98 protein-coding genes, 1 tRNA gene and 4 pseudogenes (1 of these 103 running past the window's edge) are annotated in these 115,343 nt (G+C 41.8%); 56 read left to right on the top strand and 47 right to left on the bottom strand.

Annotation, left to right across the window (positions count from 1 at the left end):
* On the bottom strand, window positions 1-1,329 hold the 5' portion of the coding sequence (locus tag AACU32_RS34855) for a hypothetical protein (protein WP_096606789.1). The gene continues 456 nt to the left of window position 1, outside the view; 1,329 of the gene's 1,785 nt are visible here — the first part of the coding sequence; the start codon lies at window positions 1,327-1,329; its stop codon lies off the left edge, out of view.
* A gap of 26 nt (window positions 1,330-1,355) precedes the next feature.
* On the opposite strand from AACU32_RS34855, the gene AACU32_RS34850 reads away from it, so the two are divergent.
* A complete protein-coding gene (locus AACU32_RS34850; RefSeq protein ID WP_339378538.1) occupies window positions 1,356-1,535 on the top strand; it encodes a hypothetical protein in 180 nt (59 codons plus the stop codon).
* Window positions 1,536-1,673: 138 nt separating this feature from the next.
* Here AACU32_RS34850 and AACU32_RS34845 read toward each other — a convergent pair whose 3' ends face one another.
* Window positions 1,674-3,338, bottom strand: a complete 1,665-nt coding sequence (locus AACU32_RS34845) for a DUF3352 domain-containing protein (protein ID WP_096606787.1) — start codon at window positions 3,336-3,338, stop codon at window positions 1,674-1,676.
* Window positions 3,339-3,521: 183 nt separating this feature from the next.
* Between AACU32_RS34845 and AACU32_RS34840 the strand changes: the two genes are divergently transcribed.
* The 5 genes and pseudogenes from AACU32_RS34840 to AACU32_RS34820 all read left to right on the top strand — a co-directional run.
* Window positions 3,522-3,869 (top strand): rhodanese-like domain-containing protein, encoded by a 348-nt coding sequence (locus AACU32_RS34840; RefSeq protein WP_096606785.1) that lies wholly within the window; start codon window positions 3,522-3,524, stop codon window positions 3,867-3,869.
* A 622-nt stretch (window positions 3,870-4,491) separates the two neighbouring features.
* The gene (gene hrcA, locus AACU32_RS34835) at window positions 4,492-5,568 is read left to right on the top strand and encodes a heat-inducible transcriptional repressor HrcA (protein ID WP_096606783.1); all 1,077 of its coding nucleotides are present in this window, start codon (window positions 4,492-4,494) and stop codon (window positions 5,566-5,568) included.
* A 12-nt stretch (window positions 5,569-5,580) separates the two neighbouring features.
* The gene (locus AACU32_RS34830) at window positions 5,581-6,261 is read left to right on the top strand and encodes a DUF2834 domain-containing protein (RefSeq protein ID WP_096606781.1); all 681 of its coding nucleotides are present in this window, start codon (window positions 5,581-5,583) and stop codon (window positions 6,259-6,261) included.
* 107 nt (window positions 6,262-6,368) lie between these two features.
* Window positions 6,369-7,031 (top strand): hypothetical protein, encoded by a 663-nt coding sequence (locus tag AACU32_RS34825; protein WP_096606779.1) that lies wholly within the window; start codon window positions 6,369-6,371, stop codon window positions 7,029-7,031.
* A gap of 130 nt (window positions 7,032-7,161) precedes the next feature.
* A pseudogene (locus tag AACU32_RS34820) lies at window positions 7,162-7,680 on the top strand (SDR family NAD(P)-dependent oxidoreductase); the annotation flags it as partial.
* Between the two features lie 150 nt (window positions 7,681-7,830).
* On the opposite strand, the pseudogene AACU32_RS34815 reads toward AACU32_RS34820, so the two are convergent.
* Window positions 7,831-8,445 (bottom strand): annotated as a pseudogene (locus AACU32_RS34815) (glycoside hydrolase family 24 protein); the annotation flags it as partial.
* 221 nt (window positions 8,446-8,666) lie between these two features.
* Window positions 8,667-9,326, bottom strand: a complete 660-nt coding sequence (locus AACU32_RS34810) for an SDR family oxidoreductase (protein WP_096606775.1) — start codon at window positions 9,324-9,326, stop codon at window positions 8,667-8,669.
* Window positions 9,327-9,504: 178 nt separating this feature from the next.
* On the opposite strand from AACU32_RS34810, the gene AACU32_RS34805 reads away from it, so the two are divergent.
* The gene (locus tag AACU32_RS34805) at window positions 9,505-10,164 is read left to right on the top strand and encodes a DUF1997 domain-containing protein (RefSeq protein WP_096606773.1); all 660 of its coding nucleotides are present in this window, start codon (window positions 9,505-9,507) and stop codon (window positions 10,162-10,164) included.
* An 83-nt stretch (window positions 10,165-10,247) separates the two neighbouring features.
* Here AACU32_RS34805 and AACU32_RS34800 read toward each other — a convergent pair whose 3' ends face one another.
* A complete protein-coding gene (locus tag AACU32_RS34800) occupies window positions 10,248-10,718 on the bottom strand; it encodes a DUF4079 domain-containing protein (protein ID WP_096606771.1) in 471 nt (156 codons plus the stop codon).
* A 301-nt stretch (window positions 10,719-11,019) separates the two neighbouring features.
* Here AACU32_RS34800 and AACU32_RS34795 point away from each other — a divergent pair, with 301 nt between their 5' ends.
* The 7 genes from AACU32_RS34795 (at window position 11,020) to AACU32_RS34765 (ending at window position 15,714) form a co-directional block, all read left to right on the top strand.
* Window positions 11,020-12,303: an ankyrin repeat domain-containing protein gene (locus AACU32_RS34795; RefSeq protein ID WP_096606769.1), complete on the top strand. Its 1,284-nt coding sequence runs from the start codon at window positions 11,020-11,022 to the stop codon at window positions 12,301-12,303.
* A gap of 244 nt (window positions 12,304-12,547) precedes the next feature.
* Window positions 12,548-13,021 carry a TspO/MBR family protein gene (locus AACU32_RS34790; RefSeq protein WP_096606767.1) on the top strand — a complete coding sequence of 158 codons (474 nt, stop codon included), beginning with the start codon at window positions 12,548-12,550 and terminating at the stop codon, window positions 13,019-13,021.
* A 246-nt stretch (window positions 13,022-13,267) separates the two neighbouring features.
* Window positions 13,268-13,522 carry a hypothetical protein gene (locus tag AACU32_RS34785; protein WP_339378537.1) on the top strand — a complete coding sequence of 85 codons (255 nt, stop codon included), beginning with the start codon at window positions 13,268-13,270 and terminating at the stop codon, window positions 13,520-13,522.
* A gap of 71 nt (window positions 13,523-13,593) precedes the next feature.
* Entirely contained in the window at window positions 13,594-14,061 is a 468-nt protein-coding gene (locus AACU32_RS34780; RefSeq protein WP_096606763.1) for a GNAT family N-acetyltransferase, read from the top strand.
* A gap of 556 nt (window positions 14,062-14,617) precedes the next feature.
* The gene (locus AACU32_RS34775; protein WP_096606761.1) at window positions 14,618-14,827 is read left to right on the top strand and encodes a DUF2997 domain-containing protein; all 210 of its coding nucleotides are present in this window, start codon (window positions 14,618-14,620) and stop codon (window positions 14,825-14,827) included.
* A gap of 39 nt (window positions 14,828-14,866) precedes the next feature.
* Entirely contained in the window at window positions 14,867-15,253 is a 387-nt protein-coding gene (locus tag AACU32_RS34770; protein WP_096606759.1) for a DUF1257 domain-containing protein, read from the top strand.
* On the top strand, window positions 15,253-15,714 hold the full coding sequence (locus AACU32_RS34765) for a ferredoxin (RefSeq protein WP_096606757.1): 462 nt from the start codon (window positions 15,253-15,255) through the stop codon (window positions 15,712-15,714). Before AACU32_RS34770 ends, AACU32_RS34765 begins: the two co-directional genes overlap by 1 nt.
* Window positions 15,715-16,284: 570 nt before the next feature.
* Here the strand turns inward: AACU32_RS34765 and AACU32_RS34760 are convergent.
* From AACU32_RS34760 to AACU32_RS34740, 6 genes and pseudogenes are all read right to left on the bottom strand, one after another.
* Window positions 16,285-17,946, bottom strand: a complete 1,662-nt coding sequence (locus AACU32_RS34760; protein WP_096606753.1) for a DUF4335 domain-containing protein — start codon at window positions 17,944-17,946, stop codon at window positions 16,285-16,287.
* Window positions 17,947-18,019: 73 nt separating this feature from the next.
* Window positions 18,020-18,625, bottom strand: coding sequence for a DUF3038 domain-containing protein (locus tag AACU32_RS34755; protein WP_096606751.1), 606 nt, complete (start codon window positions 18,623-18,625; stop codon window positions 18,020-18,022).
* Between the two features lie 299 nt (window positions 18,626-18,924).
* Complete coding sequence (locus AACU32_RS34750; protein WP_096608316.1) at window positions 18,925-21,330, bottom strand: endonuclease MutS2; 2,406 nt, start codon at window positions 21,328-21,330, stop codon at window positions 18,925-18,927.
* Between the two features lie 99 nt (window positions 21,331-21,429).
* Window positions 21,430-21,672 carry a DUF6887 family protein gene (locus tag AACU32_RS34745; RefSeq protein ID WP_096606749.1) on the bottom strand — a complete coding sequence of 81 codons (243 nt, stop codon included), beginning with the start codon at window positions 21,670-21,672 and terminating at the stop codon, window positions 21,430-21,432.
* Window positions 21,672-21,809: pseudogene (locus AACU32_RS40825) on the bottom strand (DUF6888 family protein); the annotation flags it as partial. The gene AACU32_RS34745 and the pseudogene AACU32_RS40825, both read right to left, overlap by 1 nt.
* Window positions 21,810-21,857: 48 nt before the next feature.
* Window positions 21,858-22,106, bottom strand: a complete 249-nt coding sequence (locus tag AACU32_RS34740) for a hypothetical protein (RefSeq protein ID WP_096606747.1) — start codon at window positions 22,104-22,106, stop codon at window positions 21,858-21,860.
* A gap of 739 nt (window positions 22,107-22,845) precedes the next feature.
* Here AACU32_RS34740 and AACU32_RS34735 point away from each other — a divergent pair.
* The 4 genes and pseudogenes from AACU32_RS34735 to AACU32_RS34720 form a co-directional block, all read left to right on the top strand.
* Window positions 22,846-24,009 (top strand): GuaB3 family IMP dehydrogenase-related protein, encoded by a 1,164-nt coding sequence (locus AACU32_RS34735; RefSeq protein WP_096606745.1) that lies wholly within the window; start codon window positions 22,846-22,848, stop codon window positions 24,007-24,009.
* Window positions 24,010-24,408: 399 nt separating this feature from the next.
* Window positions 24,409-24,732, top strand: coding sequence for a thioredoxin (gene trxA / locus AACU32_RS34730; RefSeq protein ID WP_096606741.1), 324 nt, complete (start codon window positions 24,409-24,411; stop codon window positions 24,730-24,732).
* Between the two features lie 943 nt (window positions 24,733-25,675).
* Window positions 25,676-26,746: an LOG family protein gene (locus AACU32_RS34725; protein ID WP_096606739.1), complete on the top strand. Its 1,071-nt coding sequence runs from the start codon at window positions 25,676-25,678 to the stop codon at window positions 26,744-26,746.
* 555 nt (window positions 26,747-27,301) lie between these two features.
* A pseudogene (locus AACU32_RS34720) lies at window positions 27,302-28,276 on the top strand (hypothetical protein); the annotation flags it as partial.
* A 461-nt stretch (window positions 28,277-28,737) separates the two neighbouring features.
* Here AACU32_RS34720 and AACU32_RS34715 read toward each other — a convergent pair.
* The gene (locus AACU32_RS34715; RefSeq protein WP_096606737.1) at window positions 28,738-29,310 is read right to left on the bottom strand and encodes a lecithin retinol acyltransferase family protein; all 573 of its coding nucleotides are present in this window, start codon (window positions 29,308-29,310) and stop codon (window positions 28,738-28,740) included.
* 590 nt (window positions 29,311-29,900) lie between these two features.
* On the opposite strand from AACU32_RS34715, the gene AACU32_RS34710 reads away from it, so the two are divergent.
* On the top strand, window positions 29,901-30,692 hold the full coding sequence (locus tag AACU32_RS34710; protein ID WP_096606735.1) for a glucosamine-6-phosphate deaminase: 792 nt from the start codon (window positions 29,901-29,903) through the stop codon (window positions 30,690-30,692).
* Here the strand turns inward: AACU32_RS34710 and AACU32_RS34705 are convergent.
* Together AACU32_RS34705 and hisC are read right to left on the bottom strand one after the other, a co-directional pair.
* Complete coding sequence (locus AACU32_RS34705; protein WP_096606733.1) at window positions 30,689-30,886, bottom strand: hypothetical protein; 198 nt, start codon at window positions 30,884-30,886, stop codon at window positions 30,689-30,691. The genes AACU32_RS34710 and AACU32_RS34705 overlap by 4 nt on opposite strands.
* A 328-nt stretch (window positions 30,887-31,214) precedes the next feature.
* Entirely contained in the window at window positions 31,215-32,273 is a 1,059-nt protein-coding gene (gene hisC, locus AACU32_RS34700) for a histidinol-phosphate transaminase (protein WP_096606731.1), read from the bottom strand.
* Between the two features lie 381 nt (window positions 32,274-32,654).
* Between hisC and AACU32_RS34695 the strand changes: the two genes are divergently transcribed.
* The 4 genes from AACU32_RS34695 (at window position 32,655) to AACU32_RS34680 (ending at window position 37,600) form a co-directional block, all read left to right on the top strand.
* Window positions 32,655-34,139, top strand: a complete 1,485-nt coding sequence (locus AACU32_RS34695; protein ID WP_096606729.1) for a CIA30 family protein — start codon at window positions 32,655-32,657, stop codon at window positions 34,137-34,139.
* A 98-nt stretch (window positions 34,140-34,237) separates the two neighbouring features.
* On the top strand, window positions 34,238-34,585 hold the full coding sequence (locus AACU32_RS34690) for a hypothetical protein (RefSeq protein WP_096606727.1): 348 nt from the start codon (window positions 34,238-34,240) through the stop codon (window positions 34,583-34,585).
* 523 nt (window positions 34,586-35,108) lie between these two features.
* The gene (locus AACU32_RS34685) at window positions 35,109-35,723 is read left to right on the top strand and encodes a hypothetical protein (RefSeq protein ID WP_339378535.1); all 615 of its coding nucleotides are present in this window, start codon (window positions 35,109-35,111) and stop codon (window positions 35,721-35,723) included.
* Window positions 35,724-35,995: 272 nt separating this feature from the next.
* Complete coding sequence (locus AACU32_RS34680; protein ID WP_096606725.1) at window positions 35,996-37,600, top strand: TrbI/VirB10 family protein; 1,605 nt, start codon at window positions 35,996-35,998, stop codon at window positions 37,598-37,600.
* Between the two features lie 240 nt (window positions 37,601-37,840).
* Here AACU32_RS34680 and AACU32_RS34675 read toward each other — a convergent pair whose 3' ends face one another.
* Complete coding sequence (locus tag AACU32_RS34675) at window positions 37,841-38,266, bottom strand: DUF3011 domain-containing protein (protein WP_096606723.1); 426 nt, start codon at window positions 38,264-38,266, stop codon at window positions 37,841-37,843.
* A 227-nt stretch (window positions 38,267-38,493) separates the two neighbouring features.
* Here AACU32_RS34675 and AACU32_RS34670 point away from each other — a divergent pair, with 227 nt between their 5' ends.
* From AACU32_RS34670 to AACU32_RS34625, 10 genes are all read left to right on the top strand, one after another.
* Window positions 38,494-39,546 carry an aldo/keto reductase gene (locus AACU32_RS34670; RefSeq protein WP_096606721.1) on the top strand — a complete coding sequence of 351 codons (1,053 nt, stop codon included), beginning with the start codon at window positions 38,494-38,496 and terminating at the stop codon, window positions 39,544-39,546.
* 127 nt (window positions 39,547-39,673) lie between these two features.
* Window positions 39,674-40,243 carry a DNA starvation/stationary phase protection protein Dps gene (dps, locus tag AACU32_RS34665; RefSeq protein WP_096606719.1) on the top strand — a complete coding sequence of 190 codons (570 nt, stop codon included), beginning with the start codon at window positions 39,674-39,676 and terminating at the stop codon, window positions 40,241-40,243.
* Window positions 40,244-40,553: 310 nt separating this feature from the next.
* A complete protein-coding gene (locus tag AACU32_RS34660; protein WP_096606717.1) occupies window positions 40,554-41,270 on the top strand; it encodes a pirin family protein in 717 nt (238 codons plus the stop codon).
* 795 nt (window positions 41,271-42,065) lie between these two features.
* Window positions 42,066-42,302, top strand: a complete 237-nt coding sequence (locus tag AACU32_RS34655) for a hypothetical protein (RefSeq protein ID WP_096606715.1) — start codon at window positions 42,066-42,068, stop codon at window positions 42,300-42,302.
* Window positions 42,303-43,060: 758 nt separating this feature from the next.
* A complete protein-coding gene (locus AACU32_RS34650; RefSeq protein WP_096606713.1) occupies window positions 43,061-44,371 on the top strand; it encodes an efflux RND transporter periplasmic adaptor subunit in 1,311 nt (436 codons plus the stop codon).
* 308 nt (window positions 44,372-44,679) lie between these two features.
* Complete coding sequence (locus tag AACU32_RS34645; RefSeq protein WP_096606711.1) at window positions 44,680-47,856, top strand: efflux RND transporter permease subunit; 3,177 nt, start codon at window positions 44,680-44,682, stop codon at window positions 47,854-47,856.
* Window positions 47,857-47,956: 100 nt separating this feature from the next.
* Window positions 47,957-48,697, top strand: a complete 741-nt coding sequence (locus AACU32_RS34640; RefSeq protein WP_096606709.1) for an SDR family oxidoreductase — start codon at window positions 47,957-47,959, stop codon at window positions 48,695-48,697.
* Window positions 48,698-49,147: 450 nt separating this feature from the next.
* The gene (locus AACU32_RS34635) at window positions 49,148-49,861 is read left to right on the top strand and encodes a rubrerythrin family protein (RefSeq protein WP_096606707.1); all 714 of its coding nucleotides are present in this window, start codon (window positions 49,148-49,150) and stop codon (window positions 49,859-49,861) included.
* A 100-nt stretch (window positions 49,862-49,961) separates the two neighbouring features.
* Window positions 49,962-51,161, top strand: coding sequence for an MFS transporter (locus AACU32_RS34630; RefSeq protein ID WP_096606705.1), 1,200 nt, complete (start codon window positions 49,962-49,964; stop codon window positions 51,159-51,161).
* A gap of 203 nt (window positions 51,162-51,364) precedes the next feature.
* Entirely contained in the window at window positions 51,365-52,276 is a 912-nt protein-coding gene (locus tag AACU32_RS34625; RefSeq protein WP_096606703.1) for a polysaccharide deacetylase family protein, read from the top strand.
* 30 nt (window positions 52,277-52,306) lie between these two features.
* Here the strand turns inward: AACU32_RS34625 and AACU32_RS34620 are convergent, their stop codons facing one another.
* Together AACU32_RS34620 and AACU32_RS34615 are read right to left on the bottom strand one after the other, a co-directional pair.
* Window positions 52,307-52,696, bottom strand: a complete 390-nt coding sequence (locus AACU32_RS34620; protein ID WP_096606701.1) for an alr0857 family protein — start codon at window positions 52,694-52,696, stop codon at window positions 52,307-52,309.
* A gap of 16 nt (window positions 52,697-52,712) precedes the next feature.
* Window positions 52,713-53,123, bottom strand: coding sequence for an HNH endonuclease (locus AACU32_RS34615; protein WP_445223244.1), 411 nt, complete (start codon window positions 53,121-53,123; stop codon window positions 52,713-52,715).
* A 406-nt stretch (window positions 53,124-53,529) separates the two neighbouring features.
* Here AACU32_RS34615 and AACU32_RS34610 point away from each other — a divergent pair, with 406 nt between their 5' ends.
* From AACU32_RS34610 to AACU32_RS34600, 3 genes are all read left to right on the top strand, one after another.
* Window positions 53,530-53,865, top strand: coding sequence for a hypothetical protein (locus AACU32_RS34610; RefSeq protein WP_096606695.1), 336 nt, complete (start codon window positions 53,530-53,532; stop codon window positions 53,863-53,865).
* A 790-nt stretch (window positions 53,866-54,655) separates the two neighbouring features.
* Window positions 54,656-56,674, top strand: coding sequence for a sensor histidine kinase (locus AACU32_RS34605; RefSeq protein WP_096606693.1), 2,019 nt, complete (start codon window positions 54,656-54,658; stop codon window positions 56,672-56,674).
* Window positions 56,675-56,682: 8 nt separating this feature from the next.
* Window positions 56,683-57,279, top strand: coding sequence for an SRPBCC family protein (locus tag AACU32_RS34600; RefSeq protein WP_096606691.1), 597 nt, complete (start codon window positions 56,683-56,685; stop codon window positions 57,277-57,279).
* Between the two features lie 125 nt (window positions 57,280-57,404).
* Here the strand turns inward: AACU32_RS34600 and AACU32_RS34595 are convergent.
* Window positions 57,405-57,477 (bottom strand) — tRNA-Glu (locus AACU32_RS34595).
* A 113-nt stretch (window positions 57,478-57,590) separates the two neighbouring features.
* Here AACU32_RS34595 and AACU32_RS34590 point away from each other — a divergent pair.
* Together AACU32_RS34590 and AACU32_RS34585 are read left to right on the top strand one after the other, a co-directional pair.
* Window positions 57,591-58,751: a DUF3466 family protein gene (locus tag AACU32_RS34590; RefSeq protein WP_096606689.1), complete on the top strand. Its 1,161-nt coding sequence runs from the start codon at window positions 57,591-57,593 to the stop codon at window positions 58,749-58,751.
* A gap of 341 nt (window positions 58,752-59,092) precedes the next feature.
* Complete coding sequence (locus tag AACU32_RS34585) at window positions 59,093-61,012, top strand: cation:proton antiporter (protein WP_096606687.1); 1,920 nt, start codon at window positions 59,093-59,095, stop codon at window positions 61,010-61,012.
* Here the strand turns inward: AACU32_RS34585 and AACU32_RS34580 are convergent.
* Window positions 60,979-61,608, bottom strand: coding sequence for a cytochrome b N-terminal domain-containing protein (locus AACU32_RS34580; protein ID WP_096606685.1), 630 nt, complete (start codon window positions 61,606-61,608; stop codon window positions 60,979-60,981). The genes AACU32_RS34585 and AACU32_RS34580 overlap by 34 nt on opposite strands.
* 560 nt (window positions 61,609-62,168) lie before the next feature.
* Between AACU32_RS34580 and AACU32_RS34575 the strand changes: the two genes are divergently transcribed.
* Complete coding sequence (locus AACU32_RS34575) at window positions 62,169-63,827, top strand: hypothetical protein (RefSeq protein WP_096606683.1); 1,659 nt, start codon at window positions 62,169-62,171, stop codon at window positions 63,825-63,827.
* Between the two features lie 140 nt (window positions 63,828-63,967).
* Here the strand turns inward: AACU32_RS34575 and petJ are convergent, their stop codons facing one another.
* The 8 genes from petJ to AACU32_RS34535 all read right to left on the bottom strand — a co-directional run bounded on the left by petJ (window position 63,968) and on the right by AACU32_RS34535 (window position 68,709).
* The gene (gene petJ, locus AACU32_RS34570) at window positions 63,968-64,312 is read right to left on the bottom strand and encodes a cytochrome c6 PetJ (protein ID WP_096608314.1); all 345 of its coding nucleotides are present in this window, start codon (window positions 64,310-64,312) and stop codon (window positions 63,968-63,970) included.
* Complete coding sequence (locus AACU32_RS34565) at window positions 64,266-64,400, bottom strand: hypothetical protein (protein WP_339378531.1); 135 nt, start codon at window positions 64,398-64,400, stop codon at window positions 64,266-64,268. Before AACU32_RS34565 ends, petJ begins: the two co-directional genes overlap by 47 nt.
* Before the next feature lie 320 nt (window positions 64,401-64,720).
* Window positions 64,721-65,137 carry a plastocyanin gene (petE, locus tag AACU32_RS34560; RefSeq protein WP_096606681.1) on the bottom strand — a complete coding sequence of 139 codons (417 nt, stop codon included), beginning with the start codon at window positions 65,135-65,137 and terminating at the stop codon, window positions 64,721-64,723.
* A 256-nt stretch (window positions 65,138-65,393) separates the two neighbouring features.
* Complete coding sequence (gene psbV2 / locus AACU32_RS34555; protein WP_096606679.1) at window positions 65,394-65,891, bottom strand: photosystem II cytochrome PsbV2; 498 nt, start codon at window positions 65,889-65,891, stop codon at window positions 65,394-65,396.
* A 160-nt stretch (window positions 65,892-66,051) separates the two neighbouring features.
* Complete coding sequence (gene psbV / locus AACU32_RS34550; protein WP_096606677.1) at window positions 66,052-66,543, bottom strand: photosystem II cytochrome c-550; 492 nt, start codon at window positions 66,541-66,543, stop codon at window positions 66,052-66,054.
* A 123-nt stretch (window positions 66,544-66,666) separates the two neighbouring features.
* Window positions 66,667-66,861 carry a hypothetical protein gene (locus AACU32_RS34545; protein WP_096606675.1) on the bottom strand — a complete coding sequence of 65 codons (195 nt, stop codon included), beginning with the start codon at window positions 66,859-66,861 and terminating at the stop codon, window positions 66,667-66,669.
* Between the two features lie 160 nt (window positions 66,862-67,021).
* Window positions 67,022-67,858: a carbohydrate ABC transporter permease gene (locus tag AACU32_RS34540; RefSeq protein WP_096606673.1), complete on the bottom strand. Its 837-nt coding sequence runs from the start codon at window positions 67,856-67,858 to the stop codon at window positions 67,022-67,024.
* Entirely contained in the window at window positions 67,855-68,709 is an 855-nt protein-coding gene (locus AACU32_RS34535) for a carbohydrate ABC transporter permease (RefSeq protein WP_339378530.1), read from the bottom strand. The genes AACU32_RS34540 and AACU32_RS34535 overlap by 4 nt, the downstream gene beginning before the upstream one ends.
* 359 nt (window positions 68,710-69,068) lie before the next feature.
* On the opposite strand from AACU32_RS34535, the gene AACU32_RS34530 reads away from it, so the two are divergent.
* The 9 genes from AACU32_RS34530 (at window position 69,069) to AACU32_RS34490 (ending at window position 80,941) form a co-directional block, all read left to right on the top strand.
* Complete coding sequence (locus AACU32_RS34530; RefSeq protein ID WP_096606669.1) at window positions 69,069-71,510, top strand: ATP-binding protein; 2,442 nt, start codon at window positions 69,069-69,071, stop codon at window positions 71,508-71,510.
* Window positions 71,511-71,691: 181 nt separating this feature from the next.
* Window positions 71,692-72,258 (top strand): Uma2 family endonuclease, encoded by a 567-nt coding sequence (locus tag AACU32_RS34525; protein WP_096606667.1) that lies wholly within the window; start codon window positions 71,692-71,694, stop codon window positions 72,256-72,258.
* Window positions 72,259-72,354: 96 nt separating this feature from the next.
* A complete protein-coding gene (locus AACU32_RS34520) occupies window positions 72,355-72,921 on the top strand; it encodes a Uma2 family endonuclease (protein WP_096606665.1) in 567 nt (188 codons plus the stop codon).
* A 529-nt stretch (window positions 72,922-73,450) separates the two neighbouring features.
* On the top strand, window positions 73,451-75,673 hold the full coding sequence (locus AACU32_RS34515) for a hypothetical protein (protein WP_096606663.1): 2,223 nt from the start codon (window positions 73,451-73,453) through the stop codon (window positions 75,671-75,673).
* A gap of 133 nt (window positions 75,674-75,806) precedes the next feature.
* On the top strand, window positions 75,807-76,787 hold the full coding sequence (locus AACU32_RS34510) for a hypothetical protein (protein WP_339378529.1): 981 nt from the start codon (window positions 75,807-75,809) through the stop codon (window positions 76,785-76,787).
* 35 nt (window positions 76,788-76,822) lie between these two features.
* Window positions 76,823-77,659 (top strand): hypothetical protein, encoded by an 837-nt coding sequence (locus tag AACU32_RS34505; RefSeq protein WP_096606659.1) that lies wholly within the window; start codon window positions 76,823-76,825, stop codon window positions 77,657-77,659.
* A gap of 42 nt (window positions 77,660-77,701) precedes the next feature.
* Window positions 77,702-78,433, top strand: a complete 732-nt coding sequence (locus AACU32_RS34500) for a hypothetical protein (protein ID WP_096606657.1) — start codon at window positions 77,702-77,704, stop codon at window positions 78,431-78,433.
* A gap of 183 nt (window positions 78,434-78,616) precedes the next feature.
* A complete protein-coding gene (locus tag AACU32_RS34495; protein WP_096606655.1) occupies window positions 78,617-79,738 on the top strand; it encodes a peptidoglycan-binding domain-containing protein in 1,122 nt (373 codons plus the stop codon).
* A 291-nt stretch (window positions 79,739-80,029) separates the two neighbouring features.
* Window positions 80,030-80,941, top strand: coding sequence for a hypothetical protein (locus tag AACU32_RS34490; RefSeq protein WP_339378528.1), 912 nt, complete (start codon window positions 80,030-80,032; stop codon window positions 80,939-80,941).
* 685 nt (window positions 80,942-81,626) lie between these two features.
* Here AACU32_RS34490 and AACU32_RS34485 read toward each other — a convergent pair.
* Entirely contained in the window at window positions 81,627-82,820 is a 1,194-nt protein-coding gene (locus tag AACU32_RS34485; protein WP_096608312.1) for an extracellular solute-binding protein, read from the bottom strand.
* Window positions 82,821-83,169: 349 nt separating this feature from the next.
* On the opposite strand from AACU32_RS34485, the gene AACU32_RS34480 reads away from it, so the two are divergent.
* Entirely contained in the window at window positions 83,170-84,588 is a 1,419-nt protein-coding gene (locus tag AACU32_RS34480; protein WP_096606653.1) for an MFS transporter, read from the top strand.
* 135 nt (window positions 84,589-84,723) lie between these two features.
* On the opposite strand, the gene accD is transcribed toward AACU32_RS34480, so the two are convergent.
* The 10 genes from accD to AACU32_RS34430 all read right to left on the bottom strand — a co-directional run bounded on the left by accD (window position 84,724) and on the right by AACU32_RS34430 (window position 95,915).
* Window positions 84,724-85,674, bottom strand: a complete 951-nt coding sequence (gene accD, locus AACU32_RS34475; RefSeq protein ID WP_096606649.1) for an acetyl-CoA carboxylase, carboxyltransferase subunit beta — start codon at window positions 85,672-85,674, stop codon at window positions 84,724-84,726.
* A 585-nt stretch (window positions 85,675-86,259) separates the two neighbouring features.
* Complete coding sequence (locus AACU32_RS34470) at window positions 86,260-87,081, bottom strand: prepilin peptidase (RefSeq protein ID WP_096606647.1); 822 nt, start codon at window positions 87,079-87,081, stop codon at window positions 86,260-86,262.
* A gap of 210 nt (window positions 87,082-87,291) precedes the next feature.
* Complete coding sequence (locus AACU32_RS34465) at window positions 87,292-87,561, bottom strand: hypothetical protein (RefSeq protein WP_096606645.1); 270 nt, start codon at window positions 87,559-87,561, stop codon at window positions 87,292-87,294.
* 287 nt (window positions 87,562-87,848) lie between these two features.
* Window positions 87,849-88,940, bottom strand: a complete 1,092-nt coding sequence (gene leuB, locus AACU32_RS34460; RefSeq protein WP_096606641.1) for a 3-isopropylmalate dehydrogenase — start codon at window positions 88,938-88,940, stop codon at window positions 87,849-87,851.
* A 107-nt stretch (window positions 88,941-89,047) separates the two neighbouring features.
* A complete protein-coding gene (locus AACU32_RS34455) occupies window positions 89,048-89,254 on the bottom strand; it encodes an alanine-zipper protein (RefSeq protein WP_339378527.1) in 207 nt (68 codons plus the stop codon).
* Window positions 89,241-89,372 (bottom strand): hypothetical protein, encoded by a 132-nt coding sequence (locus AACU32_RS34450; RefSeq protein ID WP_339378526.1) that lies wholly within the window; start codon window positions 89,370-89,372, stop codon window positions 89,241-89,243. The genes AACU32_RS34455 and AACU32_RS34450 overlap by 14 nt, the downstream gene beginning before the upstream one ends.
* Window positions 89,373-89,552: 180 nt before the next feature.
* The gene (locus AACU32_RS34445; RefSeq protein ID WP_339378727.1) at window positions 89,553-89,789 is read right to left on the bottom strand and encodes a tetratricopeptide repeat protein; all 237 of its coding nucleotides are present in this window, start codon (window positions 89,787-89,789) and stop codon (window positions 89,553-89,555) included.
* Window positions 89,790-89,792: 3 nt separating this feature from the next.
* Window positions 89,793-93,140, bottom strand: a complete 3,348-nt coding sequence (locus AACU32_RS34440) for a tetratricopeptide repeat protein (RefSeq protein WP_339378525.1) — start codon at window positions 93,138-93,140, stop codon at window positions 89,793-89,795.
* Between the two features lie 135 nt (window positions 93,141-93,275).
* Window positions 93,276-93,599: a hypothetical protein gene (locus AACU32_RS34435; protein WP_096606639.1), complete on the bottom strand. Its 324-nt coding sequence runs from the start codon at window positions 93,597-93,599 to the stop codon at window positions 93,276-93,278.
* Window positions 93,600-93,908: 309 nt separating this feature from the next.
* Window positions 93,909-95,915: a heavy metal translocating P-type ATPase gene (locus tag AACU32_RS34430; RefSeq protein ID WP_096606637.1), complete on the bottom strand. Its 2,007-nt coding sequence runs from the start codon at window positions 95,913-95,915 to the stop codon at window positions 93,909-93,911.
* A gap of 245 nt (window positions 95,916-96,160) precedes the next feature.
* Between AACU32_RS34430 and AACU32_RS34425 the strand changes: the two genes are divergently transcribed.
* Both AACU32_RS34425 and AACU32_RS34420 read left to right on the top strand, forming a co-directional pair.
* Window positions 96,161-97,489, top strand: a complete 1,329-nt coding sequence (locus tag AACU32_RS34425) for an Nramp family divalent metal transporter (protein ID WP_096606635.1) — start codon at window positions 96,161-96,163, stop codon at window positions 97,487-97,489.
* Window positions 97,490-97,531: 42 nt separating this feature from the next.
* Window positions 97,532-98,365, top strand: a complete 834-nt coding sequence (locus AACU32_RS34420; protein WP_096606633.1) for a DUF4351 domain-containing protein — start codon at window positions 97,532-97,534, stop codon at window positions 98,363-98,365.
* Between the two features lie 355 nt (window positions 98,366-98,720).
* Here AACU32_RS34420 and AACU32_RS34415 read toward each other — a convergent pair whose 3' ends face one another.
* From AACU32_RS34415 to AACU32_RS34405, 3 genes are all read right to left on the bottom strand, one after another.
* Window positions 98,721-99,869, bottom strand: a complete 1,149-nt coding sequence (locus tag AACU32_RS34415; RefSeq protein ID WP_339378524.1) for a hypothetical protein — start codon at window positions 99,867-99,869, stop codon at window positions 98,721-98,723.
* 250 nt (window positions 99,870-100,119) lie between these two features.
* Window positions 100,120-100,314, bottom strand: a complete 195-nt coding sequence (locus AACU32_RS34410) for a CbtB domain-containing protein (RefSeq protein ID WP_339378523.1) — start codon at window positions 100,312-100,314, stop codon at window positions 100,120-100,122.
* A 543-nt stretch (window positions 100,315-100,857) separates the two neighbouring features.
* Window positions 100,858-101,082, bottom strand: a complete 225-nt coding sequence (locus AACU32_RS34405) for a hypothetical protein (protein ID WP_339378522.1) — start codon at window positions 101,080-101,082, stop codon at window positions 100,858-100,860.
* 127 nt (window positions 101,083-101,209) lie between these two features.
* Between AACU32_RS34405 and AACU32_RS34400 the strand changes: the two genes are divergently transcribed.
* A complete protein-coding gene (locus AACU32_RS34400) occupies window positions 101,210-107,401 on the top strand; it encodes a calcium-binding protein (protein ID WP_339378521.1) in 6,192 nt (2,063 codons plus the stop codon).
* A 118-nt stretch (window positions 107,402-107,519) separates the two neighbouring features.
* Here the strand turns inward: AACU32_RS34400 and AACU32_RS34395 are convergent, their stop codons facing one another.
* Window positions 107,520-107,894, bottom strand: a complete 375-nt coding sequence (locus tag AACU32_RS34395; protein ID WP_096606627.1) for a c-type cytochrome — start codon at window positions 107,892-107,894, stop codon at window positions 107,520-107,522.
* Between the two features lie 208 nt (window positions 107,895-108,102).
* Between AACU32_RS34395 and petG the strand changes: the two genes are divergently transcribed.
* Complete coding sequence (gene petG / locus AACU32_RS34390) at window positions 108,103-108,216, top strand: cytochrome b6-f complex subunit V (protein WP_071989488.1); 114 nt, start codon at window positions 108,103-108,105, stop codon at window positions 108,214-108,216.
* Between the two features lie 124 nt (window positions 108,217-108,340).
* On the opposite strand, the gene rsmD is transcribed toward petG, so the two are convergent.
* Window positions 108,341-108,886 carry a 16S rRNA (guanine(966)-N(2))-methyltransferase RsmD gene (gene rsmD / locus AACU32_RS34385; RefSeq protein WP_096606625.1) on the bottom strand — a complete coding sequence of 182 codons (546 nt, stop codon included), beginning with the start codon at window positions 108,884-108,886 and terminating at the stop codon, window positions 108,341-108,343.
* 221 nt (window positions 108,887-109,107) lie between these two features.
* The gene (hisH, locus tag AACU32_RS34380) at window positions 109,108-109,743 is read right to left on the bottom strand and encodes an imidazole glycerol phosphate synthase subunit HisH (protein ID WP_096606623.1); all 636 of its coding nucleotides are present in this window, start codon (window positions 109,741-109,743) and stop codon (window positions 109,108-109,110) included.
* A gap of 58 nt (window positions 109,744-109,801) precedes the next feature.
* Between hisH and AACU32_RS34375 the strand changes: the two genes are divergently transcribed.
* A complete protein-coding gene (locus AACU32_RS34375; protein ID WP_096606621.1) occupies window positions 109,802-110,314 on the top strand; it encodes a pyroglutamyl-peptidase I family protein in 513 nt (170 codons plus the stop codon).
* Window positions 110,315-110,354: 40 nt separating this feature from the next.
* Window positions 110,355-111,722 (top strand): DUF3370 family protein, encoded by a 1,368-nt coding sequence (locus AACU32_RS34370; protein WP_096606619.1) that lies wholly within the window; start codon window positions 110,355-110,357, stop codon window positions 111,720-111,722.
* A gap of 464 nt (window positions 111,723-112,186) precedes the next feature.
* Here the strand turns inward: AACU32_RS34370 and AACU32_RS34365 are convergent, their stop codons facing one another.
* Both AACU32_RS34365 and AACU32_RS34360 read right to left on the bottom strand, forming a co-directional pair.
* Window positions 112,187-112,780: an SH3 domain-containing protein gene (locus AACU32_RS34365; protein ID WP_096606617.1), complete on the bottom strand. Its 594-nt coding sequence runs from the start codon at window positions 112,778-112,780 to the stop codon at window positions 112,187-112,189.
* Between the two features lie 211 nt (window positions 112,781-112,991).
* A complete protein-coding gene (locus tag AACU32_RS34360) occupies window positions 112,992-114,317 on the bottom strand; it encodes a hypothetical protein (RefSeq protein ID WP_096606615.1) in 1,326 nt (441 codons plus the stop codon).
* 153 nt (window positions 114,318-114,470) lie between these two features.
* On the opposite strand from AACU32_RS34360, the gene AACU32_RS34355 reads away from it, so the two are divergent.
* Window positions 114,471-115,049, top strand: coding sequence for a Uma2 family endonuclease (locus AACU32_RS34355; RefSeq protein ID WP_096606613.1), 579 nt, complete (start codon window positions 114,471-114,473; stop codon window positions 115,047-115,049).
* A gap of 47 nt (window positions 115,050-115,096) precedes the next feature.
* Here the strand turns inward: AACU32_RS34355 and AACU32_RS34350 are convergent, their stop codons facing one another.
* Window positions 115,097-115,276 (bottom strand): hypothetical protein, encoded by a 180-nt coding sequence (locus tag AACU32_RS34350; RefSeq protein WP_339378520.1) that lies wholly within the window; start codon window positions 115,274-115,276, stop codon window positions 115,097-115,099.
* Window positions 115,277-115,343 lie beyond the last annotated feature (67 nt).

Genomic DNA, 115,343 nt, shown 5'->3' with positions numbered 1-115,343 from the left:
ATTTTTCCCTAGAACCCCGACCAAATAGGTTTGAAAGGCGATAGATTTGTCCGGAATTTTGTAGGTTATCGGGTATGGTTCGGAAGTACGTATCTCCTTCAGATTCAGAGAAGATGAATCTTCATACAATTTGTTCTGAGGTGCATCGGAAAACTTCAAGGTTTTTCCGTCTTGCGAGATCCTCCAAATGGAATAGTCGGGGACGCTACCCCGAACCGGTCTGTAGTCAGTGTTCCAAAGGTAATGCCTATCTGTGGCCTCCTCTCCATGCTTCCAGGCAGGATCTATTTTCTCATTTAAGTAATATGGAAGGTCGTCATCCCACCACGATGTCGCAGAAGCAATTGGATCGGTAACCGCAACTCCCTTATAATGTCTTGAATCGACATCATAGATTATCTTTTGATACCAGTTGAAGTGATCGTAGCCGCTTAACTTCGCAGCCTGATCGAGAGTCAGGTTGTAGGCGGGCTTGAACGTCGCGTAGGTTCCATAATCTCCCTCAACGTCCTTTGGAACGGACCCCACGCTCTGAATGTTCGTTGGAATCACCTTCAGGACCCAGCTCCCGCTCGTTCGACCCGGAACAGTCCAGACCTTCATCGTTCCTCGATCAATGGCCTCATCGGTCGTATAGACACGCGCGAAAAGCTCGTACTCCTGAGTCGTGTTGTCAGGTACATCGAAAGCGAACTGCAATGGTTCTTTAGTTCCGATACGACGCGCACCAAGAAGATCCATATAAATGGAACCCGCCTGATTAACGTTCGTTCCACTTTGATTCCGTCCGTTGATGATAAACTGATATCGGTTGTGGTCGGTAAAGGCGCTGCCCGGAAATCCAAACGATATGGTCTCTGGACCATTCTGACGATTTACGATGTTGTAAGTGAAGTTTCCTTGCAACTTTGCCTTCACCGGATTGGAAATCTGCAGATCGAAAGTCGCTCCGCGTCCATCGCTCACGCCGCCGAAATCATTCCCAGGAAATGTTGGTGAGCCAAACCTGTTCTCGTAAGTGAGCGTGCCAAGAGAAACTATTTCTCCGCGCACAATCGGTTTCCAGTTTTTCTTATGGGTGGAAGGGGTTGTCGGGAAATACGCATCGCTAACGTCATTGAAAACGGGGGCTTTTACCGTATAGGAGCTTCCCTTATACTTGAGTGTAGCTCCCGGAAGGTTTATCTCCGAAACGAGATCTTTGAAATTCTTGTTCCAGAATAAAATGTTCGATTGACCGGCAAGTGAGGCATACCGATCTGGCATGGTTCCAGCGATTCCAGGTTGTGGTCTGTAGTTTTTTGACATAGTAACCTTCGTAATAACCATAGTTTTTTAATCGTATCACCGCCCAAGTGGACAGCCGAATCGCTTTGAGTCACGCTTTTTGCGCGCTTGCATACGCTATAAGTGATACCAGTGATGCTGGTAATGGTGCGGCTGAAGCTGTGTTTAAACATCTGCCAAAACTTGCTAGTGCTGCTAGACATATGCACGAGATTGCAATTGCAATACTGGCTGTGCCAAGTGTCTAATTCAACATGGTTGCCGTGATGGAAACACTGCTTTATTGAAACAAATTGGATTACTGTTGTTAGATGCGATCGCCTTTGAGTTTAGCCCATCGCTAGTCAAGCACCGGCGATCGCACTCTGTAATCCCTAGCCCCAATACTATGGTTGTAGTTTGAAGAAAACTCCACCTTTGAGTAATCCTGTATCGCTACCGTAACTACTGACGGTGAGCGATCGCAATTTCTCGAAAAATGGCTTACCTAATACTTCTACTAGTTTGAGAATTGGTAGTTGACGCTCTACTAAATTTTTACTTTTCGTCCAGTCAAGATATACGTAACCTTGGTTGGGTTGGGGAATCGCGGCGATACTATCTTGGAAGTTACGATTTTTCACTAAGGAATTGTCTTTAGCTGTGAGAATTTCCGCGATTGTTTCTAAGTCGGAAGCGAAAATTTCGTAATTTCCTAAAGTTGTATGCACTCCCTGAACTTTTGTCTCGACGGTGTAAACAGGACGGTTTTTATCGTCAGGTTTTTTGCTAGCAGCGATTAATTCTGTCCAAGCGGATATTTTTTGATTGTTGAGGTTGAGGGAATTAGTATTTAGTCCTTTGCTGGAAGCGATCGCATCTAAACGCGAAATACCTTCTACTACATCTGGTGTTTTTTCGACAACAAATACCCAACTTTCGGGATTTTGTTCGGTTTGGGGTAATAAGGCGATCGCATATTCTCCTTTTACCCAGCTGAAAATGTCCTCTGGTAAGTTGATACCCCAGCGGTTTTGCAGTTCACTCAATGGCTTGGCGATTTGGGAATTCGCACTTTTACCAGAACTATATATAGTCGCTGTTGCTTGTTTCCAGAGTTTAGCTAAATCTGTGTCACCCAAATTGCTCAAGTTAGCGCCAGCGATCGCTAAACCTGCTGATTGGGGAATATATTGCAATGCTCCTACAGGTTGCGACAGTAAAGGCGTTGGGGATGAAGAAGTAGTTTCTAATGAACTCAAAAAGCTTGTTTCTGCTACTAAACCTTGAGATTTTAAAACCAGGGAAATAACTTCGCTGTCATAGGTAGGTTCTTGCAGTTCTAAGCCTTGCCATTTTACTAAGGTGGGGAGATTCAAGAAAGCTGAAGCCAAGGTTCCTTTGGGTAATTGTTGGGTAGCTTTTTGATATTGCACCGAGCTGTTTAAATTGAGATCGGGAGCCTGGACGTTATTAATGGCATCTTTGAGAACTTTGAGATCGTTAGCAAACAAGACAAACTTATCCCCTACAGCTGCACCAGCCAGAAAATCTTGCTTTGGTGGCGGATTATCATAAAGTAGCTTCACGCCTTCATATTCTTCTGTGCCTAAGTTTGCCCCAGCTAATACCCGCTTGGAAAATAATAATTCGACAAACTCACGGCTTTTTTCTGGTTTTGTAGTTGCTAGCGCCAGCAAATACCCTGGCTGCTGTCCATTCTCTGGATCGCGATCGCTGTCTAAACTAGTTACTGCGAGGGTAATTTCGTTACCTAACCAAGGTTGAATATCTTCTTGGTAATTAATATTACTCTTAGTTAATAAATTAGTTTTCAGCTTAGATAATTCCCCTTCCTTATCTAAAGCCTGCAATCGCTCTGGATTTACTAGTAAAGATACTGTCACTGGGGCAAATTTCGACACAAAGATGCTAGCTCCGGGCTGGGAAGTAGCAGTAGTGATATTCACTGGACTTTTGGGGGACAACCAGTAAAAGCCAGCAATGATGATCGCTAGTAGTGCGATCGCACCAGCGATTAAGAAACCGAAAAATGAATTTTGCCTGTTCACCAAACCTCCTCGCCTTCAAAGCCTTTAATTTCTAAGCATAGAGAAGAAGGCGCAGAAGATTTGCATTGCCTGCCAAATATTTGATAATGCATATATCTAGTAATTTATCTAGGAATGGATGCTGATGCGAGTGTCAACATCTTCTGCCAAGATAAATGATATCGGATTGTTTACAAAAACCTCATGACAGGAAACGCAATTACCCAAATTACTGTTGAAGAACTGGCACAACGTCTATCTGCTCAGGATTCTAGTATTCAGCTTGTAGATGTGCGCGAACCCCAAGAACTAGCGATCGCCAGTATTGAGGGCTTTGTCAACTTCCCTCTGAGTGAATTTGCCGAATGGGGCGATCAAGTACCTACTCTTTTAAACCCTGATGCTGAAACCCTGGTACTTTGCCATCACGGTATGCGTTCTGCTCAAATGTGTCAGTGGTTAATGGCGCAAGGTTTTACAAATGTTAAGAACATATCAGGCGGAATTGATGCTTATTCCCTCTTAGTTGACTCTTCAGTTCCTCAGTATTAGTTGGGAAAAACTCAAACTATAATATTACTGGCTTAGTACTGGCTCTACCATTTACCAACTAATCCACCTGTTCGCCTTGTAGCAATACTGGCGAATTTTGTCATCATGAGTTATTTATAGATAATTCTCAGCAAGCATATAGCAATCCTCAGATACCCGACTTCTTCAAGAAGTCGGGTATCTGAAAATGGACAAAAAATCCGTACAGGAAAATACATTTTTTAATAAATGCTTATGAAAAAATACGATTAATGGTGTTGCTGAAACAAGGGATGAAATTTTGGCATTAAAATCTCAAAACCCTCATGCTCTCGATGTCTCTCTTGCCTCGTGCGTGAGACAGATCCGAGTTACCAATGTCCCATTCTCAATGCCCAAAAACCATGCCGTGAGCTTGGTTTTTGATCCTTCATCTTTTTTAGTCAAGCTGTAGTATAGCCGCAGCATCAGAATATACAGATATGGAACTTTACATTAATTAACTGATTTATAATTAAATAGTTAGTTATTGTAATGCACAATTAGATATATTAATTAAATATTAATAATTTTTTCAATTGTTTTCAAAAACAGAAATTCTTGCAAACTTTCATTAAATTTTGCCTTCAGTAAAGAATACCCTATGCAAGTCCAGTTGACAAATCGACAACAGCATATACTTTGGGCAACAGTACGTCACTATATTGCTACGGCAGAGCCTGTTGGATCAAAAGCTTTAATTGAAGAATACGATCTAGGTGTTAGCTCAGCCACCATTCGCAATGTGATGGGTGTCCTGGAAAAATCTGGTTTACTGTACCAACCACACACATCTGCTGGACGAGTACCTTCTGATTCTGGCTATCGCATTTATGTCGATCAGCTAATTACGCCTTCAGAAAGTATAGCCAAAGAGGTAGAGCTAGCGCTACAAAAACGCCTTCAGTGGGAAGATTGGAGTTTAGAAGCCCTATTACAAGGCGCAGCGCAAATTTTAGCAACCTTGAGTGGGTGTATTAGCTTGATTACCATGCCCCAAACCAATACAGCATTGCTACGACATTTGCAATTGGTGCAAATTGAAACCGGGCGGATCATGTTAATTGTCGTCACCGATAATTATGAAACCCATTCGCGATTGATGGATTTATCACCGATGCGAGAAGAGACAAAACTCGATCCCGAAGTGGTAGATCGGGAATTGCAAATTGTGTCTAACTTCTTGAATACTCATTTGCGGGGACGCAGTTTACTGGAATTAGGTAACCTTGACTGGAGTCAATTAAATCAGGAATTCCAACGCTATGGCGAATTCTTGAAAAATTCCGTTGCGGAATTAACTCGGCGCAAGGTAGCGCCAACGGCGACAAACATTATGGTGCGCGGAGTTGCAGAAGTTTTGCGTCAGCCAGAATTTTCCCAACTCCAGCAAGTACAAACAATTATCCATCTGTTGGAAGAAGAACAAGACCAACTGGGGCGATTAATCTTTGAAGAGCCAGAGGTTGAAGATCAGACTAAACCAAGGGTAACTGTCCGGATTGGTACGGAAAATCCCCTAGAACCAATGCGCAGCTGTACCTTAATTACTTCTACCTATCGCCGAGGTTCAGTCCCCGTAGGGAGTGTAGGAGTTTTGGGGCCAACAAGACTAGATTATGAAGGTGCGATCGCAGTTGTCGCTGCGGCTGCTGATTACCTTTCGGAAGCCTTCAGTTAATCACATAAAATCATGGTGAGAAAAATTGGCTTTGGGTTGTTGTGGCTGGGATTTATTGCTTACGCTTTCTTCCTCACCCCTCCCGATCGCCCTGACACATTCGAGTTAATTAAGAACCTCAGCATCGGACAATGGCAAGGGATTAATCCTTTAATCATTGCACTATTTAACCTGATGGGTGTTTGGCCTGTAATTTATAGTGCAATGGTATTTATTGATGGTAGAGGACAAAAAATACCCGCTTGGCCTTTTGCGAGTGCTTCTTTTGCAGTTGGTGCTTTTGCTCTTTTACCTTACTTAGCCCTCAGGAACCCAAATCAACAATTTGTGGGGAAAAAGAACGCCCTCATCAAACTATTAGATTCTCGCGTCACTGGAATTGTACTTACCGTAACTGCTGCGATTTTAGTTGCTTATGGTGTGCGAGCCGGAGATTGGGGAGATTTCGTCCTACAATGGCAAACTAGCCGCTTCATTCATGTGATGAGCCTAGATTTTTGTCTACTTAGCCTATTATTTCCCGCATTATTGCCAGATGATATGGCGCGTCGTGGTGGAAAAAATTCTCAAATTTTTTGGTTAATTAGTTTCATTCCACTTTTCGGCCCACTATTCTATTTATGTGTGCGTCCACCTCTACCAGAAGAGGGAACAAATACAATATCTCCAGAACAGCAAGCAGCAGCAAATTAAGCAACATTTAGTTTTCAGGATGGGTAGTGCGTAATGCGATCGCACTACCTCAGATTTTCGGTGCATTTGGAAATAACGCACCCAACAAAATCAGCAATTGAAATATCATGAATAGAAAACTTGCTTTATGGCTGTTGTGGGGTGGATTCATAGCATATATTGTGCTGCTTACTCCACCTCTACACCTAGAAGAAACATTGGCGCTACTAAAGAATATATTGACTCTGCAATGGGCTGCTATCAATCCCATTATCTTGTCCATATTCTCCCTTGTAGGCATCTGGTTACTAATTTACAGCGGTAATTTGTTTATTGATGGCAGAATGCAAAAGCTTCCTTTTTGGCCTTTTGCTTTAGCATCAGTAGGTTCAGGCGTGCTGGGACTTATACCTTATTTAGCTTTACGGGAAGCGAATCAAGAATTTTCTGGACAAAAAGATGCTTTCTTAAATCTGCTTGATTCTCGATTTTTTGGTATAATATTGAGTCTCAGCACAATTGTCATACTTACCTACGGATTTACCCTTGGTGATTGGGCTGATTTTGTGCAACAATTCCAGAGCGATCGCTTTATTCATGGCATGAGTTTAGCATTTTGTCTTTTCTGCCTTTTATTCCCCACAGTCTTGGGTGATGATATGGCGCGTCGCGGTTGGAATAGTACCCAAGTATTTTGGGTTGTCACATTGATTCCCTTACTGGGTGCGCTTGCTTATCTTTGTCTACGTCAGCCGCTGCTAGGATTTCGTAATCAAATATCGAGAGTTTAAGAAATTGTTTATCAAGTAAAAATAAAATTATTGTAGGGTGCGTTAGGCTTCAGCCATAACGCATCCTAATCTTTACTTTTTACTTTATAAATCGTCTGAAAATCAGTAGCCTAAGCAAAATAAATTGAATAACATATGGGGTTATATTCATACAATTAATGCTCTTTTGCCTCATTTGCTGGAGCGAGGAAGCGGAACCATAGTTAATGTTAGTTCTATTGGTGGTAAAGTACCTACTGCTTATTTAGTTCCTTACTGTACAAGTAAATTTGCTGTGACTGGATTAACAGAAGCGCTACAAGCAGAATTAAAGCCAAAAAATATTGATGTGTGTGGAATTTATCCCAATCTGATTAAGAGTAGCTTTTTAGATAAGGCTATTTTTCGGGGTAAGGATCAGCAAGACTTAACTAATCGTCGCGAACAGCTGGAAAATGTCATTAAAAATCCTGTCGTAGAAAAGCCTGAGGATGTAGCTAATGCTATATGGGATGCAGTTGAGAATAAAAAATCAGAAGTTCTTGTTGGTTCTGCAAATTTTTCCCAAACTCTTTACCGACTATTTCCTGGCTTTATCAAGTGGATTTCTCACCAAACATTGAAGAATCAAGATTTTTCATCAACTCCCAAATCAACAATCCCCAATTAGTTGAAACTACAGGTTATTCAATCTCAGTTCTAATGAGCCGCTACTACCTCTATGAGGAGGATTTGTGGTATTTTTATTTCCCGGAGTGGTTTGCACAGATCTAGGAATTGGGCTGGGAGTTAAAATAGAATTCGGTGATATTGATTGATTAGCTGCTGTTAATTCCTCTTTCAACATTTTCTGATAAATTTTGGGTAAAGAGCTACTAACAGAATTCGTTTCTATGCCGTAGCCTAGACTTGTCCAAGTAGGTGATAAACGCCGCAAAACATCCTTCAAATTACCTTGATGCAGCAGTTGGGTAATATCAATTCCCCAAACTTTCGAGTCACTCAACCAACGGTAAACCACCACATCTTGATACTCGGCTTCAAAACTATAAACAGCCCAAAACATAATTTGCATAGGTTTGGGATGATAGCGTGGAGCAATTTGATACCAAGTAGTGTTAATAATTTGATATCTCCCAGCAGCAGTTGAGCAATTGCCCTTGTTGGGACCAGTCACAATAGTGACGCATATCTCAGGATGTTTACTGATGTCACGCACTTGTTGACCACCATAAAGTAGAGAATAGGGACGGCTACTGTTGGCTTCGCTGGCGGAAATAGTTCGCATTAAAGCGCGGATATAAGGATCGCCGCCTTTCATCACCAAAGGTGGCTGTTTAGCTTCAAAGACGGGATCGGTAGGCGATCGCAATTCTCCAGTTATATACCACTGCAATAAGCAAACAAAGCCAAGAAGCGCAGCTATGGGGCCAATCAGTTTTTCTACGCCCTTAAATTTAAAATCTTTCAGAGTTTGACTCCTTAATATTCACTTTTTTATCTAACAACAATAGTCAATACAATCATTTCGGTAAGGTTCACCGTAAGAGTACTGTGTCTTGTGTTAACTTGACAACTAACTTTCTGTTAAGGCGCGAATTTTGTCCATACAGGTTAAACCCATCCATGTTAACTCAAGATTCAGCAATCGCTTAATCAGGCAACGTTAGCAAATAATTCGCCAAAGTTTTTAGAAGTAGCATCGGCTTTGCTAATAATCTCGGTAATTTTATTCCGTGCGGCTGGTTCAAATAGAGCCTCCACACAAACCTGGGCAACTTTCTGTCGAGGAATGCTACCATCAAACAACGTATCAGCACCCTGCATCACTATCGGATTGGAGTTATCTTCATTCTTCAACCCACCTGGCCGCACAATCGTATAAGTTAGACCGCTTTTTTGCAAGTACTCCTCAGCTTGTTTTTTCCAAACCAAAATTAGCCAAAACAAATTTAATGGATGGAATAACTGGGAAGTACACAAGGAAGTCACCAAAACAAAATGCTCTATTCCCTTGGACTTAGCAGCATCTACTAAATTTTTTGTACCTTCAAAATCTACCTGATAGGGGCCAGTAGGGTCAAAGCTAGGTTTTGCGCCAGTAGCACACAGTAGGACTGTACTATCTCCTAAAGCAGCAGTCAGGGTTTGGGGGTTTAACACATCTCCCACTACCAACTCTACCTCAGCAGGCAAAATTCCTTTAGCTTTCTCCGTATCCCTGACTAAGGCACGGACGGGAATATTGCGTGCTATCAGTTCTTGTACAATCCGCCGACCTGTTTCACCTGTTGCCCCTGCTACAAATGCTTTCATGATAAACGCTATCCTGAGAAACTAATATGTGATTGTTCAGTTCTTTATTGTAGTGATTCTACGAAGTTCATGACAGATTCATGAGGATTCCGTCAAAATGGGATCTAAGTGCGAAATGACCCACGTAAGCTGGGAACGATTAATATAGACCAACGCCCAAAGATGCAGGAACGCATTTATGCTTTCAAGAAACGGCGAATATCAATCATTGGAAATAACAGAAACAGTTTTACCTGTGGCATCTAACCTCACAGAAGCTGAGGACGCACTAACAGGAATGTCTGTAGCAACGCTTACCAAATTTCATGTTTGCCACAGTGATTATATGGAAATGTCTGCGCCAGCAGCAACGGTTGCTGAGTATCTGGATACTCATGCTTTATGGTTTTCGCGCTGCGCTGAACCAATGAAAGTGCAACCGCTGGGAGAAAATGGCTACGCTTTAATCATCGGTCGTTTTGGCTCTTTTGGTTATGAAGTCGAGCCGAAAATTGGTTTGGAATTATTACCCGCCGATGAAGGTGTCTACCGGATTCATACTATCCCCATTCCTGATTACCGTTCACCTGGTTATGACGTAGATTATCGGGCATCACTACAATTAGTAGAAAAATTAGCCGAGGTGACACACGTAGAATGGGAATTAGATTTGACAGTTGAACTTCACTTTCCCCGGTTTATTCAGCGATTACCGAAGTCTTTAATTCAATCTACAGGCGATCGCTTACTTAACCAAATCGTCCGTCAAGTCTCTCGGCGCTTAACTCGCAAAGTCCAAGAAGATTTTCATCAATCTTTAGGTATACCCTTTTGTCCCACTGCTAAGAAAAACCACTAATACAGTCAAAAGTCAAGAGTCAAGAGTCAAGAATCTCAAATTTCTTGACCTTTGACTAATGACTAATGACCAATGACTATTAACTATGCATTCGTGAGAATTCTTTGCACAATTTGCACGCCAGTGACCGCTTGCCAAGCAAACAGACCTAAAAGGGTGAAATTTAGTAAAATATGAGTCATACGTGCCCAATTTGCTCCTTTTTGCATATATGGAGACAGAGCAGCAGAAAAGGCAATCAGAGTAGTCATCCCCAAACCAGCTAACAGGTGGGGGCCAACAAACAATTTTCCATTATTGATATAGGTGACAGCCATACCACCGACCGCACCTGCTACCATCAGACCCAAGAGTATAGACCCAATTTGGTAGTGTCTAATGTTATATCTACCTTTAATCAGTTCTTTTTTCGCTTCATTCTGCGCATTTCTAGTCCGCTGAACTTGTAGCCCTAAATAGGCAGCATAAATCGAGAGTGCGAATAGTACCCACATGATTACTGGGTGAAAGAAATTCAGCCAATACTTTAATGATGGTGAAAGTGCCAAATCCATAGTTTAGTTGCCCGATTATTAAATCTTCATAAAAATTAGCATAACTCTATTTCTTTGTATTCGCGGCAGCAGATAAAAACAGAATTTCACCAAAATTAGCCATCACCCATCGCCGACAGTCGCCGTTCCGACATTTCCCTTGATAGATAGGATAATTTCATCCTTCATCCTACCCTTCGGTCAGTTGCTCTCGCCCTACATACTTCATCCTTCAGTTAACCCCCCTTGCAAAAGTGGATAAACAATCTCAGACTAAATTCTGAGGCTAGATCAACAAAAACCGCCTGGGCGGAATCTCACCATGACTGAAAACAAGGATATGTTGCTGCTTGCAGCTGCTAAAAGCGGCGATATCAAGCGGCTAAATGCGCTACTGGCTGCTGGTGTGAACGTGAACTCGTGCGATCGCGATGGGACGACGGCGTTAATGTTCGCTGCTAATTTAGGTTATACGGAAATTGTGCGATCGCTCCTAGATGCTAGGGCGAATATTAACTTAGCCAGAAAACGTTACCGATTAACGGCTTTGATGTTGGCTGCTAGTGCCAAACAGCTAGATGTTGTCAAGCTTTTAATATCTAGAGGTGCAGATGTTAATGCTATTAATGAAGATGGCAGTACAGCTTTAATGGCAGCCGCACTTAAAGGTTATGTCGATGTAGTCAAAGTCTTACTGGCTGCTGGTGCCCAAGTTAACATTACAGATAAAGATGATGACACAGCTTTAAAGTTAGCCGTGAAGCATGGACACGCCGCAGTTGTAGAAGCATTTATCCAAAGTGGTGCAAATGTCAATATCCAAGATGAAGAGGGTGAAACGCTGTTAATGATCGCCGTAGACTTGGGACATCTGGCAGTTGTGAAAACACTACTAGCCGCTGGGGTTGATGTCAATGTAGAAAATCAGGACGGTGGAACTGCGCTATCAGCAGCAGTAGCCGCTGGTAATATGGAAATCGTCACCGCTTTACTTGATCAAGACATCAAGATTAATCACCAAGATAGTGATGGTGAAACAGCCTTACACCTTGCTGCTGTGGAAGGCTACGTAGATGTAGTGGAAGCCTTGCTGAATCGGGGCGCAAATGTGCAAATTAAAAATCACCTGGGTGATACACCAATGCTGTTAGCAGCTTTACAGGGACATAGCCAAATTGTAGAAGCACTTCTACGCCACGGTGGAGATATTCATGACAAAAATCTCGGTGAGATCCCTTTAACCCTAGCTGCATCCCAAGGACACAGCCAGACATTAAAGATATTACTAGATCACGGTGCTGACGCCAACATCCCAGCAGAAGACGGAAAAACAGCTTTGCTCAAAGCGGCACAACGCAATCATCCAGCGATTTTGCGACTATTAATAGCTAAGGGCGCAGATGTGAATTTTCAGGACTCAGCCGGGGCTACAGCATTGATGTGGGCTGCTTCAGGGGGTTTCCAGCAGTCAGTACAAGCATTAATTGAAGCTGGGGCTGATGTCAATTTGAAAAATCGCGGCGGTTATACTGCTTTGATGATTGCTGAATTTAATGGATTTAGAAGTATCGTGCGGAGTCTGCAAAAAGCTGGCGCACAAGAGTGATAACAATTATAGATTTTGGATTTTGGATTAAAAGCCTTGATTGCAAAGCTATTCCAAAATTTGTAATAATTAGTACTCTCTCTACAGGAGTATTATAGGCACGGATCTTTTAAATCACGTTATAAATCATCTCTAAATATAGATCTGAAGATTCCCACCCGCGACTGATTTAACCTCTGTCGGCAATTGCCAAACTTGCAGTGTATGTATGGCTGGTCAAAATGTATAGGCAGAGGTAAACAGCATGGTTGAATCTTGGATAGTAATTGGGGCTGTCACATTCTTTATTGCACTCGGTAGTTTTTTCATCACCCCCCGTGATGTCAAATGGTTTGCATTGTTAAGTCGTCCCCAATGGCTAATTTTTGAGCCATTAATACCCCTAATTTGGACTGTGATTTTTGTTTGCGGTGCAGCTTCAGCTAATATCGTCTGGCAAAAAAATCCCGGAAATGCAATTACCTGGCTACTAATGGGTTTGTACCTGTTATTGGAAATTATCACCGTAGCTTATATACCTCTAATGTTGCGGTTACGTAGTCTGGAAGTAGGGGAAAAGATTGGGCTAGCCGGTGTAATTTTAAGTGTGGTTCTGGCAATTTGTGTTTTCCCCATTTCTTGGATGGCGACGCTATTACTATTTCCTTATATAGTTTGGAGTCCTATCGGGACATACACTACTGACGAGTTAAGACAGCGAAATCCTGAAGATGCTTAGTAATATAGCAATCGGTATAGGAGTGGTGAAAATTTACGGTGTCCAGATCCCCGACTTCTCAAAGAAGTCGGGGATCTAAGTTCTGCTATAGTTCGCGTACACAAATCGCATCACAAACAAACAGGACTATTCATATCCTGATCCTGATAATTACTGTTGAGATAAATATTTTACATCGCTTATAATGACGAAATGGAATATTTTCAAGGAATATAAGATTTATTCATGACAAGTGGTGTATATATAATGACTAATAAAATCAATGGACGCAGGTATGTCGGCTATAGTGAAAATCTTGAGTACCGTTTTGAAGACAACAGAAAAGTACTTCAAAACGGTAACTTTACACCAAAGCACATACTTTTGATTGATGACTATCAGCAGTTTGGAGAGGAAGCTTTCATTTCTGGAATCTTGGAAGTGACTGTCAATAATAAATCTCTGATGCAACAGCGAGTCAATTACTGGAAAAAGATAATTCAACCTGAGTATAATCAGTAAACTCGTAGCGCGATCGCACTTCGAGTTAGACTGTAAGAATAATCATCCTCAAGCAGCTTGAAAGTTAATCAATGAGAGTCAGAACAGCTAACCCTGATGATGTATCGCTGATTTTCTCATTCATCAAAAAGAAGGCGGAATTCGATCGCAATATTGGCGCTTTCTCTGGTGTTTTGCAAGTGTCAAAAGAGAAAATCCGCAAAACAATTTTTGCTGAAATTCCTTTTGCTTACGTTTTATTTGCAGAGATTGCAGAACGGGAAATTGGATTTGCTTTGTATGGATTTAGGTACTCATCTTTTGCAGGACAACCAAGTATTTGGCTTGATGATTTATACGTTGATGATAACATGAGAAGCCAAGGAGCCGGAGCCGCATTGATGAGTTATCTTGCGGAAATTGCCAAGCAAAATGATTGTACACATATTGCATGGAATGCTGATGCACGCAACACTCGCGGGTTGAGTTTTTATCATCTGTTGGGTGCAAAAATTACGGAGCAGAAAGGTAATCGTTGTTTTCTGATGTGGATTCCGTAAGCGACTGTAGAGGAATAAAAAATTGAAAACTGCGATCGCCTTTTCTCACATAATAGCTTCTTGCTAAGTATAATCTAGCCAATAATTAATACTTGTATTCACTGTATTAATACATAAAAATTCGGGCACGGTATTTTTTGGGCGATGCTACAAAGATAATGCGATCGCTCATCGGTCTTGAAAACCCAATGCCCAATGCCCAATAACAATACAATGATAATGATAAATATTTTCAATAAATTTTATAGTTTTGTGAATCACTTAGCGGACTATACTACCGCTAAAGCCTGTGTTTCAGGCTTTTCTTAAATTTCCTTACCAGTTTAATTGTGAACTTGACTAATCGATTAGGTTACGAGAGACTTACTAATGACCGATGTGTAGACTTGCAAAATTAATAATTTTTGTAAATTTTCTGAGATATATATTTTGAGAGATGGAACATTAGTTAACAAATGGCAAGTTTGTATCTAAGTAGAAATGTTCCGACGGCTACATTATTAGCCAATTGCTAAAAGAATAAAAGTTAAGCGTACTATCGTGGTTGGCCAAGAGCATGGAGACATTAGAGTTCATAATTTATCCAGATGGTCGGGTACAAGAGAAAGTCACTGGCATTGTGGGTGCTTCTTGTGCTGAAGTCACAGCAGCAATAGAAGCACAGCTAGGTCAAGTACTGACTCATGAGCCAACCTCTGAATTCTTTGCCACTATGGTGCAGCAATCCGGTATGGCGAATACGCAAACCGCTTTGAGTGATTGGTAATTGTTCAAAATAGTTTAGTGTCGTTAATTCATAACCACCATGTCACACTTTAGCCAAATTAAAACTCAAATCCGTAACCTCGAATCTTTAAAAGATGCTTTAACTGAATTAGGTATAGACTGGAAACCGGGTCCGCGTGAGGTACGTGGCTATCGCGGTCAAACCCATCCTGCGGAAATTTCCATTGAGCAAGAAAATGGGTATGATATCGGCTTTAGATGGAATGGCCAAGAATATGAATTGGTGGCTGACTTGCAATATTGGCAACAAAATCTTTCTGTAGATGGATTTTTGCGCCAAGTGACTCAGCGTTATGCTTATCAAACAGTTGTCAAAGAAACTAGCCGTGTTGGCTTTCAAGTTGCTGAACAAAAACAACAAGAAGATGGTTCAATTCGCCTGGTAGTACAACGCTGGAGTGCGTAATGGCTGATTTTCTGCCGTCACCGGAAGAACAAGAAGAAAATCGTTCTGGTTTAGAACCAGAATTAGGCGGTTTTTTGCGTGATGCGCCAGAACGCTCTGGTTTAGAACCGGAATTAGGCGGACTGGTGCGTCAAAAGGGTGTTTATGTTGACGAAATCACCTGTATTGGTTGTAAGCACTGCGCCCATGTCGCCCGTAATACATTTTACATTGAACCAGATTATGGGCGATCGCGTGTAGTTCGTCAGGATGGAGACGCAGAAGAAGTCATTCAAGAAGCAATAGACACTTGTCCGGTAGATTGCATTCACTGGGTTGATTACACTGAACTCAAAAATTTAGAAGATGAACGCAAATATCAGGTAATTCCTGTGGTTGGTTATCCAGTGGATCATGCTGTTGCTTCTACAGAACGGCGGCGTAAAAAGCAAAAATTAAAAACCAAAAAATCCCGTTATTAAATCAGAATTCCGAATGCATAACTCAGAATTCGACATCAATTAGTGGGATACTTCAAGCACTTCAAGCATTTTATTTATCCGCCAATCGCAAACAATACAATTGAGAATTCTTCGTTTTTAAAATATCAAGTGCAATCCAAAAATTACAGGCTGGTATTACCAGCCTGTTTTTTAATGTAACATGAGTTCTATGCACAGCATTTTGACCTCACCTACAGCCCCTCTCATCTGAGGAGAAAGAGACTGGTTAGGTGAGTTCTTGATAATTCAATACAGTTCAGTTAAGCTGGAATGATATAGATGGTAGGGAATATCTTTAAGCTTGTCAGCTTCGCCTTAAAGATTTTGGTTGTTCCCAACGATAATTTTCCTTCACTGAACCTATTGCTTATAATTCACGTTAATTTATTTGCGATATTGAAGATTTTTAATCTTAAAAATCCTTACCCACGGATAGAGGATTTGGTAAATGGTAGAGGTTTAGCATTGCTCAAACTCTACCACTGATAACTGATACACAAAGCGCAGTAAAAACTGATTTTCGATAGTAGCATCAGCTGTTTCCCTAAATTATTCATTCTCAGGGAAGATTTGCACTTTACCATCAGGACTAAGCACAGCTCGCATTCTGACATTTTGTCCGGATTTATTAGGTGAAACAAAGGGTGTTCCAATAATGGGCATTCCGGTGTTGTTCACAAATTCTCTGGCGGCTTTATTTAAAGGAAAAATGCGTTCAATCGTACCGTCAACATTTACCATCAAACTATACTCTAGTGTTTGACGCAATCCCGCAGGTGGTTGCCAACGTTTTTGGAGATATTGTCTAGCTTCTGAAACTTGAGGTGTATCAAATAATGTGCTATCTGTGGCTACCTGGGTAGATGTGGGAGTTTTGCGTTCATTCCGCAATCTTTCAGCTAAGGGATTACTATTACCTGTAACTGGAGAGGTACTAGATGCAGGATTGTAATCTCCATCAAGCTTTGGTGAACTGGCTGTTTGATTGGGTATAGTCGGAAGAAGTGGCGGAGTTGTAGTTATATTTGGGCTATTTGGGCTAACACCGCCTCTGTTAGTAGATAGGCTTGGTGGTAGTTCCCGCTTTTTAGTCACACCAATATCAGCTGGGTTAATTGACCCAGGAGTGTTTATTGTAGGATTTGGTTGAATGGCAATTTGCGGTTGTCCGCCGGTTTTGGGTAATCCAAACGGGGAATTATTAGGAAGAGTTGGGTTTGGCTGCTGAGGTACACCAAAGACACTTCCAGCAGCAGATGGCAGATTACCCTTAGCTGAATTAGAACCACCAGCAGTTGTTTGAGATGTAGATAAGCCAGAATTCGGTAATGTTGGTGAAGATTTGCTAGTAAGGTTGGAATTAGGCGCTGTCAGGGGTGCTGTGGGCGCTATAGGAATTGCCTGGGTAGAGCCTACAGGTGGTAAAGGGGGTAAACTGTCTGGAGGTAGAAGTCCAGTTTCCGGGTTAAGCGATGGTGAAGGTTGAAGGGCGATTTGTGCCGATTCGGAAGTGGGTTTTTTGGCAACTTGCTGCTTTGACTTAGTGTTATTTACATATTGCCAGGTAATGGGTAGTAAACCCACACCTAATACTAATACAGCTGCCACAGGTGCCCAAGTAGGGAAGCTAACAGTTGAACTGCGAGGATTTTCCAGAGTAGGTAACGCCATGATATCTGCTGAGTATTCATCTAAGGCAGTTGCCAAATCGAATAATTGCAGCAGACTGAGTTGAATTACTGGCCCTGAAGCCTGATTAGCTAGAGATCCGAGGAAAAGCTTGTGACTTAAATAGCTACTGGGTTCTAAATATATTTTGGTCTGTGGTAGGTAAGAGGGAAAAGATTTTAATGTTTTAGTGGTAGCGGGTAGAGAAGAAGATTGAAAATCTGTTAATTGTGAGTCATCAGAGACTTTGCTGGAGTCTTGGGGCCCGGCGAAACTGAGCCAAAAGCTTTCTGGAGATTGGTGAAGAAATTGCTGAACATAACTGGTGACAGCATCACACAAAGCTTCAAGTTGGTCGCGATCGCCCCGAATTGGGAATCTGCTTTCTTCTGGTAGTCGCGGATCGTCAAAACGCAGCTCAAAGCTTAACTGCTTGAGGACAGTTTTGCCCATCCACCGAGACAAAGGCGAATCTTGTGCCAAGACTTCTAATGTACAAGTGGGGGGTGTATAGCGACGAATGACAGAATTTGATAGAGGCATGGCAGAAACTGCGAAGGAGATGATTGGTGATTTTAAATTTGGGATTTTGGAGGAGCAATCTAAAATCGAAAATCTAAAATTTTGTGGAACGGTCTATAAGTGCTAACCACAGACGGCGGTGTCCACCAGGGGCGCTGTAAAACAGTAAATCTACCAGCAATTTCAGTGCCAGATGGGTGAGTAAATCTGTTGAGATTTTGTCGTCCTCTTCCATTCGCTCTTGGTAAGTGTTGCAGAAAGCATCAATATAATCTCCAAGTAAAGCGGTTTGGTGAGGTTCCTGGTTATTTTCCGCCATTTGTTCTAATAGACCGACAGCACGGCGAATTAATTCTTGGTGCTGTTTGGCAAGGTAGCAAATGATGAGAACCAGCGATCGCGCTTCTTCTACATCAAGTTTTTTTCGTCCTCCTTGTCCTTTGCGTAGCGGATTCGACTGGCGCAATCGCCATAAAGCTACGCGATCTGGCACTCTTGACTCCAAATTCAGATCAATTGCTGCCGAGAGCATAGCCTCGGAACCAATGCCAGTTAAAGTTTCAAGCGCCAACAGCACTAAGTCCAACTGGGTTTTGATATTGTCCCACTGAACCGTGTTTGGGGCTGGGAGCTTAATTAGATCCTCCCACTGGGAATTTGGAGTGGCTGAATTAGTGGCCGAGTGCATAACTTTTAGCATAGGTGATCGGGCTAATAGGGACGGTTGCTGTTACCCATTTTGAAACAGACTCTCAAGCCTGAAGGTTAGTTTCTTCTAGCTGTATTAGTCAGAAGCTAAAGCTTGCTTTATCACTGTGGTAATCAGCATGTATCTCTGTATTACTCTAAATGAAAATTTATATTCTACAAAGCAGAAATATAATTATCTGGGCATAGGGCATGGGGCATAGGGCATGGGGCATGGGGCATAGGGCATTGGGCATTTCTCCCCCTTCCTTTATCCTCCTTGTCCTCCTTGTCCCCCTTGTCCCCCTGCCTTTATTCAACGTAGGCAACGGTAACACCGCTACCACCATCTACTTGTTCTGCGGCTTCGTATTTGCTGACTCTGGGGTGCTGCTGTAAATAGGTATGCACACCTTGCCTTAGTTTGCCTGTACCGTGTCCGTGAATAATCCATATTGGGCCTAGAGCCTCGGAAATTGCCTTATCTAAAAGCAATTCAGCATCAGCCACTCGTTTTCCGCGCAAATCGACTGTATTTTTAGAAGTCCGAATTGTCAAGGCTGGTGGTGCTGCTGGGGTAACTGCTGGTGCTGGCTTGGATTTGACAATCGGTTCAGCTTTTTGACCATCTAAAGATTCCACATCTTCCAGCTTGACTGTCATTTTCATGATGCCAAAGCGAACAGTCAAGTCACCATCTTCATCGGGGGCGACTAAAACTTCTGCTGTTTGCCCAAACTGAGAAAGCCGGATGCGATCGCCTACTTTGGGCATAAATCCCGCTTTTGGTTTGGCTGGCGTTGCTGGCTGGAATTTCTGCGCAATTTGATTGAGGGCGTTAGTTGCTTGCTGGGCATCTTGGGCGGTGGGTGTACCTTGCTGTAAGCGCCGAATCACTTGGGCGATTTCACCTTTGGCTTGGGCGATCGCTTGTTGTACTGCTGCTTCCTGGGAAGCTTTTAACCCACGTTCCCTTTCTTCTAAATTGGCGGCTTTAGCTGAAACCTCTTTATATAAACGTTCTGCTTGCTGCAACAGTTTTTGTGCTTGGGCTGCTTTGGTTTCTTGGCTGCGGCGTTGCGCTTCTAAGCCAGCAATTACTTGGTTAACTTCGTCTGTTGCTCCTCCTATGTGAGTTTTTGCCTGTTCGACAACTTCTAGTTTTAAACCTAAGCGACGGGCAATTGTCAAGGCGTTGGAACGCCCAGGTATGCCCCACAACAACCGATAAGTGGGTGATAAGGTACTTTCATCAAATTCTACTGAGGCGTTTTCAAATCGCTCATCTTCATATTTCAGTGCTTTTAGTTCGCCAAAGTGGGTTGTCGCTACTGTGAGTCGGGAGTGGTTAGCTAAATGTTGCAACAGAGCGATCGCTAATGCACTACCTTCGACTGGATCGGTTCCTGCACCGACTTCATCCAGCAATACTAGAGATGAGGGGGATATTGCTTCCTCATCTCCCCCTATTTCCTCAGTCCCTAAAGCATCCAAAATCCGACTAATGCGGCGGATATGACCAGAAAAGGTAGATAAACTTTGCTGTAGGGATTGTTCATCCCCAATATCCGCTAATACCTGGTCAAACCAAGGTATTTCTACTGGTTCGCGGGCAGGGACAAATAAACCCACTTTCGCCATCAATGCTGCTAAGCCGAGAGTTTTTAAGGTAACAGTTTTCCCTCCAGTATTTGGCCCTGTAATGGTCACTACCCGAATTATCGGATTAATCAGCAAATCTACTGGTATTACTGGTGAGCTTTGTTCGTGTTGATGCTGCCACACTAACAGTGGATGACGCAGCTGGCGCAAGGTAATACTTTCTTGCTTCTCCCAGTTAATAAATCTGGGGGGATTAGCACCTAACCAAAAACTGTAACGCGCCCTAGCTGTAGCCAGATCTAAGGTAGTAACAATTGCTAATAACCTTTCCAAATCAGGTTTAACTGCTGCTACTTGCTCTGTGAGAGTGCGGCGAATTACTTCTTCTTCTGTCTGTTCTCTTCTGATAGCTTGGCGTAATTGGTTACCTACGGGCACTATGCTATTGGGTTCCACATACAGCGTGGCTCCACTGGTAGAGGTATCGTGGACAATACCGGGGATAGCGTCTTTGTGTGTCGCTTTTACCGGGATGACATAGCGATCGCCTCTTTGGGTAATCAGTTGTTCTTGGACTGCACCTGATTTCGCCTGTAAAATATTTTGCAATTTCTGGGTAATCTGACTACGCAATCTCCGCAATTCCGTGCGAATTTCGCCCAGTTTTTGGCTGGCGCGATCGGTTACCTGTCCGCGTTCATCGATACAACGGTGAATTTCTTGCTCTAGTTCCGGATAAGTCCGCAAATCGGCAACCAACTCCGTCAGAATGGGCACATCTTCTTGGTTGTCAATTATCCGGCGTAAATTCCTACTACCAAAAAGGGTAGTAGCGATCGCCAACAGTTCATCTCCTGCCAAAATCCCTTGGAGTTCTGCACGCTCGAGAGAATCGCCAATATCCTGAATTCCCTCAAAGGATAGGCTGGGGGATAGACGGCTTTCTAGTTGGTAAACTTCTTTTGTTTGCTCCAACAACTGCGTACTTACCGCTTGAAAATCGGGAATTTGTAGCTGACGTGATGCGATCGCCCCTAACTTAGTTGCCGCAAAGGTTGAAAGATGCTGGCAGAGGCGATTCCATTCTAATAGTTCTAAGGTTTCAGCTTGGATCAAGGCTTCAATATCTAATCTCAATATATGGTAACAATTCTGGCTGCTTTAAAGCTGAACCAAGTTGGAGTTAATTGCGATCAACAGAGAAGCGCAAGGATTCTATTCTGTCCGATCCACCGGGTTGTTAGCTGGCTGAGTACTACTCGATGCTTCCAGTTTTTGTCGAATTGCTGCTTGAATCTTTTCATCAAAATCGGGGTCGCCTGGGCTGGCGATCGCTGATTTTGGACGCTGATTGAATCTATCCAAATATGCCTGAAAAGCAGCCTGATCTTGGCGGTTTGCCAAAAAGTACCGTCTCAATTCGGCATCATCCATAGTATCAAAATTAACTTGATTCATCAGAACACCTCTCCATTTGGTACAATTTCCAACTCAAGGTCTTCAGGGTATCTAGCTAGAATGTATAGGTATCGAGTCCGAGAATCAACACATACCAGATGAATCGGTTGAAGCATGATGAACATCAACTGATAGCTGACGGGATATAAACTGCTGCAAAAATCCCTTAGACGACTTTACACAGTTCAAAAACCACAGGAATCTAATACCCTTGTGACTGCATCAATAAATTTTTCACCCCAAATGCTTGATAATAAACCGCAGGATATAACCACAAATGATGCAATACTGATTTGCAAAAGGTTCCAATCTATGGAAGACGCATAGGAGATTGGGATGATGACCACGAATAGACCTAGGGCTGCACCTCCAAGAAATCGGTAAATGCGCTGAGGAAAAGAATATTGTCCAATATCAGTATTTTGAGTTTTCATCAAGTTTCCTTCACAATTATTAACAATACAGGATCTACGTATTCTAGACAAAGTTGAGCCGATCGGTGGGTGGAGTTTTTTATTTTTGCCTTGTTGGTAAAATGCTGCGCACAGAAGATGGCCGCTGATTTTGATAACTTATAAATCCCAAGTATCCCCAGAACAGTATCACCCCAACCAAAGTGACAATCTGAATAGATTTTTCGACTGTGATAAAAGTGCGTATAAACTTATCCAGCGGTATCCTTGCGGTTTAATTGCATTGGCGAGCTTTTCGTAGAAATCGCTTTGTTAAACTACTTCAATACTTTTAATTATATTTCCGTAAAATTAACAAAAACAAAGTCATTTATAAACCCACGTTTAGATGAAAGTAAGGATGCTTTGTATTCTCAATGTTAGCGTTCGGATATAATTTGGCTTTTTAAACTGTTTCTCTCAAACCAGAACTACAGTTTTTATGATGACATAAAAGCCTTTTGCCCCCAGAGGGCATCAGGGGGGTGATATCAGTTGATGTCTTCTCCTGGAGCCTTTCGTTGTAATAACTAACACATCAAACTAAATTACCCAATTAACTTACCCAAGAGTCAGCTTAAACCAAGATCGCACAGAAACGAATTCACAATTTTCCCTGATATTTGACCCTGTGGATATTGTCAGTAACTGAAAAAAAGTTGCACCAAGTTCGCCCACAATTTGATACCCTAGCTTAAACAGATTTGAGAAAATTTTAAGCGTGGACATTCAACTTGGGCGGGGCAAAACGGCTCGGAGAGCTTACGGAATTGATGAGATTGCACTAGTACCTGGCAGGGGAACACTCGATCCGAGTTTGGCAGATACTAAGTGGCGAATTGGCAATATTGAGCGAGAAATCCCAATCATTGCCAGTGCGATGGATGGCGTAGTCGATGTGCGGATGGCTGTACGTTTGTCAGAGTTAGGAGCATTAGGTGTCCTCAATTTAGAAGGTATCCAAACTCGCTATGCTGACCCAGAACCGATTTTAGATAAGATTGCTGCCGTGGGCAAAGATGAATTTGTCCACCTGATGCAAGAACTTTATGCCGAACCAATAAAGCCGGAACTAATTGAAAAACGTATTCAGGAAATTAAGCAACAAGGTGGGATAGCAGCAGTAAGTGCTACGCCAGCCGGAGCAAGTAAATATGGCGAAGTGGTAGCCAAAGCTGGGGCAGATTTATTTTTTGTACAAGCTACGGTAGTTTCTACAGCACACCTGTCACCAGAGTCTATCGTGCCTTTGGATTTGGCAGAATTCTGTCGTACCATGCCCATTCCTGTAATCTTGGGGAATTGCGTAACTTACGAAGTTACTTTGAATCTGTTAAAAGCTGGGGCTGCTGGAGTATTGGTAGGGATTGGCCCTGGTGCTGCTTGTACCTCCCGTGGTGTGTTGGGTGTAGGCGTACCCCAAGCAACTGCGATCGCAGATTGTGCCGCCGCAAGAGATGATTACTATCGGGAAACTGGTAACTACATTCCTGTAATTGCTGATGGTGGTTTAATCACCGGCGGTGACATTTGCAAGTGCATTGCTTGTGGTGCTGATGGTGTCATGATTGGTTCTCCCTTCGCCAGAGCCGCCGAAGCTCCTGGACGGGGTTATCATTGGGGAATGGCAACTCCTAGCCCTGTATTACCTCGTGGAACCCGCATTCGCGTTGCTACCACTGGTACCCTAGAGCAAATCCTCATTGGCCCCGCAGGGTTAGATGATGGGACTCATAATCTTTTAGGAGCCTTAAAGACGAGTATGGGCACCTTAGGAGCCAAAAACATTAAAGAAATGCAGCAAGTTGAAGTTGTAATTGCTCCTTCCCTACTCACTGAAGGCAAAGTCTACCAAAAAGCTCAACAACTAGGCATGGGTAAATAAAGGGGCGCTTAGGCTAGGGCATGGAGTGTGGGGAGTGTGGGGAGTGTGGGGAGAAATGGGACAAGGTAGACAAGGAAGCAGAGGAGGCCAATGCCCAATGCCCAATGCCCCATGCCCCATGCCCCATGCCCCATGCCCCTTGCGGAAATTTTTCCAGCCTCTTAAACAATTACTGGAAAAATTACATATGTCGCCTACAATAGAGATAGCGGAGACGCATGTTTCCGTTCACTCCTCACACCACACTCCGCCCGGACTATGTTCGGGCGGTTCCTTATGTTTTTATAAATAAATTCTCGAGCTTCTTTGCAAATGTACATCCTTCGCTTCTAAGCAGCTGTTTTTGCTATGGTAGAATTTTCACGAAACTCCGAAATATAATTGGCAAAGGTTTTAGGCATGTCAGCAGCCGCACAAGTTACGGATTCTACATTTAAGCAAGAAGTACTCGACAGTGAAGTACCTGTGTTAGTTGATTTTTGGGCACCTTGGTGTGGTCCATGCAGGATGGTAGCTCCTGTAGTGGATGAAATTGCCATTCAGTACGAAGGTCAGCTCAAAGTCGTTAAAGTCAATACTGATGAAAATCCTAATGTTGCTAGTCAGTACGGCATCCGCAGCATTCCCACATTAATGATTTTTAAAGGTGGGCAAAAAGTTGATATGGTCGTTGGTGCTGTTCCTAAAACTACATTAGCTAACACATTGGAAAAGTATCTTTGAATCTCAATCGGTCGTCAGATTCTTCTGATTTTTCCATTTGTTCTAGTTTTTAGGTCAATATTTGTAAACAAGTTTGAGAGGCGCGAAATTTCGCGTCTCAATAAAACTTTTTACAGTGGTAAATCTGTTAAAATTAGCGCTGCTAAATTAATTTAGTTATTGCTGTTGAGGACATCCTTAGCACAAGACGGCGGAAAGACAGCTACCATACCCTGCCGCAAACCGCTATGCGTTTACACAATAGAGGAAAAGCCTAATTCATAAGCTTTTTGAATTTTGCGGAAAGTCGAACCAGTGCGTTCCTGAACCACTCCCGCACGGGGATGGCGTGTCGCTTTGCTTCGGAATTTTCTGGCGTTGAGCGTTAAAAGCCAGCGCTCGCGAAGCGCGAGTGCCCCTTGCGTCTGACTTCTCCTCAGGGAGACGCTCTTGCTAGCTTGCTTAAGCTCCGGGGTACGCCAACGGCTAACAAACAACAGAACTTGAAGAGAAGAATTTTGAATTTTGACTTCCGCGAAGCTGTACTAGCGCCTTGGTTGATAATTAACCACAGGTGCTTTTTGTTGCCGCCACCCTGTTAAGCATGGAACCAGGCGCAAAACCTTCTTTAGGTTTGAAACTGGCGACATAGTAGGTGCAATCCTGCCATCTGGAAAGTTTGCTCTTCCTCATGTCGATAGATTAACAGTGCGGGAGGAGTTTTTGAAATCAGAACTCCATTGGGCAAAATCAGCCCACTTAGGCACAAGTATTGCAAATCAATTCACCGAAACGATGGATATATGTATTTTCGCAAACGTCCCATAAATTAGCGATATCAGGCGATGCGATCGCCTAATCTGTCAATCTCAAAAAGCTGTTGGTAATCGACTAACGTTGCAACGGTTGATACATAGTACTCCAAAATTAGATAAAATATAATACCATTGTGGCAGCAGTTAACATGACTTCATCTGCGTCGTTTGATACATTAGAGTCTCTACAGGCGGACATTGCTGAATTAATTGATCGGTTACCGACGTTAAAAAATCAGCAACTCATCAAACAGGCACTTGCTACCATAGTGCGGCTAGCTGATACTGACATTGAGCGTCTCGATTGGAAGATATTATCGGCTGCTCTAGCAGATATGGAGCGGGGTTTTCAACTCTTTTATGCCTACCGACATGTCCGGAAAGTAACTATTTTTGGTTCGGCTCGCCTAGCGCCAGAAACCGCAGAGTATCACATGGCAGTGCAGTTTGCTCGCGCTGTTTCCAAGTTGGGATTTATGGTGATGACAGGTGGTGGTGGTGGTATCATGCAGGCGGGGCATGAAGGTGCGGGAAGAGAAAATTCCTTTGGCTTAAATATTCAATTGCCCTTTGAACAGCAAGCAAACCCTTATATCGAGGGGGATTCAAAGCTAATTCACTTCAAATATTTTTTCACACGCAAATTATTTCTCTTAAAAGAAAGTGATGCTGTGGCCTTGTTTCCCGGTGGTTTTGGCACCCAAGACGAAGCATTTGAGTGCATGACATTAAGCCAGACTGGTAAATTTGGCCCAGTACCTCTAGTTTTAATCGATAGCCCTGGTGGCGACTACTGGCGCTCTTGGAGTGAATACATCGATGAGCAATTAGTGCAAAAAGGTCTTGTCAGTCCCGAAGACCCTAGTCTTTACACAGTTACAGACAACGTGGATGTAGCTTGTAATGCAATTACCCGATTTTACCAGGTTTATCACTCTAGCCGCTACGTAGGCGATCAGTTGGTAATTCGCCTCACAACGGATTTATCTGCTGCTGAGGTAGAAAAACTCAATGCTGACTTTAGCGACATTCTGGTGAAAGGAAAGATTGAAAAAAGTCAGGCATTATCTCAAGAAGGCCAAGATGAAACAGTTGGATTACCTCGTCTGGTTTTATACTTCAATCAACGCGATTTGGGGCGATTATATCAAATGATTGCTGTTATTAACCAGATGGGTGTTCATACCGTAGAAGAGACAGGTCATCCAGAACGGAAGTAAACAATAGGGGTGGATTTACCACCCTCCCATTGCCACTCCTTAGGGAAGGTTAACTTAATTACCAACAGGGCAAGTAATTAGCTTTGATTGAGAAGATACTGGAGAAAAATTGCTAATTCCTGAGGAATTAGCACAGGCGCACCAAACAAGAAAAATTGACCAGACAGCAACCCCAATAGCAAGCTAGACAGGCGGGGTCACAGGTGGAAAGTATTGAAGGAATATTTGCTCAACCTCGGTATTGATCCGGAGACTATTTAGTATTATCTACCAAAAATTTAGTATAATTACGTAAACAGCGATCGCCCCAGACAATCATTTTTCGCTGTATGATAACCAGCAAATACATGTACTTGTACAGGTAATATTCCGCTCTAAACAAGTGGACAATTACCTAAAATCAGGACTACACTAACTGATGCAGATTCAGCCTTCTATCTAAAGATAGAATTTCGTCCTTATTTTTAAGATTTTATGTGTCAACCTTGTATCTTTACTCATAAAATCAAAAACAAGGCGAAGTTTTGCATAAACATACTAGCCTAAATACATAAAATGAGTTCGTTAACAAATCAGGGTGGGCAATTTATCACTAAATTAAAAATGAGAGATCGGATAAACGATATCGCTTGGCAAGCACACCAAGGTAGCGTCGCCGCGATCATTCAAATATTGAACGAAAAACTAGTTGCATCTGGTGTGAGAACTAGAGCCATTTTTTCCGATGGTGTCTTACAACTTCTCTGCGAAGCACCGACAGTCGAGCAACTAGAGCAATACGCTATAGTGCAAAAAATCAGGCAAATCCTGGAGTCTATTGCACCGCGTAATATTCGCCGGGTAAATATTAACAGTCGAATTGTCAGGGAACAACAATTACTTTGGTTAACGGAAATTTACCGCGATCGCGATAATCAATTGCTTTGGTCAGAGGAAATTACCTTACCACAACCGAATATTATTCAGCAAGCAATTAAAGATTTTCAAGATCTCAAACAGTCGAAAACAGAACTAGCTCAAATTAGCTTACCTAAGCCTAATTCTTTGCGAGGTGTAGTTTTTAGAAGAAAAAATAGGATCAAAAGTAAAAATAGATTTCAGAGTAAAAATATACCAAGTCGTTCCCTGGCAACTGACCTACTGAAAGTATCTAGTTTATGCCTACCTCTACTGTTGCTAGTTTGGGGTGCTTACAGTTGGTTAGAAAATAAACAGGAAACCTCTATTTCCGCAGAAACTTCTCAACCTTCATCTGTCAAAATGCAAGGTGCAAATGTTACCACCACTAAAAATATCTCTCAAGCAGCCAAGGACCCCTTCGCTGCCGCAGTGCGCATTGCTAATCAAGCTTCTACATTAGGTAAAACAGCCACAACTTCACAGCAACGGTTAGATTTAGCTAGTAAGTGGCAAGAGGCTTCAGATTTAATGAGTCAGGTGTCACCAAACCACAGTCGCTATCAAGAAGCTCAAACCCGCATTCAGCTATATAAAAAATATGCAGCCGCTTCTCAATCGTTAGCGAATAAGCCAGAAGAAGCTTCACCTGAGACTGTCACCAAAACTGTTTCAACTGAGGCTGATGAACCATTTGCCGCCGCAGTGCGCATTGCTAATCAAGCTTCTGCATCTGGGAAAATAGCGACAACTTCAGAACAATGGTCAGCTTTAGCTGCTCAGTGGCAAGAAGCTTCTGATTTAATGAGTCAGGTGTCATCCAACCATAGCCGTTATCCAGAAGCTAAAAGCCGTGTTCAATTATACAAAACGTTTAGTGAGGCGGCTCAATTAAAAGCTCAGAAAGGTCAGTAACGGAATCATGTAGGGATGGGGAGTTAAATTTCCCCATCTGGGAAACTTGAACCGCCAAGAACGCCAAGAACGCCAAGGAAGAGAGCAGTACGCACCAAGCGCAAGTTGATAGAGAGTTGCTATTAGTTGGGTTCCGCTACCCCCTATCCATCCAACCTACGAATAATAGTGATTTCATTCTATTTTAGAAAAAATGGAATGCCTGAATCATTATAATCTGGTCTGTCTGAACATAAATTTGCAAGGAATTTTCCTAACTCTCTTCCACCATAACCAGCAGCTAAAGCTAAGCCAATAACAGCAGCTTCAGGAACAGCTAGAGGTAGAGCTGCAACTGCAACTCCTCCTGCTATTACAGCTCCTAAAATGCCCCCATTTTCTTCTATAACATTATGTAATTGACCGCATCTTTTTGTACCCGTTTTACACCAATGTGCAAAGTGTTCGCAATTATTGGCAAACAAATTATAGTCAGGTTCTCCTAGCTTGCTTATGGCTCTTTCTATAACTAAACTACGAGAAAAACAAGAACCTTTTTTATATTGAACTACATAAATATCATGTTCTTTAGCAAATTTTTCAAATGATACTCCTCTAATTTGACCTTTTTTGAATTTTCCTTCAAAATGAATCACAACATTTTGATAAACTTTGTTTTTATAAGAAATATCACCACAATATATTCCATGATGCTCGTAAGTTCCACAATGGTAGAAGATGTGGTCACCTGGAGTAATATAAACTGGATTCATATTATGTAAATCCTAAGTATTTCCTTAATACTTAGATTACCCACTTGTATAGACAGATATAAAATATGATTTTAAATTTTCCAACAAGAAATAAAAACTTATTTAAAGATTGTACATTGCTTATGCCTTGGTGATAATTAATTATTTATTCAAGCAGATAGCCTTACAGGATTTTTTATGTATTTAAACCACATGCTGATTTCTGTATTTCTTCCTTTGCGTCTTTGCGCCTACTCTGGGAGAACGACTTCTCTACGAGACGCTGCGCGAACATCGAATGCGTGAGATTAAAAAATGTTTATTTACCAGACAATCACTGTAAACAAACGCACGTTGAATTGTTAACGGTGCGTTGCGCTGCGCGACAACACACCCTACATCAAAATACATTAAGCTAAATAATTGTCAGAAATCCTATTACTTCAGAACCAATTTTTTTACCATGAGGCAGAGGATATGGCAAATAAATACAAATTAATCTGCTACATCTGTGCCATATTTCCCTTACTCTAAAAGTTAGATTGCACTCAATTGCTTAGTCCCATAACTGATTTAATTGAGACATCTATTATCTTTACCTGTGTAAGCAAATGCTAGCCGATACAAAGAGTTTTCGTGTTGATGAGTTGATGGTGCAAATTTACAACACTGAAGCCGAAATGGCACAAAATGTTGCAGAAATTGTCAGCCAATATTTACAGAACCTTCTTCAGCAACAAGATATAGCTACAGTATTGTTAGCGACAGGAAACTCTCAACTGAAATTTCTCGATGCTTTGATTGCTTTGGGCGGTGTAGATTGGTCGCGGATTGTTTTATTTCATTTAGATGAATATTTAGGGATTTCTGGCGATCATTCTGCTAGTTTTCGGAGGTATCTGCGGGAGCGTGTAGAGCAGCGAGTTAAACCTCAGCAATTTTACTATATAGAAGGAGATACTTTGCAACCTTTGGCCGAATGCGATCGCTACACCAAACTGCTGCAAACACAGTCCATTGATTTATGCTGTCTTGGTGTCGGCGAAAATGGACACTTAGCTTTTAACGATCCATCTGTGGCTGATTTTCAAGATCCTTACACAGTGAAACTAGTCAAGCTAGATGCTATCAACCGACAACAACAAGTGAATACAGGCCAATTTACCAATTTAGACAATGTGCCGCAATACGCATTTACTGTCACTTTACCTTTAATTTGTACAGCTAAAAAAATTATTTGCCTTGCACCAGAAAAGCGTAAGGCAAATATAGTTAAGGATATATTACAGGGAGCAATTGACAGAAAATGTCCTGCTTCTATTCTGCGTCAACAAGCTCAAGCAACTTTATTTCTAGATAAAAATTCTGCCAGTTTACTAGCTGATAGCTACAGCAAACTTTAAGCTGCTGATCCCTGTTTCCACTCGGAAATTACATCTTCTACTACTAATTCTTTTTTCGGTGAATTTGTAGCTGAGGCTACAAGTACTTTTAGGGTTGTCATATAGACATTATTCATTATTTGGTGTCCATAACCAATTACTTTCCCTAGATGTCCAGTTTTTTGATTTAACACATAGTCCCCAATGTTAAACATAGTTGCAACTACCAGTTTTTAACTCAACTGCCTCTACATTTTCTATTGATAAAGGGTTAATAACTTCATGCTTAAAGCATAGTTATCTAAGCCTTAAGGAGGATTTATATATAGCAATCCTAAATGATTTATGAAATATTTCGTAAAGGCTTGTTGACTGTTAACTGTCAACAGTCAACAGCCACAACGGATATTTTTCACAACTGAAATAGGATTGCTATAGCAATGCGATCAAAGTTCAATAAGGTTTAGTTAAGAAGGATTGTAGGGGAAAGTAAGCTAATCCGCCTTTATGTTTAATTAGGTTGAGCTACTTAGTCTCTATTGTTCAATTTTGAGCCAATAATTCAACCAACGCCTGCACTAAAGTTTGATTTTGCTCATCAGTACCAATAGTGATGCGTAATTTATCATCTAGTCCTGGTTGCTGAAAGTAGCGGATTAAAATTTTTTGCTGCTTCAGTTTTTGATAGAGATATTCTGCATTTCCTTGAGGAGGCTGGACTAGTAAAAAATTGGCTTGAGAATCCCAAACAATAAAACCTAATTGTTTTAAATCTGATGCTAGCTGTGTTTTTGAGGCTTTTATCTTGGCTACACAAGCGTTTTTATAATCTTGGTCGGCGATCGCAGCAGTCGCAACTGCACAGGCGATCGCATCAATGTTATAGCTATCTTTTACCTTAAACAACCCAGACAATAATTGGGGATTTGCTACCCCAAACCCTAGGCGCAATCCTGCTAAGGAGTAACCTTTGGAAAGCGTCCGAATAATGATGACATTTTCATATTCTCGAACTAAATCCAAAGCATTTTCTTCAGCAAAATCTACGTAGGCTTCATCAATTACTAAAACCCCAGATAACTCACAAGCTAATTTCCGCAAATCTTCAGTTGGGACTACATGACCAGATGGACTATTAGGAGAGGCAATAAATGTTACCGAACCATTAGCAGCTATGAGTTCTGCTAAAGGCAAACTGTAATCTTCATGGTAAGGAATTTCTAAAATATCTGCCGCTTGCATTTCGGTTAATGTGCGATATAGCACATAAGTAGGCATGGGATAGACTACCTTGCGTCCCGGTTCAGTACAAGCACGGATGACGATGTTTAAAACTTCATCACTGCCATTACCCACAATGATCCAATCACTAGGAATACCTAAAACTTGACTAGCAGCTTGGCGAAATTCGCCGCCAAATGGTTCTGGATAGCGTCGCAACCATTCGCCATCAATATTCCGCAGTACTTCTAAGGCCGCAGGTGAGGGGGGATAAGGGTTTTCATTACTATTCAGTTTGATAATTGGTGTCCCCCGTGGTGGCTGTTCACCTGGGACATAGCTAGCCATTGCATCAACATTAGAACGGAAATAGTTGGTCATAGGGTATTGGGTATTGGGCTTGTGGCGGGACAAGGGGTATGGCTTCTCTGCGAGAGGCTGCGCCAACGACTTTGCTCAGCCACCAGGGTATTGGGCTTGTGGTGGGACAGGGGTATGGAAAATCTAACGTACAATTTCTGAAGATATCGTTTCTTGTCGTCTACATCAACAAATTGTCCCAATATCCTCTACTTCTTTGAGAAAAAGGGAATTTGAAGCCCACTAATTTTTATAGATAAACATAAATTCGACAAACCTCACCCACCCAACCTCCCTCTCCTACTAGGAGAGGGAGGAGTCAGAATCACACTCACGTTATAACAAATGACCAATGACAAATGACAAATGCTCTAGACTAAAGAAAGTTAAGAGGGCGCGATCGTGGCTGACAAAAATCGTTCTCAATGGGACTTAGGCAGATTCATTGAAACCTTGACATATTTTGAGGTTATTCCTTTTTTTAACTGCATACAAAAGTTAATCCAAGGTCGTCCTAAGAATGATAAAAATCAACCCAATGGAGGAATAAATGTGAGTGCAATATTAGTAGCTGGTGCAACGGGTGGTTTAGGCAAACGTGTTGTCAAGGAATTATTAGAACGTGGCGAGCAAGTGCGCTGTCTTGTCCGTGACATCGAGAAAGCTAGAGCAATTTTGGGTAATGATGTTGATTTAGTAGTTGCAGATATTACTAAACCAGAAACTTTAACTTCTGTTGTTATGGCTAATATTCAAGCTGTGATATGTTGCACGGCGGTACGGGTGCAACCAATAGAAGGAGATACAGAAGATAGAGCCAAATATTATCAAGGCATCAAATTTTACCAACCAGAAATTGTCGGCGATACACCCGAAAATGTAGAATATCGCGGTGTGAAAAATTTGGTAGAAGCAGCGACAAATTATCTAAATAAATCAAATGAAAAACTTATATTTGATTTTACCAGTCCATCAGATGAATTGCGGAATATCTGGGGAGCTTTGGATGATGTGGTTATGGGTGGTGTGAGTGCGAGTAATATGCAATTTGTAGACAATACAGCTTTGTTTGCTGGTAATGTCTCTACCGCCAATTCTGGAGGCTTTGCTTCTGTGAGAACTAAGAATTTTGATCCACCCTTCAATTTACTTGGTTACGAAGGTGTAGAACTGCGCGTTAGAGGTGATGGTAAACGCTATAAATTATTTCTGCGGACGGATGGGAAATGGGACGGAATTGGTTATGGCTATTCTTTCGACACTGTAGCTAATACCTGGATAAATGTTCGGATTCCTTTTGCAGATCTTATTCCTGTATTTCGCGCCAAAATTGTTAAGGACGCACCACCAATCGATGCTAGCAGAGTTTGCTCGGTGCAACTGATGTTAAGCAAATTTGAATATGACGGCGCATTAAATCCGCATTTTTCACCTGGTGGATTTAGCTTGCAAGTGGAATCAATTAAAGCTTATAGTGGTATTACTTTACCAAAGTTTGTCTTAGTCAGTTCCGCAGGTGTAACTCGTCCTGGTCGCCCTGGTATTAATTTAGATGAAGAACCTCCAGCCGTGAGATTAAATGACCAATTGGGAGGAATATTAACTTGGAAATTGCAGGGAGAAGAGAGTTTAAGAAAGAGTGGAATTTCTTACACAATTATTCGACCTTGCGCTTTAACTGAAGAAACAGGTGGTAAAGACTTAATTGTGGAGCAGGGTGATAATATTAGAGGTAAAATCAGCCGTGAAGATGTGGCTGAAATTTGCATAGAAGCTTTAAAACAACCAAAAGCTGCTAACCTGACTTTTGAGGTAAAAGCGGGAGACAATCCCAGTGATTCTATTGATTGGCAAAGACTTTTTTCTCACCTACAACCTGATAAATAAAGCTGAATAAAAGGGAGAATTAAGATCAGAAAATATAGCGGGGGTAGTAGATAGTGATTTTTTTTCTACTATCTACTTACCCTAAGGAGTAAATAATAATGTTTAAGAGATTATTTTTTGCTGGAGTTTTTGCAATTGTTCTTTGGTTAGGGTTGTTATCGAATACTGCTTCATCACAACAAGTAGAATCTCGGATTAATAACCTGGAAGCTGACTTGAATCGTGTTGAGTTGCAGTTAAATCAGATACAGTATCAACTAGGTCAAACGGGAAAGTCTCCATCGCCAAGAACAACACTGACTCCGCGATCGCCTAGTGGCTCTAGCAGAAATTTATCACCAACAGAGCGCGATAAGATGTTCGATCGCCTTGCAACTTTAGTGGTTGAACTCAAGCAACAAGTCAACAAATTAGAGACACGAGTCTCAAAGCTAGAGTCACGTTGAGGAACGGGGACTGCTTAGAGGCGATCGCCTGCGAGGTTGTTTGTCAAGTCGCTTTCGTTGACTCTGGAGTTGGGTTTGGGAGACTACAACAATACTTTTCAAATATCCTCTTAACCGAGTCTTAGTCATTTATTAAAAAACAATTTTTATTTTTGAGATTACTAGCCGTTTTCAGAGGTTGCTTGAAAAGTGCTTGGCTTTGATTTGAGGTACTTATTGATCGCCTCTAGTCCCCTTCTTGTCAAGGAAAGCCACTGTGCGCTCAGGAACCTCGGTGAGACAGTGCGCCCTTGCGGTTTCCCAACGGGTAGACGCGGATTGCAAAGCAGAACCCCTCCCCTAGGGAGATAATTCCTGCTTTGCAGCGTTGTGCGAACTGTCGTCAAGTGGCGTGGATAATGGCGGATAGAGAAGGTTTTGCTACTGACAAGAAGTCTTTTAAAAGCCGATCAAAACGTCACTTTGGTCGTTGCTTTAATATAATAATAAAAGCTAACTCCCATAATTAATAGAACTTTATCAAATGTCTAGGCGAAACATTAAACAGATAATTTTTCCCAGAATATTTTTTCATCAAATAAAAACTATTGCTCAATTAACTGTAATCCTAAATTGGTGGCGGCTGCGGCTAATTGAATCAGTACCATTTTTGCTAGCCTGTGCAGTCCTATTAAGCGTCATCAGCCTGAAAAGCCCCGGATTACTTTTTTGTCTACTCATGGGGAGTTTAATCACAATAGTAATACAGCGAATCGGGCAGCAAATAGCAATACCAAAAAGCAAGCTTTTCCCACTGCAAATATTAGCAGCAGTTACTATGTTGAGCATCTTCTGGCTAGACTACTTCGCCGCCCCAGCGCAAGCACAATTCTTCAAAAAAGCCGAAGACTTTTTTCAAAACACCCTCACCCAAGGGACAAGCAACGGCGGGAACACTCAATTAGCAGTAGGATTAGTCTTTAACGTCTTAAGGGCATTATACCTACTATATATAGCCGTCGCCCTGATAGGCGTAGTCAACGCCGTGCGCAAAGATGAAGATTGGCAAAGTATCGCCAGAACCCCCTTATTAGTTGTGGTTGCTGTCACAATTGCGGATGTATTAACAGGCTTTGTCATTGGGAATACTAATAAATAGGATTTGTGAACTTAGGTGTGACTATAGGTGGTAATCGGTAATTGGAAACAGCAGAATTACTAAGGCTAGAGCAATCTGATTTGAGGAAAGGAAATTAACGTGAATTATCAAGATATTACCTACAGAGTGTAATCGTTCCTAACAAAGGAAGGAAGAAAAGGGGAATAGATGTTTGTAATTCCTATACAGATTGTTATCGGTCAAAAATAAACAATCTTTCTCTAGCAATCAGCTCAAAATTTACCAGGCATTTACCTTAATTTTTGAAGATTATGACCAATAATTCAATTTCTTCAGGGACTCCTCCACAAAATTTAGCTAATCACCAATCTGACAACTATTCATTAGAAGTAAATTCTGAAGATTGGGAATCACGAATAGCACAATTAGTGGGTTTAGATGCAGAATCGTTATCTACTGATGGTGAAGTTATAGAAGAATCAGCTAACAAAGAGCCATCACCATCTCAACCCACAGAAGAGAAAACTGAACAATCATTATCATCAAATCCCTTTGCTAAGTTAGGCTTGGTAGGTGCTGCGACTTTAGCGATAGTTTTATTTGCTGGTGGGTTTTTGACTCAGATGATGAGTAGTACTGAACAAAAACCAAGAAATAAGCAGATTGTAGTTCAACAAACGCGATCGCCAACTCCACAAGAATCTAGAGAATTAGATTTGGCTGAAAAAGTAGAGACTCTCAAAACAAAGTTAGCTCTGACTGAACAAGCCGAGGCTGTGAAATTAGCACAACAACAACTTAGAAGTGGAAAACAGATATCGCCTTCTGAGTTAGTTCCCCAAAATTCACAGTTGGATGCTTCTAGATCTAGACAAACTGCGCTTACCAGAACACCGACACCGACATCAACAGTTTACGTACCTCGGATCGTCACAGTTGAACGGGAACGGATTGTCAGATCTCCCTATCCGCAACCGCCGTTGACTCCCGTTTCACCACCACCTCAACCACCAATAATTGTTAACCCACAACCTCAACCATTAGTGAATGTCACTCCACCATCGACACCAAATCCCGTCCAAATTTGGCAAAATTTAGCAAAGTTAGGTAGCTATGGACAGGTGGGTAATAGCGATCAATCTTCTGCGAATGTAACGCCAAGTCCACAACAAAACAATAATCAGGGGGAGCAACAGCCAACAAATCCCCAGCCTCAACAAACAGCAAATCAGCAAACTTCTGTGGTGAGTCAAGGAGTACAGCAGAGTCCCAAATCTCTAGCAGTCGGGAGTCATGCTAAAGCTGTGTTGGCGACAGCAGTATTTGGCGAAACATCTAATTCCTCAGAGCAAGATAGCACAAATATTTTTGTAGTACGTTTGCAAGAACCATTAAAAGCTGTAGATGGGGCGATCGCTATTCCTGCAAATACTGAATTCTTAACTCAAATGAGTTCTCTCTCCGAGCAAGGTTTGGTCAAGCTCAACATAGTGAAAGTAATTGTACCAGATCGAGGCCAACTTACAGAAAGAAGTGTAGCTCCAAATGCGCTGATGATTCGCGCACCCCAAGGTAAACCTCTGATCGCTAACCAATTTCCCAATCGGGGATCATCTATTGCCAGTATGGATATAGGACTATTTGTCTTAGGTGGTCTTGGTAAAGCAGCAGAGTTAATGAATCGTACTGATTCCCAAGTTGTGACAACAAGTGGTTCTACTACTATTGTTAGCAGTAGTAACCCCGATCGTAACCTTTTGGCTGGAGTTTTTGAAGGTGGTATGAACACTGTAGTTCCCCAAATTGCCCAACGCAATCAACAAGCAATCTCCCAAATGAGTCAACGAACTAACGTTTGGTTTCTACCAGCCGGTACAGCCGTGGAAATATATGTTAATCAATCCATACAATTTTAATTTCTCATATAGAGTGTTCCACAAAATAAATGATCCAAAACCCGTCATTGCGAGCGGAGCGAAGCAATCGCAGGGGTTGGGATTGCTACCCTTCGGGAACACTTCGTGAACGCTTCTCTCGCAATGACAACTGGGCATTTTTTTACTTTGAGTACTCTACAAAAAGGCATCCACTAGCTAGGACACCTTTATGAAAGCGAGATTTGTGCTAGTTCTTTTGATTGGTTAAGATTTAGTTTCCTATCTGTCGTAGCGATCATCTCTGTTGTAGCGATCGCCTCTGTCGTAGCGATCATCTCTGTCGTAGCGATCGCCTCTGTCGTAGCGATCATTTCTGTCGTATCTATCGTATCTACGGTTTCTGTCGTATCTACGGTTTCTGTTGAATCCGCGATCGCCTACGACAAACTGAGCGCGACAACCATTTGTCACCCAAATACGATTTCTGTTATAGCCCCAATTGTCTCGACAACTGGCGTTAGATAACTGTCTGACAAGGCGTACTCTACCTGTTGTCGGTATCGAACAACTACTTCCCTGATTATTGTAGCTTTCACAAGTGATTACCTGCTGAGCCGAAGCCGGGGTAGCAATGCCAACAAGCGTACCTATACTAACACCGGCAGCTATGAAGCTGGCAGCGATTAGTGGAAACCGGGTAAGCATATTAAATGTTAGATGTATTCAAAAACTTATAAGTGGATATTATTTTAATTGGGATTTCGCAATAAGGAATCTATCTTAGGGTGGGAATTTTGGTATGTGCTTTCTAGCAATCAGCAAGATTCTCAAACTTGTAAAACGATCCCATAAAAGCAAGATTTTGATATTACTAGCAAAAAAAGTGCAACACATCGCTGCTAAACTCAATTTCAGTCATTGAGAAAGTTGTGATGAGATACAAACTTTTGGGTAAAAGTGGCTTGAGAGTCTCGGAACTCTGCTTAGGAACAATGACCTTTGGTGAAGATTGGGGTTGGGGTGCTTCTAAAGATGAAAGTCGTCAGGTTTTTGATACCTTTGTGGAAGCAGGCGGTAATTTCATCGACACCGCTAATGGTTATACAGATGGTACGAGTGAGAAAATTGTTGGTGAGTTAATCGCTCAGGATCGGGAACGTTTTGTTGTGGCTACTAAATATTCCTTTCCTTTGCGGATGAACGACAGCAGGAACGATCCCAATGGTAGTGGTAACCATCGTAAGAATTTAGTTCAGTCTTTAGAAGGCAGTTTAAAGCGGCTGAATACTGACTATATTGATTTATTTTGGTTGCACGCTTGGGACTTTACTACACCTGTAGAAGAAGTCATGCGATCGCTTGATGATGTCGTTCGTCAAGGTAAGGTACTCTATATTGGGATTTCTGACGCACCTGCTTGGATTATCTCTCAAGCTAACACGATCGCGAACTATCAAGGCTGGACACAGTTTGTCGCTTTGCAAGTGGAATACAGTTTGATTCAGCGTACACCGGAACGGGACTTAATCCCAATGGCCAAAGCCTTGGATTTAGCAGTCACACCTTGGTCACCTTTGGGTGGTGGTGTCCTCACAGGCAAGTATAACAAGCCACCGCAAGCAAGCGACGAACCAGGGCGATTAGCAAATCCTGGAACTGGAAGTATTTCCGAACGCAGTTTAGCGATCGCAGATGTAGTCAGTCAAGTTGCTGGTGAAATTGGATGCACACCTTCACAGGTAGCGATCGCATGGTTACGCGCCCAAAGCGGTATCATTATCCCGATTATCGGCGCACGTAAACTCAGTCAGTTTCAAGATAACTTAGCGGCTTTAGATGTCAACTTATCACCAGAACATCTGCAACGCCTCAATCAAGTCAGTCAAATTGATCTGGGATTCCCCCATGATTTCTTGCAGAATGATACTATCCGCGATCGCCTGTTTGGGGGCACATTTAGTGCCATAGATAACCATCGACTCTGAGTGAGCTAATTTGCTTATGCAGAAGATAATAATTGATGGATGGCGAAATTCCCTCTGTCTCTAGGAAGTTCCAAAAACTAAAGCACTATTTGTAGACTTGTTATGACGATCCAAGCAGATACTAAACATGAGCGACAATAAACTTGCATCCCGTCTTTATCCCACCCGCATTGATATTCCTGCCCAAGCGCGATCGCAAATCGTGGTAATTCTCAACCAAACTTTGGCAGCTAGTTTAGATTTAAAAACCCAAGTCAAACAAGCGCACTGGAACGTTAAAGGGACTGATTTTTATCAGCTGCATGAGTTGTTTGATGAAATTGCTGGCGAACTTGAAGAGTATATCGATATGTTTGCTGAACGCATCACAGCTTTAGGTGGCTACGCCGTAGGAACAGCCCGCGCAGCAGCTAGCAATTCGATTTTGCCAGAATATCCCTTTGATATTTTGGATGGTAAAGATCATGTGACCGCTTTAGCAGATCGCTTTGCACCTTATGGTAAACATCTGCGGGAAGCGATCGCCAAAACTGATGATTTAGGCGATCTTGACACTGCTGACCTTTATACTGAAGTTTCCCGTACCATTGATAAACGTCTCTGGTTCTTAGAGGCTCATCTACAAGTAGCAGAAATCAAAGCTGAAAATGGCGCATCTGCTGCTAAAGCCAATAAACAGCCAGCATCTGTGAAGTAATCATTTTTGCGTCCAGTCAACTTTTTCCATCGAGCAGTAACTTTTTGGTAAGTACGCCACTTTTAAGTGCGTACTTTTCATTTTGTATTTATATAGCTTACTATTTAAATAGTTCAAAACCAGATTTGACAATTTCCCTGAGCAAGGGTATTGGCAGTTTTATTTCTGGCAAAAACTCTGATAATTACGCCAGATGAAATGGATATTTAATTCCACCTCTTGTGCAGTCAAAGCCAGAAATAATCACTATTTAGCATTGAAAATAGTAGATTTGTAGATTTAGGAAATCAACTAAAAACGAGGTAGATTTATGTCTCAAAATACCAAGACCCTTGTAGTTCATGACAGCAATTCACGCGGTCATACTAAAATTAGTTGGCTCGATAGTTACCACACATTTTCTTTCGGTAATTTTTACGATCCCAACTACATGGGATTTCGCGCTCTCCGGGTAATCAATGATGATACGGTAGTTCCTGGTGCTGGATTTGGCACTCACGGTCATCGTGACATGGAAATCCTCACTTATGTTTTGTCTGGCGCTTTAGAGCATAAAGATAGCCTAGGTACAGGTTCGGTGATTCGTCCTGGTGACGCACAGATCATGAGTGCTGGTACTGGTATTACCCACAGTGAATATAATCATTCGCAAACTGAACCGGTTCACTTTCTGCAAATCTGGATGCTACCCAATCAGCAAGGATTAAAACCCAGATACGAGCAAAAAACTTTTTCTCCAGAAGAAAAGCGGGGACAACTACGTTTAATCGCTGCTAAAGATGCGCGTGATGGCGCTGTGAAAGTTTACCAAGATCTAGATCTATACGCATCTATTCTGGAAAAGGGTGATGTGGTTAATTATCACGTCAAGAGCGATCGCTATGCTTGGTTACATGTAGCCCAAGGTGTAGCCACTGTCAACGGTAAGGAACTCAAAGCAGGTGATGGCGTACAAGTCAGTGGCGAAGAAAAACTCGAAATCAGCACCAGCGCCAGTGCAGAAATCTTGCTTTTTGATTTGGCTTAATACCAAGTTCGGATACTACAAAGCAATACAGTTCAGCTTGAGAGCGTTCTGGAAGACGACTTGAGGATTGCTTAATTTGGCTCTGTGAATCAATCACAGAGCTATTTGTTTCTCGAAGATTAGCTTAGCGAAAAACTGAGTCTAAAATATCAGGCGATGTCTGGCGACAAGAAGCTTAGGGAACTCCAAAAAATAAATTATGCCAAATTGTAGGGGGTAACCCATTGGTGTCAACTTAAGTCAAAACGCTTATTCCACAGGCATTTTACCCCACCCCTCAATCCCCTCCCCGCTTGCGGGGAGGGGAGGTTTTGCGTCAGCAAAGCCGGGGTGGGGTGACGCGGATCTTGATGGGAAGCGAGAAAACGCAAAATCACGTCTTGGCAAGGGTTTCACGTTAAGTTGACACGTATGGGGGTAACCCCGCCCCTACGAGTTGCGGGTTTGGTAGGTTAATAATTGGAATATTTTTTTATTTGGAAGTCCCTTAGCTGTCAATACGCTTGGTGTTAAGGATAATTGTGGGTTGGGATCACCGTGTGTAAACCCAACAAACCCCCGGAAATGTTGGGTTCCGTTCCTCAACCCAACCTACGCACCTTAAGCTTTTCGGCAATTTTTGCGTAAGTCCTGGCACTATGTAAGGCAGAGCTTGGTATCGGGCAATGAGTTAATTATTTATTCAAGAAAATAAAAGAAACCTGAAGTTAATTCTTTTCTCTATCTGGGGTAAGAAGTAATTCTTTGACAAATTGCAGAAATTAGATGTAAAGATAAACATCTAATATCATAAAAATGACTAATTTTAATAATAAACATAAATCGTTACAAAAAGCACAACAATTTTGGCACACAGAACTAGTCAAATCTGGTGTAGACTACCATCAAGCTGCTAAAGTCGCGGAGATTCTGGCTGAGAAAAAACCAGATGAGCTTTTGACTGAAGACGAGATCAGGCTTACCAAAGAAGTGTGTGCAGCTTGGTTAAGACAGCGTCATCGCTTGGCTTCCATTTCCCAGGCGCTTGAGTAAAAGGTTTTTTCCCTTTCCCCTTCTTAATATAGTTATGTTATTAGCCCTGCAATGGCTCAATTTGATTTGAGTTTGCTGGCAGGAGTTGTCAAAAGTCAAAAGTCAAAAGATAATCCCCATAAAATTAGCTGCGCTGTTATCAATATTCGGGGTAGCTCATTTTCCTGTTCCCGATTTCCTATTCTCGGACATCCGGGGCTGAGTTATCAAAGCACAACTATAGCAGTCCTAAATGAGTTACAAACATTTCTCCTCCTTGTGCCCCTTCCCTTGTCCCTTTTGTTTGGATATCAAATAGGATTGCTATATCTAAGCTGGATTACATTTATTTGGTTATTAGATATACATTAAAAACAAATCTGTGGCTCCAGCCATTTCCCTACAAATGCTTTCTCCTGGAGGGTTTGATATTTTGATTACTAGACTTAATTAAGTGTAAAAAATAAAATTTTTCGAGTATATTAACAGGCTGATAAATTACATTTTTTACCACCAAGATTGAGAAAGCGATCGCCTGGTAGCAAGAATAGAACATTTTTCGCAAGATTTTAAAAGACAGTAACGTAACTATATTTGTAAACTGGAATTTATCACTCACCTTTCGGTAGATTAGCGCAAGATATAAAGGCAGTATATTTAAGGTGGGTTATCACATTATTTTTCAACAAGCATCATGCTAAATCAGTAAATTAATTTAAATCAGCTTTCATTGTTCTAACTCATTTGTAGTTAAATTTTTCATAGGTTGCCTGTATACCATGACATCCCCTGAACATCAAACTGATTTTGAAGAACGTCTTCCAGAGTCATCGTTTGAGCAACCCCCACAACAACGGCGGTGGCTTTGGTTATTGTTAGCTGCACTATTATTGCTTGGTGGAGGTGCAGCTGTAGTTTGGCGTTTAGTAACTCCTCATCAAGCAGCTGCACCAACTAATGCTCCGAGCGGGGTACGAGTTAAGTTAGCACCAGTAGAAACAGGCACAATTGAAGAAAGTTCTGATTTTATTGCTAACCTAGAATCCCGGCGCTCAGTTAGGCTACAACCGAGAATTGAAGGACAAGTGACGCAAATATTTGTGCGATCGGGAGATACTGTTGCTGAGGGAACGCCAATTATTCAAGTAGATCCCCGACAGCAACAAGCTACTGTGAGTGGCTTAAATGCTGGAGCCGAGGGGGCTAAAGCACAACTTCAAAATGCTCTAGCAACACTCAAATCCCTACAAGCCGATCGCTTATCTAATGTTGCTGATGTGCAATTGAACCAGCAAGATTATGATCGCTATACCACCTTAGCGTCTCAAGGAGCAGTATCAAGGCAGACTAAAGATCAGTATGCTAATCGGCTAGCGATCGCCAAATCTCAACTCTCCGCCATAGATTCTAAGATTCAAGCACAGCAGGCAACCATATCGCAAGCAGAAAAAGCTTTACAGCAAGCTGATGCCAATACGAAGCAACAAGTAGTTGAGCTTCAATACTACAAAATTGCTGCACCTTTTGCTGGTACAGTGGGTGACATTCCCGTAAAGGTCGGTGATTTCGTTAATACTTCTACACAACTAGCTACCATCACTCAAAACCAACCTTTAGAAGTTAACATCTCTGTACCCTTGGAACGGGGAACGCAATTGCGTAAAGGATTACCAGTGGAGATTATGGATGGACAAGGGTTATCCTTGGGTACCAGTAGAGTATTTTTCATTTCTCCCAACGTCGGTAATGGTACTCAGGCAATCCAAATCAAAGCACTGTTGAGTAACCCACAAGGTAAGCTACGGGCAGACCAATTAGTGCGAGCTAGAGTAATTTGGAATCGCAAGCAGGGAGTGTTAATTCCGACAACAGCAGTATCGCGGGTAGCGGGGGAAACATTTGCTTATGTAGCCCAAACAGAAAATTCCCCACAAGGTACACCTCAGTTAGTAGCTCGACAAAAACGGGTGAAGCTAGGCAATATCCAAGGTAATAATTACCAAGTTCTTGAAGGATTGCAGCCAGAAGAAAAAATCATTGTCTCCGGGTTGTTGAATCTCAGAGATGGTGTTCCAGTGATTCCGGAGTAGGGCCTTGGGCTTGTGGCGGGACAGGGGAATAGAGGGACAAGGAGGACAAGGGAAGGGGGATGAGGGAGTGTGGGGAGTGTGGGGAGTTTTTTCCCCATCTCCCCTCTCCCCCATATCTTCCCCATATCTCCCCCATGCCCAATGACGCCAGTTGCCTCAAGTCGGGAAACCCGCCCACGGCACTGCCTCCCCAATGCCCAATGACGCCAGTTGCCTCAAGTCGGGAAACCCGCCCACGGCACTGGCTCCCCAATGCCCAATGCTCAATGCCCCATGCCCAATACCCATATACTTAAACAACCATTTACATGTTTGTTGACTTCTTTATCAGGCGACCTGTATTTACCAGCGTTTGCTCCATTATCATCCTGTTGGTAGGAGCAATTAGCATCCCAACGCTACCGACAGACCGCTATCCAGAAATTAGTCCGACGCAAATTAACGTGACGGCTAATTATGTGGGTGCAAGTGCGGAAGTTGTAGAAAATACCGTTACGACTGTATTAGAACGCCAAATTAACGGGGTTGAGGGCATCAAATACATGACCTCAAACAGTAGTAACAACGGTACTAGTACAATTACCATCACATTTGATGCCGGACGCAACAAAGATATTGCGGCGGTAGATGTGCAAAATCGGGTATCTGTGGCGCAACCGTTGTTACCAGACGTTGTGCAGCGAACTGGTGTGACTGTTAGCAAGCAATCTAACAACATCCTCTTAGCGATGGGGTTGTATGCCGATAAACAGGCTTTTGATAACGTCTTTTTAAGCAACTACGCTGACCTATACATAGTAGATGCTCTCAAAAGAGTCAAAGGTGTGAGTGAGGCGCGGATTTTTGGTGAACGCCGCTATGCTATGCGTCTGTGGCTCGATCCGAACCGTCTTGCAAGTCGCAATCTCACAGCCCAAGATGTAATTGATGCACTCAACGAACAAAACTTACAGGTGGGTGCGGGGCAAATTGGACAGCAGCCCACAGATAAGGATCAGATGTATCAAATCGACCTGAGAGCTGTTAGTAGGCTGACAGATGTCGCGGAATTTGACAATATCGTTCTGAAAACAGCTGCTGATGGCTCGCTGATTACCCTCAAAGATGTCGGGCGGGCGGAACTAGGAGCAGAAAACTATAACTCATTTCTGCGATTTCGCGGTAATGAAGGTGTTGGTATCGGGATATTTCCGACTCCCGGAAGTAACGCCTTGGATGTGGCTAAAGCGGTAAAAGCCCAAATGGTGCTACTTGCAAACAGCTTTCCGCCGGGAATGAAATATCAAGTGGCTTTTGATACGACAACCTTTGTGGAAGCTTCTCTAGCAGAAGTTGTGAAAACATTGATAGAAGCGATCGCGCTTGTTGTCCTGGTGATTTTCCTGTTCTTGCAAGACTGGCGCACCACTTTGATTCCGGTGATTACCATACCCCTGGCGTTGGTGGGGACATTCGCCTTTATCAAGGTGTTTGGCTTTTCCATCAATACCTTGACAATGTTTGGTATCACCTTGGCTACTGGGTTAGTGGTGGATGACGCGATCGTCGTCGTGGAGAATATCTCTCGTTTGATTGAAGATGAGGGAATGTCACCACGTCAAGCAGCCTCGGAATCTATGCGCGAGTTGTTTGGGGCGGTGATTGCAACTTCTTTAGTATTGATCGCTGTATTTGTCCCCGTAGCCTTTTTTCCCGGCTCTACAGGACAGATTTACAAACAATTTGCGCTGACGATCGCTTTTTCAATTGCCATTTCCACCTTTTTAGCGCTGACTCTCACACCTTCTCTATGTACTTTACTACTGCGTCGCGGACAAAGACCCCGTGGGTGGTTAGGCAAAATTTTCGGAGTAATAAATAGATTTATTGATTGGGCGCGTCGAGGATATGAGCGATCGCTTTTTCGTCTTAACCGCGTTGCGGCGATCGTGGTGCTGTTATTTGTCCTCTCTTTGGGTGTGACAGCCTGGGTTTACACCCGCGTTCCTACAGCCTTTCTTCCCGAAGAAGACCAAGGCTATTTCATCACCATCATTCAAGGGCCAGAGGGGGTTTCCCTCAACTACACCAGCGACGTTATGGCGCAGGTGGAAAAAGAAATCCTGAAAATACCAGAAGTAGTTGGTACCTTCGCCATTGGTGGCTTTGGTTTCAGTGGTAACACTGCTAACAGTGGTGCGATTTTTACCACACTCAAACCTTGGGATGAACGCCCTGGAGAAGGACAATCAGCACAAGCCATTATGGGGAAACTGGCGGGAGTACTATCAGCAATTCCCGAAGCGAGAATTTTTCCAGTTAACCCCCCAGCTATTCAGGGTTTAGGTAGTTTTGGTGGTTTCCAATTTGAGCTACAAGATAGAGCTGGTAACAGCGGCTTACCGACAATGCTGCAAATCATGGGTCAGTTACTGCAACGGGGTAATCAGACACCAGGATTGCAAGCTGTATTTAGCACCTTTAGTGCGAATACACCCCAGATGGTCATTGACGTAGACCGCAACAAAGCCAAAGCTCTGCAAGTTAAAGTCAACGACATCTTTAACACCTTACAGAGTTACTTAGGTTCCCGTTATGTCAACGACTTTAACTTATTACAGCGGACTTACCGTGTATATGTCCAAGCAGATGCTAAGTTTCGTTCTAATCCTGACGATATTGGTAAGTTGTATGTCCGCTCAGCCAATAATCAGATGATACCTCTGAGCAACTTAGTGAAAGTAACTTCAACTACGGGAGCGCAAACCATCACTCACTACAACTTATTCCGCTCCATTGAAATTAACGGTGCTGCTGCTCCTGGCTTCAGTTCGGGACAAGCAACCAAAGCAATGGAGCAATTAGCCAAAGAGGTTTTACCTGCGAGTATGGGTTACGAATGGTCGGGGATTACCGCTGAAGAACAACAATCAGGTGGTTTAGCGCCCATAATTTTTGGCTTGGGATTGGTCTTCGTATTTTTGGTACTGGCTGCGCAGTATGAAAACTATGTTGATCCATTGATCATTATGTTTGCCGTTCCCCTAGCTATCTTAGGCGCACTATCAGCCCAGTGGTTGCGGGGTCTAGCCAACGATGTCTTTTGTCAGGTTGGTCTGGTGATGTTGATTGGGATGGCGAGTAAAAACGCCATTTTGATTGTAGAATTTGCTAACCAACTGCGAGAGCGCGGTGTTCCTTTGGTCAAAGCCGCAATCCAAGCATCTGAAGAACGCTTACGCCCGATTCTGATGACTTCCTTCTCTTTTATTCTGGGTATTTTTCCCCTAGTAAATCCCGAAGGCGCAGGTGCAGCTAGCAGAAAATCTCTGGGTACAGCCGTAGCTGGTGGGATGATAGTTTCTACTTTACTGAGTCTGTTTGTTGTCCCTATCTTATATATCGTCGTGAGCAGAATCCGCGATCGCTTTCGCCCCCATCAAGAGCCACCACAATTACCAGAACCTACCCATGATGGCAAAGTTCCCCACTCAACCCACCACTAAACTTAACCTTGCTCCCTTTTTCTGGGTAAATTAGTCGTCTGTTCGTAGTCAGGATTTTGGTGCTGACTACGAAAACAAGTTTTTGAATTTTGAATATACTATGGCACCTTTAAGCGGAAAAGTAGCAATTATCACGGGTGCATCCCGTGGTATTGGCAGAGCGATCGCTCTCAAACTAGCAAATAACGGTGCATCTGTTGTTATTAACTATGCAGGTAGCACAACTAAAGCCCAAGAAGTGGTAGCCGAAATTACTCAAAACGGAGGACAGGCGTTAGCTGTACAAGCAGATATCAGTCAAGTAGCAGACATCCAACGGCTTTTTGATCAAACAATTGCACACTTTGGTAAAGTTGATATTTTGGTCAACAACGCTGGAGTCATTGTTTATCAGCCGATAACTGAAGTTACAGAAGCCGATTTTGACAAACTTCTAGCAGTCAATATCAAAGGGACTTATTTTGCTTGTCAACAAGCCGCCCAAAAAATGGCGCAAGGAGGACATATCATCAATTTTTCTTCCTCAACCACAGCGATGATGCTGCCAACTTATAGCGCTTACGTTGCCACAAAAGGCGCTGTAGAACAAATAACGCGAGTATTAGCCAAAGAACTGGGGGCAAAAAAGATTACAGTCAACGCCATTTCTCCAGGCCCCACAGATACAGAACTTTTGCGCGAAGGTAAAACTGAAGAACAGATCAACCGTTTAGCGCAAATGGCGGCTTTGGGAAAATTGGGGGATGTGCAAGAAATCGCCGACGTAGTAGCGTTTCTGGCTAGCGATGAAGCACGATGGATCACTGGACAAAATATTCGTGTCAATGGCGGAATTGCGTAATCTGAAAATGTAGAATAACTAGTCTCTAAGATGATAACTACTAAAAGTTACTCAATAGGCAACTAGCAATGAACATTTAACTAGTACAAAGTGCTACAAATGATTATCAAGTATAAAAAGGTAGAACAGCTTGTCAGATAAAAAATCAACTTCTGTCAGCGGCTTTGTCATTCTGGTATAAAGCTTTCAGGATGTGAAGTATAAGGAAAAAAATCTTTATACCAAAATCTCATGCCCCTTCCCGAATTCCCTAAATCAAAGATATAATTTGGCAGCTGCAAAATCTTTCAGTTTTATAATGTCTAAGAGGCAGCTAATAAAATGGTGAGCAAATATGGGCTGGAAAACGTTGTATAAAACGTTTCTAATTTCCATATAAACATGCTCATTCAATCTCTTTTGGCTTCTGTTTTAGCTCAGTAAATATCAATTTCCCAACATCCCAAAATTATGGATTTGTCAAACTTTACTACTCTTCAAAACTTAGAAGCCGCCTTCGGTGGTGAATCGATGGCAAACAGAAAGTATTTGTTTTTTGCTGAAGTAGCAAATAAGCTTGGGTTTAAAGACTTAGCAAAACTCTTTAAAGAAACAGCAGAACAAGAAACTGCTCATGCTTTTGCACATTTTGTTTTGCTGCATCCAGAACTTGTAGTAAAAGATCCAGATGCTTTAACAGACGAACAAAAGCGGGCAATAGTTTCTCGTTGCTTATCTTTAGCAATTGAAGGTGAAACTTATGAATACACTACAATGTATCCGGAGTTTGCCGCCGCAGCCGAAAGCGATCGCGATAATCCAGCTGCGGAAGAATTTATTAAACAAGCGCAAGAATCTAGCGAACACGCTAATACATTCCGAGAAGCAGCCCACCGTTTTGGATTGCTAAAATTCATCGAAAATTATCACGCCGATCGCTACGCCGAAGCTTTAGAAGTTTTAAATGGTGGACAAGCTGCAACCAGATCTGCTGGTGAAGATCCCAAAACCCGTAAATGGATTTGCAGACAATGCAGCATGATTTACGATCCTGTTACTGGCGATCCCGATTCTGGTATTGCACCTGGTACGCCATTTGAAGAAATTCCTGATGATTGGCATTGTCCAATTTGTGGTGCTAGCAAGAAGACCTTTAAACCACTTGAAGAAAAAGTTGCTGCATAAAATTGTAATATAGCAGTTATCCATTGGATGCGATACTTTGTAAAGGCACAACGTTAGTTGTGCCTTTACTATTTAAATAGTAATTATCAGGGTAATTACCATGAATTCTGAAGATGAAATCAGCCAATTAGAACCACAAAAACCAGTTTATCTAGAATTAAATTTTCAAATAGTTTGTGCCATTTCTCTGATTGCTGTACTTGGAGTTTCTAGCGTCACTCCGGCTTTTCCTGGTTTAGCCAAAGCTTTAAATGTTAAACCGCAAAATTTAGGTTTATTAGTTACAGCATTTACATTACCATCTCTGATGTTAGGGCCTGTTATTGGTGTACTTGCCGATAGAATTGGCAGAAAAAAAATTATTGTCCCATCCCTGATTTTATTTGGCATTGCCGGAACAGCTTGCGGTTTTGCTCGTGACTTTAATCTATTGCTATTTTTGCGTTTGCTGCAAGGAATTGGTGCTGCGTCTTTACTATCTTTGAGTACCACCTTAATCGGTGATTTATACACAGGAGCAAGGCGTATGACCGCAATGGGTTACAATGCCAGTGTCAGCAGTATAGGCACAGCAAGTTATCCTACAATTGGCGGTGCATTAGCAACATTAGGTTGGTTTTATCCGTTTATGTTGCCGATCATAGCGATTCCTATTGGCTTACTCGTATTCTTTGCACTCAACAATCCCGAACCAAAAGGCGATCGCAATCTGAAAGAATACTTAAAAAATGCCGCAAAAATCCTAAAAAACCGCAGATTATTTGGGCTATTTATCGCTAGTTCAGCTAACTTTGTCCTGCTTTATGGAGCCTACGTTACTTATTTTCCCCAACTAATTAACGATACTTTTAAAGCTCCACCTTCTTTAATTGGCATATTACTTTCTAGTGTTTCTGTCGCCATTATTATCTCATCTTCCCAATTAGGTAGATTAGCTACAAGATTTCCAGCCACAAATTTAATTCAAGCATCCTTTATTTTATATGCCCTAGCTCTTTTTATTGTTCCCTTCATGCCAAGTATTTGGTTTTTATTAATTCCCACCACAATTTTTGGTATGGGTTTAGGTCTCGGTTTTCCTAGTATCCAAACACTATTAGCAGATTTAGCTCCAAGAGAATATCTGGCGACAATTCTATCAGTAAATGGCACATTTTTTGGCTTAGGGCAAACTTTGGGGCCTGTTTTGATGGGTGTTGCTTTTGGTTTTGGTGGGATAAATAGCGTGTTTTATACAGGAGTAGGATTTGCAATTTTGATATTCTTTGTCTTTCGGTATTTTACTTGTACTAAAGCCTAAAAGGCATTGGGCATTGGGCATTGGGAAAGGGATTTGAGTAAAAAGGCTCATTAATGAAGTTCCAAGCCTCATTCACCGAGTTCACAACCGCATTAATGAAGTTTTAAGGCTCATTCACCGAGTTCAGAACCTCATTAATGAAGTTCCAAGCCTCATTCACCGAGTTCAAAGCCTCATTCACCGAGTTCAATAGATCATATCCCATGCCCCATGCCCCTACTTCCGCCTGCGATTATGATGGTGTGAGTTTTTGGAAACCTGATGTGACAGACAATCACCACCAGCGACAAAGGATAATTAGTACATTCGCGATCGCTCTTTCAGTAACAGCTTGTAGTTTTACTCCAGGTATTACCCCACAAGTGAAACCAAAGGAACTACCTACTAAACCTAATCCTGTGCAAGTTTCACAAAAAAACTTAACTAGCCAAATTAATAGCCCATCGCAGTTACCAGCTAAAGTAGAAACCCTAAATTTTACAGTTCCGGCAACATTTCAAGGAAAAACCGTCTATCATGTACAGCCTAACAATAACGAGAAAGTTATTGCCCTCAGCATTGATGATGGTCCCTGGCCAAATACCACATTACAAATGCTAGATATTCTCAAACAAAATGATGTTAAAGCGACATTCTTTTGGGTAGGACAAGCTTTACAAGCTAATCCCGAAATTGCCAAGCGAGTTGTCGCCGAAGGACACGCTATAGGTAACCATACTTGGCATCATTGGTATCGACGCATGGATGAAGCTACAGCTAAGAGTGAAATTGATAGCACAAACGAACTTATATATAAAACTACAGGAGTTAAAACAAGTTTATTTCGTCCTCCTGGAGGCGTTTTAAATAATGGACTGGCGGCTTACGCCAAAAGCCAAAAAGATGCTGTCGTCATGTGGTCGCAAACTTCTGCTGATACAGATCCTCGTGCTAAATATCAAGTATTCGTCAAGAATGTTTTAAGAGATGCCAAACCTGGTTCTATTGTATTGATGCACGATGGCGGAGGCGATCGCAAAAGAACTGTACAAGCCTTACCAGAAATCATTAGCGGACTCAAACAGCAAGGCTATCGATTTGTCACAGTTCCTGAACTCTTGGCTATGCAAAAGTAAATGGTCAATAGTCAACAGTCAACATTCCCCCTATTCACTCATGGCTCTGGCGCAGGCTTGCGCTTCCTGCCAAATTTTATGCACAAAGAACTCAGTGCGATCGCTCATTGTGGTGACGAACACACCCACAGCTTCCTCAGAACCATCTGATAGCCAAGAACCCCGGAGGGTAACTTCCAAATATTGGCTATCACAGGTAGAAAGTTCGATGATTTCACTGTCATTTCGTTTCACCTCAGCTTTGAGCCTTTCTACTCCTGGTAAATCAACAGGAAGCAAAAAGGAAGCTGTGCTGGGTTCAACACAAAGAGATTGACCGACTCGCAATGCCAAAATCACTCGCTGTGCTACCCATTCTTCCAGCGATAGACTCAAGCACTCTAAGTAAAAGCTCCTTTCGGTGTAAGTTAATTTCAGCATTCCTTATGCTCTCCTGTTATTCCAGGTTTGCTTGCAAATTGAAAAAGAACTGTTTGTCAACAAAAATCGCCTGCTGGACTGGTGGCTTGTGTTTGGTACGCAGTTGCATACCAGCCTCATTTGTGGTGCGATTCCTGTTGTGGGAGTTAAATCTGTGGGAATCAGGCGATCGCCAAATCCATGCAAAGAGTGTTAGATATTTGCTACTATCGCCATCTTGGCAACTGTCATGGTCTGGCCGCAACATTTGGATTTGATTGAGGGAAGAAATTTTCCCCTTGTGTTCACCAGCAGCAATTTTTAAACCAATGTGTTTTAGCACGTCTAATATCAATCCGCCTGCTATAACCAAATTTAATGCTTTTGGTTGCTTGATATTGACCTGCCACAGTGGCACAGATTGCTCTAACACTTGCATTGCGATCATCACAGCTTGACTCCTTATGAAAAAACCCCCGCTTCTTGTTTAAGTGAAGCGGGGGTGGGAAATTGACCTCAAAGTTTTCTGGTCTATATCGGTACAGTATGATTCTTGCGCCTGTACCTCCCGCTTCTTATGTCTAGTTGTGGTTTTGCATCCAGCCCAATAATGCTCAGATATCTAAAATCATCATTACTTTCTGTGTTTTGCCCATGTTTTTGGCCACCATTACCCATAAAAAAATACTCCACTCCCAAAGGTGCTGATTCCCGACTGGATCGGCAATTGGTAGCACGTAAAGAAGTAGAGATGGGGAAAATGGATTTCACAGAAAATTTCACCTGTTGAACATTTCTTTAAACATACTACACTTGTATTACTATCCTGTCCATACCTTAAAGGAGAAAAAGTCATGCATACAATCGCTCGCACCCCAACCACCGATATGGAAGTTACCAGCATCCGCCTAGAGCGGGAACTCAAAGAGAAACTCAAAGATATAGCTGGCAATCAAGGATATCAAGCCTTAATTCGAGATATCCTCTGGAATTATGTGCAGCAAAAATCAGGTGAGTGGAAACCTCGATTTTCGCGAACTGATATTCGAGCGAGCATAGCAGCCACTGCGCAACAAGAAGAACGTTGTGTACTAACAGGTCAAGTCATTCAACCACAACAGCCGATGCTTTTAGGACTAACAAGAAATGGCGATATGGTTCCGCTGAGCATCGACAGTTTGGCTGGATAGTTTTACTGCACCTGAATGTAGCCTAGTTACTACTGATTCGGGAAACTGGGCTGCATTCAGCATTGAATATTATCTAAACTATAAATAAATCTTATATATAAAGTATTTAGATATCAATAGGCGTTGAATTTTCTCGAGAATAGCCTTGATTGCTAGACTCTCAAGAGCAAAGTCGCCCTTTCCCCCCTAGGGGGTTTCACATCACTTGACAGAAAATAATCATCGGCATATTAAATAAATGATTATCGAGCAGAGGAGTTGAGCAACAATATCCATCTATACTTGGCTACTAAAATCAAGCAGGTATCTACATTGTTTCTGAAGCTCTGCCTAAATCGGATTTTACTTTCAGATAGACCCATACAGGGTTAACTTACTGAGAAAAGGAATTGTGAAAAAAATATAATGATTTTGGAGATGGTTCTCCGTGTTAACACGGGGAATACTGCCGGACTTTTTGCCTCAATTCCAGAGAAATTACGGTTTATGTATAGTTACAGACAGGATATTCTAAGTCCAAGTTAGTAAATTAACCGAACCTGAGCGAGTTAGACATTATCTAGCAAAGGTGCTTTAGTATATCCTAGGTATCTGATTACTTGTGTAAAAAAACGTTTAATATACCAAATACTTAGTCATCTGCAATAGAAAGAGGCTATAACAGGTGAGAGAAAGTCTTCATTAAAGATTTGCAATTCATCAGGGTGCACCAAACATAGAAAGGGTGAATAACTAAGCCAAGAGGTTGGGTGCAAAAAAAATGGGGTCGTTATCCAAGAGCGTACCAGGAATGAAAAAGCGTTTATCATCGCCGCCACAGTGCCCAGATGACGTAGATCGACTACAATCATATCCAGTCAAGCTGATGCAGCATCCGGAAGAACCAGCCCACCAGTTGTTACAACAGATTAATCAACTCATCGCTACCAAACCAGCGACGATCTTGATGCTGCAAGAACTGGCGAAAATGCTGGGAGTTGCCTTTGGGGTAGATTGCTGCTTAGTGACAGTGATGAGCGAGCCATCTACTGAAGCGACTAGCGCTAATTGGTGTCATGAAGAATATCTAGGGTTACCGCAGTCAGGCGAAAACTTCTCAATGGAACAGTTGCTCATGGAACTGCATGTAGTTCAATGTGCCGCTGAACCGTTAAATATTGAGGACATTTCCACAATTCAAAAAAGTCTGGAAGTTGGTTGTCAATCTTTGCCACTACCAATCAAAGCTGTTTTGGCAATTCCTACCCGCTTTCGGGGGAAAAATAATGGGGTAATTAGCCTGATTAAATTTCAACCCCATAATTGGACTCAGTCAGAACAACAACTCCTGAAAACTATCGAGTCGTCTTGCGCGATCGCTGTGGCTCAAGTCGCACAATCACAGTTGATCGGCCTGCAACAGCAGCATTTGCAAAAAAGCGACCAATATCAAAGCCTGATCAAGCAATTAACTATACTCAGCCGCAGCAACTTGGAGTTAAATCAGATGCTGCAATTAGCGATCGCCTCGGCGGCGGAATCGCTCCAGGCAGATCGTGGCTTGTTCATTATGTTGAAATATACAGATCCCCTGTTTCGGACTCGGTCTAAAAAGCAAATTCCCAATGCTAAAGCCACCTTAGTCAAACAATGGACTAAGGATATTCAAAGTCTTCCTAGCAGTACATCAGATATTTTAAACGATCAGTCCTTTGTGATTTCCGACTGTAGTTTATGCCAACGCATCTTCGCCGACTCAGGAAAACCAGTAGTCATTAATGACTATACAGAACAAACAGATATTGTGAGTGCGGCTCCACTGTTTGCATTAGAGCAGTACCAGGCTATGCTGTTAATGCCTATAGAGAGTCAAGGCAGAGTATTAGGATTTTTGGTTTTACAGCAAGTAGCGGCTCGCACTTGGCAAGCAGCAGAATTAAATCTTGTGGAAATGGTTTGTGCCCAAGTCAGCAATGCGATTATTCAGTCACAGACATTGCGACAAGTACAAAATTTAGTCGATGAGCGGACAGCAAAACTCCAAAGCAGTCTGGAATTACAAGCTAAATTGCACGAACGCACAAGGCAATATGTTGAGCAATTGCGAGAACTCAATGAACTCAAAGATGAATTTTTGAGCAATATGAGCGATCGCTTACGCTATCCCCTGACAAATATGATGATGTCAATTCGGAATTTACGGTTGCCAGGAATAGCGCCAGATCGTCAGAATCGATATCTCGATATTTTAGAGCAAGAATGTAGCAAAGAAATCAATTTAATTAACGACTTGCTCACACTCCAGAAACTCGAGTCTCAACAAGAAACTCCACTCTTTAAAAGTATCGATTTAAATACCAGAATTCAAGATTTAGCAGCTTCCTTCGACACAAAACTGGCACCCAAAGGACTAAGTATTACTCTCGACTTACCACAGGAGTCCTTAAAACTCCAAACGGAAATTGAAAGTTTTGACCGCATCCTGCAAGAGTTATTAACTAATGCCTGTAAATACTCAGAGGATGACACTATTGTGGAATTGCAAGCCACTCACCAAGTCAATCAACTGGTAGATCAAGTTATTATTAAAGTGACTAATACAGGACGTGGTATTTCATCTGAAGAAGCGACTTACATCTTTGACAAGTTCCGTCGCGGTAAAGGACGCTGGACTCCTGGGACTGGTTTAGGTTTAGCTCTAGCCAAGTCCCTTGTGCAGCATTTAAATGGGACAATTGCTGTTGAGAGTACACAAATTTCAGATTCCGACCTGAGCAAAATTTGTTTTACCCTGACGCTACCCCAGTTTTCTGAAGAAAGCAAACTATAATTCTGAAAGTGACTGAACAACCTCACACTACAGCGGATATTAATTTCGACACCGCTAGTGACCAAACCAACCTCCAACTAAATTTGGCTAATGAAACAGGTGATGAGCCATCTGTGGATATCCAAATTGAAAAAATAGCAGAGCGACAACGACAAATCACCGCGAAAATTCACATACCCCAACCAGTAGAACACATCTGGAAAGTTCTGACAGATTATGAAGCTTTGGTTGACTTCATTCCCAACCTGGCTAAAAGTCGTCTGTTGGAGCATCCTGATGGTGGTATTCGTCTAGAACAAGTAGGTTCTCAACGCCTACTCAACTTTAATTTTTGTGCGCGTGTAGTACTTGATTTGCAAGAATCTTTCCCTCAAGAAATCAAATTCTGCATGGTAGAAGGGGATTTCAAAGGCTTTTCTGGTAGCTGGTGCTTAGAGCCTGATTCCTTTGGTGAGATGAGCGGCACAAATCTCTGCTACACAATCCAAGTTTGGCCTAAACTTACTATGCCCATCACAATTATTGAAAATCGCCTCAGTAAGGATCTGCGGTTAAATCTTTTAGCTATTTACCAACGTGTCAACCAATTAGCTAATCAGTGCTAATCAGTTCAGTAAAGTTAAATATTAAAAACCTGTCCTAAATCCACATCAATGATTTAGGATAGGTTTCTCATTTAGACATCAACGTATAAGCACAAACACTTATTACAGTCTAGTTTTATTTTTAATACCCCCAGGGGAATTCGAATCCCCGTTACCTCCGTGAAAGGGAGGTGTCCTAGGCCTCTAGACGATGGGGGCGCTTCGGACTCAGACCTTTTATAAATTAACTAATTTTCCCGATGTTGTCAACAGTCTCTGCCAAAAAAATTTCTTTTAGCTAAATTGGGTGTGTTGACGGGAGGAGAAATGTTATGTACATCTCAGACATGCTTAAAAGCATATCAACCGTAACTGTGAGTACTGCATTAATTACTTTGGGAATCCCTAAGTTAGCTGTTGCAGCATCGCTGTATTCTATTTCCGACCTAGGGACATTAGGTGGTGACAGAACTGATGAAATTGGAGTTTCCGATATCAATAACTCAGGCCAAGTAGTCGGTTATGCAGATGCACCTGGGGAGTTCGAGTATTATCACGCTTTCCTGGCCCAAAAAGGCAGGATCAAAGATTTAGGCACCCTTGGTAGTTACAATAGTGCCGCTAGGGGTATCAACAACTCTGGACAAGTAGTTGGTGAGTCGCTCAACAGTAGTAGGCTACGTCGTGCCTTCCTTTGGGAAAATGGCGTGATGAAAGAACTCGGCACTCTTGGCGGATCTTGGAGTGTTGCGACTAATATCAACGATGCGGGCACAGTAGTGGGCTTTTCAACCCCCACCGGAACTACAGAACAAGAACACGCTGTTCTTTGGAAAGACGGTAAAATTCAAGATTTAGGAACGCTGAATAATAGTAGCTATAGCTTCCCCTCTGACATTAATGAATCTGAGCAAGTAGTTGGCTATTCAGATGGTCGTGCCTTTCTCTGGGAAAAGGGTGTAACCAAGGATCTTGGGACTTTGGGTGGTAATGGTAGTTCAGCTTACAGCATTAATAACTTGGGTCAGGTAGTAGGCTATTCTGATGTCGAGAATGGTTTTCCCCGTAATGCTTTCCTTTGGCAAGACGGTGTGATGAAGAGTCTGGGCACACTTGGCGGCGATGACAGCTACGCTTACGACATCAACAATTTGGGTCAGATTGTTGGGACTGCCCAAACAGGTGAATTCAGAGAATATCCATACTTACCATCTAACTTACCTGAAGAAATTGCTCACGGTTTTCTTTGGGAAAACGGTGTCATGACCGATCTGAATAACTTAATTCCTACTACCACTAGCTGGGAGATCATTTCTCCGTGGGCTATTAACGACCTTGGGCAAATTGCAGGTGTTGGTGTAAGAAATGGTCAATTGCGTGCTTTCCTCATGACCCCTAAGTCTGTCCCCGAACCTACTTCTATATTACAAAGTCTATTAGCCTTGGCTGGTGGAGTAGGTTTAGCAATGAAATACAAACCAAATAGGGGCTAGGGATTAGGTAAATATAGACAGGACTTAGCAAAAATCGTTCTTAAGCTTAATTTATCGAACAGCCAAGATGCATGAGACGCGCAGCGGTGAACCACTGCGTGGGCATTGCCCTACAATACTTATTACATTCTGAGTACTCTTGCAAGTCTATTTTGGGTGAATATCAGCCATTTAAAAGTACTGTTTTTGCCAATCGAGAAAAAATAGAGTATTATACAAAACTAAGTATGGAAAAAAGTTTGAATTTAACAAGCGTAAAGGGTGTGATGTTGTACCCTTTAGAGGTAATATTTACTCTTCTTTACAAAAGATTTTGATATTTATCGCTCAAAATCTACAACATGGAAGCATCTTTTGAAATCACCTTACAAATGGTGACTGCGGTCTTTGCAGGTATTAGCGCTCAAGTTCTGGCTGCCTATCTCCGGGTACCCAGCATTGTGTTATTGCTGCTTTTGGGCATTTTGCTTGGGTCTGATGGTATTGGTCTATTGCACCCGCATTCGCTAGGCACAGGTTTGGAAGTAATTGTCGCTCTAGCAACGGCAATAATTTTGTTTGAAGGTGGACTCAACCTGGATTTGCGCGAGTTGGGTAGAGTTTCTGTGAGCCTACAATTACTCGTCACTTTAGGAACCTTAGTGACGCTGCTAGGTGGGAGTATGGCGGCTCACTGGTTGGGTGAATTTCCCTGGAGTATCGCCTTTCTCTACGCCTCAATCATCGTGGTTACAGGTCCGACTGTGATCAATCCACTGCTGAAACAAATCAATGTCGATCGCCAAGTAGCTACTCTGTTAGAAGGCGAAGGGGTGTTAATTGACCCAGTTGGGGCGATTCTGGCTTTCGTTGTCCTGGATACGATTTTGAACGGCGATGCCGACCCGGTAAATGCCATCATCGGTTTGCTGATGCGTTTTTGTATTGGTGGGGCAATAGGTGCGGCTGGTGGTTATTTGATGAGTTTGATTTTCAAACGCGCTAATTTTCTGTCCTTTGAACTGAAAAATTTGGTGGTGCTGGCGATACTTTGGGGTTTGTTTACATTAGCGCAGACTATCCGCAGTGAATCGGGAGTAATGACTACGGTGGTTGCTGGGGCAGTATTTGCTAACTCTTCGGTGCCAGAAGAGAGACTTTTACGCCATTTCAAAGGTCAATTGACCATTCTCAGCGTTTCTGTACTGTTTATTTTGCTAGCGGCTGATTTATCTATTGCTAGTGTGTTCGCCTTGGGTTGGGGCAGTTTATTTACGGTTTTGGTACTGATGTTTGTCGTGAGACCGATTAACATCCTGTTGTGTACCTGGAATAGTGACCTGAATTGGCGACAGAAATTGTTTTTAAGCTGGGTTGCACCGCGAGGCATTGTGGCGGCTTCTGTGGCATCTTTATTTGCAATTTCCTTGACGCAGCGTGGTATCAATGGGGGTGATGCCATTAAAGCTTTGGTTTTCCTGACCATTATCATGACAGTTGTCTGCCAAGGACTAACAGCCGGACAGATTGCTAAGTGGCTGCAAATTACCTCAAAAGAGGCTACTGGGGCAGTAATTGTGGGTTGCAATCCTTTGAGTCTGTTGATTGCCCGATTCTTTCAGGAACGGGGTGAAAATGTCGTAATGATTGATACAGACCCAGATTGCTTTACTCAAGCCGAAGCCCAAAATCTGCGGGTGATTGCTAGCAGTGCCTTGGATACCGCTGTATTAGAAGAGGCAGGACTGGCCTCGATGGGCACTTTTTTAGCGATGACTAGTAATGGTGAGGTAAATTTTGTCTTGGCGCAACGGGCGGCTGAGGAATTTAATCCGCCGCGTGTGTTAGCGGTTTATCCTCGCGATCCGCAAGCAAATAGTTCTGCGACTAGTAAAGTTAACCAAGCTTTTGTTTCTGACTTGGCGATTAAAACTTGGAATGAGTATTTGAATGATGGGCGAGTGAAGTTAGGTACAACGACACTGAATGAGTTGGAATTCCCTAGTCAGCTGGGTCACATCCAAGAAAAGATTCGGACTGGGATTTTAGTACCGCTGTTATTAGAAAGAGAACAACGGTTACAGGTAATGCCGGTTCATCAAGAATGGGAAGTAGGCGATCGCATTATTTACCTGTTGCATGACCCCAGACCAAATCTTCTCAAACGCTTATCTGGTGGTAGTAAGTCTACTCGTCTACCGCTGGAAAAGTTAGCTGAGGTAGAAGAAGTGCCTTTAGCAAAACTGGCTCAACTTTCTGCTAGTGAAGCTTCTGGGAGTTGAGTTAAATTGCTGTACATTTCCTTTTCTTGCCACAGTAAAGCAGATAAATGCACTATAGCTAGAAGTAAGGCAACGGGCGAAATAATATAACTGTTTAAGGCGTAAAGGTGCTGGACAGTGATGGTATTAATTGTGCCGCCTCCAGTCAGGATGTCTCGCAATTCTCCACCGATCAAAGGAATAGCTTCGATTGTTCCTAATTCAATACTAAAACGCCAGTATCCTTCTTGAGTCCAGTCTAAGAGCATAGCTGTCCAATCGAGAGCGATCGCACTCAAGGTAAACAAAATCCCACTCACCCAAGCAGTCAACCAACTCTTTTGAAATTGCCTACCTAAAAACATCACCACAATTTGCATTAAGGCGATCGCAATTACACTATTACCCGCAAAATCGTGTGCTTTATGAAATAACCACCCATAAGGCACTGTGGTATTAATCATTTTTAATGACCGATAAGCACCGCCTGCTGTTGGTTCGTAATAAAAAGACAGTAAAACTCCCGTAGTGAGGTCAATCAAGCACAAGGTCAAAATTACGACTGATAATATGGTCGCTAGTCGCCGCAAAATCCTATCAAACTGGGTACTTTGCATGGCTGACACCTCTTTATATGATGTAAATTTGTATTATTATTACAATTTTAACTAAGAAATATTAAAAATTGTAATGCATTGGGCATTGGGCATTGGGCATGGGGAAGAGATGGGGGATATAGGGGGGGAGAGGGGAGATGGGCAAGAAAACTCCCAAACTCCCCAAATTCCCTAAACTCCCTTGTCCCCCCTGCCATTCATCCCGATCACCTTTTCTAAATAGCCAGGTAAAATAACTGTGGGTAGAGGCATTTGGTTTATTGCGCAACAGAAGTTTCACTGGTCTGTGTGCAAGTCATAAAAATTTGATTATTGGATTTGACGTGATTATTTCTGGGTTGCTAAGTCAGCACATGCAACTTTGAAGTACAATATTACTTTGTTACAAAAATAAAACTTAAAAAAATGGCAGTTTAGCCGTTTTGTGCTCAACAGAGAAAGCTATTATTTTTAGAGGGACGCATCCATTCCTATAGAGTAAAGCCGGATCGATAATTTAGAGCCTGAAAAATAATTTATTGATAGTCAACTGCAATTGAGCCGAGTGAACGATAACAGCTATGTCTTACGTCTCCCTACTAAAAAATCTACCAGAAATTTTATCCCAGCCAACTGGGATAGCAGCAATAGCATCTGTTGGCATTCACGGTGCTATTGCATTGATTGTGCCATTAGTTCCAGTAGACTCCAATAAAACCAAAGAATCAGCATCGTCTAAACCTGTGGGAGTCATGGAATTAAGCCAAGCTGACCAAAATCGGTTGCCACAAATTCCTGGATCATCTCCAATTCTGCCGCCATCTCCAGTTCAGCTACAACAATCTCAACTTCCGCAGTTTAATCCGAATGCGCAAACAAGTTTAGCAGCGTTGCCACCGCCACCTGCACCGAATCCCAGTCAGCTGGTTTTACCACCTATCCCTACATCACCAAACAATTACGGCATTTCTCCATTGCCCAAACAGCAGTCTTTAGGGAAGTACTCTAGGAAAGATTTCGGATTTGATACCTCTTTCAAAGCTAGTAGCAAATTCTCTACATCAACTTCGCGTTTTAATAACAGGGAAATAGCATTGGGAGAAGGTAAGCCTTTGACGAGAAGCAACTTGCCAGTATTACCAGAAGGTAAACTGCCAGATGGGCTACCAACATCTCCCACACCGCTTCCCATTAATGTTAACCCTGGGACCTCAGGAGATATCACTAATACTGCACAAACTACTCAACCTGGAAATAATGCTGCTGTTGGTTCTCAAAATGGACAGCCAATAGTGGGTATTCAGACAACGCCGCAAGTTGGGGATAATTTAACCATAGCCACACAAGGCTTACCACAAGGACAACTGGGATCTGGTCCGAATCTATCTAATCAATCGCCTGCATCAGGAACAGCAAAGGCGATCGCGCAGATCCAATCTTACGAAGAACTGAGAAAAACAGTCCAACAACAGTACCCAAATGCCGTAGAAAAGACTGTTATTCGTGACACTATTACAGATAAATCTGATGTTGAAGGTGTTGTATTGGGGCGATTAGTAGTAGGCCCTGAGGGCGTATCAGAAATCAAATTTGAAGGATCGTCAACGCCAGCTTTGCAAATTAAAGCCAGGGAGTATTTTAAGGCAAATCCACCGAAGAGAGAGCAGCAAATTGCTCATTACCCATTTAGCTTGGAGTTCAAAAATAACAGTAATAACGCTACTGGGGATACTCAAAAGCCAGGAACGGCGGCGACTCTCAAACCATTATTAACTCCCGCAGTCAATAACAATCAGCCTGCGCCAGCATCGGGGATTAACCTCAAACCGTCATTAAATACTCCAGTCAATAACAATCAGCCTGCGCCAGCATCGGGGATTAACCTCAAACCGTCATTAAATACCCCAGTCAATAACAATCAGCCTGCGCCAGCATCACAGACAACTGGCAAACCTTTATCCAACTCATTAATCAATAGAATTAAGCCTGTACCTGCACCGAGGGTAACTGTAACACCATTCGCCAATCCAGTAGTTAATACAACCAAGCCTGTATCTACACCAGCCACTACTGTTAAACCATTAGTTGCACCTGCATCCACACCAGCCGCTACTGTTAAACCATTAGCTGCACCGGTTACTAACACCAGCCAGCCAACTCCTGCTGCGGATGGCAAAAAACTAATACAGCAGTTGCGTGAACTCAGACAAGAAAGAGAAACCTCTAACCAAGACAAATAGAGAAGGGCGAGGAGCTAGGGCTTAGGGACTAGGCGCTAGGAAGCAGGGGGGACAAGGGAGTGTGGGGAGTTTTCTTGCCCATCTCCCCTCTCCTTCCCATCTCCCCCATCTCCCCAATCTCTTCCCCATGCCCAATGCCCTTACCAGCCTGTTTCCGCTTTCTGAAAAACGTAAGCAGCTACCTCCAAAATTTCTTCATTGCTTAACTTGTTTTTGAAGGCAGGCATGGCATTTTTGCCGTTCTGTACCTGGTGGATAATTGCTTTAATAGCGTCTTGATCATAATTTTCCAGGTAATTTGATAATGCCTCCTTTTTCAGAGTTTTATGGCTCATGAGGATGTTACCGCCACCTATATGGCAAGAAGAACAATTAGCATCAAAGATTTTGGCTCCAGCCGATGTTTCGAGAGCTAGTGCTGGCAGAATGAATGTGAATCTAAATAAAGCGATCGCCAACAGTAGTATAAATAAAAGTATTCTCAAGATATTCTCCTCGCAACAACCATTCGGCAACTGCAAAACCTTCTCCAGTAAGTTTTCTATGGCTGCTAGAAGCCTGAGAGATTACCAAATGCTATGTGTACTCTACCCTATGAAGCGCGAATTTCTGTAATGCATAAACAGTATTAAGCGCATAAATCTTTAATTTATCTGTTATTTAGCATTGAGAAGCTTCAATACTATCCCAATTATTATTTTCAGTAAATTTTATTAAAATTAGCGGTGACGAGTTTACCCCTTCCATGACTAAGCCCGTGCAATAGTTAGCATTCTAGGCAAGGATAAGACTCAACACCGCTGATTATCTATATAGTTTAATCACTCTAGGATGATCGTCGATTGCTCTGTGCTAATTTTGCCAGATAAGCAAAGAAAATCATCTAGGTCAAGTTATTCAACAGTGACTTTGCCAACCATACCAGCGCCACGGTGGGGTTCGCAGTAGAAGGTGTAATCACCAGCAGGCGCGTCTGCGGGGAAGGTGGTGGTTACTTTTTGACCAGGATTCATCAACAATTTCTTTTGAGATAAAGATTTGGCCAAATCAGCGCTTTTAGAGGGGTTGAGACCAGCATCAAATACTACATTATGGGGAGGAACTTTGTTGTTCACCCATTCAATTGTATCGCCTGGTTTAATCGTTAACTTTTTGGGTTCAAATCCTAGTAGTCCTTTATCTGTACCTAGTTTGACCTGATAAGTTTCAGCAGATGCGCTGGGAGTAAAAAAAGCAAAGCTGCTAACAACTAAAAGAAGTGTCAAGACAGCTAGGCCAAAGCGCCGTAAGCTAGCCGCAATTAATTTCATGGCGTTCTCCTAACAAATGGTTTCTATTTTCCCTTTCCCATTTTAAATAAAATATACGCCAAATATGACAATCTGTCATAGATGAATTTTTTTTTAATATATGGACAAGATTCATCTAATAAAAATTTGTGCAATCCGGCACAACTACTAGAGTGCAATACACCAAAATTATGTGGAGTTGTCAGACAATAAAAGTAAATTTATAGTATAATCTCAAAGGCAAACTTTTATTTTTTTATCAAAGCTACTTAGCTGTTCAAAAATCTTCTGTACCCCAACCTGGAGCTTTGTTTGCTGCGGTGAGAATGAAAGCAGCTAAACTTTCTACTTGTTGTTGCGAGAGAAAATTAGGGGACAACTGACGACACCAATAAGTTTCCTGGCTACCATCATAGGTCATCGGCTGGCGCATAAAGTTAACCAGAGCATTAATGCGATCGCGGGGCGGATTAGCACCCTGGAGTGTTTTCAGCGCTAGAGATACTTGGGGATCGGGCAAAGTTGCACCACCAACGTGACAATTAATACAGTTGGTTTCAAACATTTGTTTACCAGCAGACAACTCTAATGGGGTAAACAGACGCGTATTCCCTTGTCCATCCAGATTTAGTGAAATTGGCTCAGTCACATGTAAATAACGTCTGATATAAGGATCGATATTGGCAGCGAAAGCAGGTAAAGTACTGCTGTGATAGACCAATAAGACAATGACCAGAACACCGAACAGATAACGCCCAAATAATCGATAAAGCATGAGCAGCTAGTTGAGATTTTGTAAATACGGCAAAATGTACTGAGATCCGAACTCTGAGTTCTGAGTTTAAAAGAAGTGGGGATGTGAGAGTGGGTATTCCCAAATCCCCAGTCCCTTTGCTCAGCACCCAGACCTCAGTCCTCAGTACTAATTACTGGCTTTAGTAATAAATTTTGCCACCTCCCCACTTGTCGCCAACTACTTTGGGTTGTAAGAGAATATGACCAGCGATCGCTTTTAAGTCGTCTTCGGTCAAATTTCTCATTTCTGTGAAAATATCTGCGCTCTTGGTGCTGGGGTGTAATTCTGAGATATCCTCTTCACCGTCATAAGTAGTAGGATTCTTCATGTAGTCAACCAAACCCTCAATATTGTTACGGTTTGGTGTAGCCAGTGCTAGTGCTTCTGGTTCCAGTCCTACGTTTTGGTTAGTTTTGGTAACACCCCCAACATGACATTGAGCGCAAGCGTATTGAAACAAGCGTTTACCTTCTTTAACTTGTTTCAAGCTGAGTACAACTGTATCACCATCAGTATTTAATGGTACTGTTCGGGTGGCTGCATCCAATTCTACGGCTGTCGCGCTACCGACAATCAACTGAAACGTTAGTAAAACAGTAGCCACAACAACGCCAATTAATCTTCTAAACATGTTTCCCCTTAAAGATTTTGACACTCAACACAGCTAGTTAGCGTTACTCAATCTCTATATTGCTAATTGTTTTTTGTCATGAGCCAAAGCCCCAGATAGCCCTTCAGGTAGCTTCGGTAGCACCTAAAAGGTACTAGTACCTTTTGGGTATTTCTCAGACAATAATTGCGGAATAATTGCCTTTGCAACCGCCAACGCCAAACGGGTCTTTTGGTGTTTATCGGCAATTAAAAGGTGGTTGTACAGAGAAAACCCTTTGTCTACAGGAATACTGTAGTCTGCTGCTATCTCTGCGATCAATAGGTCTGCAAAACCCATAATGTTTTGTTAACTGATATATAGAGATTAAGTCGCTGTAATACCAATATCACGTTAAGAGTGCAATTTGTCGCCCAAAATACTGTTCTAGTTCCAGTGGGGATCGTAGAGGTTGGTAAACACGGTTGACGGTTGACGGTTGACGGTTGACGGTTGACGGTTACCCTTTCCCGCCAGTAAATGTGACACTTTGAATAAAGTAGCGGTTGAAAAAGGCGTATATTGCTAAAGCTGGTAGGGTGAATACCATTGAAGCTGCCATGATGTAGTTCCAATAGCTGATGTATTGACCTTTGAAGGTGTTTAGTCCTAAGGGGAGGGTAAACATTTCGGGGTCAAATAAAATTACTACAGGTAGCAAAAAATTATTCCAGCTACCCATGAAGACAAAAACAGCTTGTGCTGCTAAGGCTGGTTTGGCTAATGGTAAGACAATATGCCGAAAAATCCCTAAGGTATTTAAACCATCAAGTTGGGCGGCTTCTTCTAATTCTTTGGGAAAATTGACGAAAAACTGCCGCATCATGAAAATGAAGGTGGCATTGACCATACTCGGCACGATCATGCCTTGGTAAGTATTGAGCCAGCCGATCGCTTTTAAAATCAAAAAGGTAGGAATCAGGGTAATCTGGGCGGGAACAGCTAAAACTGCTAAAATCAGCAAGAACCAAAAGCGTTTTCCCGCAAAGCGTAGTCTGGCTAAGGCGTAGCCTGCCATTGAGTTGAGCAGTAAATTTAAAATAGTTACACAAAAGGCAATTAGCACGCTGTTAAATAGCCAACGCCAAAATAGCGGCTCTTGTAAGAATATTTGCTTATAGTTGTCAAAAGTGAAATTATGTGGTATGAAATTAGGTTGACCACTGACAATTTCTGATAGAGGCTTAAATGATGCCGAGAGTGCCCATAAAAAGGGAATGACAGTGATGATGGCATAGACTGTGAGTAAGGCATACAGCAGTACTCTCAGCCAGGAAAAGCGAGAGATTTGAGTCACAGCCTTTCACCTCCAAAAATTCGCCGCTGAATTAAAGCGATCGCAATAATGATTGCAGCTAATAAAAAAGCGATCGCAGCTGCATAACCCATCTGTAAATTCCGAAATACAGCTTGGTAAATTAGTAGTACCACCGTTAATGTGGCATTATTCGGGCCGCCAGTACCGCCAGAAAAGATATAAGACTGATCAAATAATTGAAAAGTACCAATCACCCCCATCGTTACCACAAAAAAGGTTACAGGCTGAAGTATGGGAATAGTAACATGGATAAACTTTTGCCAGCCATTCGCCCCATCCAGTTCAGCCGCTTCGTAAAGTGACTGGGGGATATCCTGCAACGCCGCTAGGTAAATCACCATGTAAAACGGCGCTGTTGACCAAATATTCATGATCATAATACCTTTGAGGGCAACGGCTGGATCGCCTAACCAGTTATATCTAGGTAGCCCCATAACAGCGAGAAAATCATTGAGTAGCCCATCGGTGTTATAAATCCACATAAAAATCAGCGTCAGCACGGCTGAAGAAGTGACTGTGGGCAAAAAGTACAGGATACGCCACCAATTTTGCCCGCGAATCCCAGAATTCAGAGTTACAGCTAGAATTAAGGCGAGAATAGTTTGGCTTGGTACAACAATCGCAACGTATTCTGCTGTATTTTTCAAAGCAATCCAAACTCGTTCATCCTCAGCCAAGCGTGTAAAATTGCGAAAGCCAATGAACTGATACTCAATACCACCTAGAAGCTGAACTTTTTGTAGGGACAGGAAGACAGCAGAGAGAATCGGGAGTACAACAAAAATCCCCAAAACCAAAATAGCAGGCATCATAAATAGATATCCAGCCATGTTTTCTGTGAGATTCCATCTCGGTTGTCTGTGTCGCCTGTTAATTTCCAAAACAACTATTAGGGGCTAGGGATTAGGGGCTAGGGGCTAGGGATTAAGGACTAGGGATTTGTACAAAGCGGTAGGAATAAGAATAGCAATATAGCTTTTCCTCATCATAATGATGTACTTCGTAGCCCCCTCCTCGCTTGCGGGGAGGGGGTTGGGGGGTGGGGTTGTTGTAAATCACAAAGGCTGAGAACCGCTATAAAAAGAAAAAGCGATCGCCTGTTTAAGTTAAATATACATGTAGCTTAGGGAATTATATTATTGCGCCCTTTGGGGATACTCACTTAGTTAGACCGAGTAAAAAATACAAAATGTCATATACAGCCTACTTACGCGCCATCAAAAATGAACTTCAGCGAACTGGTAGAACTAAAAAAAGCCTGCGAGTCAAAACAATTATGGAGCAGTTTGGCTATCAGCGTCGCAGTCAAGCTTTTATAGATAATTTTAATACTGCTCTAGATGAATTGGGACTTTGCACCGAGCCAATATTTGATTTGTACATTCCCTTAGATACCAAACTAGCTATTTCTATTAAAGGTGTAACACCCGAAAATCAAGTTGCTAATTCGGAAACGATTTTAGCTAAATTAAGTGAGACACTTCCAGTCAAACATGACTTTTTCTATTATTTATTTGATTTTGTTTCTGAACAAGAATATGAACGCTTTCAGGCTTGCTTAGATTCAAATCAACCAGTAGGAATTTTTCTAATACCACAGATAGAAGATTTCTTTTCTGATATCGTTATTAAAATTTTAAATTATGAATTAATTAGAAAATATCAATATAAAGGTAACAATAGCATCCCTAAATCTTCTAATCAGAAATTTACGACAAATATTGCTGTAGATGACGAGGATGAAAAAGAATATTCGTTGTCTGATGCGAATATTTATCACTTTTATCTTTCAACGATGACCAGCGTCATCCTTGGCAATACTGCTTTAGATTTATTAGATTGTGAAAAATTTGATGAGCAATTTGAACAGATATCTTTATACGCAAATAAGTATAATTCCGAACAATTTTTTATTTTATTTCATTGTCCATCAGCATCAGATATCCAAGCACAGCAGCAAGAAGATGCTTTAGGATACTTGGTAGACAGAGTGGCTAGTAAAATTCCTTTTACATTCACTCTGAGATGTAAATACCCAAATGAAGCTGCGATTAAGCATAAAGAAGAAATTTATGCTCATTTTCGACTACTTTTGGAACTTCCATATTATGAAATGGAGGAAGATGAACCATCTTTACTAAATTATTTTTTAGAATTACAAAAGGCGCAAATATTTGCGGAATCGCAGTTATTACTGAAGATGAGAGCAGAACATTTTTATACTTTGAAGTGGCAACAAGAAAGTACAGAATATATCTATCTAAAATATTTTGCCATTAAAACTTTAGAAACTTTAGGCTATGAGTTATCTAAGATTCGCTGTGAAGTTGAATTGACTTCCAGAGACCAGGAAACAACTGATGAAGATTCATCAGACTATGAGGAAGAATATCAAAGCGAAACTATAGAGGTATATGTTGAAAATAAGGTAATTGTTGAAATAGAAACTCTCAAGTATCAAGAATTCCAGGATAACAATCTCTTTTTGGATTCCCTGAAGAGAATTTTGCGAAAATCAAAAGTATGGCCGAATAAATTAGAGACTGTTTGGTTAGTACTTCCTGGTTTTGAAATTGCCCGTAACTATTACCAAATTAAAAAGGCTAAAGAAGTTTTAGAATATAAACTAGCTAGGTATTATAGTGACAGTTTTCAAATTGTAGTCATGGCTCCAGATTATGAAAATCATCAACTAGTTCCAGTATCATTTGACTTTATTAATTATCCATCCTTTGAGTATGGACTTAAGAAACAAAGTTTAGTCCAAACATATTCTCTAAGCAACCGCGTCAAAGAAATCAAGCTGGATTTTAGCCAAGTTAAAGGCTTGAAGGAAGAAAAAGAAAAATTAAGTAAACTTCTCAGGCTACAATCTAAAGGTTATCAAGATGCTATTAGCGGGATTCTTTTCTATGGATTACCTGGATGTGGTAAAACTCTCTTAGCAAATGCCTTCGCTAATCAATCGGGGAGATATTTCTTTAAATTTTCTCCAGCTGATATTGTCAGTGTATGGATAGGTCAAAGTCAAAAAAATATTCGGGATATTTTTGCTCAAGCTAAAAAGAAATCTCCCTCTGTGTTATTTATTGATGAGTTAGACAGTATTGGATTTAACAGGAATGAAGATAACGCCCATACAGACCAAAAAGCTACTATTAACCAATTGTTAATTGAACTGAATAATCTCAGAAACAGCAATGTAATTGTGATTGCTGCTACCAATTATTTAAGTGGAATTGATAGCGCCTTAAAACGTTCTGGTAGATTGGATTGGAAAATTCCTATTTTTCCCCCAGATAAATGGGAAAGAATAGAGATATTTCAACATTACTTAGCAAAAATTGATTTTGAGCAGATAATTAATTTTGAGATTTTAGCCGAAAAAAGCGTCAGGTTTACTTCATCTGATATTGAATTGGTATGCAGAGAAGTCAGAAATGCTATCTTGCTAGAAGAAATCAGTGCATCTCTGACAACTGCTGATATCATCAGTTATATTAATAACCTGCAAGAGGGTGGTTTAACTCTCAACGAAGAACAGGTAAAAGAGTTTTTGGATGAGTGTCACAGATTAAGTGTGAAAAATCATAAACTGGAAACCTTAAAATTTGAATGGGGATTGAGTTAATAGGAGAATAAATCTGGCGATCGCACTTTTGAATTTTGTAATTTGTGAGAATTCGCGGTGTTCAGATCCCCGACTTCTCAAAGAAGTCGGGGATCTTGTAGGGAAGGTAGGCGATCGCTCACAAAAGTTATTATAGAAATTACATCAAAAAATCCCCATTGCTTCACCTCGAGGTTTAAATATGGTTGCTTCACCTCAAATCTACCTCACCCCTGAAGAATACCTGCAAATGGAGGAACGCAGCGACATCAAACATGAATACATCGATGGCTACATTTACGCAATGGCTGGGGCGCTTGACACCCATGTTACCATTGCCGGAAACCTGTTTGCGCTCCTCCGTAATCATGTACGCGGTTCAGGTTGTCGTGTTTACATCGCTGACATGAAAGCAAGTATCAAATCTTTAAATCGATATTACTACCCCGATGTCATGGTAACTTGCGACCAAAGAGATCAAGCAACTCCTGCTTATAAAAGATTTCCTTGTTTAATTGTCGAAGTTTTATCTAACTCTACAGAAGCCTTTGACAGAGGTGATAAATTTGCTGATTACCAAAGTTTAGAAACTTTACAAGAGTACGTTTTAATTAATACTAAACGTCAGCGAGTTGAGTGTTTTCGCCGTAACGATCAAGGGTTATGGGTTTTACAATCTTACACAGCCGAAGATAAATCATTTCAACTCCAAAGTGTTAAATTTGATTGCACAATAGCCGACCTTTACGAAGATGTAGTTTTAGAATAAGCTTGGCAATTCCAAGATGAGATAGGCGATCGCTCACAAAAGTTATTATAGAAATTACATCAAAAAATCCCCATTGCTTCACCTCGAGGTTTAAATATGGTTGCTTCACCTCAAATCTACCTCACCCCTGAAGAATACCTGCAAATGGAGGAACGCAGCGACATCAAACATGAATACATCGATGGCTACATTTACGCAATGGCTGGGGCACTTGACACCCATGTTACCATTGCTCTCAACCTTGCTAGCTTTCTCCGTAATCATGTACGCGGTTCAGGTTGTCGTGTTTACATCGCTGACATGAAAGCACGTATCGAATCGTTAAATCGATATTACTACCCCGATGTCATGGTAACTTGCGACCAAAGAGATCAAGCAACTCCTGCTTATAAAAGATTTCCTTGTTTAATTGTCGAAGTTTTATCTAACTCTACGGAAGCCTTTGACAGAGGTGATAAATTTGCTGATTACCAAAGTTTAGAAACTTTACAAGAGTACGTTTTAATTAATACTAAACGTCAGCGAGTTGAATGTTTCCGCCGTAACGATCAAGGGTTATGGGTTTTACAATCTTACACAGCCGAAGATAAATCATTTCAACTCCAAAGTGTTAAATTTGATTGCACAATAGCCGACCTTTACGAAGATGTAGTATTTGAATAAGCTTGGCAATTCCAAGATGAGGTAGGCGATCGCTCTTGGGAGCATGTTTTCAAAGTATTATCTACAGGACTTACGCAACTAACACAAGCAACAGCGCGGCTGCGTCACGCCGAGTAGCTAATAAATATACCATCAACATGGGATCAAAATGCTGTCAATAAATTTATTACAGAAGTGCGGAAATTGTTTTGCTTGTCTTGTAGTTAAATAGTTTACTTATACATAAATAAATTCTATAGCATCTATCAAAAGATATATTTTTACAATTTTGTCCAACTTTAATCATCTTTTGTGTAAAAATATTATTTGTGACTACGTGTAGATCACGTAGTTTTTCGCATACTTAGTATTGAGCAACTTGCGCAAACTTTCAACAACATGTGAGTCTTGAGAAATTACATATATATAGATATAAATCTATTTTTGAATTTTTTTAAGCAAGTAAGTAGCTGCATTTCAACTCTCAAAGTTCTGCTAGATTTTATCAAATCTGCATCATGCAAGTTTTATTCATACTTCAATAATAGCCATGAACAGAAAAGACATAATTAGCAACATTATTGAAAAGCGCAAGCCTTTGGCAGAGAAAATTAAAAAAGTCAAAGAGAATTTAAGGAAGCTAAACTTAGCCATTAATACACTGGAACGGAAACGCCAAGAATTACTCCAGCAAAGTAACTATTCTTCTAAATGGAATCAATCATTACAGAGTATAGATTTCTCGAATATTTTATTAAAAATTAGCAATGAGCAGGAGGCACTGGAAAAGCTCAGGCTGCGTTTTGAACGCCCAACTCTTAACCTAGGGGTAGTTGGGATAGCTAGGCAAGGCAAGAGTCGTTTGCTTCAAAGCTTAACCGGACTTTCTCCTAATGAGATTCCCGATGGAGACAAAGGACACTGTACTGGCGCTCGCAGCATTATTTACCATCGGCCGCAAGTTGCTACTTACGGGATGGTCTGGTTTCATACAGAAGAATCATTCCTGAAACAGGTGATCAAACCTTATTTTGAAAAACTTAGTTTGGGAGAAGCGCCGGATACAATTGAAGAATTCGCGCAACCTCTTCCTCGCCTATCTGATGAACACGCCAGCAACCCAATTTCCGATGCAAAATATCGATATCTGCAAAAGTATCACGAGCATCTCCATGAATATAGAGATTTATTAAAGACAGAATCACCCCGGCAAATTGAACAAAAGGAAATTAGGCAATACGTTGCTCAAGATGATATCCAGGGTAATCGCAACTATTTCAACTACTTGGCAATCCAAAGGGTAAATCTTTTTTGTGAATATCCCAACACTGATGTTGCAGATATTGCCTTAGTCGATATGCCAGGATTAGGTGATACAGGCGTAGGTGCGGAAGAAGAGTTAATCAGGATTTTGGGTGAGGAAGTAGATGCGGTGATGTTTGTCCGTCTACCGAAGTCCTCTGGAGACGACTGGTTGAAATACGATATCGAATTATACGGCACTGCTAAACAGGCTTTGCTTGACCGCTTACCGATTAATAAGTGGTCTTTCATGATTCTCAATCGCACAGAGGCTAGTTCAGGTAAAGGTGACAACTTGGCACAATGCGACTTCTTAGTCAAAAGACTGGATCATACACCGATCAAAGTTGTTGAGCCTGTCATTGTTGCTAACTGTGCCAATCCCGAAGAAGCAAACACAAAGATTCTTGACCGGGTTCTAGATTACTTGGTGAAGAATATCGAGCTTTTAGACAATGAATATTCCTCATTTTGCGATCGCGAATTGCTGCTTATCCACAAAGAAGTCAACACTCAGCTAAACAATGCTCTCAGTGCTTTAGGTAATCCAGCTGTAATGGCTGATGCTATTGCTCCAGGTGAATTTCGCAGGTTATTTAAACCGATTTGGCAAAAGCTCGCCAACGGGCTGGAACAATTGCTTCGGGATTTGCGTGAAAGTGGTGAAAAAGAAAGAATCAAAAAAGCCTTCTCAGATAAGATACAGGATGTCAAGAAATACTGCCAAGAGAGCAAGCAAGAGGTCATACCATCTCTTGAAGAAATAGACGAGGTACGAAATATAAAGGAAGGCTCTTACGAAAATGCTTACAACTTCTTTTTGAATAAATGCCGCACCCACCTGTCACGGCAATTTTTAAAGATAGATAATGGTCTGGAAGAATTAATAAATGGGGTAAAATCTCAAGTAACTGATGTCTTGATAGACGCAGGAAAATTGGGAAGTTTGACAGATGCACAGGGAGCAGAATTCCTGAAATTCATGGCGGAATATTTGTCTGAATACCCTGATTCACTTAAAAAACTTCAAGAAGGGTTTCAGTTGTTATCAGACTTTCATCTTTCATACAGAAATTTATTTCAACATCGGATTCGCGAACAACTAGACGACATTACACCTGATAGAAAATCATTAAATTTGACATCAAATCCCTCGGCTGACGAAATCCTAGATAAACTCAATCTTTTGTACGAAAAAGTCAAGGCTAAATGTATCGAAGAACTGGAAGAATTTGCCTCTGAACCTGGTGATGCTGCCTTTGGTATAGTCGAAGAATTTGTCGATCAGGTACTGCGTTCCAAAGATGCAGAAGATGCATGGCAAGACTTTTATGAAAATGAACGTGCTCAAATTTGGGCAAGTGAATTTGCTCAAGAAAGAAAGCTCAATGAAATCCGCAAAAATTGGCTAAATTTAGTAGAACGTGCCGCAGTCTCAAATCAACTAGACTCTATGGTTATTTTAAACTAATGCTTATTCTACCCCCTTGACAATAAGCGACAAAAGGGGGTTAAATCAACCACAATTCATAGAGAATTAGTAGAAGTAAGTAAGGTGTAATTGAATGCTAGGTCAAAAAGAATTGAAGCCATTTAAAATCGCTATGCTTGGTCCTACAGGTGTCGGTAAGACTACTCTGTTGACAGTGATGCGGAAACAGATGAATTCGGCGGTAGATGTTAGTCAATTGAAACTTGACACTGGTCATCCTCAGATACCAGGAAGTGCTTTTGAGACAGATCAACTTCTGCAAAAATGTCTGGAAGACTTGGATCAATTGGTGAAGAGTAAGGGTTACTATGCACAAGGAGGAATTGGCGGAACAGGTGAACCTAAAAAGTTTTATTTTAATCTTAGTAAACTGAAAAAAAATGCATCCTCAGCAAAATTAGTCCTAGAATTTCAAGACTATCCGGGTGGTTGGATAGAGAAAAATGCCTCCCAGGTTCTAGATTATATCAAAGATTCTAGTGTGACTATCCTGGTGATTGACACTCCTCCCTTGATTCATAAAAAAGGTAAATATCATGTATCAGCCAATAAGAGTGAAATAGTACAACAAATATTACTAAGAGCTTATTCTGAAGACAATTCAAACAAACGTAGGCTGTTAATATTTGCTCCCGTAAAATGTGAAAAATATTTACAAAAGGCTAACGAATATCGTCAAATAGAGCAAAGTATTCGTTCAGGTTATAAAGACCTGATTGAAAGCTTGAACTCTGAAGAGTTTAGTAATGTATCTGCGGTAATTACACCAGTTCAAACAGTCGGAAATGTGCTTTTCTCTTATGTAGAAGAAATAGAAGAGAATGGCAAGACAATACCTAAATTTTGGTATGAAAAAACCAACAAGCATGAATTAGCTCCTTACGATGCAGAACAGCCATTGCGATACATTTTGGGGTTTGCGTTAAAAGACGCTTTGGATGCAAAACGAACTCAGAGAATAGAGTTAGTCAACTGGTTTAGGGATATGTTAGGTTTAGATGATGACCTGAAAACTGCTCTGCAAAAATTTGGTGAAGGTTGCAAAAAAGATGGGGGATTTGTGGTGATTAAGGGTGGACATTTATTGGGGTAAATACCGATTGTAACCATTAAGCCTAGAACCGAACGATGGAAATTTACATTAAAAGTCGAGGTTTGCAGCGGGATTATTACTGGGTAACAAAAAGCGAAAATCAGCCAATTGCAGAAAATTCGGAATCCATTCCCACTCAAGCTATTACTTTAATCAACGCAGCTACTCATTTAGTTGAAGAGAAAGATTTTTCCCTAGTTTTATTCCGTTCACAGAATGATAAATTGCTATTACTTGTGACTGCGTTGCAAACTCAACGACAGGATATTCAGGGGCGCAATATTAGAAATTCCATAGCATGGATTGGAAAAAATAAAGAGGAATTTAAATTGCGTCAGCTTGCAGTACTGGCGTTAAAGAATGAATTAGAACAGAAAATTGACCCAGCTATTAATAATTACTCAGGTGGGTTTGAGGTTGATTGGGAAGCAATTGAACAAACGATTCAAGAATTGATACCCCTAAGCGGTGCTGGAAAAGAACCTTTACCAGCGGAAGCGGAGATAAAAAAGATAGCACGTATTTCAGAAACGCGAAAACGACAATTAGCTGATGAACTTTTAAAATACTGTCTTCCCTCTGAAAAAACAGGCGCACTAGTTGTTGTCACAGGAATTAAGAGCAAAGAATCTCTAGAAAAAGCTCAAGTATGGCGAAGTTTATCGAGCGATACTAGTATTCCCGAACAGCGTTTGCAACCGCTTAATCAACAGACAAATGATTGGTATAGAGAAAACTACTCTAGAAAACCAAAATTTAAGAAAAGAAACAGAAAATCTGTCAAATTAGCAAGTCCAAAGTGGCGTTTAACTATAATACTGATAATATTAGCGGGTGGATATGCGTTTCTCAAATATTTGATAAAAATTTGAGGCTCATCAAGTCAGAATTGCTGAATATTTAGGAAGTCAGCTATGAAAATTTACGTTCAAAGTCGCGGTTTAGAGAAGGATTACAATTGGGTAACAAGTAAAGAAAATAACTCAGAAGAAATTAGCGATAATATTTTTATTATTAGCAGAGCTATTAATTTAATTGACGCTCAAGATTTTTCTGTGGTTTTACTAAGGTTAGACGATAAATTGCTATTACTTGTAACTGGGTTGCTAACACAACGACAGGATATTAATAGCCGCAAGATTAGAAACTCAATAGCATGGATAGGAAAAAATGAAAATGAACCTCAACTGCGTCAGCTTGCAGCACTGGCTTTAAAGAATGAATTAGAACCGAAAATTGACGAAGCTATTAATAATTACTCAGGTCGATTTGAGGTTAATTGGAATGCAATTAAACAATTGATTGCAGACGAAACAATTCAAAGTGAGTTTCTTTCTGCTGAAGAAGCACAAGGACAAATAGCAATAAATTCAAAAGCTCGGAAACAAGAATTAGCTGAAAAACTTATGAAATACCGTCTTCCTAATGAGGAAGGTGCGCTAGTTATTGTGACAGGAATTAAGAGCAAAGAGGCTCTTGAAGCAGATGTCATCTGGCGCGGTTTATCTAGTGATAGCAGAATTCAAGAGAGTTGGCAACATATTAATAAAGAGGTCAACTATCCGCCTAACGATAATGACCATACATCACATATATTTTGTCAAATAATACAATTATTCATGGGGGCAAATCAGGACAGTCAATAGTTAAGTTTGAAAATAATTATCAAAGCTAGACAGTATAATTTGCAATAATTTTATACTAGTTTGATAGGAATAATATTTGCTGATGAAATCCGCATCAAAGCTGATTATGGTAATTCTCAAAGTTTGATTCAATCTGATTGATTATCAAAGACAAAATCTTGCTGAATATTTAGGAAATCAGCTATGGAAACCTACATTCAAAGTCGCGGTTTAGAGAGAGACTATTATTGGGTAGTAAAAAAAGAAAATCAGCCAGAAGAAGAACTTCCCAATAGTTCTCCTTTGATTAAGAAAGCTACTGCTTTAATTGATGATGAAGTTTTTTCTGTAGTTATATCTCGCTCATCAGATAATAAGTTGCTATTACTTGTGGCTGGTTTGCAGACAAAGCGACAGGATATTAAGACGCGCATTATTAGGAATTCTGTAGCATGGATAGGAAAGAATGAAGATGAGCCTATCTTACGTAAAATCGCAGCCTTGGCGTTAGAGAATAAACTGGAAAATAAAATTAACGAAGTTATTGATAATAGTCCAGAAGGAGGATTTAAGGTTGATTGGGAAGCTATTAAGGAATTGATTTCAGTCAGTATATCTGCAAGTGAATCTCTTGCTGCTCAGGAAACTAAAGCAAAGATAGCACTGCTTTCAGAAAATCGGAAACAAGATTTGGCTAATGAACTTTTGAGATCCTCTCTTCCCAACAGAGAAGAAGTGCTAGTTCTTGTGACGAAAGGTAAGTCAAAAGAAACTCTTGAAAGAGCTAAAGTTTGGCGAGGTTTATCAAATGATCCTAGCATTCCCACTAACTGGACGCATGTGCAAGGAACTATTCCTTCAGCACCCACTAAACCACTTAGCCCCCTAAAAATAGCAGCATTCGTAACAGTTATCATCGTTATTGTTGCTATCTTAATTGTAATTAAGCTAAGTCCATTTAATCAGCTAAACTCAATTGCAAATCAACCCTGTGGTGGCAATAAAGAAATATTGACACAAATAGTTAGTAACTTGCAGCCAGAAAAACCGAATAATGAAAAAGTCAAGATTATGCAAAGAATTTTGACAACTGAGAAGATAACAGTAAAGATAGATGGTAATTTTAATGAGAAAACCAAAAAAGCAGTTGAAGAATTTCAAAAGCAATACAATCAACGCCAAGAGGAAGCACAAAAAATAAAAGTTGATGGTACTGTAGACGATGCTACTTTGAAAGCCTTATGGCTGGAAACAAAAGATAACATAATGCAGAATAATCAAAAGTTAGAAGAAGAATTATGGAACAACGGTTTATGCAAACCCTAAACATTTGTTAACAGAGAATAGTAGGGTGGTAGCTGTATCCTGTCATACCAATTCTATGTGAAGTTGCGCTATATCGCCCTCAGGCTAGAAGCCTGGGGCTACGTCAACAAAGCCCACCTACGTGGGCTAATTAATGACAAGATAAATACTTTACTTTTGTTTACAAATTATTCTAACTCAATGGAAAGTAGCCAAAAAAAATTGGAACCATTCAAAATTACTATGCTGGGGCCTTCGGGTGTAGGTAAGACTAGTCTGTTAACAGTGATGTGGAGACAGATGAAAGCAGGATTGGATGTCAATCAATTGCGACTCGAAGCTGGTAATCCTGAAAAACCAGGTTCGGACTACGAGACTAGTAATTTTCTTAATACTTGTGAGGAAGAACTCAAGCAGCTAGTTAAGAGAAACAACCGTTGGATAGCAGAAGGAGGAATTCCGGGAACAGCTAATGCGAAAAAATTTGATTTTTATTTTAGTAACCTACAAAAAATATCTTCATTACTACTAGAATTTCAAGACTATCCGGGTGGTTGGGTAATCGGTGAAGATCCGCAAAAGCTGGAGACAGGAATTCAGGAGCGAGAGCAAAAAATTAATCGGGTTATAGATTATATTAAGGATGCTAATGTAACTATTCTGGCAATTGACACTCCGGCATTAATTGAAAAAAAGGGTAAATATCATGTCCAAATAAATAAGACGGAAATAATTAAAGAAATTTTGCTTAAAGCTTATATAGAAGATTTATCTGAGCAACCCAAGCTTTTGATATTTGCTCCGGTAAAATGTGAAAATTATCTCAAGAAAGCTAATAATATTCAACAAATAGAGCAAAGTATTTGTTCGCAATATAAAGAATTAATTGATATTTTAAAAAATCCTGATTTTAGCAATATAAGCGCAGTTATTACCCCGGTTCAGACAGTGGGGAATGTTCTTTTTTCTTATATACGTGAGATTGAAGAAAATGGTAAGGTTACTCCTAAATTTGTTTATGAAAAGACTAATAATTTCGAGTTGATGCCTGTTAATGCTGAACAGCCGTTGAGATACATTTTGCAGTTCGCTTTAAAATTTTATATCGATCAAAATTGTTTGAGTTTAGATGAAGATTTAAAAGTTGCTATGAATCAATTTGCGGCTGGTTGCAACCTGGATGGGGGTTTTGTCATATCAAATGGTGATACCAATTCTGGATGAAGATGCGCTGATAGTACCAGAAATAAATAATGAACCGCCAAGTACGCCAAGTACGCCAAAAAATAAGAAATCAAGAGATTTGGCGCAGCTTCATAAAGAAACGGTATGAACACTTATAGCAGTCTTAAATCATTCGTGAAAAATTAGATCCCCGAGTTCTCAAAGGATGCTGCTGGCGAATGGTGGGTTTAACCCCTAATACCATTTCACTAAAACGCTGATACATATAGATTTCGCGTCGGGGGCACGGCATTGCCCATTGGTGTCAACTTAACGTGAAACCCTAATGCAGGCTTGATTTTAAGTTTTTTCGATTCCTTTTGAGATCCCCGTTACCCCACTCCAGTTTTGTCTAAAGCCAAAACGTCCCCTCCCCGCAGGCGGGGAGGGGATTAAGGGGAGCCAGCCGCGTGGGCGGGTTTCCCGACTTGAGCGGACTGGCGTGTGGGGTAAAACGCCTGTGGGACAAGCCTTTTAGCGTAAGTTGACACCAATGGGCATTGCCGTGCCCCTACCAATGTATTTGTATCATAATTAAAGTGAAACGGTATAAATGCTGATACAAATAATTCTCTCGCTTACCCGATATACCGCCCGCAGGCTGGAAGCCTGGGGCTAACGCTACGAAGCCTGCCTACCCTTTGGGAACGTCTTCGACGAACGCAGACTAAAGAAATTGAGCGGATTAGTGCATTGCTTTAATTTGCTTGTTTGCTTGTGTTTGCGCTCGCACCATTGCCTGCTTTAATGGTTGTTGCCCTAACAAAGCGCTAATAAATTGGTTATCAAAGTTATTGACAATAGCTGCTGGATATTTGCCTGCTTGCCAAGGGGTAGCGTAGGATACACCGCTCACAAAAGGCGATCGCAAGGGGTCTTTGTCATAGCCTAATTTTTGTGCTACAGATTTTCTCGTTGGTAGCGCAAACCCTGTTCCTGTCCACTTTTCCATCCCTTCTTTACCAGTGAGATAGGAAATTAATTCCCAAGCTTCGGTTTTGTGTTTTGCTTGTTTATTCATCACATAGGCAACGGTAAATACCATCGTATTTTTTTTATCATTAATAGTTGGTATTTCTGCGGTAGCAAAATCCAAATTGGGAAAGGTGTCTTTGAGATAAGTAATTGCCCAATTACCTTCAATGACCATTGCAACTTTGCTCTGACCAAACATTTCGCTACCTGAGTTTGTACCTACATCAGATTTTTGGGCAGAGGAACGGTCTTTTTGATACTGATCTATAACTAACTGCAATCCCTGTAAACCTGGTTCACTAGCAAAGGTAGCGTCATCATTTTGACTAATAATTTGCCCACCAAAGGCTTTAATTTTATAAGCTTGACGGGCTAATTCGGGAATTTCCCCAAAGCCGTATTTGTTCAGCTTACCTGTTAATTGCCCAGAGTAGCTACGTAATTCTTCCCAAGTTGTGGGCGGACTAGTTAAGCCTGCTGTGGCGAAGGCTTTTTTATTGTAAAACAACGACAGGGTTGAGTAATCTTTGGGGAAACCGTAAATTTGGTTCTGGTATTTGAAGCTATTGAGTAGGTTAGGTTCAAAGTCTGGTAAATCAAATTCTGGGGTAATATAACCATCTAGCGGTTCGAGGACGTTTTGACTCATCAAGAAAGGAGCCTCCAGCGCATCCAGATAAAATACATCTGGTGCAGCTTCTCCGACTAAGCGAGTTTTGATTACGTCCATGTATTGGTCGGAAATGACCTCATACTTAACTTTGATTTGGGGGTGCTGTGCTTCAAAGTCTTGGAGTACCTGTTTGAGAAGTTTCTGCTCAACTTGATTACCTCCCCAACCACTAAGTTTGACAGTAACCGCTGTAGATGTCCTTGGTAGTGATAGACTGTGGCAACTAATCATGGCGATCGCGATCGCTATTGCCAATCCCAAAAACTTCCATAACCTGCTTCTAATCACTTAGGGAACTCCAAAAAATAAATTATTCCGTTAAAGTCGTTAACTGTTGACTGTTGACAGTTAACCGTTAACAGTCAACAGTCAACAATAGCAATGGAATATTTTTTTACGAGTAAGTCCCTTACTAATCAGAGATACTCTGTCTCTACTTATATCGTTGGTAGCCAAAAACTGATATTTCCCAAGCTGAATTTTTGTTGCAATCCCTAGTCTCTGTTAACCAAGCTAGAATGACGGGAAATTATCGGCAACGAGACTTATCTACGGTACATCAACCGTATAAATTTAATTTATGACTTCTGTTCCGATTGAAACAGCAGCGCCTGTGACTCTGGAAATTACTCAGATTACTGCGCCACAATTAATACCTACCTCCACTATAAAGCCCAATCCCCAAGTTTATAAGGATGCTATTCGCACCAGTTTGCGGGCTTCAACTCTGGATGCTGTTTTCGCCGCAGTTTTCGGTGTAGCTACTGGTGGAATTTTACTCAGCAATTTCCTGTTGGAGTTGGGTGCTAGTCCTGTGGTGTTTGGGATGCTGTCATCTATCCCAATGTTGGTGAATTTGGTTCAGCCGTTAGGCGCTTACTTGTCGGAACGCAGCAGCAGCCGTTTCCACTATTCGCTCAAGACTCATGGAATTGGTCGGTTACTGTGGCTGGTTCTCGGCTTTAGCATTATCGCCTCACCCTGGATTGGGGTAACTTCTGAACAGTTAGTAGTATTAACCCTGTTGGTTGTTCTGTTCAGCGGTCTTTTGGGAGGGCTAGGAACTGCATCATGGCTGAGTTGGCTGGCAACGATCGTTCCTCGAAGATTGCGAGGTAGGTATTTTGGTATCCGTAATAGTGCAGCCAGCTTGACTAATTTGTTGAGTGTACCTTTAGCGGGGCTAGCGGTATCACATTGGTATGGTGGAACTTTACAAGGTTACGGAATAATTCTGTTTGTAGCGATCGCCTTCGGGTTAATTAGCTTGGGCTGTCAGTACTTCCAGATAGACATGAATCCAGCATTACAAAACAGTAGTCTTGTAAAGTACCAGCAAATCAGTGAATCTGCGGTGACTGAAACCGAGGGAACTGGTGCAGTAAATCAAATACCTAGCCCATGCAACGAGGTTACTAGTATCTGGAATAACTATAACTTTTTCAGGTTTGTGCTTTATTTCGGCTTCTGGATGCTGGCTGTTAACATCAGCGCTCCTTTTTTCAACTTCTACATGCTAGATAAGCTCCATCTAGATGTAAGTTGCGTGACGCTCTACGGTAGCCTTCAGGCGGGAGCTAGTATGCTTTTGATTGTATTGTGGGGTAAATTGGCAGACAAAATCGGTAATCGGCGGATTTTGATGTCAATCGGAATTTTGGTAGCACTGACACCGTTGCTGTGGATGGGTGTTAGTGGTAATAGCTGGAATATTTGGCTGTGGTTACCGCTATTACACATTTTTACAGGCGGGACTTCAGCGGCGATTGATCTATGCAATAACAATTTGCAACTAGGGATCGCACCAGTAAAAAATCAGTCTATCTATTTTGCGATCGCATCCGCTGTTGCTGGTGTGAGTGGTGCGTTAGGTGCAACAATTGGCGGTTTTATCGCCCAATTTGCTGAACAAGGAGGCTTACTCGGCTTGTTCGCTCTTTCTACTGTGTGTCGCTTAGTCGCGATTTTACCCCTGATATTTGTGAAAGAACCGCATTAGTTGGGCATGGGGCATGGGGCATTGGGCATTGGGCATGGGGCATGGGGTATGGGGCATGAGTAAGAAAACTCCCCACACTCCCCATATCTCCCTTGTCTTCCTTGTCCCCCTTGTCCCCCTTGTCCCCCACTCTTCCTATTCAGCGGCGCTAGAACTCAAACTCATGCTTTCCCACAAAACCATGTGCGGGGCGGTGGGTATGGGTTGATGCAAAGCAATCAACTGGGTGAGAGTATTCTTTAACTGGGTACGGGGGACGATGTCATCGACAAAACCATGCTTGAGCAAATCTTCAGCGCTTTGAAAATCTTCTGGTAGTTTTTCGCGGATGGTTTGCTCAATCACTCGCCGACCGGCAAAACCGATAGTAGCCTTTGGTTCTGCGAGGATGATATCACCTAACATAGCAAAACTGGCTGTTACACCCCCGGTGGTGGGATGGGTCAAAATAGGAATATATAAAAGTTTGGCATCGCGATGGCGTTGTAAGGCGGCGGAGATTTTCGCCATTTGCATCAGGGAAAGCATTCCTTCTTGCATTCTGGCTCCCCCAGATGTGCAGACGATAATTACCGGATAACGGCGCTGGGTGGCTTGCTCAATCATGCGGGTGAGTTTTTCGCCCACAACGGAACCCATACTTCCACCCATGAAGCGGAAGTCCATGACTCCTAAAGCCACGGGTAAACCATTTATTTGACCAAGACCAGTTTTCACTGCATCGATTAAACCAATTTTGTCTTGCATTTCCCGCAACCGATCGCTGTAGGGTTTGCGATCGCGAAATTGCAGGGGATCGGTAGGACGCAAATGCTCGTCCATCGGTTTCCAGGTGTTTTGGTCGATTAATTGGCGAATGCGTTCATCGCTATCCACTCGATTATGATGACCACATTCAACGCAAACCATCTGATTTGCTTTCAGGTCTTTCGTATAGGTTAACACACCACACTTAGCGCACTTGTGCCATAACCCATCAGCAATTTCCCTCTCTTGACGTTCCAGGCTGGTAGTACCTGATTTCCGCCGATTTGCAAACCAATCCAATAGTGACTTTAAACCGCGTGATTCTTCGTTATTTGCCATTTTTATCTTATTAATTGGGTAATGAGGTCGAAAACTGGGTCAAGAAGCTAGGGGGATTACAGGGTAAAAAGTCCTCATTCCCCATTCGTGATTTGGGACTTGGGACTGGATATGGATTGTTTGGTGGCTCCGCTAGGGGAAAGACACGCTTGTTCATCCCGTTTTGGCTCTTGACTATTGACTACATCGTCAAATTACGCTTCTTAGCAAGAAAGACCTGATGAATGCATCTTTGGTTGCCAGCTTAACGAAAATGCTGATGCCAATACAAGCCTGTTGTCAGTTTAATATGGTGAAAGTAGTGGCAAAGGTATTGCATATCAATCCCCCCCAACCGGATGCTCTTCCCCAACCCCTTCAAAGGGATACTTGCTCCCAAATCAAGACTTCGTATTGCTAGGTGATGAGCAGTTAGCTCGTTAAGAGGGTAATACTGGTCACAGGATGATATTACCAAAATCTGAAGAATTAATGGCGTAATGACAGTTACAGTCATGGGGGTTGAAATTTCTTATTATGGATCAATGGGGTTTAAAAATGGGATTTTAAATTTTCAATGAGCCAATTTGTTTTTGCCTCCTCTATTTAACTTACTGGAAAAAATAGCCCCAGGTACGCCGATAAAATCGCTTCGCCCCCAAATAAAGCGATCGCCGCCCCAAAAGCGAGAAAAGGGCCAAAAGGCATCTTTTGTCCAAATCTGCGCTTTGATAATGTAATTGAGAGAATACCAACTAAGGCTCCTACAGCACAGGCGATAAAACCAGCTAGCAGCAAATATTTCCACCCCAGCCAAGCTCCCATCATCGCCGCTAATTTGGCATCTCCTGCGCCCATTGCGGTTTTACGCAGAGCCATTGAAGCCAAAAATGCGATCGCATCAAATAGCCACAAGCCCAGCACTGCGCCGACAATCCCCATCATTAAATGTCTGATCGCTCCCACCGGGCTACCCTCAACAAAAAATCCGCTAACTACTTGAAATATTATTCCCAATACCAAACCCGACTGCGTCAATTGGTTGGGTAAAGTCATTGTATCTAAATCAATCAATGATAAGGCCAATAGCCAGCTACAAAAAGCCCAATAGCCAATGGTTAAAATAGAAACTTTAAATAAGAGAAAAACTAGTAAAAATATTACGCCCGTTAACGCTTCTACCACAGGATAGCGGGCAGAAATCTTGCTTTTACAATAACGACACCGACCTTTTAACCACAGCCAACCGAAAACAGGCACATTATCGTAAGCTTTTAGCTGGTTGAGACAACGGGGACAGCGAGACGGCGGCCACAAAACCGACAATCCAGCTGGTAACCGATAAACCACAACATTGATAAAGCTACCAATAGATGCACCTAAGGCGAAGACAATCACACTCGCCGGGACGATCATCAAAATGTCCATATATAGTCATTAGTCATTAGTCCTTTGTCATTTGTCGTTTATCTTTTATGCTTTGTCGAGAGTTCAGCAATAACAAGCTCTTGACAACTGACCACTGTACGGGCGGGTTCACAGATATCCTCATTCATTAACAAAGATCCAAATAAACCCGCCCCTACACAAGGATTTAAATAAACCCGCCCCTACTGACAACTGACTAATGACTAATGACTAATACATATGAGATTCAATTTGACTCAACGGTACAAAACATTCTTGCGGTAAGAGAATCGGCTGATTGGTAAAAATCACCTTACCGCGATGGTTAACGCGATTAATGGCTACTCCTGTAGCTTGACCAGTGACTTCTGGATGTGCTTCACAGAGAGTGTAGTAAATCTGACCAGCAGCCCTGATGACAGCAGGATCAGCCAAGGGAGACTGGGAATGCTGGTTTCTAGGCGCGGTATAGTTTTCTTGTCCTTGTCGTAAAGCGTACACTATGGATGTTATTTGCTTTCTAGATTTGTCTCTAGTTTATATGAAAGTTTCCGTAACGGTTGCCAAAATGATCCAGTTCTGTTTGGAATTGGGCAGGGGGGCAGGGGGGACAAGGGGGACAAGGGGGACAAGGGGGCAGAAGAGACTGTTGACTGTTGACTGTTGTACGGGCGGGTTCACAGATATCCTCGTGGATCAACAATGATCTAAATAAACCCGCCCCTACTGTTGACTGTTACCTCTGACAACTGACAACTGACAACTGACAACTGACAACTGACAACTGACTATTGACTATTGACTATTGCCTGAATGAGTGCATCACCCATAGCGCGACAGCCTAAAAGCTTGGTTCCGGGGGAGAGAATATCGCCAGTGCGATCGCCTTGTTCTAAAACTTGCAAGACGGCGTTTTCTATGGTATCTGCTGCTTGGGGTTGATCGAAGGCGTAGCGTAGCATCATGGCTGCACTTAATACCTGCGCCAAGGGATTGGCTTTGTCTTGTCCGGCGATATCTGGGGCGGAACCGTGAACGGGTTCAAAGACACCAGGGCCGGAAGCGCCTAAACTAGCGGAGGGTAGCATTCCGATACTACCTGTGAGCATGGCAGCAGCATCAGAGAGAATATCGCCAAATAAATTACCTGTGACAATGGTATCAAACTGCTTGGGAGCGCGTACCAATTGCATGGCGGCATTATCGACGTAGAGGTGAGATAGTTCGATATCAGGATATTCTTGGGAAAGTTTAATGATGCGATCGCGCCACAGTTGAGATACTTCTAAAACGTTGGCTTTATCTACTGAGCAAAGTTTCTTTCCGCGTTTCCTAGCTGCTTCAAAGGCTACTCTGCCAATGCGCTCGATTTCTGATTCGGTGTAAACCATTGTATTTACACCGCGTTTCTCTCCTGTCTCTGTTTCAAAAATCCCCTTGGGTTTACCGAAGTAAATTCCCCCAGTCAGTTCGCGCACTACCATAATATCAACGCCTTCCACAACTTCCCGCTTCAAAGTTGAGGCATCAATTAACTGAGGTAAAATTTTCGCTGGGCGCAAATTAGCAAATAATCCCAACCCTGCACGTAATCCCAACAAACCTGCTTCTGGGCGCAGATGGGATGGTAAGGTATCCCACTTGTAACCACCGATAGCCGCGAGTAATACAGCATCGCTGTTGCGACAGATATCTAAGGTTGCAGCCGGTAGCGGTTCGCCGGTTGCGTCAATTGCTGCACCACCAATTAAAGCTTCTTGAAAATCAAACTTCAAATCAAATTTTTTCCCCACGACATTTAGCACGTCTACCGCTACGGCCATAATTTCAGGGCCAATGCCATCGCCGGGGAGTAAGGTAATGCGGTAGTTCTGGGTCATAGCTAGTTTTTACTGAGTAAATGCTTGCAGAATAAATATCATACCTAGTAACGTGTACCCATGACTTAATATTCGGGCTGAATTGGGGCAGATGCAAGCTGCGATCGCTAAAGTACGAGTTTCAAAAACTGATTAACGGAGTTCAAAGCCTGATTAACGGAGTTCAAAGCCTCGTTCACCGAGTTCAAAGCCTGATTAACGGAGTTCAAAGCCTCGTTCACCGAGTTCAAAGCCTCGTTCACCGAGTTCAAAGCCTCGTTCACCGAGTTCAAAGCCTGATTAACGAAGTTCAAAGCCTGATTAACGGAGTTCAAAGGCCTGATTAACGGAGTTCAAAGCCTGATTAACGAAGTTCAAAGCCTGATTAACGGAGTTCAAAGCCTGATTAACGGAGTTCAAAACCTGATTAACGGAGTTCAAAGCCTCGTTCACGAGTTATACCAATTTGAAAAAAGAATGCGAAATATGGGTAGTAGCACTACATTGTTCATTGGTGTCAACTTACAGCAGTTTTCATGCAATTGAACCACAGCAGCCCAGGTAGGGGCACGGCATCCACAATCTTCTGGTATATACAATAATCTTACTGGTGCCGTGCCCCTACAGCGTGGTCTATTTACCTGAAAATCGCTGTAAATCTTGCACTCTCGCTACCATTTGCCTCACGCTCTCAGCATCAGGGGATTGAATACGCTGCAATATTTCCAAAGCTGGCTGTAAATAATCTAGTGCTTGATTATAATTCTCCTGTTGTTCTGCTATTTGCCCTAACCAGCACAAAGTATTTGCCTTTGTTTGGATATCGCCGATTTGTTCGGAAATAGCAAGCGCTTGTTGATAAAAGGCGATCTCTTATTCTATTTTTCTATTTTTCTCTTTTTTATTTTTAGGCTTTTTATCATCTTCTAAGATATTAATTCTTGAATATAAGTAATCAATAATTTTTTTTACTTCTCTTGTTTTTGGAGAATTAAGTTTTTGGAATATATTTAAAGCCTCATTTAAATAAGCCATGCCATCTGAAAAGCTTCTTTTTATCGCCATTATTTCTCCAAGCATCATTAGGGAATTAGCTTGAGATTCAGCATTGTTAATTTGCCGTGAAAGTATGAGAGCTTTTTCATATAAAGCTATTCCTTGCTCAACTTCTCCTTGTATAATATAAACATAAGCTAGATTATGCAATGATTTTGACTGCCCTTTTATATCACCACTTTTTTCTTTTATTGCCAGAGATTCTTGAAGAAGAGGAACAGCTTTATTAATTAATCCTTGAAGTATATAAATATAAGCAATCTCATTGATAGTTCTAGCTTTATCTTGCATATATCCTAGCTCTGCTATTATTTGAAGAGATTCTTGATACAAATTAATAGCCTGTTTAAAATCCTCTTTTAATGTATAAATATGGGCAATATTATGTAGTGAAACTGCTTTATTTCTTAGTAATTTTGAAGAAATTCCTTCTTCTTGTATTCTATTAGCAGATGCTTCTAAGGCTTTTTTGTAGTAATCAAGAGCTTCATCTAGTTTCCCCTGCTGCGTAAAAATAATGGCCATTCCCCCAAAAGCCATCATTAAGTTTTCATAGCTATTAATTTCTTGAGAAATTTCCCAACATTTTTTGTTAAAGTAAATTGCTTTTTTGGGTTGACCTGTCTCAATATAAATGACCGATAAATTATGTAGAATGGTTGCCTTTTCTTTTTTATTAGATAGTGGGCAGAACTTTAAAGCTTTATGATAGTATTTTAATGGGTTTTTAATATCACCAAGTTGTTTTTCGGCTAACGCTAAGTTATTGAAAATACTCCAATCTTGAAATACTCTTAAAGTAACTTTGCAAACATTAGCTGCATTATGATAAAGACTTTGATCTAGGTTCCTAGTAGCAAGAGCAGAGCAAGTTTCAATAGCTATATTCTTTTCTCCACCCAATAAAGCCAATCGATGAATTTCAATACATTTATCTTCTGTTAGATTACCTTCTGTTTCTACTCGCCAAATTTGATTGAGGATCTTTACAGCTAGACTGTATAGATTTTTATGTTGTATAAAACGTAGTGGCAAAATACGCGGCACTCGCAACGCCTCATCATGGCTGACTTCCAACAACCCCAACGCCACTGCCCGATTAATATAATGTTCCAAATTCGGGATATTCTCACAAACTGCGGCTAACGCTTCCCTCGGTACTGGTAACTCAAACACCAAATCCCGTGACAACATCTCCCGCATAGTTTCATCCATCTGTTGCAGCAGCGCCTCAGCCAAAACTTGCTCTCGCAACTCCACCGGATCTGCTGCTAACCTCTGCAAAATTACCCCCACATCCACACTTCCATCATCCATTATCTTGTCCCCCCTCCTCGCTTGCGGGGAGGGGGTTAGGGGGTGGGGTGCTAACAATTTATCCAACCATTCCAACAACCGAGGATTCCCATCCGCCAACTTCTGCGCCTGTAACTTCAACGCCTCATCAACCTGAGATTTTTCACCAAAAGCTGTGAGGCGATTAAACTTTTTTCGCAAATCTGCGCCTTGCAATGCATCCAACGGCTGCTTGTAGAAATACTGCAACTGGCTAAATTCAAAATCGTAACGGCAAGTAATAATGATGCGGTGGGATGTGTAATTTTCTCTAATCGCCCAAACTAAAGCTTTCAATACCTCTGCTGCTTCCGCTTGCAACACATAACTCTCATTGCGGGGTGCTAAATTCACCTCAAAATCATCCAGCACCAACAAAAACGACTTTCCACCCTCATGCAACTGCTGCAAAACTCGCCGCAACCGAAATTTCAATTCTTCTTCGTAATTTTGTAAGCTTTTACGTTGTTCGTTATCATCCAACTTTTCCGCCAACCGACTCACTAAATTACCTTCATCAATTCTCCCCACCCACACAACACGCTCAAAATTCGGCAATCTGTCGCATAGCCTAGCTGCTAAACTACTTTTACCCAAACCGCCCATCCCATGAATCAACACCCCAACTTCATCCCTTGATTGCGTCAGCACCCTTAAACAATTTTGCAACTGACGGCGACGACCAACAAAACTTTCTCGCGTCGGGACTTTCACCTTACCCGCCGGATCTAAAAACTGGGTAGTCACTGAAGGCGCTGGCGCTGGTTTTCGTCCACGAGTCCGCAAGGGTGTGACTAATGCACTGGGTAAATCACCTGCTGCATATAGCCGCAACAAATGCCAATCCCGCGCTTGATTCTTAATTAATGCTTGGTAAGTACTAGCAACAGCCTCGACAATTTGCTTCCCCGCCGCTAATTCCTGATACAAAGCAGCCGCCGCAGCCGTCGCTTCTGGATCTAAAACCTTTTGTCCCCAACCCAAAACCGCTTTTGCACCAGCTTTGAGCAATTCTTCCGCCATTGACGGTACATCACCGCCATTACCAGCTTGCCCAGTGCGACAACCAGAGACGAAAATCAGTTTAGGCAGTCGAAATTGTAATTCTTGGGCGATATCTTCCGCACTCGCATAGAAAGCTTCACCTGTTGGCGTTTCTGTAATAAAGCGCGATCGCCCATCTTGTAAAGTAGCATGACCAGTCAGGTGTAAAACATCAAAATAATCCCTGTCGTAACCATCGACTAAATAACCCAACTCCGACAAACAACCGCTTTCTTCCACCGTCAAAGCTAAAGGTTGTCGCGCCGTCGCTTCCAAAATCCGCGCTTCCTCTCCCTCAAAATCCAGCACAGGTGAAACATTCAACGGCGAAGTCGCCATAAACAAAACTTGTAGCGCCCGGTTTTCTGCTTCGCCTGTAAGGGTCAATTTTTTTACCGTGCTATCCGACACCCACCGCACCGGGACAACCGCCAGCACACGCTGCACCAAAAAGCTACTACCATCATGCAAAACTTCCCAAGGCAGATGAGCGAGTTTTTCTGCGGCGGCGATCGCTAAAACAACCCCTTCCCGCCGATACTTATCTAGTAAGGCTTGCAGATTGCGATCGCTCCCATCCAACCAGTTATACAACCGCCGCCCAGTTACCGCATAATCCTCTGGGAAAAACGAAACGTAATAATCTCTCTCAGCCAACTTAATCAAGTCGGCGATTTCTTTGAGAGGAAGCGATCGCCTTTCATACTGATTTGGATTATCAACAAAATACCGTAACTCTACGTAATCACCCGCAACAGCCTTCAGGTCAAGGTGGACAACTTGCACATTCCGAATCCTAACAATTCAGTAATTACCCCAAGTCTACCACCCCCAATTCCAGAGAACTTCCCAACAAATGCAGAAAATCCCTCTCAAACTCTTCCCCCTTCGTGTTCTTTGCGCCTTCGCGGTTCGTTACTCTTACCCTTCCAAAATTTCCTTAATCTCCTCCAACGTCGCATTCTTCAACAACAATCGCCTACCATTACGCCCCACAATCAACACCTTTTCAATTCTTTTACCAGACTGTTTAGCTTCATACTCCTGATACCACTTGCGGATTTGTTCAGCAATTGCGATCGCACCCCCGACAATCCCCACAATGCTAGCAACAGTTGCAACTACCGTTTCTTTTTCCTCTGCTTCCGAAACCGCATAGTTACCAGATATACCAGGAATCGCCAACAAATCCTCCGTTGCTGCGATCGCATCTTCACCTTCAATCGCCACCTGAATTTCCGCCATAAATTTACCTACAACTATCTTCAGGCTTATTATAAAAAACTCCACCCACGGATCGGAGTTTTAGATAGTTGTAGCGATGTATGCGATCGCAAACTGCATGATTTTACTCTGGTTTGCAACAGAAATAAACAGACGCGAGCGATCGCGCCTGTTACTAAGTTAGGAGTGTTAAATTAACAAGTTTTGACTTCTTGCTGTTAACTACTACAAACCCCCAACACCCAATTCCAGATTGTCAATTGTTATTTCTCCCCTGTCCTCCTTGTCCCCCTTGTCTTTTTTGTCCCTTTCATCCTCCCAGTCTCCAGTTCAATTCATCACCCTGGTTGCATTAAAAATCGCCAGTAGTGCTACACCGACATCGGCAAACACAGCTTCCCACATTGTCGCGATCCCAAAAATCCCCAACCCAATAAATACGCTTTTGATGACTAACGCAAAAATGATATTTTGCCAGACAATTGTGCGGGTTTTTCTGGCGATTTCTATCGCTTCTGCTACTTTTAAGGGACTATCGGTCATGATGACAACATCAGCAGTTTCTATCGCCGCATCTGAGCCTAATCCGCCCATTGCCATGCCAACATCAGCTCTAGCAATTACTGGAGCATCATTAATTCCATCACCAATAAAGGCAACTTTACCATGCTGTTGTGCGGTGCTGAGTAACTTTTCAATAGCACTAACTTTTTCTTCTGGTAATAACTCTGCTTCATAGGAGTCTATACCAAGCTGTTGAGCCACATGGGAGGCGATCGCTTGATTATCTCCGGTTAACATGACTGTTTTTCTGACACCGATTCGTTTTAGCTTTTGAATAGCTTCTCTTGCATCTGATTTCAACTCATCAGCGATCGCAATATACCCAACATATACATGATTCACTGCGAGATGAATCACTGTGCCTTCAATATTGCAAACATCATGAACAATATTCTCTTTGTGTAATAGGCGATCGCTTCCTACAAGCACTAACTGATTTTCAACTTGGGCGCTAATTCCATAACCAGCGATTTCTTGGTAATCTCTCACTTGGGATGCATCGATTTTTCCCTGATACGCCTCCCTAATAGATTGGGCGATCGGATGATTTGAATGTGATTCTATTTTGGCGGCTAATTCTAGCAACTCTTGCTCATTCCCGCCATTTTTAGGAATAATCTTTACTACTTTAAATACTCCTTTGGTTAATGTACCAGTTTTGTCAAATACAACCGTATCTACTGTTGTCAAAGTATCTAAAAAAGTCGAGCCTTTAACCAAAATACCTTGTTTAGCAGCACCGCCTATTCCCCCAAAGTAACCGAGGGGAATACTGATAACTAATCCACATGGACAGGAAATTACTAATAATATCAAACCACGATAAATCCATTCTGAAGCTGTTGCCCCAGGAATCAATAAAGGCGGTAATAACGCAACTGCTAAAGATGCCAAAACTACTACTGGTGTATAATATCTCGCAAACTTTGTAATAAATTTCTCTGTTGCTGCTTTTTTGCTTCTGGCATTCTGCACCAAATCTAAAATCTTGGCAATGGAAGACTCATCAAAAAGTTTTGTGACTTTAATTGTTAGGACACCCATTTTATTGAGCATTCCCGCCAAAACTATTTCTCCCGTTCTCACCGTTCGCGGTACAGATTCTCCAGTTAAGGCAGATGTATCAACTTGGGAATTTCCTTCTATGATTTCCCCATCTAAGGGAATCTTTTCTCCGGGTTTGACTACAATAATTTCCCCGATATTTACTGTTTCTGGCGATACTTTCTTAATTTCTCCATTTATTTGGATATTGGCATAATTTGGACGTATTTCCAGTAAAGCTTTAATGGAATTACGGGAACGACTAACGGCAATATCTTGAAATAACTCGCCAATTTTGTAAAACAACATTACCCCTACAGCTTCGGGTAATTTATGAATGGCGATCGCGCCCAATGTCGCTACTGTCATCAAAAAAGTTTCATCAAATACTCTACCTCTGAGTATATTCCTCCCCGCAGTTTTTAAAACACTCCATCCACTTAATAAATAGGCAGGGATAAAAAGTAGATATTCACCGATTGAGTAGAATGTATTGTGTAATTGAGATTCAAAAATTATCCCTGGTGTATACAAACCGAAAATCAAAACTAAAGGAAATATCTCATTTTTGAGATTAAATTCTCCGCCATGATCGTGATTATGGTCATGGTTATGATTCTCATCATGATGGTGATGAGAATCATTATGATGATTGTGATTATGATTCTCGCGATCGTCATGTCCACAATGACAACAATTGTCAGATTCTGAATGTATTTTCGGCTTCATTTTTGTTCAAAAGATTAACTTATTAGCTATATGAGTTCTCGTTCAAATGTAATAAAAAAAAGCAGTTTTTACAAGTTGAAAATTTAATAATGATAATCTCTTTCACTCAGAAAATTGAGTTGCTTGTTGAAGTTTTTAACTAAGTTGTAGTGAGTATTAAGATTTATAACCTTAGGAATGTAGTTAAATTTCTCAGCGGTGGATAGAATTATGAGAAGATTATGAAAAACTGAGAGTATCAACGAATGCCTTTTCCAGAAAATCAGGACAGGAAGCCCAGCTTACCTGAAGTCCACCGCAGTATAGAGATTCCTAAGACCAAAAACATCTGGCGCAAGATGTTGGCTTATGCAGGGCCTGGATATCTGGTGTCAGTGGGATATATGGACCCTGGTAACTGGGCGACTGACTTGGCTGGGGGTGCTAAATTCGGTTATGCATTACTAACAGTAATCATGCTTTCCAACTTGATGGCGATTTTAATGCAATCGCTGTGTGTGCGGTTGGGAGTAGCAACGGAACGAGATTTAGCACAGGCTTGTCGAGATTATTTCAGTCCGCGTGTGAACTTCTGGTTATGGGTACTTTGTGAGATTGCGATCGCAGCTTGCGACTTAGCGGAAGTTTTAGGAAGTGCGATCGCGCTGCAACTTCTTTTTGGTATTCCCCTGAGTTGGGGGGTATGTATAACGGCGCTAGATGTAATTGTACTGCTGCTGCTACAACACAAAGGTTTTCGTTATACAGAAGCTTTGGTAATTATGTTAGTAGCAACTGTTGGACTGTGCTTTTTCGCAGAAATCATCTTTTCGCGCCCTGACTTTGGGGGAATTTTATTAGGTTATGTTCCCAAAATAGAAATTGTGCAGAATCCAGAAATGCTCTACATTGCTATTGGCATTTTAGGGGCAACAGTGATGCCGCACAACTTATATTTACACTCATCAATTGTGCAGACGCGGAATTGGGAAGCAACATCCCAAAAGAAATGGGAAGCTATTAAATTTGGCACGATTGATTCAACAGTGGCTTTATTTTTTGCATTGTTTATCAACTCAGCAATTTTGATTGTTGCTGCTGCCACTTTTCATTTTTCTGGTTATCAAGATGTAGCCGAAATTCAAGATGCTTATAAATTGCTTTCTCCCATATTGGGTGTGAATGCAGCGAGTGCAATTTTTGCTTTAGCATTACTTGCTTCCGGGCAAAGTTCAACCCTAACCGCAACCTTGGCAGGGCAAATTGTCATGGAAGGATTTCTCAATTTGCGCTTAAAACCTTGGTTGCGTCGGTTGATAACTAGATTAATTGCGATTATCCCGGCATTGATTTCAATTATATTTTTAGGTGAAAAAAGTACAGGTAGTTTACTAATTTTCAGTCAAGTTATTTTAAGTTTGCAACTATCATTTGCCGTTGTGCCATTGGTAATGTTTACAAGTAACCGCCGCTTAATGGGTGAGTTTGTTAATCCTTTATGGCTGAAAATTTTATCGTGGTTAGTAGCGATTGTTATTGGTAGCTTAAATGTTTGGCTACTATTGCAAACTATTTCTGGTTTGCTTTACCGATAAATTTTATAATAATATATTTATCGGATTAATTAGGTTGATATTTTGAGCTTTGATAACGTTTGTAAAGTTCTGGCAGAAAAATATCCAGCAGATTTTGTCAGGTGGTTAATTGGGGAAGAATCTACCAATATTACTGTGTTAAGAACCGAGTTAAGCTTGGAACCAATTCGTGCTGATTCGGTAATTTTTATCCAAGCTGGTAATCGAATTTTACATATTGAGTTTCAAACTTTAACAAAGTCTAATCCGGCGATTCCTTTCCGAATGTTGGATTATTGCGTTAGGCTAAAGCGTTTGTATAAGTGTTCTGTTACACAAGTCGTCATATTTTTGCAGGAAACTGACGATGAGATTGCTTTTACCGAAGAATATCGGGAGGAGTCTACTATCCACTCTTATCGTGCGGTTCGGATGTGGGAGCAGGATTCGAGATGGTTTCTGGGCAATTCGGCTTTATTGCCGCTAGCACCTTTATGTCGGACTGATTCTCCACGAGAGTTATTATCGCAGGTTTCCCAGGAAGTCGCTAGAATTGCAGATAGGGAAACGAGGCAAAATACGGCGGCTTATACTGAGATTTTAGCTGGTTTGAGATTTGAGAAAGATTTAATTCGTCAGTTATTAAGTGAGGATCTTATGCAAGAATCGGTTATTTATCAAGATATTTTGCACAAAGGCGAGGAACGTGGTGAGCAGAAGGAGGCATTTCGCTTTTTAAATCGGCAGCTAAATCGGCGTTTTGGTGAGATAGATTCTTCGATAATCGATCGCGTTCGGGTATTGTCTACGGAACAATTGGAAGTTTTGGGAGAAGAATTTTTAAGTTTTTCAGATGTTTCCGATCTGGTTGCTTGGCTCGAACGCAATATTAAGTAGTTAGTTTGCGATCGCCCGCATCTGGGTTAGGGAAGTTTTCTGAAGGCGATCGCTTAACTTAATTTTCATTACTCTTGCACATATGCGTACAAATGAACCACAAAAACTATATTGCTTGTTGTACTTAAGTTTTAAGGTTTTTCAACTTCATTTATAGCTTTAAACTACAGCATATTTCATCGGAGTGAGGTACACTTGTAGCGGGCAAGATGCCCGCACCACAAGAGTTATATGATTAATTTTTGTACTTCTCTTTTCTAGGAGAGGCTACGCCCTAAGCGTAGCTATGCCGCAGGCTTTACGAGACGCTCCGCGTAGCTTGCTTCCCGTAGGGTACGACTTGCAAAAGTACAAGTTAACTGTGCAAAGGCAAATTCCGTCTGAGTCGCAATCCTACTAACAATCCCACAATCACAAAGGCTGTCATGTAAGCCAGACTAATAAACCGCACCATAAAAGGCGGTGCAACTCCTTCTACATCTATTTGTCTTTGTACCTGAAATGGCGTAAATTGGCGTGCAGCATTGGGTTGAGGCGCAATTTCTACTGTCAATTTATGAGGTGCGCCATCAAAAAACCCTTGTTCCCAGGAAAATTGTCCTGTGGAATCAGTCACAGTTTGGGATGCAAAATTCACCCAACCATCCTCAAGCATGGTGGTTTTGATGTTTAAGAGTAAGTCTGAGATTGGCTGATTTGTTTTTTCGTCAGTAACTTTTACTTGCAAAGCAGCAGGTTCTCCAACAGTGGCGCTAGCAGATCCTAACAATTGGGCTTGCAAACCCTGTTGACGAACAATCCCAGAGTTATCAACTTCTGCTGCGGTTGCCGATCCATGATCGTGATGATCGTGATTATGTGCGTGTCCTGAACCTTGTGATTGGGCAACTTCTGCACTGATGTTAACAAATAATAGAGCTGCGATCGCAACGACAATTAATCCACTCAATAATAATCGCACTTGCTGAGGTGCAATTTCTCCTGGTGTAATTGCTTGTCTTCCACCAATTACCCAACCACCACCTAGCCCAACCAGTAATAAAATTACAGCGAGAATGGCAAAATTACGATATTTTACCCCATTTTCTGCCACTGGTAATGTCAGGGTTTGCTGAATTGGCTTAAAGGCATTCGCTACCACTGGGGTAACATTCACCTTGAGTTGGTAATTTCCCCGAATTGGCAGCATTGTTTGAACTTCTAGCTGTCCTTTTGGGGCTATAGTCTCGATATCTAGTAGCTTGGTTCCCTCCACTATGGGAAAATCCGTTGTGAACCAAGGGTTATGAGGTGGGGTAAAAATTTCCAGGTCAAATTTAGCGTTCTCTAATGCTTTACCTGTAGCATCTTCGGCTTGCAGCGCTAATTTTACTGGAGATTGCGGTGTACTGGCCTCGGCTTCAAACGGTATAATTCGGCTTTCTGGTGCTGGGCTAACTAGTCGCACACGCGGTTGGGGCGATTGAGAGAAGCCGATAAAACTATAAAAAACTACACTCATCATACAAATAGCACTGATGAGTGTATACAGCTTAAATTTCGACATTTTAACTATGGATTTCACAGTAATAGCTGAGTTGATCAAAACTCTATGAACCCAGCGTACAAGTTTTCATGTACTGTATTGTCGCTTGATAATGGGGAATCTTGTCCGCTGGATTGTCACAACAAAAGGATGAAGCTTAAAAGATGAAGGATAAAAAATCAACTAAATCACTTCATACTTCAAACTTCATACTTCAGCCTTCAGTTGTTTAGTGGCAAGGTACCAGCAGAGTGTGGTGACGTGGGTTATGTACGCGATCGTGAACCGCTGGATAGGTTGTAAAATAAGCAGTCCACAGTGTCAACGCACATAGGGAAACGAAAAGTGTTGCCTGCACAGGCGTTGATAAAGTTACGTTTGCCGTCTTTTGCAACACTGAAGGATGAGTCTGAGTAGTCATCATATACCTCGCATGAATCTAGAACAGTGAACGCATCGGCGGGTATTCCGGTTGGGGCTGGCTTTAGCAACTGCTTTGTTTGTGAACCTCGAATTCATACCCAAGTTTTCCCATTACCTTTAGCGGCCGTTCTCCACTAAAACCGATTATTACGCAAATTACACAATATCTTAGATTTTATTCGAGTGCCAGTATATATATTTATGCAAAAATCCTGAGACTTAGGGGTTAGGGGCTAGGGGCTAGGGGCTAGGGACTTGTGGGTTTTTTCCGTGTAATTGCAGTCATTGAAAATAGCGCTTTGGGAATTGGTCGTTTGTCATTAGCTGTTGATTTTTCTCCCCTGATTATGAAATCTCAGTTTAAATACTTAATATTATATTTTCTTAATTTCTCTTCCTACTGTAAATCTACTGATGATGCTAAGATTTTTTTAAAGCGTATTTTTTACATTTGTAACTTGGTATAGACACTGCCTATAGAAGTAACCAATACACAAATTCGGATTACAGACTAGCTGATGTAAGAGACAGATTATTTGTCTGGTTATTCATGCTTGTCGGCTTTGCTGTGGGTGCATCTGATTTTGAGAGTTTGTGATATCAAGCTGTAAAAAATGCTGAAACAGGTAATCAAAAAAATTTGAATTGATGACAAAGAAGCCGCCATTTTGGTGAAATCATTCGTCACTCGACAAGCAAGAGCGATCGCAAAACCTGGTATATGCGATCGCTTATCGTGATGACAAAATTTATGTGTCACTTGGCACATAAATCAAATTCGCTACGGTAAAACCATTTGTCTTTTTTCCAACTTATAGCTTCAGGCGACGAGGTGCATGAGTTTGAGTTTCTCTATCTACCTATTTACAACCTGTCAAACAAAGGAGTAAAAATCTGTGCTTAATTTTATTTATGGTACCTCCGGCAATGACACACTTACTGGAACTGTCATCAGTGACTACATTTATGGTTATGCCGGGAACGACTCTATTAATGGTGGGGCTGGTGACGATACCCTGGATGGCGCTACTGGTAATGACACCCTCAATGGTGGTGATGGCGACGACAGCATTATAGGTAGTGAATATTCTGGTAGTGTGAATGTCGAAAAAATTGATGGTGGAAACGGCTATGACTACCTAAATTTAGATAATTCTGCTGCTGCTAGCAATTTAACTGTCACCTACACCACCGCTATCAATGGCACAGTTTCCAATGGCACTACCTTTCAAAATATCGAAAGTTTGAGGTTAGAAACAGGTAGCGGTAACGACAGTATTAATGTCACCTATGTAGGTGATGCCACCGTTTATGGCAATGGCGGCAATGATGCCATTACCACAGGCAATGGAAGCGATCGCCTTGATGGTGGCGATGGTAATGATACTCTCAATGGTGGAGCAGGCAACGATACTCTTGATGATGGTGCGGGTAGTGACATCCTGAATGCAGGTGATGGGGATGACTATATTTACGCCAATAAAGGTAGTGCGGGAATAGAAAAAATCGATGGTGGGCAAGGTTTTGACTCCCTCAATTGGGATATAGCTGATGTCGTTGGCAATGTCACTGTTACTTACACCACCGCCACAAATGGGACAGTTTCCAATGGTTCTACCTTTCAAAATATCGAAAGTCTAGACTTAATTACTGGTAGCGGCAATGACATCATTAATGTTACTGCTTTGGGTAATGCCGATATATCTGGTAATAATGGCGATGACTCTATCACTACAGGTAATGGTAGAGATTACCTTTACGGTGGTGCCGGCAATGATACCCTCAATGCTGGTGCAGGCAACGATTACCTTGATGGCAACATCGGCAATGATGTCTTAAATGCAGGTGATGGAGATGACTCAATTTATGGTAGTAATTACAATAGTGTCGGAGTCGAAAAAATCGATGGTGGGCAAGGCTTTGACTACTTAAAGCTAGATAATTCCGCTGCCACTGTCAACTTAACTGTCACTTATACCACCGCCACAAATGGCACAGTTTCCAATGGCACTACTTTTATTAATATCGAAAGTCTCGAATTAGCCACAGGTAGCGGTAACGACACAATTAATGTCACTGCTGCGGGTAATGCCAAAGTTGATGGTAATGGCGGCAATGACTCCATCACCACAGGTAATGGTAGAGATACTCTTTATGGCGGTGCTGGCAATGACACCCTCAATGCTGGTGCTGGTAATGATATCGTGGGCGAATCTTATGGCGAGGCTGGTAATGATGTCTTGAATGCAGGTGATGGAGATGACTATATTTACGCTAGTGATGGTAGTTTGGGAGTAGACAAAATTGATGGTGGACAAGGCTTTGATTCTCTGAGACTAGATAATTCTGCTGCAACTAGCAACTTAACTGTAACCTATACCAATTCGACGAATGGCACAGTTTCTAATGGCACTACCTTTATCAATATCGAAAGTCTGACACTGTACACAGGTAGCGGTAACGATACTATTAACGTCACTGCTGCGGGTAATGCGGAAATTCATGGTAATGCTGGCAATGATGCCATCACCACAGGCAATGGTAGCGATCGCCTTTACGGAGGTGCAGGTAATGATACATTAAATGCTGGTGCAGGTAACGATGTCCTTGGTGATGGCATTTACAAAGAGCCTGGTAATGATACTTTCAATGCAGGTGATGGAGATGACTCTATTTACGCTAGTGATGGCAGTTTGGGAGTCGAAAGCATCGATGGTGGACAAGGCTTCGATTACCTGAGACTAGATAATTCCGCAGCCACCATTAACTTAACTGTCACCTATACCAGTGCTATCAATGGCACAGTTTCCAATGGCACTACCTTTAAAAGTATCGAAAGTCTGTCCCTAGAAACTGGTAGCGGTAATGACATCATTAATGTCACGGCTGCGGGTAATGCCAACATTGATGGCAATGGCGGTAACGACTCCATCACCACAGGTAATGGTAGCGATACCCTTGGTAGCCTACTCAATAGCAATGATGGTAATGACACCCTCAACGCTGGTGCAGGTAACGATTCTGTTTATGGCGGTAGTGGTAATGATGTCATCAATGGTGGTGATGGCGATGACACTATTTACGCCAGTGATTACCTTGGCAGTGTGGGAGTCGAAAAAATCGACGGTGGACAAGGCTTTGACTACCTCACTTGGGATAATTCTACTGCTACTAGCAATTTAACTTTTACCTACACCAATTCAACAAATGGAACGGTTTCCAACGGTTCTACCTTTATCAATATCGAAAGTTTGTCCCTAGAAACTGGTAGCGGCAATGACATCATTAATGTCACTGCTGCAAGTGATGCTGATATTAATGCTAATGGCGGTAATGATGCCATTACTACTGGCGCTGGAAACGATATTCTCAATGGCGGTGATGGCAATGACAATCTCAATGCTGGTGCTGGTGGCGATAACCTCAATGGCGGTGCAGGTAACGACACTCTCAATGCTGGCGCTGGAAACGATATTCTCTCTGGTAGTGTCGGCAATGATGTCATCAATGCCGGTGATGGCGATGACAAGATTGAGTATGGTAGTTTGTTTGCCGATGATGGAATTGATACTATTGATGGGGGACAGGGTAATGATTCCTTGGAAATTAAAATTTACGCCTCTACCCTCGACTTAACTATCAATTATCCCATCGCCACATCAGTAGGTAGTTTCTCTGGCACAACTTTTCAGAATATCGAAATTCTCGATATCAATACAGATGCTGGCAACGACAAAATTGATGTCAGTGCCGCTATTGATGCTACTGTTTTTGCCAATGCTGGCAATGATTCTATTACTACTGGTGGCGGTAACGATCTTCTTGATGGCGGCACTGGCAATGACACGCTTACAAGTGGTGCTGGGGATGATTATATTACAGCTGGGGGTGGAGTAGACAAAATCGTTGCTGGCACAGGTAATGACCTTTTAAATTTGTCCATTTCCTCTGCCACTGCTAATTTAACAGTGACTTACACCAGCACTGCCAGTGGCACAGTATCTGACGGCACAACATTTCGAGATATTGACCGTCTTTACCTGACAACGGGTATTGGCAACGACAATATTAATGTGACTGCTGCCAATTATGCTTCTGTTGATGGCGGTGTTGGTAATGACACAATTACCACTGGCATCGGTGATGATACCTTAACTGGGAATGAAGGTAACGATGTCCTCAATAGTGGACTTGGGGATGACTCGCTTTCTGGTGGTGATGGTAACGATATTCTCAATGCCAGGGCAGGAAGAGACAATCTTTATGGTGGTGATGGCAATGATAGCCTCAACGCCGGTGCAGGTAATGACACCCTTTCTGATGGTTCCGGAGTAGACACTATTAATGGTGGTTCCGGCTATGACCATCTGAATTTAAATATGTCTAATTATATTGTGCCGTTGACTGTTACCTACACCACCGCTACCAATGGCACAGTTTCAACTGGTACTAAGTTTACAGATATTGAAAGCCTAGAACTCCAAGCAGGTAGTGCCAGTGACGTTATTAATGTGACTGCCGCAGTTGCGGAAATTATTGGTGGTTACGGTAATGACTCAATTACCACAGGTGCAGCTAATGATACCATTTACGGTGGTACATTCTCTAACGGTTATGGTAACGACACCATCAACGCTGGCGCTGGAAATGACTTAATTTATGACGGTAACGGTGGAGTAGACAGTATTAACGGTGGTGCTGGTTCTGACTACCTCAGTTTAGATCTGTCTAATTACATTGTTCCTGTCACTGTCACTTATACCACTGCTACCAATGGCACAGTTTCTAATGGCACTACTTTTACAGACATTGAAAGCCTAGAACTAGAAGCAGGTAGTGCCAGTGACACTATTAACGTGACTGCGGCAACTGCAAGGATTTATGGTGGTTACGGTAATGATTCAATTACCACAGGTGCAGGCAACGATACAATCTATGGTGGTACACTCTCTAGCGGTTATGGTAACGACACCATCAACGCTGGCGCTGGTAATGACTTAATTTATGAGGGTGACGGTGGAGTAGACAGCATCAATGGTGGTACTGGCTATGATTACCTGGATTTAGATTTATCTAATTACATTATTCCCCTGACTGTCACCTATACCACCGCCACCAATGGCACAGTTAATACTGGCACCACCTTTCAAAATATCGAAAGTCTGAGTCTAAGTACAGGTAATGCCAGCGATATCATCAATGTAACTGCTGCTGTTGTTTCTGTGGATAGTGGTTACGGTAACGACTCCATTACCACAGGTGCTTTTAACGATAACCTTTATGGCGGTGATGGTAATGACACCCTCAATGCTGGAGATGGTAGTGATACTCTCAATGGCGGTGGAGGAATAGACAGCATCAACGGTGGGGCTGGCTATGATTACCTGAGTTTAGATTTGTCTAATTACATTATTCCCCTGACTGTCAGCTATACCACCGCTACCACTGGCACAGTTTCTAATGGTACTACCTTTCAAAATATCGAAAATCTCAGTTTGAGTACAGGTAGCGCCAGCGATATCATCAATGTAACTGCTGCCGCGGTTGCTTCTGTGAGTGGTGGTTACGGTAACGACTCCATTACCACAGGCGCAGGTAACGATAGCCTGTATGGCGGTGACGGTAATGATACGCTAATTGGTGGGACTGGAAATGATAGCCTCAATGGCGGTAACGGTGTGGACAGTATTGATGGTGGCGCTGGCTATGACTACCTGGATTTATATTTGTCAGATTACATTATTCCTCTGACTGTCACATATACCACCGCTACCAATGGCACAGTTTCCAATGGCACAAAATTTCAAAATATCGAAAATCTGAGTCTGACAACAGGTAACGCCAGCGATATCATCAATGTCACCGCTGCTGCTGTTGCTTATATCAATGGTGGTTACGGTAATGACTCAATTACCGCAGGTGCAGGTAACAATATCCTTAATGGCGGTGACGGTAATGACTCAATTACCGCAGGTGTAGGTAATGATACCCTGGATGGCGGTTACGGTAACGATACCATCAACGCTGGGGCTGGTAATGATGTAATTTATGAGAGTGTAGGGGCGAATGTAATTAACGGGGGTCTTGGTTCTGATTACCTGAAATTAGATTTATCTAATTACAATACATCCTTAAATGTTAGCTACACCACTACCACAACTGGCACAGTTAATACTGGCACCACCTTTACAGATATTGAAAGCCTGGAAATAGAAGCAGGTAGCGCCAGCGATACAATTAATGTCACAGCTGCGGCTTATGCAAATATTGATGGCGGTTACGGTAATGACTCAATTATCTCTGGTGCAGGGAGCGATCGCCTTTACGGTGGTTTAGGTAATGACACAATCAGTGCTGGCGCTGGGAATGACTCAATTTATGGTGGTGAAGGCGTAGATAACATTAATGGTGATGCGGGCACAGATTTGCTGACTTTAGATATGTCCTATGCTACCACCAGTTTAAACGTCTCCTATACTACTGCCACTACTGGAACGGTTTCCAACGGCACAACATTCCAAAACATTGAAAGTCTCGCCTTATCTACAGGTACTGGTAACGACATCATCAACGTTACTGCGGCGGTTGTCTCTGTAGCTGGTAATAGCGGTAATGACTCGATTACATCTGGTGCAGGTAACGATAACTTAAATGGTGGTTTCGATAATGATACGCTCAATGGCGGTAGTGGCAATGATACTTTGTACGGTGAATTTGGCAATGATAGCTTAAATGGTGGTATCGATAACGACTTCTTAGTTGGTGGATTTGGCAGCGATACGTTAACTGGCGGTGTTGGTAATGATGGATTTGTCTACTTTAGGTTTACCGAAGGTGGCGATACAATTACTGACTTTAATACCAGTACTGATGTAATTGGATTGACAGATCTATTAACAGATTCAGGTTACTTTGGTGCTAATAATGCGATCGCCGATGGATACTTAAGATGGCTCCAGTCAGGCACAAGTACTCTGGTGCAAATAGACGTTGATGGTACTGCGGGGACATCGGAAACTTTCGCTACTTTAGTAACTTTAAACAATGTTACTGCTACTAACCTCACTGCCAACAACTTCGTCTTTTAACTGATTTTGACAATTCAACCCTCCCCAATACACCAGGTTAGCGGAGGGTTGAATTTTTAGGGTATCAGGGAGTCTAGGGAGTCTGGGGAGTCTGGGGAACAATGCCCAATGCCCCAATCTACAACGATTCTAAATAGCTCAAAAGGTCTGCCATTTCTTGGGCACTAGGTTGGAATTTTGGCATGGGTGGTGTGTCCCCACTAATCACTTGCTGAATTAATCCATACCGAGACTTGTGCTTGGAAACACCTTGCAAACTGGGGCCTACTCGCCCATCTGCTTGCCAGCCATGACAACCAGCACAATTAATTTGAAAGATAGCGTTTCCTTGAACAGGATCGCCCGTCAGGGCTAGAACACTCTTGACATAGGGATCGGACGCTTGAACCATTTGAACACCAAAAATGCCCAAAGAGATTGCTAGCAGTATGGCCAGAGCCAGCAAAGCGATCCGCTGAATTAGAGTTTCAGGTTTGGTAATCTGGTTATCCAAAAGGTGTGTAGTTAAAGTTGAGGTGTGCTAAAAGTTTTTCATTTCCTACACATAGCTTAAAAGTTCTTGATTCTGTCTGCAAGCACAGATGAAGATTTTTTTGTTGCCATTCCTTGTCTAAAATCCTCTAGGGAGCGGGATTCACCCCAATTTGGTAAAATCAAAAACAGGAAACGAATGTTTAATAATTGCAAAGAGGAGATTTACAGTGGTTGAACCCCTGCTCTCAGGTATTGTCCTTGGTTTAATTGTGGTTACCCTTTCTGGTCTGTTTTACGCTGCCTATAAGCAATATAAGCGCCCCACCGAACTGGGAGGTTAGGGATTAGGGGCTAGGGGAACCAGGGCTAGGGGCTAGGGGCTATGGGCTAGAGATTAAGAGTAATGATTCTCTGCTTTACTCCTCATCCCCCTTCCCTTGTCCTCCTTGTCCCCTTTCCCCTTTCTTACTCAATTGTCCTGTAAAACGTCAGGGCTGTATTTCCATAAACTTTCTGACGGCAAATTTCCCAATTGGCAATGATTGGCATCACCAAATCTTGGGAACTGTGTTCAGCGGCGAGTTCGCCGTCAGAATTTAAAAGTTGATAATCAGCGATCGCTTCTAATACTGGTTGGTACAATCCACTAGCATAAGGTGGATCAAAATAAATTCTGTCAAATTGTTTGCTTGATAGGTTTTTTAACTGCTGGAGTACATTTCCCCGCAATACTTTCCATTCTTGGTCAGCATGAGCTACTTGCTGCCAATTTTGTTGAATAATGTTACAGGCTCGGCTCGATTGTTCAATGCCTATTACTAAGCTGGCTCCTCTACACAAAGCCTCTGCTCCCATTGAACCACTACCGGCACACAAATCTAGCCAGCTACAACCAGCTATATCTCCCTGCCAAATATTAAAGACAGCCTCCCGTACCCGCGCACTAGTGGGTCTGGTGTCTTTACCAGGTAATGTTTTTAGCTGGCGATTACCGTAAATTCTCAGACTCATTTGTCATTGGTCATTAGTCATTAGTCATTTGTCATTGGTCATTCGTCATCCCTTCTCTTCTCCCAAGGGGAGACGCTGCGCGAACGAGATGCTACGCGAACGGCTGCGCGGTAGTTGAGCGTAGTCGAAACTCAGGGTAAGTGGTCATTAGTAATTTAGTCAGCAGTAAGAATTATTAACTGACAACTGACAACTAACAACTGACAACTAATAAAATTATATTATGCCGCAACTTGCTCTCGGACTTGAGCAACAAAATTAGACAATATTTGCAATCCGATATTCGATGATTTTTCGGGGTGAAATTGAACTGCCATCAGGTTATCACGGGCGATCGCAGCTGTAACTGTTTGAGTACCGTGGGTAACTATTGCTGCCCGAATTTGCTCCTCTGTTGGTTCAACATAGTAAGAATGGACAAAATATACCCAAGGTTGGGATGGTAAATGCTCCCACATAATACTTTTTGGCTGAGTTATTTCCAGCTGATTCCAACCCATGTGTGGAATAGTGATATCCGGTTCAGGAATAAACCGTTTGACTTTTCCTTTGACAATTCCCAACCCTGGTTGAGTACCTTCTGCACTTGATTCAAACAGAATTTGCAATCCCAAGCAGATACCCAAAAATGGTTTACCAGATGCGATCGTATCTTTAATAGGTTGTTCTAAACCACGCGATCGCAGGTGTTGCACCGCTGGATCAAATGCTCCTACTCCAGGTAAAACGACTGCATCTGCTTGTTCTATTTCTTTAAAAGAATGAGTGATTTTAGGAGTAGCTCCAGCTTTTTCCAAGCCTTTGCAAACTGAATGCAAATTTCCCATCTCGTAATCTACGACCGCAATCACTGGCATTGACCTGCTCCTTGTAAATTTATTATGGAGGGTTATTCTATTTTAAATAATATTTCCTATGAAGAAAAGGTTTCTATTAACTTCTTTTGACACTTGGTTGTGCGATCAACAGTCAAATTCTTCTGATGATCTATTACTAGAAGTCGCCAAACTTGACATCCTACCTCATCATTTGACTTTTTTGCGTCAGTTACCTGTAGATGTGCAGCTGGCTAGCGATTGTGTAATTCAAAAAATCAACGAACTCGAACCAGATTGCATCATCTGTTGTGGTATGGCGGCTAGCCGGATGCTATTAACTGTGGAATTTTGCGCTAGTTGCAAAGAAAGAGTTTTGCAAACAGGAGTGGATTTAGAACAATTAGTTGCTGGCGCTAGGGGAATTGAGATTAGCCACGACTGCGGTAAATTTGTCTGTGAGGGTCTTTATTATTCCGTATTAGATCATCTGCGTCAATCCCAACTCAGAGCAAATTGCATATTTGTCCATGTTCCAGTTTTGCATCCAGAAAATTTGGTAAACATTGTTGCAGATTTCGTATTAATTATTAACAAACTGGCACTTTCATAAATTTGTCAGCGTCTTGATGAAGGAGAAAATAGTTAAATTTATGTTTCCATTGTTACTAAGTTTGAGCCTGACTCAATCGATTCCCCCTACACCACCACCAGCAGAAGTAGTACAACCGCAAGTTGTACGTCCTTTACCAGGTAATCTTGATAAAGTACCAGTATTTAATAGCAATAGTCCAGAATTGGTATTGAAAGAAGGAATTTTACTTTCCACCTTTCCGCCTGATGGCAAAAAAGTCCCAACAGCCCATTTAAATTTTCCCTTTCAAGGACGATTTGATATTTTTGCTCACCATATTGCTAAAGCTGAACCGCCAGAAAATTTGCGCTCGCTGTATGTGGGGATAATTTTACATAATCCTGGTTCGTCACCAGTAACGATAAATGTATTGCAAGCAGCCAGTTATTTGAGTCAACCCGATGCACCTTTTATTGGGTTACCATCTTTTAGTAACAATATCTTAGGTACAGTTTTTTCTGGCCCAGGCGATCGCATTACTAATGATGTACTCAGAGGTAAGCGACAGGAAATTTTTCCCGCGCAAATAGTCATACAACCGCAGGAGTATCACATATTACTAAATCTGCCAATTCCTGTACAAGGACTTACCCCACCCCTGAATGGTCGCTCTACTTTAATGCGACTACGCAGTAATGGTAAAGTTTATGCAGCTAGCCTCGCCATGTTTGCACAAACAAATCCCGATGGTAGTGAGCGTGCGCCTACTTTAGAAGAGTGGCAAAATTTACTGAATAATAGTGATGTAGCTGGCCCCAGAGATAAAACCCCAACTCCTTTAGAAGAAACTGGTAAACCCCGCATTTACGGGCGTGTAGCCGGAGTAGCCAGTGGTTCTCAGTGGCGAGCCTTATTAGTAGATGAACCAAAAGCCAAATATCTCACCATTCCCCAGCCAGGACAAGCCTTTTCCTACGCTTTAAGTACCGTGCATGGTGGTAGCTTGGGAACTAATCAAATTCAAAGTGCAAAGATGCTGGTGCGCTATCCTGACACTGCATACCGCGCTCATGGCAACTATGGCATTCAATACAGTTTGAAATTGCCACTATATAATAATAGTCAAAGTCCGCAGACTGTCAGTGTGGCAATCCAAACCCCAATCAAAGAAGATCAGTTAGTAAAACCAGGGTTACGCTTTTTCAATACACCAGCCAAACAAGTTTTCTTCCGGGGTACAGTGCGAGTCCGTTACAAAGATGACCAAGGTAAGCCGCAAACCCAATTTGTTCACCTGATGCAAACCAGAGGCCAAGTCGGAGAACCCTTAACTATATTAAATATGCCAGCAGGCGATCGCAGATTAGTAGAAGTAGACTTGATCTATCCTCCAGATGCTTCCCCACCGCAAGTATTAACAGTTGCAACTCAAGCTAAAAGCTATTGACGCTCCCCGCATTCCGCTATCTGACTTTTCCCGTTAAGTCTGGAAACATAGATATAGTAAGGGTTTCAGTCCACAAGCCTATTATCAATAAAAGACGTTTAATGAGAATAGAACAACGGGAAAATAGGACTTTTAGGATAGCACTCCTGATCGCGATCGCTGTGATAGAAAGATAACGGGAAAAGTCAGATGTCTCAACAACTACCGCTTTTCATCCCCACACTCCGCTATCGCTACGTATGGGGTCTTAAGAGCAAATTTGATAAAAATTTTCGTAGTGAGGACTTTAGTCCGGATATTGAACAGTAAAGTCCTCATGATCTCATATCCGGTTAATCGCTTATAAAATGTCATTGCGAGCATAACGAAGTGTGGCGAAGCAATCACAAAATTGCTGCGATTGCTGCGCTACGCTCGCAATGACAACTATTGATCCGAAAATGATATGACTCAAAACCACATGATTATTTTGGTCGATACTCAGTACCGTCAGCACGAAAACCTTTCTGCTGCAAAATCACCTTATTTTCATGAATAATGGTCAGTTCAGTGTCAGCACCAGGAATAAATCTGACTTGATAAGTAGATCCATCCTTAGAAGCAATGTAAGTTGTCCAAGCATTAGTAGTGTCATTTTTAGGTAATTTTGCAGCTGGCGCACGATTTGTCACCTCAGTTTTATTATCGTAGACATTTATATATGCCTGCCCTTTACCGTAAACTCTCACGGTTTTAGTGTCAGTAACGAAATACACTAGTGTGTCTGCTTCAGAGGGATTTTTATCAGGTGTAGGTTGGCTAGCAACTATTGAAATTACGTCTTCCCGTACCCAACCGACTTCTTTCGCTTGTGTACCAAATTGCACTTTGTACCAATTGCGAGTATCTCCTGAAGGCTTTTGTTTATCTACAATTTTAACGCGATCGCCTGATTTTCCTTGGCGTATAACATTACCATCCTTGATTACGGGAGCCGAACGAATATTAACTACATTCGTGCTGGTAGAATTAGTCTTTAAAATGCCTTCACTGGGGAGAATTTGGTTGGAATTTGTCATATGATTACTCAGCCAAATTTGATTTTTTTGACAATCGACGCTTCAAATGATACAACTGTGCTGCTAAATTGGGAAAAAATATACTTGAATTTCTTAATAATGTCCGCAGATTGCCGCCGACGCAGAGCCGGGAATGTTTGTTAGTTGGTAGTAGAATTTCGTAGTCAGGACTTTAGTCCTTGATTTTTCAGCACCCTTTGTAATTGCTAGATTATTTAAAACCCTTTGCTGCTTTTTTTTGTCCCTTACCTTGTGGTTTAGATTTTTGCACTTCTCCTAAGGCTGCTTGAAATAAGCTATGTAAATGTAGAGGAACACTAGCAATTTCTGGTAAATCTGGCTCTAGAGGTTTGTTAAATTCTTGTAACAGTTCATTTAAATCCCGATTCAATTGAAAATCGGAACGTTGCAGAACTGTTTGCAAGACATTTTCTAATGTATTGGGGTACTCTTCGGCTAACCGATACCAAATAAAAGCGTTAATACGTTTGTCTTCCAAGTAAGAGCGAATTAGTTTTTGACTACCTTCAATATTTTGCCAATCTGCTGTAGATAAAATAATTTTTACCTTACTATATGTTGGTAAAAACATTTGTCCCCAACGGGGATGGGAAATAGCTGTCACCTGTTCTGCTTTCCTCAGTTCAGCAGGTAAATCAACCTTTGGCATTACCATCTTACTACTACCATTATTCTTAAATATTTCTGCTGCGACCTTGCTGTCAGCACCCATTTCTTTAACTGCGGCTGTGATTTCCTCTTCATTAATTCCAGCTTCTTGTACTAGTTCATTGAGAGGCTTAGAAGTGTCAATACCTGAAGCCGCTAAATACTTCTCAGTAATTATTTCTTGAAATTCAGCTATTTTCTGATTCAGTTGATATCCTGGTAATGTGATTTCGTCAGTGCCAAAAAATTCCACAAACTGCTGATGATATTGGGTTACAGATTGCCAAGCTTCTTCTAACAAATCTGGCGCATCGCTGTAAAGATGATTTTTATATTCTTCTTTGAAATTCCCAATAGCTACAGCAAGTTTCGGTTTACCCAATTTACCCATAATTGTATAATTACTGAAAAACGTCCAGTAACTATCGGTAATCGGAGAAATGCGAGTGAGCAATATTTCTCCTTGTTTTAACCGAGATGTTTCTTGTAGGGTTTGGGCGTTATTGGGCTTAACGATGTAATATTTATCCGTCAACCAGTTCCTTAACTCAAAGCCATCAGGTAAAATTTTAGTGATGGCAAATAAGCCCATAAAACTACGATGCCAAGAGCTAATTAAATTGCGATCGCTCTCTTGTAAATCAGCATCGCTATTGATAAATAATTCTAGTGGTGACTTATCACCTACTTTCCCTTCTGTAATAAAGCTATCAATAACTAAGTTTTGCTGTGTACTGTTACCATTACCACTGCGTAACTTTCCAGCTGCATAGGTTTCCAAAGCTTGTGCTAAATCGCCTTCTGCGTCCAAAACAAAATCTACCACAGCTTGTTTGAGTGCGTGCGATCGCTCTAATATTGCATCCACAAGTTTATCTCTCTAACCAACAGAGGTAGATTATAGCTTTTGAGACTATTAGTGCATCTAGCAATAGCTAGATTTATCAAGATACAAACTTAGCCATTTCAGCCTTACGTTTCTCTTAAACTAGATATAAGGCATCACACAAGGTAACTATACATGGTTGCAACTCCAAACTCTAGCTATATTTCCCCAGAAGACTATCTTAAAGCAGAAGAAACTAGTCCCATTAAACACGAATATAGACAGGGATTGGTTTACGCAATGGCGGGAGCAACTAACGATCATGTAGTTATTTCTCTCAACATAGCTTCAATGCTGAGAAATCATTTGCGTGGAAGTGGATGTCAGACTTACATATCAGACACCAAAGCACATATTGAATCAATTAATATCTATTACTACCCTGATGTTATAGTAAGTTGCGATCAACGAGATAGAGCGTTTGAAAATTTTCTCCATTATCCCTGCTTAATTGTAGAAGTCCTATCACCTACAACAGAAGCTTTTGATCGTGGTGATAAATTTGCTGACTACCGGAAAATGGAGTCCCTTCAGGAATATGTGCTTGTCAGTCAAACCCGGATGAACGTGGAGATTTTTCGCCGCAACCCAGAAGGACAATGGGTACTTTATACCTATAGTCCAGGGGATAATATACATCTAGCAAGTGTTGATTTTAATTGTGCGATCACAGATGTGTATGAAGATGTTACGTTTGAAGCTTCTCAATCTTAAGGCGTAAAGGCGATCGCTTACTCTTGATTAGGTATCTATCGCTACTTTTAACCTAATTTCAAAATTTTTAAAATATGCTTTTGAAATTCTGCTAATCCGCCTTTGCTATCCCAATATGCTTTGAACGTAGGTAGGGTTTCCAACTCCATCACTTTACCTCCTTCAAGGTGGACATGATAACCAAATATCATGTCTTGATCTGGCGGAACACTCCAATAATCTGCCATCCAAACTACTTGAACGAGACGATAAATATTAAATTCCGTATCATAAAGCTCTTTGTATAAAGTATTG

It is taken from the genome of Calothrix sp. NIES-2100 (genome assembly GCF_963875285.1).
GTDB lineage: Bacteria > Cyanobacteriota > Cyanobacteriia > Cyanobacteriales > Nostocaceae > Aulosira.
This window is presented reverse-complemented; position numbering and strand designations above follow the sequence as displayed.

What these genes read in the sequence shown, in the direction of transcription:
- petE (WP_096606681.1), bottom strand. Translation starts at nt 65,137, where the DNA reads ATGAAATTAATTGCGGCTAGCTTACGGCGCTTTGGCCTAGCTGTCTTG.
- AACU32_RS34620 (WP_096606701.1), bottom strand. Translation starts at nt 52,696, where the DNA reads ATGCTGAAATTAACTTACACCGAAAGGAGCTTTTACTTAGAGTGCTTG.
- AACU32_RS34580 (WP_096606685.1), bottom strand. Translation starts at nt 61,608, where the DNA reads ATGCAAAGTACCCAGTTTGATAGGATTTTGCGGCGACTAGCGACCATA.
- AACU32_RS34785 (WP_339378537.1), top strand. Translation starts at nt 13,268, where the DNA reads ATGACTAATAAAATCAATGGACGCAGGTATGTCGGCTATAGTGAAAAT.
- AACU32_RS34615 (WP_445223244.1), bottom strand. Translation starts at nt 53,123, where the DNA reads ATGATCGCAATGCAAGTGTTAGAGCAATCTGTGCCACTGTGGCAGGTC.
- AACU32_RS34710 (WP_096606735.1), top strand. Translation starts at nt 29,901, where the DNA reads ATGCTAGCCGATACAAAGAGTTTTCGTGTTGATGAGTTGATGGTGCAA.
- AACU32_RS34415 (WP_339378524.1), bottom strand. Translation starts at nt 99,869, where the DNA reads ATGATGAGTGTAGTTTTTTATAGTTTTATCGGCTTCTCTCAATCGCCC.
- AACU32_RS34365 (WP_096606617.1), bottom strand. Translation starts at nt 112,780, where the DNA reads ATGACAAATTCCAACCAAATTCTCCCCAGTGAAGGCATTTTAAAGACT.
- AACU32_RS34685 (WP_339378535.1), top strand. Translation starts at nt 35,109, where the DNA reads ATGTCTAGGCGAAACATTAAACAGATAATTTTTCCCAGAATATTTTTT.
- AACU32_RS34520 (WP_096606665.1), top strand. Translation starts at nt 72,355, where the DNA reads ATGGTTGCTTCACCTCAAATCTACCTCACCCCTGAAGAATACCTGCAA.
- psbV (WP_096606677.1), bottom strand. Translation starts at nt 66,543, where the DNA reads ATGTTTAGAAGATTAATTGGCGTTGTTGTGGCTACTGTTTTACTAACG.
- AACU32_RS34780 (WP_096606763.1), top strand. Translation starts at nt 13,594, where the DNA reads ATGAGAGTCAGAACAGCTAACCCTGATGATGTATCGCTGATTTTCTCA.
- dps (WP_096606719.1), top strand. Translation starts at nt 39,674, where the DNA reads ATGAGCGACAATAAACTTGCATCCCGTCTTTATCCCACCCGCATTGAT.
- AACU32_RS34535 (WP_339378530.1), bottom strand. Translation starts at nt 68,709, where the DNA reads ATGGCTGGATATCTATTTATGATGCCTGCTATTTTGGTTTTGGGGATT.
- AACU32_RS34775 (WP_096606761.1), top strand. Translation starts at nt 14,618, where the DNA reads ATGGAGACATTAGAGTTCATAATTTATCCAGATGGTCGGGTACAAGAG.
- AACU32_RS34590 (WP_096606689.1), top strand. Translation starts at nt 57,591, where the DNA reads ATGTACATCTCAGACATGCTTAAAAGCATATCAACCGTAACTGTGAGT.
- AACU32_RS34585 (WP_096606687.1), top strand. Translation starts at nt 59,093, where the DNA reads ATGGAAGCATCTTTTGAAATCACCTTACAAATGGTGACTGCGGTCTTT.
- AACU32_RS34800 (WP_096606771.1), bottom strand. Translation starts at nt 10,718, where the DNA reads ATGGATTTGGCACTTTCACCATCATTAAAGTATTGGCTGAATTTCTTT.
- AACU32_RS34840 (WP_096606785.1), top strand. Translation starts at nt 3,522, where the DNA reads ATGACAGGAAACGCAATTACCCAAATTACTGTTGAAGAACTGGCACAA.
- AACU32_RS34645 (WP_096606711.1), top strand. Translation starts at nt 44,680, where the DNA reads ATGTTTGTTGACTTCTTTATCAGGCGACCTGTATTTACCAGCGTTTGC.
- AACU32_RS34495 (WP_096606655.1), top strand. Translation starts at nt 78,617, where the DNA reads ATGGAAACCTACATTCAAAGTCGCGGTTTAGAGAGAGACTATTATTGG.
- AACU32_RS34425 (WP_096606635.1), top strand. Translation starts at nt 96,161, where the DNA reads ATGCCTTTTCCAGAAAATCAGGACAGGAAGCCCAGCTTACCTGAAGTC.
- AACU32_RS34760 (WP_096606753.1), bottom strand. Translation starts at nt 17,946, where the DNA reads ATGCCTCTATCAAATTCTGTCATTCGTCGCTATACACCCCCCACTTGT.
- AACU32_RS34515 (WP_096606663.1), top strand. Translation starts at nt 73,451, where the DNA reads ATGAACAGAAAAGACATAATTAGCAACATTATTGAAAAGCGCAAGCCT.
- AACU32_RS34705 (WP_096606733.1), bottom strand. Translation starts at nt 30,886, where the DNA reads ATGTTTAACATTGGGGACTATGTGTTAAATCAAAAAACTGGACATCTA.
- AACU32_RS34500 (WP_096606657.1), top strand. Translation starts at nt 77,702, where the DNA reads ATGAAAATTTACGTTCAAAGTCGCGGTTTAGAGAAGGATTACAATTGG.
- AACU32_RS34635 (WP_096606707.1), top strand. Translation starts at nt 49,148, where the DNA reads ATGGATTTGTCAAACTTTACTACTCTTCAAAACTTAGAAGCCGCCTTC.
- AACU32_RS34725 (WP_096606739.1), top strand. Translation starts at nt 25,676, where the DNA reads ATGACTTCATCTGCGTCGTTTGATACATTAGAGTCTCTACAGGCGGAC.
- AACU32_RS34765 (WP_096606757.1), top strand. Translation starts at nt 15,253, where the DNA reads ATGGCTGATTTTCTGCCGTCACCGGAAGAACAAGAAGAAAATCGTTCT.
- AACU32_RS34485 (WP_096608312.1), bottom strand. Translation starts at nt 82,820, where the DNA reads ATGATTAGTTGCCACAGTCTATCACTACCAAGGACATCTACAGCGGTT.
- AACU32_RS34530 (WP_096606669.1), top strand. Translation starts at nt 69,069, where the DNA reads ATGTCATATACAGCCTACTTACGCGCCATCAAAAATGAACTTCAGCGA.
- AACU32_RS34810 (WP_096606775.1), bottom strand. Translation starts at nt 9,326, where the DNA reads ATGAAAGCATTTGTAGCAGGGGCAACAGGTGAAACAGGTCGGCGGATT.
- AACU32_RS34355 (WP_096606613.1), top strand. Translation starts at nt 114,471, where the DNA reads ATGGTTGCAACTCCAAACTCTAGCTATATTTCCCCAGAAGACTATCTT.
- psbV2 (WP_096606679.1), bottom strand. Translation starts at nt 65,891, where the DNA reads ATGCTTTATCGATTATTTGGGCGTTATCTGTTCGGTGTTCTGGTCATT.
- AACU32_RS34545 (WP_096606675.1), bottom strand. Translation starts at nt 66,861, where the DNA reads ATGGGTTTTGCAGACCTATTGATCGCAGAGATAGCAGCAGACTACAGT.
- AACU32_RS34805 (WP_096606773.1), top strand. Translation starts at nt 9,505, where the DNA reads ATGCTTTCAAGAAACGGCGAATATCAATCATTGGAAATAACAGAAACA.
- AACU32_RS34755 (WP_096606751.1), bottom strand. Translation starts at nt 18,625, where the DNA reads ATGCTAAAAGTTATGCACTCGGCCACTAATTCAGCCACTCCAAATTCC.
- AACU32_RS34830 (WP_096606781.1), top strand. Translation starts at nt 5,581, where the DNA reads ATGGTGAGAAAAATTGGCTTTGGGTTGTTGTGGCTGGGATTTATTGCT.
- AACU32_RS34625 (WP_096606703.1), top strand. Translation starts at nt 51,365, where the DNA reads ATGCCCCATGCCCCTACTTCCGCCTGCGATTATGATGGTGTGAGTTTT.
- AACU32_RS34435 (WP_096606639.1), bottom strand. Translation starts at nt 93,599, where the DNA reads ATGGCGGAAATTCAGGTGGCGATTGAAGGTGAAGATGCGATCGCAGCA.
- AACU32_RS34430 (WP_096606637.1), bottom strand. Translation starts at nt 95,915, where the DNA reads ATGAAGCCGAAAATACATTCAGAATCTGACAATTGTTGTCATTGTGGA.
- AACU32_RS34410 (WP_339378523.1), bottom strand. Translation starts at nt 100,314, where the DNA reads ATGATGACTACTCAGACTCATCCTTCAGTGTTGCAAAAGACGGCAAAC.
- AACU32_RS34480 (WP_096606653.1), top strand. Translation starts at nt 83,170, where the DNA reads ATGACTTCTGTTCCGATTGAAACAGCAGCGCCTGTGACTCTGGAAATT.
- AACU32_RS34370 (WP_096606619.1), top strand. Translation starts at nt 110,355, where the DNA reads ATGTTTCCATTGTTACTAAGTTTGAGCCTGACTCAATCGATTCCCCCT.
- AACU32_RS34610 (WP_096606695.1), top strand. Translation starts at nt 53,530, where the DNA reads ATGCATACAATCGCTCGCACCCCAACCACCGATATGGAAGTTACCAGC.
- hrcA (WP_096606783.1), top strand. Translation starts at nt 4,492, where the DNA reads ATGCAAGTCCAGTTGACAAATCGACAACAGCATATACTTTGGGCAACA.
- AACU32_RS34790 (WP_096606767.1), top strand. Translation starts at nt 12,548, where the DNA reads ATGGTTGAATCTTGGATAGTAATTGGGGCTGTCACATTCTTTATTGCA.
- hisC (WP_096606731.1), bottom strand. Translation starts at nt 32,273, where the DNA reads ATGACCAACTATTTCCGTTCTAATGTTGATGCAATGGCTAGCTATGTC.
- AACU32_RS34690 (WP_096606727.1), top strand. Translation starts at nt 34,238, where the DNA reads ATGTTTAAGAGATTATTTTTTGCTGGAGTTTTTGCAATTGTTCTTTGG.
- AACU32_RS34525 (WP_096606667.1), top strand. Translation starts at nt 71,692, where the DNA reads ATGGTTGCTTCACCTCAAATCTACCTCACCCCTGAAGAATACCTGCAA.
- AACU32_RS34650 (WP_096606713.1), top strand. Translation starts at nt 43,061, where the DNA reads ATGACATCCCCTGAACATCAAACTGATTTTGAAGAACGTCTTCCAGAG.
- rsmD (WP_096606625.1), bottom strand. Translation starts at nt 108,886, where the DNA reads ATGAGTCTGAGAATTTACGGTAATCGCCAGCTAAAAACATTACCTGGT.
- AACU32_RS34825 (WP_096606779.1), top strand. Translation starts at nt 6,369, where the DNA reads ATGAATAGAAAACTTGCTTTATGGCTGTTGTGGGGTGGATTCATAGCA.
- AACU32_RS34675 (WP_096606723.1), bottom strand. Translation starts at nt 38,266, where the DNA reads ATGCTTACCCGGTTTCCACTAATCGCTGCCAGCTTCATAGCTGCCGGT.
- AACU32_RS34680 (WP_096606725.1), top strand. Translation starts at nt 35,996, where the DNA reads ATGACCAATAATTCAATTTCTTCAGGGACTCCTCCACAAAATTTAGCT.
- AACU32_RS34655 (WP_096606715.1), top strand. Translation starts at nt 42,066, where the DNA reads ATGACTAATTTTAATAATAAACATAAATCGTTACAAAAAGCACAACAA.
- AACU32_RS34605 (WP_096606693.1), top strand. Translation starts at nt 54,656, where the DNA reads ATGAAAAAGCGTTTATCATCGCCGCCACAGTGCCCAGATGACGTAGAT.
- accD (WP_096606649.1), bottom strand. Translation starts at nt 85,674, where the DNA reads ATGGCAAATAACGAAGAATCACGCGGTTTAAAGTCACTATTGGATTGG.
- AACU32_RS34740 (WP_096606747.1), bottom strand. Translation starts at nt 22,106, where the DNA reads ATGAAAACTCAAAATACTGATATTGGACAATATTCTTTTCCTCAGCGC.
- hisH (WP_096606623.1), bottom strand. Translation starts at nt 109,743, where the DNA reads ATGCCAGTGATTGCGGTCGTAGATTACGAGATGGGAAATTTGCATTCA.
- AACU32_RS34470 (WP_096606647.1), bottom strand. Translation starts at nt 87,081, where the DNA reads ATGGACATTTTGATGATCGTCCCGGCGAGTGTGATTGTCTTCGCCTTA.
- AACU32_RS34640 (WP_096606709.1), top strand. Translation starts at nt 47,957, where the DNA reads ATGGCACCTTTAAGCGGAAAAGTAGCAATTATCACGGGTGCATCCCGT.
- AACU32_RS34660 (WP_096606717.1), top strand. Translation starts at nt 40,554, where the DNA reads ATGTCTCAAAATACCAAGACCCTTGTAGTTCATGACAGCAATTCACGC.
- leuB (WP_096606641.1), bottom strand. Translation starts at nt 88,940, where the DNA reads ATGACCCAGAACTACCGCATTACCTTACTCCCCGGCGATGGCATTGGC.
- AACU32_RS34375 (WP_096606621.1), top strand. Translation starts at nt 109,802, where the DNA reads ATGAAGAAAAGGTTTCTATTAACTTCTTTTGACACTTGGTTGTGCGAT.
- AACU32_RS34510 (WP_339378529.1), top strand. Translation starts at nt 75,807, where the DNA reads ATGCTTGGTCCTACAGGTGTCGGTAAGACTACTCTGTTGACAGTGATG.
- AACU32_RS34630 (WP_096606705.1), top strand. Translation starts at nt 49,962, where the DNA reads ATGAATTCTGAAGATGAAATCAGCCAATTAGAACCACAAAAACCAGTT.
- AACU32_RS34670 (WP_096606721.1), top strand. Translation starts at nt 38,494, where the DNA reads ATGAGATACAAACTTTTGGGTAAAAGTGGCTTGAGAGTCTCGGAACTC.
- AACU32_RS34350 (WP_339378520.1), bottom strand. Translation starts at nt 115,276, where the DNA reads ATGGCAGATTATTGGAGTGTTCCGCCAGATCAAGACATGATATTTGGT.
- trxA (WP_096606741.1), top strand. Translation starts at nt 24,409, where the DNA reads ATGTCAGCAGCCGCACAAGTTACGGATTCTACATTTAAGCAAGAAGTA.
- AACU32_RS34795 (WP_096606769.1), top strand. Translation starts at nt 11,020, where the DNA reads ATGACTGAAAACAAGGATATGTTGCTGCTTGCAGCTGCTAAAAGCGGC.
- AACU32_RS34770 (WP_096606759.1), top strand. Translation starts at nt 14,867, where the DNA reads ATGTCACACTTTAGCCAAATTAAAACTCAAATCCGTAACCTCGAATCT.
- AACU32_RS34745 (WP_096606749.1), bottom strand. Translation starts at nt 21,672, where the DNA reads ATGAATCAAGTTAATTTTGATACTATGGATGATGCCGAATTGAGACGG.
- AACU32_RS34575 (WP_096606683.1), top strand. Translation starts at nt 62,169, where the DNA reads ATGTCTTACGTCTCCCTACTAAAAAATCTACCAGAAATTTTATCCCAG.
- AACU32_RS34405 (WP_339378522.1), bottom strand. Translation starts at nt 101,082, where the DNA reads ATGTGCCAAGTGACACATAAATTTTGTCATCACGATAAGCGATCGCAT.
- AACU32_RS34715 (WP_096606737.1), bottom strand. Translation starts at nt 29,310, where the DNA reads ATGAATCCAGTTTATATTACTCCAGGTGACCACATCTTCTACCATTGT.
- AACU32_RS34505 (WP_096606659.1), top strand. Translation starts at nt 76,823, where the DNA reads ATGGAAATTTACATTAAAAGTCGAGGTTTGCAGCGGGATTATTACTGG.